Origin of the sequence: Nitrosomonas sp. Is24 (genome assembly GCF_033063335.1) — a bacterium.
Classification (GTDB): Bacteria; Pseudomonadota; Gammaproteobacteria; order Burkholderiales; family Nitrosomonadaceae; genus Nitrosomonas.
On sequence record NZ_JAWJZG010000001.1, the window covers coordinates 1,729,117 to 1,844,459 of the forward strand.

The following is a 115,343-nucleotide window of genomic DNA, read 5'->3' on the forward strand; positions in this document are numbered from 1 at the left end:
ACCAATCCTGCTTGCATCAATATATCGCGGAAAATCCGCACAGCTTCGGCGCTTGAGCGCTTGAAACCGGAACCTGGAAATGAATTGAACGGAATTAAATTAAATTTGCAGGGAACATCCTGCACCAGTTTTATAAGCTCGCGCGCATGCGCGGTACTGTCATTCACACCGTCCAGCATGACATACTCGAACGTGATGAAATCGCGCGGCGCTGACGGCAGATAGCGCTGACAAGCAGCCAACAGCTCTTTGATCGGATATTTCTTATTGATCGGCACCAATTGATCGCGCAGTGCATCGTTCGGCGCATGCAAGGAAATCGCCAAAGCGACCGGACAACGCTCGCGCAATCGATCAATGGCGGGTACTAGCCCGGATGTACTGACCGTCACGCGCCGGCGTGAAAGACCATAAGCATGGTCATCCAGCATGATGTCCAGCGCGGTTACCACATTATCAAAATTGGCCAGGGGTTCACCCATGCCCATCATCACCACATTGGTCACGGCTCTGTTTGCTTGCGATGCATGATCACCGGTATTCAATCTAATTGTTTTGTTGGCAATCCATAGCTGTCCAATGATCTCAGCCACTGTTAAATTACGATTAAAGCCTTGTTTCCCGGTTGAGCAGAAGGTACATGCCAAAGCGCACCCTACCTGACTGGAAACGCATAGCGTACCGCGATTTGCTTCCGGTATGAAGACAGTTTCTATGCCATTGCCGGAGCCGACGGACAGCAGCCATTTGCGAGTACCGTCTGCGGCTACGGAGTCATATGTGATTTGCGGCAATTCGATAACCGCCATCGCAGCGAGTTTTTCACGCAAACTTTTTGCCAAGTCGCTCATCGCAGCAAAATCAGCGGTACCGGATTGATGAATCCAGTGCAGCAGCTGCTTTGCACGAAAAGGTTTTTCGCCTATCGTGGCGCAAAGATCAGCCAGACCCTTGCCATCGTAATTTAACAGATTGATTGTCACTATTGAGCTACAGCACGCAGTGCTTCAACGGGAATGGATACTTAATGTTGGAAAAAAACAGGCAATTTCAACCGCGGCCGTTTCCGGTGCATCGGAACCATGTACTGCATTGGCGTCAATGCTGTCAGCAAAATCGGCGCGAATCGTTCCTTTCTCAGCTTTCTTGGGGTCGGTAGCGCCCATTAGATCGCGGTTCTTTTTAATGGCTTCATCCCCTTCCAGTACTTGCACCATCACAGGACCCGATGTCATGAATTTAACCAGATCGTTAAAAAACGGACGCGCACGATGCACGGCGTAGAATTGCTCAGCTTCAGCTTGTGACAAGTGCATCATTCGCGCCGCAATGATTTTCAAACCATTTGATTCAAAACGGGAATAAATTTGCCCAATTACATTCTTCGCCACAGCATCCGGTTTAATGATGGATAGTGTCCTTTCAATTGCCATTAAATACTCCAATAAATTAGTAAATTAAGCGGTGTATTTTAACAAAAAAACAGCCAGGATTCGTAAAACATATGGATTAATTCCGGCATCGGGCGTTTTTCTTAGAAAAGTCGATAAATCGACGTATCGATCAAGATCGATAAAGAAAAACGCTTATCTCATTTGTCTGGGCTTAGGTCGATCACGAAAATATTGTTTATTTTCATAGTAGAACTCACTGTCGTTATCGCCAATCCAGCCCGGATATCCTAAAAGTGGAACCGGCACTAAATCGGAAGTCGACGATAACGTTTGCAATAAGTACAGCGCCAACATGGTGTCGATAGCACACAATTGAGCCGGTAAATCCTGCGCAAAGAAAGTTTCCGGCACATTAAAAATTATCGCTTTGCCCGTCATACCGGCATAGGGATTTAATGCCTTCTCATACAGCCCATGTCCAAAAACAAAAAAACGCATTGATAGCAACACCGTCTTGCGTTGCCGCCAAAACAATTCCTTCCATTCAAAATCTTTTATCAACTGAATTAATGCTGCCTGACTACATACGACAATCACCCCAGATTCATCGAACAGCGTTGCTGCATCTCGTAACTTACATCGATTCCGTACTTGATTGGATAACTCAACCAACTGTGCCTGATAGTGCAGCTGGTTCAACACGGATTTAGCTTGCGGAAAAATTTGCCATACCAACGCATTAAAAAAATCGTGCCAATTTTGGGTTCTTGTCGGTATCTCACCGGTCAAGTAAATTCCTGATTCATATCGTTGTTCAACAGCATCTTTTCCGGGGATCTGCGGCACAAAGCGGACTGTTTTCCCGGATCGGGTAAGCATTTGCCGGTTCTGCAGAGCGCAGAGCTTATTTAAATCGTCAGGCCCGGGCCAGGACCGCTGATTCTTGAAATATCTTTGCAGATACAAGAAAGGCTTAAATATCGGCGAAAGTTCAATAAAATCAGGATTCCACAGTTGTACATTCATTCCTGATTTCAGTTTGACCGGAATTATTGCTGCTTCAATAGGTTCGCGTTAGTGATTATCGGCAGGGAGATTGTTATCCAGAAGATTTTGAGCACGCAAGAGTTTCAGATGATCCAACCCGAAATGAATAAATGCGAGTGCCGTATAAATTGGCGCCAGCAAATTGAGTACCGGTATAAATTGAATTAATCCGGTCAACAATCCTAATCCCCACAATGAATATTTGTTTTCCGCACATATCGTCTTGATTTCTTGCTTGCTGGCATGCTCCGATAATGCATCGTAGCGGAACAATTGTTGATTCATAAAAGCAGCGGCGGCAAAAGGAATAATGATACCCGCGCCTACCGCCCATAACGGTAACGTGACAACCCATATGAGTATAAAAACACCAAAAGCCAACACTGCATTTATTACACTCCCGGCGATCGTACCGCCATATTCCCGCTTGAGTTCCGGATAGTCGCGATTCCCTACCAAATTGATAAGTGCAGGCATTACAAAAATAGCGGTAATCATCAACGACGTCATTATTACAAGCGGTACGTACACCATAAAGTAAATGAAATTCTGAATAGCAGCGGACACCCAATCAGACTCAAGATTCCGCAACCATTCGCCAATCCCAATCTGATCAAACAACATGGAAACTAATTCAGAGAAACTATTCTGGAAAACAAAACCGATGATGAGCCATAACAGGATTGAAACCAAAATTGGCCAAACAATGATCCAAGCAATCTTGAAACGAACTAAGTCACGAACCGCACTGGCACTTGCTTTAAATATAAAAGACATTTAGTTACCGGTTAAAAATAATATATGATGGCTTCCGAGGAAAATTGATTATCTACGATATCCATTTGGTTTACCAGTCACCAAAATCTGGCAAAACAATAGAATTATATATTTCAAAAATACTGAATTTCATTTCGACTTGTGTCGTAACAGCATTACAATAATAGAAAATTTAGTCATTTACTTTAATATTCTTAAGTTTCATGAAAAAACTTTGATTACTAAAGTTCTGCATAAAGGTGTCGATAAGGCACTCAATGAATTTCGTCAAGAGGTCTAAAAATGAAAATAGATAAATCATTACAGCCAGTGTCAACCGTATCTGTCAGTGATGGAAAAAGGCGGGCTGATATCACACCCAGTTCGGATGCAAGTCAAGAAAATAGTGTGCATTTAAGCCCGAACGCGGCGAAACTGCAAAATATTGATAGCAGTTCCGCAAATGGCTCGGTTGTTAATACTGCGCGTGTCGCAGAAATAAAACAAGCGATTAGCGAAGGTAATTTTCAAATCAATCCTGAGGTTGTAGCTGATCGATTACTCGAAACAGTTAAAGAATTAATTCAATCTAAGAAAGGTGCCTTCTAATGTCTCAATCACAGCACATAGTGTGCTTTATGAATGAACTGAGGGATGAAAAAGATATTTTTCAGGCATTTATTGAGATTCTCAAAAAAGAAGAAAATGCGCTTGTGGAAGGAAAAATAGAAGCGATAGATTTTCTGGCTTCAGACAAATCACGTTTAATCGAAGAATTGATACAGTTTGACGAGCATCGCACCGATTACTTCAAGCAACAAGGGCTCAATCTGGAGAAAAATAGTATCGATGCTTGGTTAATGGGATTAATCAAACAACACTCGAATCTATTAGAAGTAAAAGATTTATGGAATGAATTACTCGATTTGGCAAAATTAGCCCAACAACTCAATTACTCAAATGGTTTGATGATTTCAACTCAACTGCAACATAATCAACGCGCTTTCGCTGCATTACACTGTGCAGCAGGAAATGTTTCGCTCTATGGCCCCAAAGGTCAAACTTACATTTGATCTTAGCGTAATTACTCAACGATAGGAATTTCAGTTACTTTATCCGGATCGGCAGATAGAATCATAACCGATACCCGACGGTTTCTTTTTCTTCCCTCAGGGGTGTCATTACTTTCTATCGGCCGATTCTCGCCATATCCTACTGCAGTCAGCCGGTGTGCTTCAACACCATTTTCTATAAACAATCTGACCACGCTACTAGCTCGAGCTGTCGACAATTCCCAGTTTGATGGAAAACTCCCATTATGGATCGGCATATTATCCGTATGCCCTTCAACATGAATCTCATGCTCATGGCCTTTGATCACATTGGCGACCGCTTGCAGTGTCAAGCTTGAATTCTCGGCCAGTTTAGCTTGTCCTGGTGAAAAAAGAACGCTGGCATTGATTTCAACCGTTATTCCCAAAGAACTTTGCGTAATTCTCACTTGACCATCCTTCACTAAAGGATCCAAAGCATGCAGAATATTTTTCGCCATGCTTTTCATTTTTTCTTGTTTTTTTGCTTTATGAATACTGAGATTATCAATCAGTTTGATTGAATCCGTTTCATTTGATGGGTGGATATTAATCGGTATAAATTCCGTGGATTGCACCGGCACCGCGTTTGTTGGGTTACTGCTCTTAAATGCGCTCACTAACGAAGAACTTAGAACGCGGTACTTCCCTTCATTTACCGATGAAACGGCATACATCACCACAAAAAAAGCAAACAGCAGCGTTATGAAATCAGCATAGGACACCAGCCAGCGTTCCTGATTTTCAGTGTGATCGTCATATTTTTGTTTTCTTTTTCTCAGCATCGGATTTTCAAGAATTATTGACTGATCGTTATTTTGCTTGCATCAGATTTAAATGAAATAGCCGTTCAACCGGCTCTCGATGAGTCGCGGATGCTCACCCTGCGCAATCGCCACAAAGCCATCGACCAGAATTTCCTGCATCACGACATGCTCGCCGATGATCGTTTTGAGCTTATTGGCTACCGGCAAGAAAACCAGATTGGCTAATCCCACACCGTAGACTGTCGCCACAAATGCAACCGCAATACCGTTTCCCAGAAGATTGGGATCGGATAAGTTTTCCATGACGTGAATCAATCCGAGCACAGCGCCCAAAATGCCAATCGTCGGCGCATAACCGCCGGCAGCTTCCCAGATCCGGGCCGATTGACGTTGATGATTCTCCAAAGCCAAAACGTCAATTTCCAAAGCTTCACGCAGTTTTTCCGGCGGACTGCCATCCGCCAACAGTTGCAATCCCTTCTTTGTCAATGGATCCTTTACACCAGGGACAAACTCTTCAAGCACCAGCAATCCTTCCTTTCGGGCGATATGCGCCCAGTTGATAATTTGTTTAATCAGCGCTTGCGGAGATTGTTCCGGTGGAAAGAAAACCCATGCCCCCATTCGCACACCATTGATGAAAATTTTCATCGGACTTTGCAGTAAAACCGCTCCGACAGTACCACCCATCACGATTACAAATGCGGCCGCTTGCAACAAAGAACTGATATGCCCGCCTTCAAGAAACTGCCCGCCTACGATCGCCACCAAGGCCAGCAGAATGCCGAAGACGCTGTTCAAATCCATCTTTGATTTTTTAAGCATCACATAATCCGTTTAATGGCGCGGATAATCTGGTATAAAACACCTTAAAGATTTCTTAAGCGGCTACGCAGCCTTGCCACTGCTTGCGTATGCAACTGACATACACGGGATTCGCTGACACCCAGCACTTCACCGATTTCCCTCAGATTCATTTCCTGCTCGTAATGCATACCCATGACCTGCTTTTCCCGTGGCGGGAGGTTATCAATGGCGGCAATCAATGTGCTGCGGAAATTTTCATCCAGCAGTGCATTCAGCGGATCGCCTTCGGAATCAATGAAAAGCCGATCCAGAAAAGGCTCTTCATCTTCCTGCTGAAAATCTTCGTAATAAATCAACTGCGCGCCGCGTGCGCTTTGCAGGGTCTCGTGATATTCATCCAGCGACATTTCCAGCTCGGCTGCCAGATCCAGCTCACTCGGCGCGCACCCATTCCGTTGTTCCAGCATATTCACCGCCGCTTCGATCCGGCGCATCTTTTTACGGATACTGCGCGGCAGCCAATCGGCTTCGCGCAACTCATCCAGAATCGAACCGCGTATCCGTTGCGCCGCATAACTCTCAAACTGGCGCCCGTAAGATCCTTCGTAGCGATTAATCGCATCCAGTAAGCCGATCATGCCGGCCTGAATCAAATCATCAACTTGTACGCTAGCTGGCAGGCGCGTCATCATATGGTAAGCAATGCGCTTGACCAGCGGCGTAAATTCAGTGACAAATTGTTCTTTATCAATCGTTTTGGTTCCAGTCGCAGTATACATATTCAATCACACCGTAAAATTAGCCATACTCAAATGACTCGTCATAATCAATCGCTGCATGAAATGATCCATTCCCCCGCTATATTTATCCGGGCAAGTAGAGCGCAAAATATTTTCTGCTACATGCCGGAAGCAAATAGCCGCTTGCGAAACCGGAAACATCTCGATCACCGGTTTACACAATTGCGTTGCGCTCCGTAAGCGCTCATCACTTTCAACGTAACCGGCATATTCAAGCGATACCGATAAATACTGGCGCGCCACCCGGTATAAATTCTGATAAATCATCAGTGCTTCCGTTTCCGATTCAACCTTATTCACCAGAATCAGGAAATGCTGCTTGGAATACTCCTGGCTCATGATTTTGATCAGCGCGTAAGCACCGGTAATCGATGCCGCAGAACCGGAAATCACGATCATGACTTGTTCCGAAGCCAGGCTTAGCGGTAGAACATGCGTCGTGCCGGTCATAGCGGTATCGATCAACACGATATCGACGGACTCCGTCAGCTCCGAAAAGCTTTTAACCAGCCAATCCTGTTCGAGCGGGTTCAACTTGTTCAATGCATGAATGCCGCGCATCGCCGATAGGATCGTGATATTTTCCGGGCCTTGCAGCAGCACCTGGTCGAGTCTTTTATCTTTATGAATCACATGCAGTAAATCGAAGCGCGCCTGCAAACCCAAACTGGTGCAGATATTGTTATGGCAAGGATTTTCATCGATCAATAAAACCCGTTGGCCGTTCTGCGCCAGCGCTGCCGCAAGATTCACAACCACACTGGTTTTCCCGACACGCGATTTACCGCCGGCGATGGTAAAGACGCGCGCCGGATCACGCTTCCGATAGGAAGTCAGGTTGCGCAAGCCAGCGGCCTGATCTTGTAAAATCAACCTAGTCATACATGAATCCCGCTAATGATCTTTCTTCCGACGGTGCTGGCTCGGTATTCCGGGTCGCCATGACCAACGCGAACTCGGCATCCTGTAAAGTAAAAGCCGTATCACCCGGCACCGATTTAAAAATGCGATGCAACAAATAGCGTGAATTGGCGGTGTGAATATCTTCCGGAACCTTCTGCCCGTTGGCGACATAGTGCAGCGGCAATTTTCTGCGGATAACAACATCCAGCGCCACGCCCAGGCTCGCAGCCTCATCGATTTTGGTGATGATGCAACCGTAAATTCCGTTCTTCTGATAAGCGGCAATCACTTCATCCAATGTACTGCCGCTGGATGTGGCGCTGAGAATGAGCATGCGCTTCACATCCGCGCCGCAGTTGCTGAGCATGGCGATTTGCTGCGCCACCATTTGATCGCGCTGGCTCATGCCCACGGTATCGATCAGCACCATATGCTTATTTTTGAGCTCCGACAGCGTCAGCTGCAAATCCTCGGTATCCTTGATATTGCGTACGGGAATACCCAATAATTGCCCATAAATTCTCAGTTGCTCATGACCGCCGATCCGGTAACTATCGGTCGTCAGCAACGCCACCTTGTCGGCACCATGCCGGATCACGCAACGCGCTGCCAGTTTCGCTGTGGTTGTTGTTTTACCGACACCGGTCGGGCCGATCAGTGCATACACCCCACCCTTTTCAATGATATCGTCACTGGCCGCTGTCCGCAGATTAAACGCCAACGCGGACATGGCTTGTTTCAGGCTGTGCTCGTAATCGAGACTGGCGGATAGCTTGTCGATCAGACGGCGCGCCAATAATGGGCTGAATCCCGTATCCAGCAGGGTGCGTAACAGCTTTACTTTTTCCGGGCTGCGTTGGGTAAAACTCCCCCAAGCCACGGTCGCAAGTTGATCTTCCAGCGTGCTTTTCATCGCTTGGATCTCGGCGATGATGTCCTTGGCTAAGGATGCGGATAGCACATCACTCGAAGTTTTGCGCGATTCCGCCGGTTCTTTGCTCATTGGCAGCATGTCTGAATACGGATCAGCCGCGCTCAGCATTTTGCTTTGCTCGTAATGCGAAATACCCTGCAACGGCGGCATTGAAGGCATCGAAGGCGTTGATTGCATTGATGGCTTAGCCGGTATAGCCGGTGTGTGGGGTTGCACCAGATCGGTCATATCGGAATCCGCCAGCGCCATGATTTCCACGCCATCCCGGGTTTTACGGTTTGACAGAATAACCGCGTCCTCACCCAATTCTTCTTTGACATGACGGAGCGCTTCGCGGGATGTAGAAGCAAGATAGCGTTTTACTTTCATTTGTTACCTCCAATCACGGAAGTGATTTTGATTTTTCGTGAATCCGGAATTTCAGAATGTGCCAACACTCTTAACTGTGGAATCGCGCGGCGTAAAAATTTGGCCAGCAGGAATCGGATCGAGCCCGGCGCCAGCAACACCATCGGCAATCCCAGTTTTTCCTGCTGTTGCGCTGCGTTACGCGCTTCTCTCAACAAGGTATCGGCCAACCCGGGTTCTATTCCGGCACCCTGTCCGCCGCCGGTCTGCATAACGTGACCCAGTATGTTTTCCAGCTCATGATGCAGGCTCATGACTTGGACTTCGGATCCGGCAGGGTAAAATTGATCGACGATCGCACGCCCCAGAGCAGTTCTGACCACTGCGGTCAGTTCGATCGCGTCTTGTGTCTGCGCTGCATATTCGGTCAGCACGTCAATGATGGTGCGCATGTCGCGGATATGCACATTCTCTTCCAATAGATTGTGCAAAACTTTTTGTACCGTCGATAGCGGCAGCAACTTCGGCACCAAGTCTTCGATAAGTTTCGGAAACTGCGCATTGAGATGATCCAGCAGCTTTTGCAATTCCTGCCGCCCCAGTAACTCGGCCGCGTGCATATGAATCAGATGATTGATATGGGTGGTCACCACAGTGCTGGCATCGACCACGGTATAACCGTTGATTTGCGCTTGCTCGCGCAAATTGGCTTCGATCCAAACGGCAGGAAGACCAAACGCCGGATCGGTCGTTGCGGAACCCGGCAACTGCGCGGTGACACGGCCAGGATTGATCGCCAGATACATGCCGGAATACGACTCACCTTGCCCGATGATCGAACCTTTTAACGTGATGCAATAAGCATTCGGACGCAGTTCCAGGTTGTCGCGGATATGAATGACCGGCGGCAAGAAACCGATTTCCTGAGCGAATTTTCTGCGGATGCCATTAATTCTTTTCAGCAGATCGCCCTGTTGCGCTTTATCGACCAAAGGAATCAAGCGATAGCCGACTTCCAATCCCAACGTATCAATCGGTGTGACGTCACTCCAGCTTGCGTCCGTTTTTTCGATGGAAGGCAATTCCGGAACCACCGTTTCAACCGGCTTAGCAACCGGATTTTTTATTTTCAAGTAGGCTATTCCACCCAAAATAGATGCAATCAGCAGAAATACAAAGTTCGGCATGCCGGGAATCATTCCCATCACGCCCAAAATAACTGCGGTGATAACCAATATTTGCGGTTGGTTGAACAGCTGATTCAGAACCTGCTCGCCCAGATCCTCGTCGGTAGTGACACGGCTCACCATCAAACCGGCGGCGGTGGAAATAATCAGCGCCGGAATTTGTCCGACCAAGCCGTCGCCAATGGTCAACAAGGTATAATTCTTTGCCGCCGCGCCTAGCTCCAAATCATGTTGCATGACACCGACAATCAACCCGCCGATGATGGTAATCAACATAATCAAGATGCCGGCAATCGCATCGCCGCGCACGAATTTGCTGGCACCATCCATGGAACCGTAAAAATCCGCTTCCTGAGAAATATTTGCTCTGCGTTTGCGCGCTTCATCCTCGCCGATCAATCCGGCGTTCAGATCGGCGTCGATCGCCATTTGCTTACCCGGCATGGCATCCAAGGTAAAACGCGCGCTGACTTCGGCAATACGTCCCGCACCTTTGGTAATCACAACAAAGTTGATCACCACCAGAATAATGAATACGACGATACCAACCGCGTAATTCCCGCCCACCAGAAAGTGCCCGAACGCTTCGATCACCTTACCGGCGGCATCGGGTCCGGTATGACCGTCGAGCAATACCACCCGGGTGGAAGCGATATTCAGCGATAACCGCAGCAAAGTAGTAATCAGCAGAATGGTCGGAAAAACCGCGAAATCCAGCGGATTCCGGGTATACAGACTGACCATCAGCACGATGATCGATACCGCGATATTGAAAGTGAAGAACACATCCAGAATGAATGGCGGCAGCGGCAACACCATCATGGCCAGAATCATAATAATCAACATTGGCCCAGCCAAATTCTTAAGATTATTAAGCATTCCTACGGATGACAATGTAGCTGCATTATTCATAATGTGGGCCATAAAAACTGATCATTAATAGGGTTCAACGTTATCCCGTCCCGCTAGACTGCTTGCTGTCCCGGATCCAATTCCGCCGGAACCGGCACATCCACCGGCGGCTGCGGTGCTTTTCCGCCGTATTCGTTATAGCGCTTCAGCTGGAAGACATAAGCCAGCACTTCGGCAACCGCGGTATACAATTTTTCCGGTATTTCGCTTTCCAATTCGGCGTGGTGATATAAAGCGCGCGCCAGCGGCGGAGCTTCCAGAATTGGAATACGATGTTCTTCGGCAACTTCACGGATACGTGCCGCCAGTAAATGCACACCCTTGGCGATGACTTTCGGCGCCCGCATGCTGTTACTGTGATAGCGCAGTGCCACGGCGTAGTGCGTCGGGTTGGTGACAATCACATCGGCTTTCGGTACTTCCGCCATCATACGGCGGCGTGCCGCTTCCCGTTGCAAGCCGCGAATGCGTGCTTTAATGAATGGATCGCCTTCACTTTCCTTATATTCCTTGCGGATCTCTTCCTTGGTCATGCGCAATTGCTTGGCATGTTCCCAGAGTTTGTAAGGCACATCGATCACAACCACCAGGATCATCGCACCTACAATCAGCAGAAAACTCATCGTCAGGAATTCACCCGTACGGCTGATGCCCAGATCGACAGGCATCGCCAGCAACATCATCACGGATTCCTTGTTGTACCAAATCACCAGCGCGGCGACACTGCCGATCACGATCGTTTTAAGAATCGCTTTCACCAGCTCGACCAAGCTGTGCACGGAGAAAATCCGGCCGATACCTTTAATGGGGTCAATACGGTCAAATTTGGGCATCAACGCCTTGGTGCTGAACATCCAGCCGCTCAATGACATCGGTGCGAAGAAGGCTACGACCAGAAGTAAAAACAACAAAGGCGCAATCGCGATCAAACCTTCAAAAGCAAGCTCGTAAAAACGATTGAGCATTAAGTCAGGCTGATGCGCTAGTTCACGCTCTACGTGCATGCCTGCTTTCATGATCTTCAGCAACTTGTCCATCATGCCGCTGCCCATGAACAATATCCCGGCAGAGGATGCCAGCAATACAGTAAATGTAGTCAGTTCCAGAGAACGCGCAACCTGACCTTCCTCCCGCGCTTTCTCTATGCGCTTCGGCGTCGCCTCCTCGGTACGTTCTAAATCACTATCTTCAGCCATGACAAGCTCCAATTATCTGTAAATGAATTATCATTGCGAACACTGGGATTCAATAGCGGGAATAAAGAAGGAATCATCCCCTTTATTATCGAAACATTGAAAACAACAACGAATAATTATTAGTATCAATAGATTAGATAATAATTCACGCATGATATTGCACCCTTGATGTATGTCCCGTATCGGTACTCACTTAACGATCTAATTACTTTCATTTCCTTATGCAGTCTACGTTACGTTTTATCCGTCCCTTCCTGATAACAAGCCTGCTAATCGTCTGCTTATCGATGCTTGCAGTGGCTTTATTATTGCGTGGCAGCTTGCCGCAGTATGACGGCGAAACGGCATTACCCGGCTTGGCCAGCGCGGTATTCATCGACCGGGATGCTTTGGGCAGTGTCACCTTGCAGGGTGAAAACCGGCTGGATCTGGCGCAGGCGCTGGGTTTTGTGCATGCGCAGGAACGTTTCTTCGAGATGGATTTGATGCGCCGCCAGGCGGCAGGTGAATTGGCCGAACTATTCGGCTCCGGTGCAGCGCCACATGACCGTAAAGCACGGTTATTCCGCATGCGCGCACGCGCAACCGAGGTGTTGAATCAGTTTTCCGGAGAACAGCGGCAAGTGCTGGATGCCTACCGGACCGGCGTGAATCAGGGACTCGCCGCTTTGGCGGTGCGCCCGTTTCCTTACTTGCTGACACAAAACCAGCCCGTCGCTTGGCGCAACGAGGACAGTATCTTGGTCATTTATGCGATGTTTTTCACCTTGAACGAAGAAAACATCGACCGGGAGCTGGCGTTATCACGGTTGCGCGCAGCACTACCAGCCTCGGTCTATCAATTTCTGACGCAGAATGCCGGAGATTGGGATGCGCCGCTGCTGGATGCGCCGGTTGTCCGGGCACAACTCCCGCCGGTAACCGATATTAACCTGCAAGCGCTGGACAAACATTTATTCAAGGATGGCCGTCCGGACACGGAACAATCCCCGGGCAGTAACAGTTTCGCGGTTTCCGGCGCGTTAGCCGATGGTGCCGCAATCGTCGCCAACGACATGCATTTGACGTTACGGGTACCGAATCTGTGGTTTCGCTCCCGGCTGATTTATCCCGATACCACCACTTCGGGTCAGCAGCACGACATCACCGGCATCAGCCTGCCCGGCGTGCCTTCGATCGTAACCGGATCGAACCGGCACATTGCATGGAGCTTCACCAATAGCCACGGCGATTTTTCCGATTGGGTGCGCATCACAATCGATGACCGCGATAACACACGTTATCTTGGCGCGGCCGGCTGGCAACCGTTACGAATCGCCGAAGAAACTATCCGCATCCGCAACGCCCCGGATGAAGTACTGACAATTTCCGAAGCCGAATGGGGGCCGGTCATTGCGGAAGATCATGATAAAACCCCGCTGGCGCTGGCATGGACTGCGTTGAAGCCGGAAGCGGTCAATCTCAATCTGATCCAACTGGAACAAGTCAAAACCGCCGCACAGGCTGCAGAAATTGCGCAACGATTTGGCATTCCGGTACAAAACTTCATCGTTGGAGATCGCGACGGCAATATCAGTTGGACGCTCGCGGGCCGCATTCCCGCCCGTTCCGGCAATTATGACGGGCAAATACCCGCAGATTGGTCGCAGCCTGATACCGGTTGGCATGGCTGGCTCGATCCTGGACACTATCCGGCGCTTCACAACCCCGCTTCGCAGCGATTATGGTCGGCCAATTCCCGCACCGTTTCGGGCGATCAGCTCACATTGCTGGGCAATGGCGGTTTCGATCTGGGCGCGCGCGCCACGCAAATCCGAGAGAGCTTATTGGCGCGCGAACAGTTTACCATCGATGACTTGCAAGCCATTCAGTTGGATTATCGTGCGTTGTTACTCACACGCTGGCATCAACTGTTGCAAGCTACGCTCGACACGGCAAACGACGCAGCTTCATGGATTCCGCTAATGAAAGCCGCACTGGCCGGTTGGAATGAACAAGCTGCCGTGGACTCCGTCGCATACCGCATCGTGCGCGCGTACCGCTATGAAGTCATGAAAATTGTGCTGAACGGGTTCGCCGCACTGGTGCGGCAGCATCATGAAAATTTTGAATTGCCCAGGCTGAGTCAGACCGAATCGATTCTCTGGCAACTGATCGAGCACCAGCCGCAGCATCTGCTTCCGGCACCGTATAAAACTTGGGATGAATTGCTCTACCGCTGCGCGCAAACGATTGCGGCGCAATTGCAGCAGGATGGCGGTATTGACGGACGAAACTGGGGAATGCAGAACGCGGCACAAATCAAACATCCGCTCAGCCAGAAACTGCCCGCATGGATTGCGCAATGGCTGGATATGCCGCACGATCCGTTGCCCGGCGATCACAACATGCCACGCGTGCAATCGCCCAACTTCGGCGCATCGCAACGCTCGGTGGTTGCACCGGGGCAGGAAGAGCAAGGGTATTTTGATATGCCCGGCGGACAAAGCGGACACCCGTTGTCGCCGTATTACGGCAGCGGACACGCCAATTGGGTTAGCGGAAAACCGGCGGCGTTTCTTCCGGGTGTTGCTGAAAGACAGATGAAACTTGTTCCAAATTTTAACGGCAGAGTCACTGATTAGAGATTCTCAGATATTTCTAAATCAGGATGGTAAGTATGAAAAAAGAATCTGTACAACGGATGTTCTGTTTCGCGCCAAAGCGAATTGGCATCAGAAACCCGTAATTTGAGTACACGGTGAGGTATGTTGCTAGCATAGGGTAAAGGAATAGGTTTATTATCAGGTGAAATATCGCTGAATAACAAGCTGAGATATAGCTTATGCAACGGTCTACGCGCGCAAATCACCATCCAATCGACTTTTCTGGCAAGACATATAAGGTAGAATGCTTTGAATAAGGCATCGCGAGCTAAGCTCCCCCCCCCCCCCGCAGTGGCTATTTAGAACACTGAAACGCACAGCCTCGGCTAACGCGGCGGAACGTATTTCAACAGGCAGATTAACCGCTTGCTCCAACGGTAACGGCCCATTGCAATTGGTATGGATGCGCATCGTCGCCAGTGGAGCATTATCCTGCTTGGAAATCGCCAGCAAAACCAGAGTATTCGCTTCAAAGTCGGCCGGTTCAGGCAATACCAGCGACTGCGCAAATTGCGGCAAATGCCTGCCATATGCTTGCTGTCGGATTTGGGCCACACGGCTCAGATCGTCCAAACTGGTAACACGAATCACCCGGAAAGGTAGATCCTCAACTGACAAACCGTTTTCTTTTTGTTGCAAGGAAGGCGGATTCTGCATAAATGCATTCTGTTTAATCATTCGAGAATTGACCCATCAGTAAAATTATTATGTAGCAGATTACTTGATTTTAAGTGTTGACTGATAACTCCATCTAGTGTTTCTTTTGCTCGTTGCGGGCTTCCGTTTCTTCAATGATCTGCGCGTCTTCGATGATCACGGTCTGATCGGTTTCCGCTTGCCGGTTGGCATCGCCGGGATGCTGCATGGCGTTTTCGTACTTCCTGCGCAGCCACCAGAAGCGTGTTCCCACCACTAAAATGGCCACCGCCAGCAGCGCAAGAAAAGCGGCAAAAAAGAAAATGCCGAGTACGATCATGATCGCCACAACGGGAATGAGTATCGCATAGGTCAACCAGCGATTCACCGGAGAAACCGGCACGCGTTGATATTCGCCCGATTCGTCCTGGCGGTACTCGGAAACTCTGCTGATAATAATTTTCCTTTCTTCGTCGCTCATTGCATCAACTCCTCTATTTCGGCAATTGTTTTGGGCGCCGCCAGCGTCAAAATCTCATGACCCGATGGGGTAACCACGACATCGTCTTCGATGCGGATACCGATATTCCAGAAATGTTCCGGCACATTATCCGCCGGGCGAATGTAACACCCCGGCTCAACGGTCAGCACCATGCCGGGCTGCAATGCACGCCATTCACCCTTCTGCTTGTACTCACCGGCATCGTGCACATCCATGCCCAGCCAATGCCCGGTTCTGTGCATGTAGAAACGTTTGTAATCTTCCGATTCCAGCACCGCATCGACACTGCCTTGGCACAACCCCAGATCGATAAAACCCTGCGCCAATACCTGCAATGCCGCCTGATGCGGATCATTCCAGCGCTTTTCCGGCTGCACTTGCGCTATTGCGGCGGCTTGCGCAGCCAGCACCAGTTGATAGACATCGCGTTGCGCGGCAGTAAATTTACCATTCACTGGAAATGTGCGAGTGATATCCGACGCGTAGCCATCCAACTCGCACCCGGCGTCGATCAGTAATAAATCGCCTGATTTCAGCTCGGCATCGTTCTGCACATAATGTAACACGCATGCATTGGCGCCGCCTGCAACAATTGAGGTGTAAGCTGGTGCTTGCGACCCGTGCCGGTAAAACGTATAAAGCAATTCCGCTTCGACCTCGAATTCGCGCATACCCGGACGCACCGTCTGCATCGCGCGCTGATGCGCTTGCGCCGAAATATCCGCGGCACGCTGCATGATCTGCAATTCATCGGTGCCTTTGATCAGGCGCATTTCATCCAGGAGCGCGCGGCTATCATGAATTTCCGCCGGTACGGCAACGCCCGTGCGCGCTAACTCACGCACCCGGTTTAACCAGCCGATAACGCGTTGATCCCACGCCGCATCCAATCCCAATGCGGTATAAACCGCCGGTTGATCGGCTAATAACTTGGGCAGAAATTCATCCAGCTGATCGATCGGGTGCGCTTCGTCAAAACCGAATACTGTTTTGGCGGCCTCGGGGCCATAACGAAAGCCATCCCAGATCTCGCGCTCTTGATCTTTCTGGCGGCAGAACAAAATATGCTTCGACGGCGTTTTATCAGTCGCGGCAACAAGGACCAATACCGCTTCGGGTTCGCGGAAGCCGGTCAAATAATAGAAATAGCTGTCGAACCGGAATGGATAATGCGCATCCCGGTTACGCAACCGTTCCGGCGCTGTCGGAATGACTGCGATGCCGGATTGCATTGTGCTGGCCAGAAGCTGGCGGCGGGCGATGAAATGTTGAAAATGTGTCATAAACGAGTTTGATGTCCTTAAACCGATCTTGCTGTTGATTCTGCGCGCGATTGGAGTTGTTTGTCCAGCCATTCAAGCCGCTGCGGTGTTCCGACATCGACCCACTGCCCGGAAAAATATTCACCGCTGACTTTTCCTTCTGTCATGGCCTGCCGCAGCAGTGGCGCCAGTTTTACCGGCAAACCCGATTGAATGCCGCTGAAAAGCTGTGCTTGATAGATACCGATGCCGCTGAACGTCAGCTTAGGATTACCGCTCAGCTGTACTTGATCGCCCTGCAACGCAAAATCACCATCGGCATGATGCGGTGGATTGTCAATCAGCACCAGATGAACAAGACGCCGGTTTATGTCCGTTTGCATCGCATGCAAAACCGGCAGCAGCGCCGCGTAATCCATGCCGCAAAAAATATCCGCATTGACGACAAGAAACGGCAAACTACCGGATTCATCCGTCAACAATGGCAAAGCATTAGCAATTCCGCCAGCGGTTTCCAGCACCACTTTCTCGGGCGAATAGCGGATAGTAACACCATAGCGTTCACCGCAACCCAATGCATTTTCTATCATTTCACCCAGATAGGCATGATTGATGACGACATCGGTAAAACCCGCGCGTGCCAGATTGTGCAATTGATACTCGATCAATGCATGGCCGCCTGCTTTCAATAAAGGCTTCGGCACCGCATCGGTCAGCGGGCGCATGCGCTCGCCGCGCCCGGCCGCGAGAATCATCGCTTTATAGGGAATGGATTTAGAAGGTATAACCAACTTTCTGACCTGATTCAACCGGATGCAATTCATCCAGTAAATTCAGCAGCGGAGCCAGTTCGCGATACCGTTCGCATGCTTTGCGCAGATATTCCATCACCAGCGGCATATCGTTTAGATAGTTTGCTTTTCCATCGCGGTAATTCAGGCGAGCAAAAATACCCAGCACCTTGAGATGACGCTGCACGCCCATCCATTCAAAATCCCGGTAAAACTCCGCGAAATCGGCGGCGACTGGCAACCCGGCCTTGCGCGCTTTTTCCCAATAGCGGATGGTCCAATCCAGAATACGCTCCTCGTCCCAACGGATATACGCATCTTTGAATAGCGACACCAGATCGTAGGTGATCGGGCCAAAAACGGCATCCTGGAAGTCGATGACGCCCGGATTCGGGGATGTCACCATCAGATTACGCGAGTGATAGTCGCGATGCACCAATACTCTGGGTTGCGCGAGATTATTCTGCAAAATCCGGGAAAAAACAGCGCGCAAAACGGCTTGTTGCTGTTCCGCTAAATCCACTTGCAAATGCTTTGCGATATACCAATCCGGAAACAAATCCAGTTCCCGTTGCAGCAGCGCTTCATCGTAAGCCGGTAAATTCTCCACCTGATGTGACAATTGCATGCTGATCAGCGCATCCATCGCTTCGCCGTACAGCTGACTGGCATCACCGGGCTGGTGATTCAACGCCTGCAAAAATGTCGTATTGCCCAGATCAGACAGCAGCAAAAACCCCAGATCCAAATTTTGCGCCAGTATTTTCGGCACATGTACACCGGTAGCTGCCAGAATTTCCGCTACGCGCAAAAATGGCGTGCAGTCTTCCTGCTCTGGCGGCGCATCCATGACGATAAATGTCTGGTCGCCCAACGATGCGCGAAAATAACGGCGGAAGCTGGCATCCGCGGAGGCAGGCTGCAAAGTGAACGGCTGCGCGGGAAATTGATCTTGCAGCCAACGTTCAAGTAATTGTTTACGTTCCATTGATGTATCCGGATAATTTACCGATATCAAAACAAAGCATTAATTGAGTGTATTCATCTATTCACCGGTCAGCGGCAACATGGCACAATAACCGGCGATTGTTAACAGTTTGTTTAAACTGGAACCCAATTCAATAACAGTGGATAATCCGTTTTCGTAAAGTAAAAAGTGTTTTGGATTTTATCACGTAGCCATCCCAATCAGCTGATCAACTGGTAAGTCATCAACAAGGAGAACATCAATGCTTAACAAAAATGTAATCGACGAAATCAATACCAAAGTCAGCGAAATATTGCAAAACAGCCCCGCCAAAGATATCGAAAAGAATATCCGTGTCCTGTTATCGGGCGCATTTTCACGGCTTGATCTCGTTACACGCGATGAATTTGATATTCAACAGGAAGTTCTGCAACGCACCCGGGAGAAATTAATCCTTCTCGAAGCCAGGGTCGCTGAACTGGAAGCACGCTTTAATCAATCCACCCCCGCATCCGCAGAAAGAAATGTGACGCCGGATCAAATACAAACCGAAGGGTAATTTAAGCAGATTATCACTCCTGGCTTCGTTCAGACCTGCTCCAGGCCATACTTGCGCCTCTAGGATAGCGACTCGCCTATGTCTCTCGCTGTTCTGTATAGTCGGGCGCTGGCAGGTATTCAAGCACCGTTGGTGACGGTGGAAACACACATCGCCAACGGTTTGCCCAGCTTCACCATCGTCGGGCTCCCCGATACCGAAGTCAAAGAAAGCAAAGACCGCGTCCGCGCGGCATTGCAAAACGCACAATTCAAAATCCCCGCGCAACGCATCACCGTGAATCTGGCTCCCGCCGATCTGCCGAAAGAAAGCGGCCGCTTTGATTTGCCCATCGCCTTGGGAATACTCGCGGCAACGGGGCAGATTCCCGGCGACAAGCTGGATCAATACGAATGGGCCGGAGAACTCGCGCTGACCGGTGAACTGCGGCCAATCCACGGCGCGCTGGCGATGACCTACAACGCATCGCAATCCGGCCGGAGTTTTGTTTTACCGCAACAAAACGCCGCCGAAGCGGCACTCGTCAACAAAGCCACGATTTACGCCGCGAAGTCGCTGCTGCAAATCTGCGCGCACCTGAGCGGGCGCGAATCCTTGCCGGTTTACCAGAATCCCGCGGCAAATGACATAGATTCCAGTAGCTCAGTTTATCCCGATCTGGATGAAGTCAAAGGACAAACGCACGCCAAACGCGCGCTGGAAATTGCCGCCGCAGGTGGCCACAGCCTGCTGATGATCGGCCCGCCCGGGACCGGAAAATCGATGCTCGCGGCGCGCTTCCCCGGCATTCTGCCGCCCATGACCGAAGCGGAAGCGCTGGAATCCGCCGCAATCCAATCATTAAGCCAGGGTAGCTTCAATATCGATAACTGGAAAAAACGCCCCTTCCGCTCCCCGCACCACACCGCTTCCGGCATTGCTCTGGTCGGCGGCGGCAGCTACCCGCGCCCCGGGGAAATTTCGCTGGCGATGCACGGCGTACTATTCTTGGACGAATTGGCCGAATTCGACCGCAAAGTCCTGGAAGTCCTGCGCGAACCGCTCGAATCCGGAAAAATCACCATCTCCCGCGCCGCCCGGCAAGCCGAATTTCCCGCGCAATTTCAGCTGATCGGCGCGATGAACCCCTGCCCTTGTGGCTACTTAGGTCACCCCTCTGGCAAATGCCACTGCACCCCTGACCAAATCGCCCGCTACCGCGGACGAATCTCCGGCCCATTACTCGACCGCATCGACATGCAAATCGAAGTACCGGCTGTGCCGCAACAAGAATTGATGAAACAGCAAACAACAGGCGAGAAGAGCAACACGATCTGCCAGCGCGTTGAAAAAGCCCACCAACTGCAGCTTAACCGGCAAAGCAAAACCAACAGCCGCTTGAGTGTTAAGGAAATCGACCGATTCTGCGCACTCGACGACGCCAGCGAGAATCTGCTGAAACAAGCGATCAGCCGTTTGAACCTATCCGCGCGTGCGTATCACCGCATTCTGAAGGTTGCGCGAACGATTGCAGATTTAGGAAGTACCGAAAAAATTAATAATCAGCATATTGCGGAAGCGATTCAGTATCGCCGGTTGGATAAGCAATAGGCTTCGCTTTGCATCATCATTTAAAACCCGATCAGAAAACCTGATATTGGTCTTTGATTTCACATTCTGAATCTGACACTAGCGGTACGGGTAACTGGAAGCACTGCGGTTCTACCTACGCGATACGCGTGATGCCGTCGAATCGTATCTCACCAAACATTTACCGGAAATCAAACTCACCCCGACCAATGGCACCTACCTGCTATGGCTCGACTGCCGTGCCTTGAATCTGACCGATACACAATTAGAACACTTCTTCATTTACGAAACCGGTATCGGCCTCAATCCCCGCGTGTAGTTTGGTTAGGAAGGCAGCGGGTTTATGCGGTCGAATATCGGGGTGCTGAGGAAACGGTTTTGCGGGTTCTGGAAAGAATCAAATGGATTATGCGTCAATAGCATCACGCTATCCAGCTTATGGAACTGAACAAGTTTGTTATGATAGGCTATATCAGATTGATTTCATTGGTGGCGCAACAGATTACGTCAATTTGGGCATCTAATTTTAGTTGGGCTTTATAAAAGGATAGAGGTAGGCTTATAGTGTTGAAAAAACCAATTCACTTTGATACTACTTTTGGGACATACACCGCCACAGATATATTAGGTGAAGGTGGTGCAGGGATAGTTTATGGAGGAAATGACCCGGATGACGGGGATATCGCTATTAAGATATTGGCCTCCGATAGAGCTTCTGGAGATAAACGTAAGAGATTTAAAAACGAGATAAGCTTTTTATTTCGCGTTAAGCACAAGAATATAGTCAATGTGCTGGATCACGGTGTGTACAAAAAAGAAGGAAGCGGTTCGCTTCAACCTTTCTATGTATTGCCACGATACTCGAGTAGTCTCCGAGATTTAATTGGTAACGGCATTAACCCTGAAACCGCATTTGAATACTTTATCCAACTCTTGGATGGTGTTGAAGCCGCGCACCTTAACGGCGTGGTACATCGTGATTTAAAGCCTGAGAATATCCTTTATGATAAGAAAAATAATAACCTGGCTGTTGCAGACTTTGGAGTAGCCGATTTCACAGATGAATTACTTCTCACGTTAGTAGAGACTAAGGCAAATCAGCGCTTAGCCAACTTCCAATATGCCGCACCAGAACAACGCATGAAGGGAGGAGTTGTTGGTGTGCCAGCGGATATCTATGCACTAGGCCTTATGCTGAACGAATTATTTACTGGCTCAGTGCCACATGGTACGGAATTCCGTCGAGTTGAAAGTATCGCCCCAGAATATTCATATTTAGATCAAATCATTGATGCGATGTTGCGGCAAAATCAATCAGAACGGGGGTGTCCTAGATTTTGTGTAAACGGTGGTTAATAATGCCGAGGCATTCTTTCGTTAAATTGAATAGTAAACCTGTTTAGTGCCGGTTTCCAATCTCTTAGTGGCATAGACCATTTTTTGGCGATATTGCTGAGAGCCAAATAAAACAATTTGATCACGGCTTCATCGTTGGGAAACGATCCACGGTTTTTGCTGACTTTGCGTAGGCTCATATTGACTGACTCAATCGCATTGGTGGTGTAAATAATGCGCCGTATCTCAGTCGGGTAGTCGAAGAATGGAATGATGCGTTGCCAGTTATTGCGCCAAGATCGGGCGATCGGTGGATAAGCATTGTTCCATTTATCTTCAAAGCCGGCTAACGCGTGCTCAGCCTCATCAATCGTGGCGGCGCTATAGACCAAACGTAGATCAGCAGCTACTTCCTTGCGTTTATTCCAGCTGACGTAGTTGAGACTGTTACGAACCATGTGCACGATACAGAGTTGTACAATGGCATGTGGATAGACGGTTTCAATCGCTTCGGGAAAGCCCTTTAAGCCATCGACACAGGCGATAAAGATATCTTGCACGCCACGATTTTTGAGTTCAGTGACAACGCTGAGCCAGAACTTGGCACCCTCGGTCTGAGCAATCCATAAGCCCAGTATTTCTTTATGGCCCTCCATGTTAATGCCGATCGCCAGGTAAATCGCTTTGGTACGAACGCTACCAGCGTCACGAACTTTGGTATGGATACAATCGAGATAGATCACAGGATACACCGCATCGAGAGGCCGGGATTGCCACTGCTTCACTTCATCCATTACGCCATCAGTGACCGTAGAAATGAGCGTAGGCGATACTTCGGCGCCATACATTTCAGTGAGGTGCTGTTGGATTTCACGCACTGTCATGCCACGGGCATACAGCGAGAGGATCTTGTCATCAAAGCCCGCCCAGCGGGTCTGATGCTTGGAAATGATCAGAGGCTCGAAGCTGCCCTCACGGTCACGGGGGATCTCGATGGGTAACTCACCGAATTCACCTTTCAGGGTCTTACGGCTTTTACCATTTCTGGTATTGCCAGTGGCATTGACTACCGTTTCGTGCTTATCGTGACCAAGATGATCGGCCATTTCTGCTTGCAAGGCACGTTCAACCAACGCTTTGGTGAGTTGCTTGAGAAGACCATGCTCACCGATTAAATCTTCTGGCTTTTTGTAATCGGCCAGCAGGCTATCAATTAAGCCGGCCGGCAGGGGGTTGGGTGTGGTCATTTTTACTCCAAAAATATATAAGCAGTTTCCTGCAATATGACCATTTACACAAAATTATTTACACCCCCATCAGAACGCCCTTCGACTATAGCAGTAATAAAAGGATTGATTCAAAAACATAAAGCCGAAGCTATAGCACTACAAAGAATCAGCAAAATCACCAATACTGTTGTCCCAGAAGGAACAATTGATGATCCGTTAGCATTTGAGCCACCGCGCTTGGTTGCGGCGGAGTGGGATAACAATCAGCTATTCCTAACATTAGATAGACCGGTTACTGATGCATGGGTTTCTGCTTTACAAAATATGGGAAATTACACTTCGGTGATGGGCATGGGGCCAGAGAGATTCATATTTTCCGATAACAAAGTCTCAGTAAGTTGCCGAGAGCACAATGCCCAGAATGCCGTTGATTATTTTAAACAGTGGCTTCCGCGAGCGACCCAAGTTCTCAAAAATAACTTGGAGCAAGAGGAAAAGCGAAAACATAACGAGTGCCTGGAAAAGTTGAGGCACGAGAAAGAAGCGAAGAACGCCGTCTTCGCGTAAATAACTCGCTCAAGATTTAGTATTGGGAAAAAATAACGGCATTACCCAAGCAGTCATCCAAGTATCGGTGATGGATAAGGCTAACGAAAATACTGATGAAGTTCTTTCTCTTGATACAGAACTATTTCCACATTACGTTACACTCAGCCTCGGCTGCCGCAGTCAGTAAATCAATCAGCGGCAGCGCTCTATCGGCCATGCTCACCATCGGTTCATCTTCGCTCTCTTTCTCAGCAGGCGGAGAAGATTTATCCGCGTTTATTGCGGCTTTTAATCGATCCAACGCCATAGGAACATCCGCGGCCAAAATAGCGCCGGGTACCGTCTTGCTGTGTCCCATCATTTTAAGCAAAGCAAGCGCAACGTCGCCAAACATCGTTATGTCGGCATAAGCATCGGTTGTAAATGTTACGAGCATATCATTCTCCTCGAGTGCATCAAAAGTTCGCAACCCTACCCATTCTGCGCTACTAGGGCCTGTTAACACAATCTGATTGCTTCGACGATGAGAGCGAAGTGGATAAAGGAGATGAAGACGACATCGAGCTTATCGAACCTGGAGAAGATGCGGCGAAATCCCTTGAGCCTTCTGAACAATCGTTCGATCTCGTTGCGTTTTTTGTACATGGCACGGTTGTATTCCCAGGGTGACAAGCGATTTGCTTTGGGCGGAACAACCGGGATGTAACCCAAATCTAGTGCCAGTTGCCGGGTTTGGTCGCCCTCATAAGCACGATCCATCAGCAGGTAGGTGGGCGTATTGACGGGACCGAGGGAAAGCAAAAGCTGCCTGCCCTCTGGCGCATCGTGGGCGTGACCGGGCGAGAGGGCAAAGCTTATGGTTGTTCTGGAATCTGCGGCAACCAGATGAATTTTGGTGGTCCATCCACCTCGAGATTTTCCGATGGATTGGGGGCCGTTTTTTTTAACGCACCCGTACCGTCGGGATGGACTTTGATGCTGGTGCTGTCCAGCGAAACAGTTTCAATACGGATACGGATGATTTGCTGATGCTGAAGTTGCCCAAATACATGGCTCAGTACACCACTCTTTGCCCAGCGATTCATGCGGGTATAGATGGTATGCCAGTTGCCGAATCGCTTGGGCAATCCTCGCCACTTGCAGCCATGCTCGGCAACGTAAAGAATGGCATTGAGAACTTGCAGATTGGAATGGCTGACGTTGCCACGCTGACGCGGCAGGCAGTGCTCGATCTGTTGATATTGAGTTTCGGTGATTTCCATCACCAAATTATATCAAATAGCGTTAACAGGCCCTAATACCGCAACCGGCATAATTTCCGCTGAGCGATCATTCAATACCGGGACAAGAAAAACCACATCATCGGTTGGAAGCGTCATTTGCAAGATCTTCTTTCCTGATTTACCGGACTAGTCGCAACCCCGCAACAGAAAGACGAGAAACAGGATGGGTAGGGGAATGCCTAGAAGCCACAATAGTATGTAACCCATTTTGCCTTCTTGCCGATTTCTCAGGGCGGGAATACTCCGCAGCGAACCGGCACCTTTTGTGATACGGCTAAAATAATCGGCTTTAAGCATCGCGATCTCCTTTTTAATTTCAATCGAATGGATTATTAGTAGTAAATTTGATTATCTCCGTGAAATATCATCAGTTCTGTACGGTGGCACACACACCTTATATCTCGATTGAAGTAATTCGCTTGTCCATTGCGGCGGCCAGGCCCGTTGCCGTCAGCATTCCCACACTCTGATTTTCACAAACCCGAGTTTTATGTGCGTTTCCGTACCGACCGCAATTAGATTCATCTTTATAGTATTTTCAAAGCTTTTGATGTGATAACAGCCTCGTTTCGAGGTCTGGTTATTCAGTATGGATAATTTTCATCAGTAGCCGCCTTGCTTCTTTACTTTGGAAAAATACTATGGATAACCAACAACGTAAAAACAACTCCTTGCTAGCACACGTACTTGGATTGTTAATTCTCATAACGTTTTGCAATACCGCATCGGCTGACGATTCAGCAGTGAAAGCGGATACCGCAACACCGCCCGGCATAGTGTGCATGATGAACTGGGCGCAAACTTTCTATCCCAATCTGTTTTCACCACCGGTATCAGGCGTGCAATTCTCGTCACCCTATATCTATCGTTATTACCCCGGCACCAATGCGTATGTAGCTGTTTCCTCTACAGACAATCATGTCTACTATCAAGGACCAGACGATGCCACGCCGCGGGATATGGGGGATTTATCCCTATTGCTGAAAGAATCCGGGTGTGGAGAAAAGCCGTATCCTGTTATCTTTGTTCATGGTATCGCTTCTTCTGCGGACACATGGGCAACTTATCGAGATTATCTCGTTAGCAATGCTGGTTGGACATTTGGCGGGATCCCTACTTTCAACCCAGCCGCCAAAACTGTTGCTATCAGCTGCCCAGCGGATTCCATGAGCTGTACAGGGAGTGCCGGTAACTTCTACACCTTAAATTTCTCTGACAATCAGGAATTACCCCTTGATGTTCAGGGAGGAGAATTAGCAGCAATCATTCAAGCAGTTTTAGAGGCAAACCCCGGAGCCACAAAGGTCCTTCTGATCGGCCATAGCACAGGTGGTCTTGCTGCTAGAGAATATCTGCAAGGATTGGCTCGCGTGTTCGATTCATCAACGGCAATTCCGTACCGGGATGATGTTGCGAGACTCATTACGATAGGAACTCCACATCAAGGGAGCTTTTGGGCCGAGACATGTCACGTTAACTTCGATATTTTCGACATTTTCGATAAAGTCGGCATTTGCGATCTCCTACCTTACCATATCGACTCAAACAGTGTTTCAATCAAAGATCTACAGCCCAGCAGTTCAGCCTTGGATGTGCTGAATGACTTAGCTACGCATCCCCTTCCAGCCAATGTATCCTATGTTTCAATCATTGGAACGGGACAGCCTACTTTAACCGGCTTAGTGGATTTCAAAGAGGGAGACGGGATCGTAACCGATACTTCCCAGAATCTTATCGCGGTAACCGGGGATCTTCCTCTTGAACTGAAGTCAACCAAAATTGACATTCCATTCCGGGAATGCGGCAACAAAATCAAGGTGCCTATTGTCGGGAGCGTAGGACAGACACACACCTGCGAAACAACCGATATTGATGTAGGAGCAGAAATCTTGAGAAATTTACAATAGATAGCAATGCAAATAGCCGAATCATGGTTACGATGGTAAAAGCCATAAGACCCTGAAAGGCCAATCCGGTGAATTGCCATCGGAACCGTGAAAGCAGCTCTGAATCACCAATCATTCCGAAGCATCAAACCCGCTGAGCGGGCTTTGATGTCAGGATCCTCTCGCGGCATCTCCGTGTCATCATGGTGCGTGCAATCCAAGATACTCTCGAACATCCGGCTGTTTCATTAATCCCGCAACATGCCTTTAATCGGCGGCTGTGCCAGCACAAGTCACACGCGCTATTTGCTTTAATCGCTATCATATAAATCGCATCGTCATTCGCCATCCCGGTTTGGAATTGGAATGATTTATAATTCCCTGCATCATTCAGCCATTGGGGAGCTCAAGATTAACAATCTTCAATCGCAGCATAGTGCAATGGATTTTACGGCTATCGATTCGTCTTGCGGATTCGCTTGGGTTGATACAGCAGGAAAAATCATATCGGCCAATCCGGCTTTTCTAAATCTACTTGCCCTGCCACCGGATGTTGCAGATAAAACATGGTTTGATTTGACCGCTGCCATCAATGCGTCAGCACCTGATTCACTCCGGCAAGCCGTTGCCAGGCGGCATACAAAAACGATCAAACTGGTTTCCACCATCGATAACAAAACGCTTCATGTGCATATCATCGCATTCAACGAGGAACAGCGGCTGATCATGGTTGAGAGTTTGTCTTCCAGCAATTTTTCGCAATCCGGAATCAACCATCAGGCACAGAATCATAGCGCCGTACCATTGGCCAATCGCGGCATGCTCAATGAATGCATCGCAAACTGGAAACCGGATGAATCCGGCGCTGCTTCGCTGGCCATGATCATGATCGGCCTGGATCGCTTCAAGCGGATCAATGAAACGCTGGGGCACGATGCTGGCGATCAATTATTGAAATTTGCCGCACAGCGGTTGTTACGCATCGTTCGCTCGGATGATCTCGTGGCGCATTTTGCGGGCGATCAATTCGTCGTGCTGCAAATCAATCAAAATCAACCCGTAGCCGCTACCGCAATGGCGGAGCGCATCATCGGGCTGCTCAAACGCCCTTTTTTGATCAATGGCCAACAAGCCAATATCAGTGCCAGCATCGGGCTGGCGATTTTGCATCAGAATACCGGATCAAGCGGCGATCTGATCAAACAGGCCGAACTGGCGCTGCATGATGCCAAACACAATGCGCGCGGGAGCTATCGCTTGTATGAGCAATCCCTGCAAAAAAATGCGGGCGAACAGCATGATCTTGAAGTTGGCTTGCGGCGCGCGCTCTTTCTGCAGGAATTCACGTTATTTTATCAAGCGCAAGTCCGCATGCAGGATCGAAAAATAGTTGGGTTTGAAGCACTGATTCGTTGGGAAAAACCGGGCGCAGGAATCATATCGCCGGTCCGGTTCATTCCGTTGGCGGAGGAAACAGGTGAAATTAACGAAATCGGCAAGTGGGTGCTGCAAACGGCTTGCCGGGAAGCAACAACCTGGCCGGAAGACATCAAGGTTGCCGTCAACGTCTCACCCATGCAGTTTGAAAACGGCAACCTGAAACAAATCGTCCAAGCGGCGCTTTCAACCAGCGGCCTTACACCGCAACGCCTGGAATTGGAAATTACCGAGGGTTTGCTGATCAAAAATGTAGCAAACGCCTTGGAGCAACTGAGGGAAATACAGGCGCTGGGCGTATCCGTCGCGATGGATGATTTTGGCACAGGATATTCTTCACTCAATTATTTGAGCAGTTTTCCGTTTTCAAAAATCAAAATTGATCAATCGTTTGTTCACCGTATGCAAATTGACAAGTCACGCACCCTGATTAAGGCGGTAATCACGCTCGGTAGCGCGCTGGGAATAAAAACCCTGGCCGAAGGCGTTGAAACAGAAGAGCAGTTCGAATATCTGGCACACAATGGTTGCATGGAAATTCAAGGCTATTTAATCAGCAAACCGGTCCCGGCTGAACAAATTCAAGCGCTCATATCATAGTTTACGATGGCCATCGCAGTGAGGAAGCAACCATGACACAAAATCTATACCGGCTCATTTATTTAAGTCGCAACACGATTCCCGGCAGCAATGAAAATGTTCATAAGGAAATCGAACAGATACTGGCGATTTCCCGGCAACGCAATACGGCATCCGGTATTACCGGCGCGCTCATGTTCAACCGGGAATGCTTTGCTCAGGTGCTCGAAGGTGTACACGATGATATTCAGGAAACTTTCGAGCGCATTCAGTGCGATCCGCGCCATGGCGATGTAGTCGTTCTTGATTTCGAGCCGGTAGACGCGCGCCGTTTTTCGCAATGGTCGATGGGCTACATCGGCTACGATACGCTGGCCAGCAAGGAATTCACGCAAATCCAGCTGGCAACCGGGTTCGATGTGAAACAACTCAGCGGGGAACGCATATACGATCTGCTGCATGTGCATTTATACGCGGCTGAAAAAGCCGGCAGCGACCTGGAGAAAATTGCTTAACCCGGACAAAACCGCTTATCGATTGCTTTACAGCAAATCTTCATCCCACCGGGAAAACTTTCCGGGTTCCGGTACCGCCAGCAAACCGCTTCGCCATTCCAATCCGCCTTATGTTCGCCGCAATTTCCGGTAACCGCAGATCCCCGTTCCAATGCTCGACTGGCTAAATTTTACGCATCGTGTACCCCATAACCAGGGCAACCGTCCTAAAAAATTAAGGAACATCTGACTACAGCATTAAACCGTCTTACCGGTTAGCATAACGCCTTAGTGTTGAATATATTGTTGGCAGCAATTGGATTTATTTTTACTCACTCAGACACAAGGTGAACATCATGAAACGCATCATACAACTCGCAGCCGGATCTCTCATTACAGCTTTCTTCTCTACATCCGCATTGGCGGTAACCGTATCCTGGACGGATTGGACCACCTCAACCGATTCGTTTTCAGCATCCGGCGATCTGTTGGTCGGATCTACCACGGTCGGCGTCGGTTACTCCGCTACCGGTGCGCATTCTTTCGTAACAACCGGTGCAGGAACGAATTTTTGGACCGGATCGGCGTATACCAACGGCACCGTCGATAACGCACCGCCCGCTTCCGATATCGTTGCACTCAGTACAGGTGGTACTGTCACGATCACGTTTTCACAAACCGTTGTCGATCCGTACATCGGATTAGTCAGCTGGAATGGCAATACCGTGGATTTTGGCGTGCCTATCGTGATCGACAGTTTCGGTCCCGGATACTGGGGTTCCGGCACACCTATTCTGAACGGAACAAGCACGGGATTCTTCGGTTCCGGTGAAGTTCATGGCGTGATCAGACTGCCGGGTTCTTTTGATTCCATCACGTTTACCCATGTCTCCGAAGGCTGGCACGGATTTACAGTCGGTGTCGCCGGTATCGCACCGGTTCCCGAACCCGAAACTTATGCCATGCTGTTAGCAGGTCTTGGATTGTTGGGTTTCGCAGCACGCCGCAAAAAAGCAAACGCATAGTCGCATTTCACTGCATTGCTCACAAATCCCGCTCGCGTAGCGGGATTTGTTTTTCTAACCGGACGAAATTCCGGAAAACACTCGATTCTTCCCGTCCCGCTTGACATGCCCTAAATTGACTCCGCAGCTGCGGAATCGATGCTCGGATGCGATTGCAATTGCGGAAACAGCACACGCTCCTCATAGCGGACATGCGCAGCCAATAATTCGCCGAACCGCTGCACTCGCGCAGGCAAATCCAATTCACAAGGCCCGCAAGCCAGCCCGCGCAATTCCGCGTGCTCAGCCAAAACACGTGCAGCGGATTCAGTATCCACCGCATCCGCCGCCAAACGCAGCAATTGTTCTTCTCGAGCGAAATGCTCACACAATACGATTCGCCAATGTTCTTCGATGCGCTGCATCATCGCTGGAAGAACCGCACTATCCCCGCTCTCCGCTGCTTGACGGATAGCACGCGCTAACACCAAGGACGAATGGTGTTCACGAGATAATGAGAGTAAAGGGCCAGTTCGGGGCATGTTAATTAAGAGAGATTATTAGATAAAATGCCATTTGTTGCATTAGCTGACCAAAATCATGGCGTTTCATTTGTCTGTGAAATCTTAACAGAGGAGCAAATTACTAATATTGCATTCGCAACAAGCTTTGTAGCCGCATCAACTCTTTGATATTGATCAACAAACCAAGCTTCGGTCATTTTCTCATTAAATAACACTGTTACTCGCTTTTCTTTAGGTCGACTAAACATAATAAGTCGTAAGGTATCGTTAGTTTCATTCGCAGAAATTCTTCCATGTGCGAGTGCATTTCTAACATAAACAAGAGTTTCATCAATTTGCCCTAAGTCTTGTTCACTCACTTCCTCATTATATTTTTTGATCAGATCGCCTAACGAGTCGTGACTCGTCAATTCACTTTCAGGCAAATGTTCTCCAACCAGGAAAGAATAGATATCTGTTCCTTGAGGAATACCAATTGGTCGTGCTGTTGGTAAATTTTGCAAAAAAAGACGCAGCATAAATTCGAGCGATTGAAAGCTTCCTACTAATTTACCGAGTAGCTTTGCATAATTATCATGCGTCATTATCTAAATCTCCACCATAGAACCGAGAAAATGGTTTCACACCCGGCTGAATATAAGAGTAAATACTAATTCTGATGATTTGTTGCACGATAACTCCAATACAACATAAATCCGGTAAATAGCATCCCGCCGAATAAATTTCCCGCAATCACCGGCAATCCGTTCCACAGCCACCAATCCGCGATGGTGATATCCGCACCAAGCCACATACCGGCGGGGATGACGAACATATTGACGATGGCGTGTTCGTAGCCCAAACCAAAGAACGTCATGATCGGCAGCCACATCGCGGCGATTTTGCCGATAGTGTCGGTTGAGGTGAAGGCCATGACAGCGCCCAGAGTCACCATCCAGTTGCACAGCATTGCGCTGGTAAACGCGGCGATGGTGCCGTCGAAGCCGAGTTTGGCGTATTCGAGCGTTTTGGTCTCGGCGATGGTGATGGTGCGTTGCAATGCCGGGATGGTGGCCGGGTCGATAGAGCCCATTTTAGTGGCCACGATGCAGTATAAGTAGGCGTAGGTGACGCTGCCGATCAGGTTGCCGGTCAGCACCCAAGTCCAGTTGACGAGCAGGCGGTTGAACGGCGCTCTTTTGTCTTTAACGGCAATCGGGATCAGCGCGAAATTACCGGTGGCGAGTTCCAGTCCGAGCAGCACGATCATGACAAAACCCACCGGGAACACCAAAGCGCCGGCGATGCCCCAGCCCGTTTGCGCCGCTGCCAGAATCGCCAGCGTGGTGGCGTAACCCAGGAAAGCACCGGACAAAAAACCACGCAGTAACAGCTGACCGACCGGCAGGTTGGCTTTTTTCGCCCCGGCTTGCAGCATGTTTTCGACGATTTCTTCCGGTTTTACATACGCCATGACGCATTCTCCAATGACAAATTCGAGGCTGCGATTTTAGCGTATTATCCGGCGGAATTTTTTTCCGGCAGAAAGATTTGCAGCAAATCGTTGAGGAATCGTCTGCCCAAGATGGTCGGTTTGATGCGCAGATGATCGTACACCAGCAAACCGCGTTGTTCGGCTTCATCCAGCTGTTGCCGCACGGCGCTGAGCGGCAGACCGGTGCGCTCCTGGAACAATGCCGTATCAAATCCGCCGGTGAGCCGCAGCGCATTCATCATGAATTCAAAGCCACGGTCTTCCGCAGTCACTTCCTGGTGTGTGTGAATCAACGATTCACCGGATTGCGCTTTGGCCAGATATTCTTTCGGTTGCTTGTAACGCATTTGGCGCACGATCTTATCGGCGAAACTGATTTTGCTGTGCGCGCCCGCGCCAATCCCCAGATAATCGCCGAACTGCCAGTAATTCATGTTATGGCGCGACTCTTTGCCGACGCGCGCAAACGCCGAAGTTTCGTAATTACGGTACAGCTGGCTTGCCGTAACTTGTTCAATCATTTCCTGCATCGCCGCTGCTTGCTCGTCATCGGGAAGCGCAGGGGGAAAACGATGAAACAACGTATTCGGTTCGAGCGTCAGATGATAAGCGGAAATATGCGTAACACCCGCAGCACATGCCGTTTCGATATCGTTTTGCGCTTCTGGCAAGGTTTGCCCGGGTAGCGCATACATCAGGTCGAGATTGATATTGTCGAAATTCTTTTGCGCAATCTCGACGGCGCGATGCGCCTCTTGGTCGTCATGCACCCGCCCCAGTGCTTTCAGGTGCCGCGGATTAAAGCTTTGAATGCCGATCGACAAGCGGTTAATGCCTGCCGCGCGAAAATCGGCGAATTTCTGTGCTTCAAACGTGCCCGGATTGGCTTCCAGCGTGACTTCGGCGAAATGCTCCAGCGGCAGCAATGTACGCACCGCCGTCAAGATGGTATCGATCGACCGGGCGCTGAACAAGCTGGGCGTACCGCCACCGAAAAATACGCTGCTCAGACGCCGCCCCCACACATCGGCCAAGGCGAATTCAAGATCGCGCAGCAGTGCCGCCACATATTCGTCTTCGGGTGTTTGATCGTCCTGCCCGCGAATTTCGTGCGAATTGAAATCGCAATAGGGGCATTTCTTCAGACACCACGGAATATGGATATACAGACTCAGCGGCGGCAGCGCTTTAAGTTTTGGAGCTGGCAAACCGGTCATCGATTTATCCGATCTTACGTAAGGTCAACAACGGCGGACTCGATAGCGCTGAGCGCGTACCCAGCAAACCGGCGATTAACACACCGGCCACGCCGATGGACACGCCCACCACCCAGATCCAGGGATTAAACGTGTAATTAAGATGCAGCACATGCTTACCGATCACATACCCTAATGCGCTGGCGCCCGCCGAGGCGAACAACCCAGATAACCCGCCCAGAATCGCGAATTCCGCCGCCCAGGCGCGTGACAATTGCTCTCGCCGCGCGCCCAGTGCCCGGAAAATAGCCGCTTCGTAGATGCGCTCATCCTGCGTTGCGGCTATCGCGGCGTACAGCACAGCAAAGCCGGCCAGCAGTGTAAACACAAAGACAAATTCAATCGCTTGCGAAACCTGCTGGATCATCTGCTGAACTTGATTGATCACCGTCGCTACATCGACCACCAGAATGTTCGGAAACGCTTTAACCAATTCATGCACTCGATGAATTTCCGTTGGCGGCACATAGAAACTGGTGATGTAACTGGCCGGGTAATTTTCCAGCAAACCGGGCGGCACAACGACAAAAAAGTTGACGCGGAAAGTATCCCAATCGATTTTCCGCATGCTGGTGATTTTGGCGGAAAAATGACTACCCGCGATATCGTAGGTCAGTTCATCGCCCAGCTTGACGCGAATGGTTTTGGCGATGCCTTCTTCGATCGATAATTCCGCTTTCTGTGTACCGTGATCCCACCAAGCACCCTGCACCACTTCGTTATCCGTTCCCAGTTCATCGGCCCAGGTTAAATTGAATTCGCGCCGGATATGCCTCTCCGCATGCAAGTCATCGGCATAATCCTCCGCGAATACTTCCTTGCCATTAATTTTGATCAAGCGGCCGCGAACCATCGGATACATCCGTGGCGGTTCCAGTTCATGCTGCTGGAAAAATTCCTGCAACGGTTGCAGTTGATCCGCCTGGATATTCACCAGAAAATGATTCGGTGCGTCCGGCGGCAAGCTGGTGTGCCAATCGTCGATCAGGTCATCCTGGATCAGCGTCAGCACCAGCAAGGCCATCAACCCCAATCCCAATGCCACTGCCTGCAAAACACTGGAAACCGCACGGCGGCGGATGCTGGCAAGGCCATAGCGCCAAGCGCCACCGGCCTGATGCCGCAGGCTCGACAGCAAGCGGATCAGCAACCAGCCGAGACCGCCAAAAATGGCGATGGCCGAGATAAATCCCGTCACGATATAAAGCCCCAGTTTCAGGTCTTGCGCTTTCCAAATAAACAGCAGCGATAGCGCCGCCAGCCCCAGTAAATAGCCCGCGATGCTGTGTGCATTGGATAAACCGATATCCCGGCGCAGTACGCGCAATGCCGGAACGCTGCGTAAATTGAGCACGGGCGGCAAGGCAAACCCAAGCAGCAAAACCATCCCCACCAGCAGACCTTGCACCGCCGGCAGCCAGTTCGGCCACGGTAATTCGGTTTCGACTAGGCCGGTCAGCCAATGCGTCAAAATTTGCTGCGCGGCGAAACCGAGCAAACAGCCAATGCTGCTGGCGATCACTCCCAGGGCAACGAAATAATAAACATACAGATAAAACAGCTGACGCTGGCTGGCGCCCAAACTGCGCATCACGGCGCAACCATCCAGATGGCGCTGGGTAAAACGGCGCACGGCCAAGGCAATTGCAGCGGCGGCCAAAACCACGCTGGCCAGCGCTGCCAGGCTAAGAAATTTTTCCGAGCGCTCCAGCGCGGCTTTAATTTCCGGACGCGCATCGCGTATGCCTTCGAGTCTCTGCGCTTTAGTCAGTTGCGGTTTTGCCCAATCACGGAATTGCTGCACCACATGCGGCTCACCCGCGATCAGCAATTGATAGGAAACACGGCTGCCTTCCTGTATCAGTCCGGTTTTTTCCAGATCGGCGGCGTTGATGATAGCGCGCGGCCCCATGTTGATGAATCCTACCGAATGATCCGGTTCGCGCACCACCAGCTCGGTGACTGTCAATTGGGTAATGCCGACATCGACCACATCGCCCATCTTAAGATCCAACCGGGTCATGGCTTTTTCATCGACCCAGATGGTGCCCGGCTGGGGAATTCCATCGGCTGCACGAATTTCTGCTTGCGCCGCGGAGGCTTGTGATGACTGATTGGCCAAATGCACACGTCCGCGTAACGGATAGCCTTCGGTAACCGACTTAATCTCAGTTAGAAGATTGCTGTCCTCATGGGAGAGCATGCTGGCAAGTTTGGTCAGCGATGAAACGGACAAACCAAGGCGCCGAGCTTCACCGGCGTATTGCTCGGGTAGCGGCTGGCTCGAAATAACCAGCAAATCCGCGCCCAGCAATTGATTGCTTTCACGCGCCAGCGCCGATTCCACCCGGTCGGCAAAAAACCCGACCGTGGCAATGCCACTGACGGCAATGATCAGAGCCAGCAGCAAAACGTTGAGCTCACCCGCGCGCCAATCGCGATGCAGCATGCGCAAAGACAGCTTAAAATGATTCATGAAAATGAGAGCCTTGATGAAGAAATAGAGAATAAATACCCGCGCTGCTCAGTTTTTGCAACTACCGCACTAACCGCCCATCCGCCAAGCGGATCTGGCGCGCACAACGCCGCGACAAAGATTCATCATGCGTAACCAGTACCAGGGTCGTGCCATGCTCGCGATTGAGTTCAAACATCAAATCGATAATTTGCACACCGGTAGCCGAATCGAGATTGCCGGTAGGTTCATCGGCCAATAACAATTTCGGATCGGTTGCAAACGCGCGTGCAATGGCGACCCGTTGCTGCTCTCCACCGGATAACTGTTTGGGATAATGATGCAGGCGCTGACCCAATCCGACTCGTTCCAGCAATCTTCGCGCAGTGGCTTCCGCGTTGCCGGTGGCGGCCAATTCGAGCGGCAGCATAACGTTCTCAATTGCAGTCAACGCAGGCAATAGCTGGAATGATTGAAACACAAAACCGAGAATCCTGCCGCGCAATGCCGCCCGGCTATCTTCATCCAGCGAGAAAATATCCACCGCATCCAGATGAACTTTCCCGGAAGTCGGCAAATCCAATCCAGCCAGCAGCCCTAATAAAGTCGATTTACCGGAACCGGATGCACCTATAATTGCAACCGCTTCACCAGGATTTACTTGCAATTCGATATCCTGCAATATAGTCAATTGCTGATCGCCGGTATTCACTTGTTTGGTGAGCGCCTGCGTCCAAAGAATGGATTGATTAATACGATTATCTGACATGAAAAAAAATTTCCTGATTATTCTGATTCTTGTTTTTACTTTCGCCACCCCCGCTACTGCGTCCAGCAAAACAGTATTGGTCTTTGGCGATAGCCTGTCCGCCAATTACGGCATAGCGAGAGAAGCCGGCTGGGTTGCATTGCTCACGCAACGGTTACAATCCGAATTTGCCGATTATCAGATCATCAACGCCAGTATCAGCGGTGAAACCACGCTGGGTGGCCGCAACCGGATTCAGCAAACTCTTGAGAAACATCACCCTGAGATTATTATCCTTGAGCTTGGTGCAAACGACGGGTTACGCGGCTCGGCAATTAAATCCATCTATAACAATCTGGCGGCGATCATTGAAAAATGTCAACAGCACAACGCTTTGGTCTTACTGGCTGGAATGCAACTGCCGCCCAATTATGGCATGACTTATACACAAAAGTTCCAGGCTATTTTTCCGCAACTCGCTGAAAATTATAAAATCAAATTAGTACCGTTTCTACTAGCCGGCTTTGGTGATAAACACGAATATTTTCAGGCCGATGGAATACACCCGAACGAAGTTGCGCAGAAAAAGATTGTAGAAAATGTTTGGGAAGTTTTATACACCATGTTCAAAACCAAACAAGTTGCCGCCACCCCGGAAAACTAGCAACGCATTATAGCACCTGGACTCATTCACTTAAGATTCGCGAGTGTGTGACGCTTGCGCATGCTCCAAACCATCGATAAATTTCTGTAGATCCATCGACAACGGCGATTGCAGTTGCATGCGCGCTCCCGAAACCGGGTGTGTGATATGTAGCGTGTGAGCGTGCAGAAACATACGCGTCAGCTTATTTCTTCCGCTGGCTTTAGCCAGTTGCTTGTTCACTTCAAAATCACCGTACTTATCGTCACCGGCGATGGGAAACCCGAGATGCGACAAATGGACGCGAATCTGGTGTGTCCGGCCGGTTTTAATCTCCGCATCGAGCAAGCTGAAATTTTTCCAGGATTTTTGCAGTGTAAATATCGTATGCGCCTGCATCGGCTTGCTGTCTTTGTGAGTCCCGCTGGCAACCATCACACGCCGTTCACCGGCTGCTGTCACAAATTTGTCGAGCGCCAATTTGACATGTTGCTTGGTGTTACGCCATTCCCCTTTGACCATCACCCGGTAATGCTTTTCCATCAAACCATCACGAATTTGCCGGTGCAAATCAACCAGCGCGCTTCGTTTCTTCGCCAGCAAAAGCACGCCGGATGTCTCCCTATCCAAGCGGTGCACCAGCTCGAGAAATTTCCAAGTTGGATGCTGAGTGCGCAGCTGTTCGATGACACCGAAACTGATACCGCTGCCACCGTGAACCGCCATACCGCTCGGCTTATCAATCACCAGTAATGCGTCATCCTCGTACAAAACGGTAAAGTTAAAAAAATTAGCCGGGGCAATCTGTTTGGCGGCAATTTTTTCGGTGATCTTGATCGGCGGAATCCGTACCATATCACCCGATTGCAGGCGGTAACTGACATCTATCCGTTTTCCGTTAACACGAACCTGACCGCTTCTCACCAATTGATAGATGTGGCTTTTCGGTACATTCCTAAAACGCCCGAATAAGAAATTATCAATCCGCTGATCGTTTTCTTCTTCTCCTATGCATTTTTTGACGATTGACGCAGGGGATTGAGTATTCATTGTCACATTTTTGATTATTTCGGTTATTGATGAAAAGAAATGCAGATTTCTGACAAAAATCTAAAGATTTTACTTATTTCTTTTTAAAGTTGTTGCTGTAAAATTACCGTCCTTACTCGCTACAAACAGTGTTAATAATAATATTGACATAAAACAAAGTTCTATTTGGAACTTTATGTAAAATCTGTTACCTTAAACGAGGACAATAAAACCTGCTAAGTAGAGCATGGACGAGCTTTAATGACTTCAACACGAAAAGAATTTCACCAATAAAAATAAGATACTGAAATATAATAATAAAATAATTGAATTGATAAATAAGCATTACAATAAAATTATTAAATCAAAGCCTCGTCATTACAACTACGCATACCAAAAAAATCTAACCGAAGAAATTGCGGGTAGTGTATTTATAAATAGAACACGTAAGGCTTGTAAATGAAACGAATGTTATTTAATGCGACCCAACCTGAAGAGTTGCGAGTTGCAATCGTCAATGGTCAGACACTGATCGACCTTGACATCGAATCTATCAGTAAGGAACAACGTAAAAGCAATATCTACAAAGCTGTCATCACACGAATAGAACCCAGTCTGGAAGCCGCATTTGTAGATTATGGCTGCGAACGTCACGGTTTTTTACCCTTCAAAGAAATAGCCTCCTCTTGTCTTGCCGAAAATGGTACCGCCAATGGCCGCATTCAGGATTTATTGCAAGAAGGCCAGGAATTAATCGTACAAGTCGATAAGGATGAACGTGGCACAAAAGGTGCTGCGCTGACAACCTATATCTCACTGGCTGGCCGGTATCTGGTTTTAATACCCAACAATCCCAATAGCGGAGGCGTATCACGCCGTATCACAGGCGAAGAGCGCAACGATTTACGCGAAGTAATTGCGCAGCTCCAAGTGCCTGATGGAATGAGCATTATTGCCAGAACCGCCGGAATTGGCCGCAGCACGGAAGAGTTGCAATGGGATTTGAACTACCTGACGCAACTCTGGTATGCAATTGAAGAAGCAGCCAATCATCAGGATGGTGTTTTTCTGATCTATCAGGAAAGCAGCTTGGTGATTCGCGCGATCCGCGACTATTTCAGCCAGGAAATCGGTGAAATCTTAATCGACAGCCGCGATATCTATGAACAAGCCAGTCAGTTCATGGCGCATGTCATGCCCGCCAATGTCGATCGCCTGAAGTTTTATCACGACGATGTCCCGCTTTTTTCACGCTTTCAGATCGAACATCAGATAGAAACCGCTTATTCCAGGCAGGTTACGCTTCCTTCCGGCGGCGCAATCGTGATCGATCACACTGAAGCGTTAGTATCCGTTGACGTCAACTCAGCACGCGCTATCCGTGGATTGGATATTGAACATACCGCTTTAAATACCAATCTTGAAGCTGCCGATGAAATCGCCCGGCAATTGCGCTTGCGCGACTTAGGCGGATTGATTGTCATCGATTTTATCGATATGGATGTGCAACGCAATCAACGTGAAGTTGAAGCCAGGCTGCACGAAGCATTGCGGCAAGATCGCGCGCGCATCCAAGTCGGAAAAATATCGCGCTTTGGTCTGCTGGAGTTATCACGGCAACGTCTGCGCCCTTCCCTGGGTGAAAGCAATTATATTCCGTGCACACGCTGCCACGGTACCGGATTCATCCGCGGAACCGATTCTTCGGCATTACATGTGCTGAGAATCATCCAGGAAGAAGCCATGAAAGAAAATACCAGTGCATTGCACGTCCAGCTTCCGGTGGATGTGGCCACTTATCTTCTGAATGAGAAGCGAGCGGAAATTTATGATATTGAAGTGCGACAGCGGATTAGTATCGTCCTCATACCCAATATCCATATTGAAACACCCACGTACAATATTACCCGAATACGCCACGAAGACAGCAAAGCAAACGAATCCATAGCGAGTTATAAACTAGTCGAAAAAAATACCGAGGAAAATAACCCGGTCATTTCCGAGCAAAGAAACAAGCCCACCCGTCCTCAAGCCGCAGTTCAAGGCATAACACCCGCTCAACCTGCACCGATCCGCGAAGATAGATCACGCGATACCTCGCTGCTGGATAAATTTTTCAGCTGGTTTAAGCCCGCACACAGCGAAGAAACAAGGATTGATCTTGAAGAAAAGCCTGTTGAAGATAAAACCCGGCAGCAGGAGCGTGGACGCTCGCGTGGACGCCGTGGGCGCAACCGCAATGAGCGCAAAGATACTTCCGCGCAAAAACCGGCCAAGCAGAGCGATGCACCAGATTCAACCGGTGCGGCGCAGGATTTCAATAATCCGGAATCCGGGCAATCATCTCAATATGATTCAGTAGCTGCGGAGTCTCCAAGGAACAATCCGAGGAGAGTCGCTCAGCCAGCTACTACAGGCTTTGTGGAAGCCGCCGAGATTACCGATATTTCTACCGCGGAAACAGGAAACGCTGAAAGCAGCGGTACGAAAACCGATGAACGCAGACGAAGCCGCCGGCATCGTGGCAATAAAAACCGTGACCATAACGGACAAGCGAGAAATGCTGCGGAAAACCATGAAGCCGTGACTGATGAAGCACCCGGTGATGCTGTTCAACAGGATGAATATCCAATCAGCCTGCAACCAGCAGTAGTGGCAGCGGAAGCGATACCTGCTAACGAAGATTCACCGCCTCCCGCTGCTAAAAAGCAATCCAGCAGGAGAGCACCGGCAGCTAATCAAACAGTGCAAAACAGTACCATTCAACCCGAATCTCCGCCGATTCCAGCCCCAATAGCGGAAATCAGTGTGCCCAAGGAACTTCCGGATTTGAGCAAAAGCGGCCTGATCATGATAGAAACGCCACCCGAGAAAGTCGAAATGGTAACTGATGAGATCATTATCCCTAAAAGACCACGCAGAAGGGTTAGAAAAGCCGCCACGCCACAAACCGAGCCGCTGATGCAAGTTGAAACGCGCGAATAAGCACCTGTAACAAGCAGCAGGCACACTGAGTCTAATGTGCCTGCTCCCAATTATCCCCAACACCGACTTCGATCAGCAGCGGCACATCCAGCTGCAACACATTGCCCATACACTCCGGCAAGGTGTTTTTGACTACTGCCACTTCATTCTCCGGCACTTCCAGAACCAACTCATCGTGCACCTGCATGATCAATTTGCTGTTTAACCTTGCCTGATGCAGCCAGTTACGCACCGCGATCATCGCCAGCTTGATGATATCGGCGGCAGTACCTTGCATCGGTGCATTAATGGCGGCTCGCTCCGCGCCTTGGCGGCGGTTTCCATTGGCGTTATTGATTTCGGGCAACCATAACCGGCGTCCCAGCACGGTTTCCACATACCCCAGTTGCCTGGCTTTTTCGCGAGTTTGCCGCATATACGTGTCCACCCCCGGATAGCGGGCAAAATACCGTTCCATATACGCACGAGCGGCACTGCGTTCGATACCAAGTTGAGACGCCAGGCCGAACTCCGACATGCCATAGATCAAACCGAAATTAATCACCTTGGCGTAACGGCGCTGCTCTTGATCAACTTGATCCAGCGGAATTCCGAGAATTTCCGCAGCCGTTGCGCGATGGATATCTTCTCCGGCGGCAAATGCCTTGAGCAATCCTTCATCCTGGGAAATATGCGCCATGATGCGTAACTCGATTTGCGAATAATCCGCTGAAATGATTTTGTGACCCGGCGGCGCAATAAATGCTTCGCGGATTCTACGGCCTTCGCTGGTACGCACCGGAATATTCTGCAAATTCGGATCGGAACTGGCCAAACGCCCGGTCACAGCGACCGCCTGTGCATAATTGGTATGCACCCGGCCGGTATTGCGATCCATCATCAATGGCAGTTTGTCGGTATAGGTCGACTTCAGTTTGGCCAGACCGCGATAATCGAGCAACAGTTTGGGCAATGGGTAATCCAGTGCCAATTGTTGCAGCACATCTTCATCGGTGGAAGGCACACCGGTGGGTGTTTTTTTGATAACTGGCAGTTTGAGTTGAGTAAACAGAATTTCCTGGATTTGCTTCGGTGAATTCAGATTGAAGGGTTGTCCTGCCAGCGTATGCGCTTGTTGCTCCAGTATTTGCAATTTTTCACCCAATTCGTGGCTCTGCCTTTGCAGTAGTTTATAATCCAACAGCACACCGTTGCGCTCGATTTCAAACAGCACATCCAGAACCGGCATCTCTATTTCACGATAAATGTAGTTCAACCGTTCATCCTTCTGAATGCCGGGATACAGCGTTTGGTGCAAGCGCAGTGTGATATCCGCGTCTTCCGCGGCATACTGCGTGGCGATATCAAGTGCCACTTCGTCGAACCCGATGCGATTCACGCCTTTGCCGGTCACATCGTCATAACTGATGGTTTTCACATCCAAATGACGCAGCGCCAGACTATCCATATTATGCGGCCGGTGCGATTCCAGCACATACGATTGCAGCAACGTGTCATGCACAATGCCGTTCAACTGAATTCCATGATTGGCGAACACATGCTTATCGTATTTCAAGTTCTGCCCCAATTTGGGTTTTGCCGCATCCTCCAGCCATGGCTTCAATCGATTCAATACCGCCTCAAGCGCAAGCTGCTGCGGTACACCGGCGTAGTTGTGCATCAGCGGAACATACGCTGCATGATGGCTTTCAATGCAAAACGAAATGCCTACCAGTTTCGCCTGCATCGGATTAAGACTGGTCGTTTCGCTATCCACTGACACCAAGGGCGCTGTATCCAGCCGGATTAACCATTCGTCCAACTCGCTTTCGGTCAAAATCATTTGATACATAGCGGGGCAATCCGCTGCGGCAGGAGTGCTGCTATCGTTCATCGCGTCACCCGGCATTTCATTAACAGCAATCGATCCGGATTGGCTCTCGATCATCTGCTGGCGCAATTCGCGCAAAGACGATTTCATATCGAGCTGTTCATACAACTGGGCTAATCGCTCGGTATCCTGCGGCTGCGGCGCAAGATCGGTAATGCTCACAGGCAAATCGACATCGCATTTAATCGTGATTAATTGACGCGAGGTATCGAACCAACCGAGTGCCTGACGTAAATTGTCACCGACCGCGCCTTTGATTTCACCGGCATGCGCAATCAGATTTTCCAGCGATCCGTACTGCGCCAGCCACTTGACCGCTGTCTTGGGACCCACTTTTTGCACGCCAGGCACATTGTCGGACGTGTCGCCGACCAGCATCAAATAATCCAGCATACGATCCGGCGGCACACCGAATTTAACCTGCACGTTCGCTTCATCGAGCACTTCGTTGCTCATGGTGTTCACCAACATCACCTGCGGATTCACCAACTGCGCGATATCCTTATCGCCGGTCGAGATGATGCAACGCATACCGGCAGCGGCGGCTTGTTTCGCCAACGTACCGATGACATCGTCGGCTTCCACGCCATCGACGATCAGCATCGGCCATCCCATCGCGCGAATGCAAGCATGCAAGGGCTCGATCTGCACCGCCAAATCGCGCGGCATTGGCGGCCGGTGCGCTTTATAGTCGGGATACAGTTCGTCGCGGAAAGTTTTACCTTTTGCATCAAACACGCACGCGCTATAATCGGCGTGGTAATCCTTGTGCAAGCGCCGCAGCATATTGAGCACGCCATGAATTGCACCGGTCGGTTCATTGTTATGATTACGTAAGTCTGGCAATGCATGAAAAGCGCGATACAAATACGATGAACCGTCAACCAGCAACAATGTTTTCATTGATAAGATTTTCCTATGAGCCTATACGATAAACCGGCCACGCATTTGTCTGTGGATAAACCCTGGTCAGCAAAAGAATCATGGCGCTTGTTCGGCATTATGGCAGAGTTTGTCGAAGGAACAGAACGTCTTGATACCATCCAGCCCGCCGTGAGCATTTTCGGCAGCGCGCGCACCGACCCCAATAATCCGCACTATAAATTAGCCGAGCAGATTGCCAAACAGCTTTCCGATGCCGGTTTTGCGGTCATTTCCGGCGGCGGCCCTGGTATCATGGAAGCTGCCAATAAAGGCGCTTATTATGGCAAATCACCCAGCATCGGATTGAATATCCAGCTGCCGCACGAGCAGCATCGCAATGCTTATCAGGATATCAGCCAGACTTTCCGGCATTTTTTCGCGCGCAAATATATGTTTGTCAAATTTGCCACGGCTTACGTTGTGCTGCCCGGCGGTTTCGGCACTCTGGACGAATTAATGGAAGCGCTGACATTGGTGCAAACCGGCAAAACCCGCAAGATGCCGATCATTCTCGTGTATTCGCAATTCTGGCGCGGTTTGCTGGATTGGTTTCAGAACACTTTGATCACTGAAGGTTTCATATCGGCGGAGGACATGAATCTGATTCAGGTCATTGATGAACCGGATCAAATCGTCAATGCCATTTTTAAATATTATGAAAGCAGCGGATTTGAACCGACTGCCGCTGAGCGAGAAATTCAACTCAATCTTTAACTGTCCGCGATGATTTTAGGTAGAATACCCGTTAATCTCGACCCGCCGGTAACCAACATGATGTACCTGTATCCACTTATTTTTATCTTGGTGATCATTTCTGCATTGCCTGCCATGGCGCAATCCGATCAGCCGAAGCAGGCTAAAAAGCTTTCGCACCCGGATAACCTCATTCCATTGCCGGAGCCTCCCGAGTTACCTAAAGAATTGGCGGATCCTCCACCGCTTCCGCCTGATATTCAGCCGGATCCCGAACTGGAAACGCAAGTGACCATCATCAAGCGCGGCGAAGACACCATTGAAGAGCATCGCGTCAACGGAGAATTGATGATGATCAAGGTGATTCCGCGCATCGGTCCACCGTATTATCTGAAAAAAAATATCAGCCGCGGCCATACGCACGCAGGCGATGCCGGTATTGATGTCAGTCCGCCAATGTGGCAATTCTTGAAATTTTAACCCCGATAAAAAGCGAAAGCACGTAATCCGATGAAACCTTTCTGTTTCCACTTTTCCGCTTTTTTATTCTGTTAGCCCATGTCAGTTTTTACACCTGTTACCGATAGCCAGCTCACGGTCTGGTTACAAAATTATGCGTTGGGTCAGTTAGTCCAATTGCAAGGTATTTCATCGGGCATCGAAAATACCAATTATTTCGTCACGACTACGCAAGGCAAATTTGTATTGACGCTGTTCGAGAAGCTGACGCGCGACGAACTGCCGTATTATCTGAATCTGATGGCGCATTTATCCCGGCACGGCATTCCCTGCCCCGCGCCGGTTGCGATGTTGGATCAGCAATTGCTGGGCGAACTCAACGGCAAACCGGCAACGATCGTAACCTGCCTGCCGGGACAATCCGTTATGCATCCCATCGCGGAACACTGTGCGGAAGTCGGCCGGATACTGGCTAAAATGCATGTGGCGGGCAGCTCGTATCCGGGACGAATGAGTAATCCGCGCGGACTTCCTTGGTGGCAAGCCAGAGCGCCCGAGATTGCCCCTTTTCTTTCCGCCGATGAGCAATCCTTGCTTGCAGCAGAATTGAATTTTCAACGATCGCAGCAAACCGGCACATTACCTGGCGGCGTTATTCATGCCGACTTGTTCCGCGACAATATTCTGTTTACCGGGCATACCATCGGCGGCGTCATCGATTTTTATTTCGCCTGCAACGATGCGTTCTTGTATGATCTGGCCATTACGGTCAACGACTGGTGCATGACTGAGAACAAAGTCTTGGATGAATCATGCACGCTGGCGCTCATTAAAGCTTATCATGCCGTACGTCCGCTTAACGCGGCCGAACACGATGCCTGGTCTGCCATGCTGCGTGCCGGCGCACTGCGTTTCTGGGTATCCCGTTTGTACGACTATCATTTACCGCGCCCGGGGGAATTGACACACGCCAAAGATCCGGCGCACTTCCGGGAAATATTAAAAAATCATGCGCGCGATTCAGTAAAACTACAGCAGCTCTGGATATAACGCTTCATTAAAACCGTTTACTGAAATTAACTGGAGAAACATTAATGGAAATTCATCAAGTTCACGCAAAACAGGGATTACAATGGATTCTAAGCGGTTTCTACATGTTCCGCAGAGCACCGCTGGCTTGGGTTTTTGTGTGCTTCACCCTGATGTTGATCGCCATATCGATGTCGTTGATCCCATTGCTGGGAAAATTTATTTTTACCTTGGTTTCACCGGTATTTCTCGCAGGAATCATGCTGGGATGCAAGGACATGGAACAAGGCAAATCGCTTGATATGACGCACTTATTTGCTGCTTTCAGGACCAATACCGTGCCGCTCATCACGATTGGCGGGATTTATTTGGTCGGGCAGATTCTCATCATCGGTCTGGTTATGTTGATCGGCGGTTCGCAAATGACCGACATGATGCTCTACGGCAAAAGAGTCGATGAAAGTGAACTGATGGGCGTGATGAGCAGTTTCCTGACATCCTCCTTGATTGCGCTGACGCTTTCCATTCCATTGATGATGGCTTCCTGGTTCTCGCCGCTGCTGGTGGTGTTTGAGAACGTACCGCCCATTATAGCCATGCAAAAAAGCTTTTTTGCCTGCCTGAGAAACTTCATACCATTTCAGTTGTATGGCGTTACGCTCATCGTGCTGACCATTATCAGCGTGATGCCTTATGGCGCCGGTCTGATCATTCTGATTCCAACCATTTTCGCGTCCATCTATGTCAGTTACAAAGACATCTTCCTGAATGAACCCATCCGCTTCAAAAACAACCAATCCGAAGCGGATTTACAAAAAGCCAATTGGGGCGATGCCGATCAACAACCGGGACAACAACATGAGCCTGAAGCCAAAGAGGAAACGGCTACAACCGGAAATAAACCTCAGGATAAAGATCAAAACGAACGCTGAGCGTGTAATACATGGTCATTAAAGCGCGGTCAATTTGGCATATTCGAGCAACAGCCATTTCGCACCGGCATGATCGAAATTAACCTGAACGCGCGCATCGCTGCCGCTGCCTTCGTAGTTGATGATAACGCCGTCGCCGAACTTGGCATGCGAGACATTTTGTCCGATGCGCCACTCCCCACCGGAAGATTTTGGCTGACCGTAGGCGGTCCTTGAATAATTTGTTGCGGTTTGACTGCCGCTATTGGAAGCGTAGGCACCTTGATTCATTCGCGGTGCTGATTGCAGCCATTTCAAGCAGTTTTGCGGGATTTCATCGAGAAAACGCGATGCGATGTGATAGCGGGTTTGACCATGTAGCATGCGGCTTTGCGCAAAACTGAGATATAACCGGCGGCGCGCACGCGTCATAGCCACATACATCAGCCGCCGCTCTTCAGCAATGCCGTTGATTTCATTCAAACTATTCTCGTGCGGAAACAATCCTTCTTCCAAACCGCTCAGAAAAACGCTGTGAAATTCCAATCCTTTGGCGGCATGCACCGTCATCAATTGCAACGCATCCTGGCCGCTGCCCGCCTGATGCTCACCGGCTTCCAGCGATGCGTGCGCGAGGAATTCCGCCAAGCTGTCGTTTTCCGCTTCATGCACAAAACTGGTCGCAGCATTAATCAACTCGTTTAAATTTTCCAGCCTTTCCGCGCCCTCGCGCTCTTTGCCGTAATGCGCCAGTAATCCGCTGCTTGTCAGCATGTGCTCAACGATTTGCGGAAGCGGTAATGCTTTACAGTACTGCTGCATGCTCAGAATCAAATGCACGAATGCCGCGATACCTTTTAACATCTCCGGCAATTTTTGCAGCACGGCCGATTCACCGCCGCACTTTTGCACAGCGGCAATCCACAGACTGCCACCAAGCACTTTGGCGTCTTCCTGTAATTGTTCCAGTCCACGAGCGCCGATACCACGCGCCGGAAAATTAATCACCCGCAATAACGCGCTGTCATCGCCGGGATTGGCAATCAAGCGCAAATAGGCCAATGCATGTTTGATTTCCTGCCGGTCGAAAAACCGCATACCACCATACACACGATACGGTATCGCGGCATTGAACAAACTGTGCTCAAGCACCCGCGACTGCGCATTGGAACGATACAGCAGCGCCATTTCCGACAAGGCAACACCTTCCGCATGCAATGCTTTGACTTCTCCCACGATAAACGCCGCTTCGTCGAAATCATTCGGCGCGTTATAAACCCGCAATAGCTCGCCTTTGCCTTCCGCCGTCCAGAGATTTTTCCCCAATCGCTCGCTATTGTTTTCGATCAAAGCATTCGCTGCATCCAAAATATGGCCGTGCGAACGGTAATTCTGCTCGAGTTTGATAACTTTGGTGATACCAAAATCATGCTCAAAGTCCCGCATGTTGCCGGCATAAGCACCGCGAAACGCATAAATACTCTGGTCGTCATCGCCGACGGCAAAAACCGCCGCGGCATTTTTTGTTCCGGTACCCGCCAGTAACTTCAACCATTTGTATTGCAGCGGGTTGGTGTCCTGAAACTCATCCACCAGGATATGATGAAAGCGCTGGCGATAGTGCTGACATAGAATTTCATTGCGATTCAGCAGTTCATAACTGCGCAGCAGCAATTCGGCAAAATCCACCGCACCTTCCTTCTGGCATTGCTGCTCGTACGCTTGATAAAACTCCAGCATACGGCGCGAGTAAGCATCTTCAACCGTAACATACGCCGCACGCAATCCGGCTTCCTTGGCATTATTGATGAACCATTGCACCTGGCGCGGCGGGAATTTTTTTTCATCAGCCGATAAGTCTTTCAGAATGCGCTTGATCAAAGCCAGTTGGTCGGCGGAATCGAGAATCTGAAACGCTTGCGGCAAACCAGCATCCTGAAAATGCGTCCGCAACATGCGATGGCATAAACCATGAAACGTGCCGATCCACATACCGCGCGGATTAACCGGCAGCATTGCGGTAATGCGCGTCAACATTTCCTTGGCTGCCTTATTGGTGAATGTCACGGCCAGGATGCCGTTCGGATTCGCTTGCCCCGACTGGATCAAATGAGCAATACGTGTTGTCAGTACACGGGTTTTGCCGCTACCGGCGCCAGCCAGCACCAGTACCGATTGATGCGGCAGCGTAATGGCTTCGAGTTGCTGCGGATTGAGATTGGATAATAAAGAAGTCATGTGGCCGATATAGCCAGCGACGGACTGACTAGACTTGAAACCAAGGGGATCGAATGCATTTTCAACGCACTGATTAATCCGGAATACGATAGATCAGAGTTTGCACTTGATATCGTAATTCACGAATTAACCGGCCGTTGGTTAGAAACTACTATGCCCTGCTTTTGGCAACGATATCCAAAATCAGCGGCGTCAGTATCAGTTCAATCGCCATGCCCATTTTGCCGCCAGGAACAACGATAGTGTTAGGACGGGACATGAACGAATCATGGATCATTCTCAGCAGGAATGGAAAATCCGTCGTCTCAGGATGTCTAAAGCGAATCACGACCATACTTTCGTCCAATGTCGGAATTTCCCGGGCAATGAACGGATTGGAAGTATCAACCGTCGGCACGCGCTGGAAATTAATATGTGTACGCGAGAATTGCGGCGTGATGTAATGCACGTAGTCATGCATGCGGCGCAGTATGGTGTGCGTGACAGCTTCAGCTGAATAACCGCGCGCATTGGTGTCGCGATAGATTTTTTGAATCCACTCCAGGTTGACGATAGGCACTACACCGACCAATAAATCCACATATTTGGCAGCATCAGCGGTATCGCTCTTGGCGCCGCCATGCAGTCCTTCGTAAAACAGCAAATCGGAACCGGCTGGAATCTGCGACCAAGGTGTGAATGTTCCCGGTTTTTGATTCCAAGGCGCAGCTTCTTCTTCGTTATGCAAGTACAAACGCTTCTGCCCCGTGCCTTTCTCGCCGTATTCTTTAAACAGCGCTTCCAATTTTTCAAATTCGTTGGCTTCAGGACCGAAGTGGCTGATCGGACGGCCGGCGTTTTTTTCTGATTCGGCTACGGCTTGTTTCATTGCTTCACGATCGTAGCGATGAAAACTGTCACCCTCGATCACCACCGCACTGAGTTTCTCACGGCGGAAAATATGTTCAAAACTGGTTTTAACCGTTGAGGTGCCTGCACCTGATGATCCGGTAACGGCGATAACCGGGTGTTTTTGCGACATTCTTATTTTCTCCTAAAATATATATCACTATTAAAATTTTGCATCCTATATGATACCTTTTTTCTGCTAATCTTTGACAGGGATAATTGCTTTGCATTGAACTTTGTCTGAAAGAATTATACGAATCCACAGAGCGAAAAATACCACCGCTTGGCGGCGCGCAGCCCCTGAACCCGTAGGCACGATAATGGAGTGAAAGCACCATGAAAGCAATCAAACAACTGATCATACCGTCGATAGCTTCCTGCATGCTGGGAGCTTGCGTCAGTTTACCGACCGGTCCCAGCGTCATGACCTTGCCGGGTTCCGGTAAAAGCTTCGAGCAGTTCCGCTATGACGATTACGCATGCCGCCGCTATGCCTATGAGCAAGTCGGCGGTATAACGCCACGGCAATCGGCACAAGCCAGTGGTGTGGAAAGTGCAGCGATCGGTGCCGGACTTGGCGCGGCGGCAGGCGCCGCCATCGCAGGCGGTGGAGGCGCGGCGATCGGCGCGGGTACCGGTTTGCTAGCCGGCGGACTGGCCGGTTCGGGCACGGCCAGCACTTCCGCATACGTCAATCAGCAGCGCTATGACATGGGCTATATTCAATGCATGTATGCCAAAGGGCATCGCGTTCCGGTATCCGGCCGAATCAGCGGCGGTCCGCCCGCACATACCGGCGGCGGCACGGTACCTGCGTCATCTAATTTTACTCCACCGCCTCCGCCCCCGGGTAATCCCCCGCCGCCGCCACCGCGATAATTTCTCGCTTTGATTCGCGCATTGATCTCGATAACCGGTATAACATTGCGGGTCATCAATACCCAGAGCTTTATTACGGTGAGAAAAGTTTACAGCGGGATTGGCATGAATTCGTGTTCAAATGGATAGATCATTGCTTATCAAACAACCCATCACTCAGTATCATATTACGTTAGAATATGTGTTGAAAACGATCGCTGTTGCATGAGTAACCGGCGATTCAGGATAGAAACTCACAATTAGTTTTTTTACCCATTGCATTTGAACCTTAAGATAAGAACATAGGAGTAAAACTGTGCATCCGCTTGTACCTATTATCATGGCATTTGGTGCCATTCTGTTTTTAATTGGAATAATCGTTCAAGCCTGGTTTGGTGTGAAACGGACCAGCACCATAAAACTGCGAGGAAAGGAATATAAAATCTGGCAGTTTGTAGCAACCACTGTGGGATCGGGTGTAGCGCTGTTCATGTTCTCGGTCTTGATGCCTAAATATATGCCTTATGAACCGGAACAAGGGCCTCAGCTGGCGCAACCTGCATTATCCGGTAATCTGAAATATGAATTGGATTCCATCCTGGCCAGTTTGAATATCAAGAACGATACCATACTGAACGCGATCGACCGGTTCCAAGTAGAGTATCAAGCGGCATCGCAGAAAGGTGACAAAAACACCATGGATTTGCTCGCGCTGGAAATTGCCTACAGAATCAGAACGGAACTGCAAAACCTAGGACATGCGGAAAGCCGGATCGAGCGCGATGTTGAAGGAATCCTGGGCATTCTGAAACAACCTGCCAAACCAGGGGATGGCAAGTAGAAAAATTACCCGGCATTTCGATAGAATGAAAATTTAATTAATTACTCGATAGGATTGACCATGAAAAGAACGATTCAAGCACTATTAATCGTCTGCACGATGCTTTTAGCAGCCCCTCAATTAGTATTGGCTGACCAGTATCCTGACAAAGTTGTAGAAAAACTGGGAAATGGCCTTGCAAACGCGGTGACCGGGGTTGTTGAAATACCGAAAACAATCACAATCGTTGGCAACCGGGATGGCGTCGTTCACGGCATGACCGTCGGTTTTCTAACCGGTATCGCCAATGCGGTAGGCCGCTCACTGAGCGGAGCGTTCGATATTGCAACCTTCCTGGTACCGACAACGCCTTTTGTCAAACCAGCCAACATCTGGGATGATTTCAACCGCGAAACCACTTTTGTCGAAGCGCACATGCGCTAATCGCTTCACTATTTCTGCCACTGTCCATTCTCAGCAGAAAATGCAGTGGCAGAAAACAATCACTACAGTTTACAAAGAAAAAGTTTTCTTAAAAACTAAATGGACTTACCAAAATTTGCCGGTGGTGAGTCCGCTTCCAGGCATTCGCTGAATACATAACTGTCTTCCTCTTCCGCAAATCCTTCGCTTTCAACCAGTACGAAACTGACACAATCCTTCTTTTTAAAGGAATAGCGGTATTTATCGGGATGCCCTTTTTCCGGTAACGCAATCTCATGGAATAAACCATCCTTGATCCACCAGCGGCCGGATTCGCTAAAACTCTGCGCCGTATCATCCTTCTCCATGAAACTGAACTCGATGGTATAGGTGCCATCGGCATTTCTCGTTTGCGTCCAACGTTTTAACGTACCGCCTTCTTCCAGGTATTCACCTGTCCATACCCCGATCAGTTTGACATCAAGCGCAGGACGCTGATGACCGGCTGTGATCGCAGTACAGCCCAGCAATGCAATCGCCAGGAATGGCAAAACTAACAACTTCATTGATTCTCCTTTCATTACTGTTAATCCGAAGCGTGCGCTATTGTTTTGCGAAGCCACACACTTAAACGATCCAAATAAAATTATCGCATTTTTCCATATTAGCCTATGACAACCGGAAGTCTCCACAGAGCTATTCCAGCACTCAATAATTCCCAACCGATCCAGTAATAGTCCTGCAATAGGCACGTCACATCCCGTTCTTATAATCCATCGCGTACTGTAAAGCTATACCCGGTGTGAATCGGGGACCGGAAAATCCAGGATCTGCAACGCAGATAGCCAGATTGCCTGTACTTATCATTGGATTAAAGAATTTTTTAGATTATTTCGGGAGAATACAATGTACAAACAAAGAATACTCGCTACTGTCGTTTCCGGAGCACTCATGATGGTATCCGGAGCACCGCAAGCCGTTGCCGCCAGCACCGGTTTTGATAGTTTTACTGCTTTACCTGGCAGTGTTCCCGGCGGCTCATTAGCGGAATCCAGCCCATTTCTACTCGCAAATCCAAGCTGGAGCCAGACCTCCATTGCCAATCGCGCCAATCAATTAAGCCAAGGAATCGATAATAGCGGCAATTGGGACATGATTACGGCCAACGAATCCGGCGCGGATGCGGGCCGTTATTTGTTCATGCCGTTTGAAACCGGATCCGCTGGCGTGCAACGTATCGATTTGTCGAATGCCGATTACAATACCCGTACCGTGACGCTGGTCGCATCCGGCACACAAAACTTCGTTTCCGGCGACGCTTCCCTTTGGACTCCCTGGGGTGGCTACTTAACCGCCGAGGAATCATGGGGCACCGGTAGCAGCAAAGGGCGTCTATTTGAATTGACCAACCCAGTCACCGCAACCGGCTCAAGTGATTCCAATTTTGTGCAGCGCAGTGTTCTTCCACGCGTGTCGCACGAAGGTTTAGCGTTTGATAAAGACAACAGCTTGTACTTCATTGATGAAGTGAACGGTGGCGGTATCTACAAGTATGTCTCGGCAAATCCGCATGCCTCCAATGGCGACGATTATTTTGCCGCCGGACAAACCTTCGTGATGCTGGTTAACGGCGGTAACAATGCCAATGCAACCGGTGCCATCACCTGGGCGCCGATCACCGATGCCAGCGGCGGCGCACTGCCCGGAGTCTCCGTACTCAACGCCGACGGCACCATCGATGGCCGTTTATCCGCCAACAATGTGCTTTCAACCGATTATCAACGCCCGGAAGATCTGGAAATCAAAACATTGGCGAACGGCGATCAGATCCTCTACGTAGCCACTACCACGACGGATGAAGTGTATTCCTTCAATCTCGCCAGCAATAACGCTAGTCTGTTTGTCAATACTGCCACGCTGGACCAAGCCACCGGTTTGGGTGTCGGCAGCGTATTCAAGAATCCGGATAATTTGGCTATCGATGCCAAAGGCAATATCTACATCGTTGAAGACCAGCCGGGCGGCTCCGCCGATATCTGGTTTGCTCAAGATGCGAATAACGACGGTATCGCCGAATCGGTCGGCCGTTGGGCTTCCCTGTCAACTTCGGGCGCAGAACCGACCGGGCTTTATTTTGACAAATTCAACCCAAACATCGCTTATGTGAATGTACAACATCCTTTCAGCGGCGATGATCGTACCATCATGATTGCAGTGCCAGAACCTGAGACCTATGCGATGTTATTGGCAGGTTTGGGTTTGATTGGCGCTTCTGTACGCCGCCGAAAAAACTTTCCTCACGCCGGTTGAGTAATACCTCGCTCCCGGAAAATCTATTTTCCTGAGCAACTCAACTATCAATAAACACTCCCTAACAAATACCGCTGGTAAAACCAGCGGTATTTGCTCGAACTTAACTCGATGATCGATTTTGCTTGGCTAGCTCATTAGAGCAGCGTGAACCCAATTTCCTTATTCACATTATCCTTCACGGCACTCAGCGCCGAATTGATGGCTGCCTCTGCGGACAGAACACCCAACCCTTCTATTGTCATCAGTACCATGCGCGTCGCATTCTTTTGCATTTCCAGATGCAATTCAGCCTGTTCCTGATTGATTTTCCCGGTGGCTTTCAGCGTTCCGATCATCACCAATGTCTGCGCGAGTTTTTTCGCTTCGGCTTCACCATAATCTTTAACATCGGGCCATTTTTCCGCAAGGCTGCCATTCAACGCAGCGAGTATGTCTTTCCCCAATTTAACCGCATCCAGGCTCATCATATTCTCCTCAGATAGATATCAATCGTTGTTCAACAATCACTCGCCACGCCGTTTCGCAAACTCGAGCTTTAGAATTGCCGTAAAGCTGGTATTGAGATGCGTGCGCACGAGCGTGATTTGATCCTTAGATAAGCACGCGATCTTATGAAGCTTTTCGAGATTTTCCAACTGACTGCCCAGCAATTGCGATTCTTGCGTGGTAATGTCATTTTTCGGAATCGCCGCAGCACGGACAGTAATCGCGCTAATGTCCACCTTGGCTTCATCGTAGAATTGCTTATGATTTTCGTATGTGCACTCGGGCAAACCTTCTACCGATTCCAGCGTTACCAGATGCGCTTCCGTTTTGCGCTGTAAATCAGTCACCGCCCTATCGGTCGTCTCGTCATAACCGCTGACCAGTTTTACAGTACAACTGGATAACGCCAGCGTCATCGCGAGACAAACAGAAACTAAAAATAGGCCGAATCCCGGTATTCTTCGATCAATGTTCATCATTTGTCATCTCCTGATGGATATAACCCGGTTAATCAATGGATAAACCTAACTTCCTGGTTAATCTAACACCGCTATCATAGTGCCTAAGTATGCGTTGCTTGACAAGCCAAACCACGGTTACCGTGAAATTTGCACCGTACCGGCGCCCGGTATGCCATTTTCATGACTTATTCAGCGGTGACCAAGGATAGTTTTCCAAATGCTCCTTTAACTCTTCCGCACGGTAGCGATTGACCCGCACAGCAGCCAAAACGATTACCATGACGATCGGCAGGGTAAAAATCAATATACCGGTCAGCGCGATCAGATACTCACCGATCCACAATGTGACTATCCAGTTAAAGATCAGTACCGACAGATACAAAACCGGTCCCAATAAAGAGCGGAGCGGCATGGCAAAAATCCCGCGCGGTGTTTTCCCGTCCCGCTTGCGATCAATTTGCTGCAAAGCGGCCACTAATAGAAAACTAGTCAGCAGCCAGCCGAGGTAGTTTGAAATCGGCACGCCAAAATGCAATCCTGCTTCGTAGTAACCATAAATTTGCCCGAGAAACCAGCGGTTTCCCTGCAATGCCACCGGATCGATGATGATATCCAGGAATGTTTGCAAAAAAGCGCCCAATACCAGCGCTGCCCATGAATGCCGGATAGCACGCGTCTCCAGCGTGATCAGATCGGCACCTTTAGTCGCCAGCGGTGACAAAATAAACAATGCTGTCGTGTAGCTGCAATAAGTCAGGAAAACGTAAGAGAGTGAATCGAAGAAAGGCACCCCCCAAACCCACAACTCCTGATGGCTGGTGTCGTCGATGTAGTAGTACCAGCCGTAAGGAAATCCCGTGGTAATCGAGAGTTTCTCTGAGGTGAACGCGATCAAGTATCCGGCCAGTGTAAAAGTCAGCGTCTTGCGCCAGCCTAAATGCGGCACACAGGCCAGCAGAAATGCCGCAAAAAAAGTAAATACATAGGGACGCATGACAATGGTGTCAATTGCGGCATCAAACATGAATAACTCCTAGGCCGATGAACCGTTTAGTCCGTTCGATTTGAGGGTAAATCATCTGTTCCGGCAATTTATCCGCGGCATTGGTTTGCGATTTCTTGCGCCTTCACAACCTGCCGGGTTTTATTGTCTGGCTGATTTTGCTATCAAGGATAGCAATAAGCTTAATCTGACGATGAACTGAGTAATGGAACGAAACAAGGCAACGCATATTTTGCGTTGCCGGATAAGTATTCGCTTAGTCCATTACTTTTGCCGTGCGACCCGTACTTTTGCTCCGGGCTCACCAGTGTTCAATCTGCGGCTTTCGCCATGTCGATAGCGCGCATCACCATGTCACGCGCTTCGGCGGAATCACCCCAGCGGCCTACACGCACCCATTTTTCCGGCTCGAGATCTTTGTAATGGGTAAAGAAATGCTCAATCTGCTGAAACACAATATCGGGTAGATCGTCGCGTTCACACACATGAGCGTAATACGGGAAAGTTTTATTATCCGGCACACAGATCAGTTTTTCATCACCGCCATGCTCATCCTCGAGATGCAGTAATGCAATCGGACGGGCGCGCACCACACAACCGGCGAGAAATGGCGAACGGGCGATCACCAATGCATCGAGCGGATCACCATCATCGCACAAGGTGTGCGGAACAAAACCGTAATTGGCCGGATACCGCATGGGCGTATGCAGGATCCGATCCACAAATAATGCACCGGATTTTTTATCAAACTCATATTTGACAGGTTCACCACCGGTCGGTACTTCGACGATAACGTTGACATCGTTAGGCACATTTCCGCCTACAGGAATAGCGTTGATATCCATGGAATTTGCCTTTTTGCTAGATTTGAAGTGAGTGACAGAAGTTGCCGCTCATTGGGTTCGAGTGTACTGAGGAGTGGAAAGGCTGTCAAACCAGCGTTGAAAAACCGCACATTGCCACCCATATGCAAATCCAGCCCCTTAGAAATTACGTAATGTCCAATCATCGCCGGTTGCTGGATCGGATGGGCTAAGTTTCCGGGAAATTTGGCGTCAATCGGCATGAGTCCAATTCTGGCTAAAAAACACTCCGTTTCAATGAAAATTTAAAAAGGAAATGGTCCCCCGGTTTGCTGATTCATTCGGGATAACAGCTTTTACACATGTTCGTACTACGCTGTTTTCTTAAACAACTCCAATAAAAACTGATATAACCACGATCCGCCGTAAGCTATCGCGGCGATCATGAGTATCGCCGCGGCACTATAGATAATTTTGTCCATCACACGCCCACTCCTTTCAGTGCTTCAAGTAATACCTGCGTTGAAACCAGATCCATCGACGCAGATTAACCTCAGCAGTTTACTCGTTTACAGGTTGTTTTAGATGCTAGTTCTCGACGAAACAATCTTTCTCGGTCATTTTATTCAGGATGGTGTTGTATAAACCGGCATTCTCCAGTGCGGGTGCAGACTCGAGTAACCCGGACATTTGCAGGCAATTGGCACGGGGCGCATTGATCACCGCCAGTACTAGGAAATGCGTGGGTGAATCAGTAGCAGCCACGCGATCGAAAAGATCCTGCGGAAGCGCCGCATTGGCCGCGAGCGCTGACAAAACATAGGTTTTATATAAGCCCTGACGTACGGGATCGGCAGCATTACTATCGTTCATCGCCGCCGCTATCAATTTTTCCATGATGGCGCGCGAGATTTTTTGATTACCAGCCAGCCCTGCAACCCGCTCGTAAGTCAGCGGCCCTGCCGCGATTCCTTCCAAAGCCGCCAGCGGCATATTGGCATTGGCGCCGGCCTGTTGCACCACAGCACCATCGCCAGACATGGCCAGCCTCTCGAGAATGGCCGGTGGCGTCGATGGATGCTGAGCCAGTGCGATTTCCATCTCCCGGTGTCCCCAAGGAATCCAGCGTTGACTCACCGCCTCAAGCACTTGCGGTGTTGATGCCGGATTCTTGGCAACCGCTAACGCACACTGTTGCGCGAAGAAACCTAACCCTGCGAGCACGAGTATGGCCAGAAATACAGCGGCAAATTGTACATTTCTGCTATTCCATGACGCTTTGCCGGAACGTAAATCGAGCACTGCAAATGCGCTATAAACCAACGCCCACCCCACGCCCGCAGCCGCAAAACCATAGAAAGGGATCATGATCAGGCCAATAGCCGCTGTTGAGCTGGTTGATGTAAAAACGGCCTGTAGAATGAATGCCGTGGCGCCCAAGAAACCCGCATAAGCGCCCGCTCTCAGAATAGCTGTTCGATTTTGCATCCCGCCCCTCTTCTTGAATTGCCTTGTCCCAAACGCTCACATTGCAGAATACAATGCGCTTCGGTTATTGGCATCTCGTAGGTAACGGCAAAATCCGGAGAAAAATGCCGGATAGGTTGTTTGCGGTTTATGGCTCTGGTTCGAGATGCAGTAACAGCACACCAAGCTGCACCTCGGATGAAACGGCACGAACAAGGAGCAAGTGACTTGCACTTGCTCATTTCCATTAATCTAATGCTTTAATTTAGCGGGAAGTCACAGCGGATTGCAGCAGATTGGCCGTTGCCTGTCCGCTCGTTTTGCTTACATAGTTAGTAATCACCGGAATGAATTTTCCCACCATATCAGGGGAAAGATTCAATTGCTGAAATGATGCGGCCAGTGCTGCCGCACTGCCGAGTGTGCTATTACCACCCGCTAGCGCAGATAAGTTGGACATGGCTGGTGCTGCACCCAGCATTGTGCTCATTCCGGGAACAGACCGGGACAATGACGAAAATGCCTGCGGATTCATATTGCTTTGTGCCATTTGAAATATCGCACCAGCGCCGCCTAGCGCCTGTTGCGGCGAGACACCAAGACGGTGAGCCAAAATATCCACCAGACCAATCTGCGCAGCTCCTTCAGCGTTACCTGCCACCGCGGCACCGGCATTAAGCACTTGCTTTCCGCTCTGTGCCGCACTTTCTATCGTTGACAGACTTTGATTAACCGCTCCCACAGGATTCGTACCGCCGGTATTGGTGGCGCAGCCCGTAACTGCCGTTAAAATGATCACGGCGCCTAATTGAACGTAATTGCTTTTTTTCATCATTACTCCTTCTCGTGTATAGATATGTGATCGATGGCTATTGTCATAATACAAGTGTGCTGAGAATAAAAAATATTTTAGCCTCTCTGAACTAGCAGAGCTAATAATATCCGATAAGCTACCATAGTTCCTTGGCAAGTGCATCAGGCTGCATCCCGGCACCCTTCAGATTCTTATTAACCGGCACGCCGCCGCATAGTAAAGCTCCAAATCATCGTAACCGTCCCGTGCCGCCATAAATGAATACATTGCGGAACAATCGCTAACGCTGTTTACAGCACCGCCAGGTGGTTAGCATCCTAAAACCCGGAATAACCTGTGGTTTCTTTAATATGCGTGTAAGACAACGCTGATTTAAATTTATTCTTCTTTTTGTTAACTTGTTTTGCTCCTTTTTGATTCCTTCCATACAGCGTTCCGAAATTTTAAACATAGTTATCAATAAAGGATGTTTATTCAAACCAATACATTACGTTCGCCAATTGATTGGCTCTTAGAAAAAATCACCGCAGAAGAGGTATTGAATTTCAAGTAATTAACTATTGGAAATAATCATTTGCAGAAGGATGGGCACGTATGAGCGGATACATCAAGATACTGATTGTTGAAGATGAAAAAATTGTTGCGCTTGATCTGAAAAGACGTCTGACAAAACTAGGCTATCAAGTCACAGGGATGGCTGCCAGCGGTCAGAAAGCACTGGCGCTGGTGGATCAGGAGATTCCCGACATTGTGCTGATGGACATTCATATTCAGGGAGATATGGATGGCGTTGAAGTGGCGGACCAGCTGCAAAAAGCGCATAGCATTCCGATCATTTACTTGACTGCCTACTCCGAAGAAAAAACCGTGACCCGGGCTAAAGCGACCAAGCCCTACGGTTATTTATTAAAGCCATTTTCCGACAGAGAACTGCACATCATCATCCAAGTCAGTATAGAGCGTTACGAAAACGATATTCTGTTAAAAAAGAATGAGCAACACTTTCGTCTTGCACTGGAAGCGGCGCAATTGGGTACATGGGAGGTGACGAAAGAATCTCGTGAAATATTCATGGGTAAAAGCACCGAAGGAACGATTGAACCTATATCCGACTGGGAAAGCTTTTTTCTTTCGATAGACGAGACCGACCAGCCGAAAGTATCGGATTTTATCGATAGGCTGCGCAATAAAAAGGGAACCGCTGCGGAAATTGAATTTCGCGTGAACCCGGATAGCGCGAAAAGTTACTGGTACAAGTTGTATGGCAAATCGTTTAAAAATAGTGACGCAGGAAAGCATCAGATCGTCGGCATCTTGCAGGAAACAACCGAGAGCCGCCTGGCGAAAGACCGTTTAGCGCAAGCCGCTACTGTTTTTAAATGCGCATCGGAAGGCATTATTATTCTGAACAAAAATAGAAACTTCAATTGCGCCAATAGCGCCTTTTATAAGATCACCCGGTTTCAGCCCCATGATCTTCAGAATAAGGAGTTACCGTTTCTTACCAGCCGTTCCTTGAGTGAGAATACTTACAATAGCATATGGCAAAGTATTGATAAGCATGGCCATTGGCGAGGGGAAATCACGGCTTTCAAAAAAAATAATGAAACCATGTATGTTTGGTTGACGATTGGACTCATTCCCACTGAAGTGAGCGAAGAACAGCAATTCGTCGTCATGATATCGGATATCACAACCATCCGCGAGACGCAGGAACAGCTGTCTCATATTGCGTACTACGATAATCTGACCAACTTGCCCAATCGCATGCTAATCATGGATCGGCTCCGGTTGGCGCTGGCAAAAGCAATCCGGAGTTCCACGTTTCTTGGCGTGTTGTTTATCGACCTCGATAATTTTAAGAGAATCAATGACACCCTGGGGCATTCGCACGGAGACTCAATGCTCTGTCTGGTTGCGCAGAGAATGCTTTCCGTGCTGCGGCAAAGCGACACCTTGGGCCGATTGGGGGGTGATGAGTTTATTGTTATTGTGACGAATGCTGAATCCCGCGATGCCTTGGTGATCGTCGCGGAAAAAATACTGGAATGTCTTTCCCATCCCATAGTCATCAGTAACATGGAAGTCATCCCATCGTGCAGTATTGGTATCAGCGCGTACCCGGATCATTCCTCACATCATGATGAATTAGTGCAAATGGCGGATACCGCCATGTACGAAGCAAAAAACAAAGGGCGCAACAGTTACGCTTTTTATCATCCATCCCTGACACAAAAAGCCGCTCATTATTTAACGCGGGAACGGGAATTGCATCACGCTTTAATTAAAAATGAGTTTCTGCTGCATTATCAACCGCAATTTTCTTTATCGCAGAAAAAAATAACCGGTGTGGAAGCCTTGATCCGCTGGCAGCATCCAGTAAAGGGCATGCTATCTCCCGCTGAAATTATTCCGGTTGCCGAATCGAGCAGGCTCATCGTGGAAATCGGCAACTGGATCCTGACCGAAGCATGCAAGCAACTCGAACAATGGCGGACTGAAGGTTTTAGCGATCTCCGCGTTGCCGTGAATATTTCCATACGCCAACTTGCGGATAAGGATTTTCAGCAATTTATTGCAAAGCTATTGCAACAGTATTCTTTGCCGGCCCATGCGCTTGAACTGGAAATAACCGAGTCCTGTCTGCAAAATGAATTGATTTATATTAGGGCCTGTTAACACAATCTGATTGCTTCGACGATGAGAGCGAAGTGGATAAAGGAGATGAAGACGACATCGAGCTTATCGAACCTGGAGAAGATGCGGCGAAATCCCTTGAGCCTTCTGAGCAATCGTTCGATCTCGTTGCGTTTTTTGTACATGGCACGGTTGTATTCCCAGGGTGACAAGCGATTTGCTTTGGGCGGAACAACCGGGATGTAACCCAAATCTAGTGCCAGTTGCCGGGTTTGGTCGCCCTCATAAGCACGATCCATCAGCAGGTAGGTGGGCGTATTGACGGGACCGAGGGAAAGCAAAAGCTGCCTGCCCTCTGGCGCATCGTGGGCGTGACCGGGCGAGAGGGCAAAGCTTATGGTTGTTCTGGAATCTGCGGCAACCAGATGAATTTTGGTGGTCCATCCACCTCGAGATTTTCCGATGGATTGGGGGCCGTTTTTTTTAACGCACCCGTACCGTCGGGATGGACTTTGATGCTGGTGCTGTCCAGCGAAACAGTTTCAATACGGATACGGATGATTTGCTGATGCTGAAGTTGCCCAAATACATGGCTCAGTACACCACTCTTTGCCCAGCGATTCATGCGGGTATAGATGGTATGCCAGTTGCCGAATCGCTTGGGCAATCCTCGCCACTTGCAGCCATGCTCGGCAACGTAAAGAATGGCATTGAGAACTTGCAGATTGGAATGGCTGACGTTGCCACGCTGACGCGGCAGGCAGTGCTCGATCTGTTGATATTGAGTTTCGGTGATTTCCATCACCAAATTATATCAAATAGCGTTAACAGGCCCTAATTGCTTAGAGCAATTGGAAAGTCTGGGTATACCGATTTCCATCGATGATTTTGGCACCGGTTATTCCTGCTTGAGTTCATTGAAAAACCTTCCGATACGGCGGCTGAAAATCGATCAGAGTTTTGTCAAGGGCATTCCTTACGATACGAATGATTGCGCCATTGCAGCAGCTATTCTGGCATTGGCGCAAAAACTTAATCTACAGGTCACTGCCGAGGGTATAGAAACATACGAACAGGCTGATTTTCTTGGCAATCTTGGCTGCGATGAACTGCAAGGCTATTTACTGAGTAAACCGGTGGATGCTGAGCAAATACCTTATTTACTCAGAAAATTGCCAGATCGTCTCATTTTCTTAAAATCCTAGACTTCCTCCCGTTTTTTACTCCAGGATCAAATCTGAATATGCCGCCGACCCGATTTGGAAATTTCAGCAATACCGCAGAAATGATGCATTTAGCCGTTGAAGCTTCCCCTAATGGCATGGTCATGACGGATTGCGATGGAAAAATCGTCATGGTGAATTCCGCCACGGAAAAACTATTCGGTTATTCCAGGCAGGAATTAATCGGTCATTCCATCGAAATGCTTATTCCCGAACGGTTCCGCAGCCATCATCCTGGTTATCGGGAAGCTTATATCGGCGAATCAAAATCGCGTTCCATGGGGCATGGCAGGGATCTTTACGGCCTGCACAAGAGCGGCAAGGAATTCCCGGTTGAGGTTGGTCTGAATCCCGTGGAAACCGAGCACGATGGTATTTTTGTGCTGGCTGCCATCGTCGATATTACCGATCGCAAGCATGCCGAGGAAATGATATACCTCGCAGTCGAAGCTTCTCCGAACGGTATGGTGATGACCAATCATGAAGGAAAAATTATGATGGTAAATTCCACCACCGAGGAACTATTCGGTTACCACCGGGGAGAATTACTAGGTCAACCGATTGAAATTTTGATACCGGAATCACATCGCGCCCATCATCCGTCATTAAGAAGTAATTATCTGCAATATCCAAGCACACGCGCGATGGGGCATGGCAGAGATCTGCATGGGGCGCATAAAAACGGCAAAGAATTTCCGGTCGAAGTAGGTCTGAATCCGATCCAAACACCCAGAGGTGTGATGGTGCTTGCATCCGTGATCGACATTACCGAGCGCAAATCCCAAGAAGAACAACTCAAAGCCGCGTTAAAGGAAAAAGATTTATTGCTATCGGAAATTCATCACAGGGTTAAAAACAACCTTCAAATCATCGATAGCCTGCTCGGTATGCAATCCGATATGCTGGATAATAATACGGCTGCTATATCCATTCTAAAAGAAAGTCAGAACCGGGTGAAATCCATGGCGCTGATTCACCAGATCTTATATCAATCATTGGATTTTTCCCGCGTTGATTTTTCCGGTTTCATCCAATCCTTGGTTGATAACTTATCCGTTTCCTATGCGCTGGATACATCGAGAATCGTAATAAATATCGATACCGATCAGGAGGTGCTGCTTCCCATCGATGTCAGTATTCCATTGGGATTGATTCTGAACGAGCTGTGCACGAACGCGATGAAATATGCGTTTACTGAAAACCGCTGCGGCCATATCGATATCAGCCTTAAACGCCAGAATCAAGGACAACTGCTGGTATGTATTAGCGATGACGGTGTAGGGATACCGGACAATTTCGATATTGAAAATACCCAATCCCTGGGGTTGCAGCTTGTTCAGTTACTCAGTGAGCAGATTTCCACGGAACTCACCATCCATCGTAAAAATCCGACCAGTTTTTCGCTGATTGTTCCACTCTGAAATCAGTGCATTGCTTAAGAATTTCCAGTTCGCTCTGAAACCCGCAGTATCGAATGAATACGATACCGATTATTGATTGGGCATATGCTGATGCGGCTGCCCGGGTTCGATATGGCGCGCATGATCGCTTAACTGCGCATCAAACCACCGGTGGATTGCAGTGATAAGCTGGGGGGACTCAGTAAAATAGCTGATTTGTGCGCCGATAGGGAGCACTTTGTATTCAATCTTGATATCTCCCGGTTTGGCTGCTTTTAATTCAGATAATCCGGGCATGCCTTCACCGTGAATTTTTTCCGGATTTGAGAAGTTTCCTTGCTTGAATTCATTGGCTATTTCAGACAAATGCGCTCTGATCAAACTGACTTGCTCCTGATCCGATATGTTTTTGACGGTAACCTTCTGAACGCCTCCACTTTCGGTCTTGGTGAAAACATGCACGGTCTTTTCCAAACCAAACGGCATGACATGAGCACCGTGCTCCGCTACTTCGTCCAATCGCTTTTCATCCGCTGGCGCAGCAGCACCAATCGATGCCGGTAAAAGAAATACCAGCAAGAAAGTGACAGTAAGCAGTTGATTCATTTTATTTCTCCGCTACAGTGAGCTTACAGAACCGATCAGATTGGTGGAATCAACCGCACATAGAGAAAATCTTACACTTCGTTTGACTGTTTCATGTACAGGCAAGAATGCTCAAATAGTGCGGTTATTTATCCGGATGCCGCTCATGCACCTAGCTTCATCACTTCAATGCCGCCAGTTGTTCCTTCAAAGCCTTAATTTCCTCTTCCGCGCGGATTTTCGGGGTGATGTCTAATTGCACGCCGAGGAAATAAAGTAAGTTTCCGTGCGAATCGAAAAGCGGGGAAACCAGTAAATGGTTATAAAATAATTCACCGTTCTTACGAAAGTTTCTCAGAACCACTTCCACCGGTTTCCTATTCTTGATCCCTTCCTTCAGCTGCTTAACACCGGCTTGATCGTGTTCATCGCCCTGCAAGAAACGGCAGTTCCTGCCTACCGTTTCCGCTAACGTATAACCGGTTATTGTCTCAAACGCTTTATTCACATAAACCAAAGGCATGTCCTCTTGATCGGGATCAGCCAGTGTTACACCGTTCACACATGAATCAAGAATCTTGGACAATACTTGTGGAATTAATCCAGGGTCTTTTTCAACGATAAAATCCATGATCTTCTCTCCAGGTTAATCAACTGTTAGCATAATTAAAACGTACGAACGGGCCTGCCATTTTGAGTCAACCTACTCCGCCTCAATCAGTTTCTTGATATTCTTGACAGTCCTTTCGGTTCCATCTTGAACGGCAATACGCACCAGCTTCTCAAACGGCCTGACATGCAGATCCAAGCTCAGCAATTCAAAAATAAAAGTTATCCGGCTGTCGGAAGCATTCACTGATTCAATGACATAATCACACCGGTAAGGATTGGAAACGCCTTCAAAACAGATACGTGCACCCGTATCAAAAAATTTAACTTTGAAGGTCGACTCCGAGCGATTGCCTTGATCGATGCGGACTTGACGGCAGACGGTTCCTAGTTTTACCGGACCATCGGTGATTTTCTCCAATTCTTTAACTTCCGGAGACCATCGGGGATAATTAATGAGCAGATCATTACCGATAAAATTGAAAAGTTTATCGGCTGGACTTTGAATTATTGCACTGGCCTTGCCAATTACAGGGCTGTCTTTGAACAAACCAAGCATAAAATGCCTCCCGCACGGTGTTTGCTAAACCAAATAGGTATCGATTCCTGCCAATAATAAGTCATATTGCGCTTCGACAATTTCTTTAATCGTTAAAGCCGGAATACCGGTGATCAAGTTACCTTCCGCAACCAGCCAGCCTACCGCATCCGACGGCCCCAGACTCACCACATAACCCAATTCATGGTGAAGATAAGGCTCGAGCAATCCGGGAAATCCCGCATGCCGCAACACATTACGCGCCACTAATTTACCCTTCCGGACAGCGGATTGCGCGGTCAATGTATTCGACCCAAGCGACTGGTAATACGAACAATCGCCCGCTACAAAAATATGGGGTAGCGGTTTCTGATTAACTATAACCTGTCCGAAAGCATTTGCGGTAAAAATATTGCGCTGCTTTTTTCCCAAAAACAGCAGAGTTAAACTGGAAGGTAATTCAAACTGCTTTTCAGTCACTTTTTCCGTCAGCAAAATTTTTCCGGTTTGCTGTTCACGGTAATACGTATTCGGATAAAAAGCGATATTCATATCCCGCATGCGGGATTCCGCATAAGTACCAAACCCGGCAGGAAATTGTTCCAGCACATGCTCGCCCGAATGGATTAGGCGCAATTCCGCCTTTCGTCTGATCCGATCGAGAAATTGCTTTATTTCGAATAAAAACTGTATCCCCGTGGCTCCTCCGCCTACAACGGAAATCGACAGTTCAGGTGAGTCATTCCGGTCGAGCAACCTGGTTAATAAATCTGATCCGCTCATCGTGGCAAAATCATTCAGATTCAGCAAATTGCCGCTATCGTCATGATCACTTTTCTGACTCTCGCAACCGCTCGCGACGATCAAATAATCAAAATCAATCATTTCACCATTCACAACCAGCTGCCGTTCGTTCTGATAGCTCTCCAACGCGTTTTGATCAAAGCTCAGTTCTGCCGGAATGTGCCGGCAACCATAGCGATTTACTATATCGGCAAAAGGAACCAGCAAATCGGCTAGCGGATAGCGAAACGTTTCGTGCAAGTGCGTAATTTTCAGATGCTGCGTTTTAGGATCGATCAGCGTAATGTCGGTATCCGGAGCAAATTGTAAAAGATTGGTTAACGCGGCAAGTCCGGCATATCCGCCACCGGCAATGACCACCTTCAATCTTTTTTGCTTGGAAATATTAAATGGCAGAAAAGCCACGGTCACTCCTTACCTTTATCTATGATTAACGCAAAACCTTGCCAGACGCTTGCGCCGGTAATGTCAACTTGAACCCGGCTACACTACAGCCTAGCATAATTACCGGCTGCATGGCTTTATCTTTACATCACACCGTTTGGAATCCGGTTCACGCGCCAATTTTGCTTGACCCAGCGCCAGAAAGAAGCAATATCGCCTTCCAGAATTTCTAGTGGCGGCTGCTGACCCAGGAAATGCAACGCATCAACCAGCTCCTTTAATGCCTCGGCCGTATTCACCGGAGCAGCGTTCGTTTGCTTGCTGAGCTTCTCTCCTGCCGCGTTGGTTACCACGGGCAAGTGCATGTATTGCGGTACCGGATAACGCAACAGCTGCTGCAGAAATATTTGCCGCGGTGTGGAATCGATAAGATCAGCGCCGCGAACTACATGCGTGATATTCTGCGTGGCGTCGTCCACCACAACCGCAAGCTGATAGGCATAAATCCCATCAGCCCGGCGTAACACAAAATCACCCACCTCACTGCGCAGTTTCTGCGTATACAATCCCTTCAAACCATCGGTAAACTGAATGACATCATCATGAGTTTGAATACGAAGCGCATGTGTATTTTGCAGTGAAGCGGGATTGTTCAGACAGGTTCCGGGATAAATGAAACCATATAAACCGGTGATGCTGGAATCCGCGATTTCCTTCCGGGAGCACGTACAGGGATACAATAAACCTTGTTTATTCAACACATGCAAAGCATCCCGGTATGCCTCGGAACGCTGGCTTTGGTAGATGATTTCCTCGTCCCATTCCATACCCAATTTCTCAAGCGTATCCAAAATTTGTTTGGCCGCTCCAGGTACTCTACGTTGCAAATCGACGTCCTCAATTCTAACCAGCCATTTGCCGCCATGAAATTTCGCATCGGCATAGCTGCCTACAGCCGCTACCAGCGAACCAAAGTGCAGCGGTCCGGTCGGTGATGGCGCGAATCGTCCGCGATAATGCGTATTAATCGATCGAGTGCTTTCCATTTGTAAATCAGCACATTGAGATTAAAAGAATAATAACCACCGCACCCTTTCCATTTAGCCGCTCTATGAATGAATAAAGTATCAACAACTTCCGGTATTGCCCTGCCATATCTATTATAATTGCCCAAACTTGCCAATCATATTAGTGGTTTCCTGTCAGCAGAATCAAGAATTTCAAACCAATCATGCATATTCATATACTCGGAATTTGCGGTACCTTTATGGGGGGTATTGCAGCCATTGCACGCGAATCCGGTCACACGGTGACGGGTTGCGATCAAGATGTCTATCCACCGATGAGCACCCAACTTGAGTCTCAAGGTATCGAATTGATAGCGGGTTATTCGCCCGAACAGATCCGGTTACAGCCGGATATTTTCGTCATCGGTAACGTCGTTACACGCGGCAATCCGCTGATGGAGGAAATACTCAACCGGAATTTACCTTATATTTCCGGTCCGCAGTGGTTATCGGAAAATATTCTACGGCATCGCTGGGTGCTTGCCGTGTCCGGTACCCACGGAAAAACGACAACCAGCTCGATGTTAGCCTGGATATTGGATTACGCCGGATTGAATCCGGGATTTCTGATTGGTGGAATCCCCGAGAATTTTGGCATTTCAGCACGAATCGGAAACACCTCACCCTTCTTTGTCATTGAAGCGGACGAATACGACACAGCATTTTTTGATAAACGCTCCAAATTTGTTCACTACCATCCGAAAACCGCGATACTGAATAATCTTGAGTTCGATCATGCCGATATTTTTACAGATCTTTCAGCGATTGAACGGCAATTCCATCACTTTGTACGAGTTATTCCGAATAACGGTTTAATCGTCGCAAATGGCCAAGATCCCAATCTGAAGCATGTCCTCAAACAAGGCTGTTGGACACCGGTAGAAGAATTCGGCACTGAAAGTGGCTGGCATACCAAAACGCAGACAAACAATATGATCGATATCTATTGCAACGAAACATTTCACGGAAGCCTGCAATGGGATTTATTGGGCGAACATAACCGCATGAATGCGCTGGCTGCGCTGATTGCTGCGCGGCACACCGGGATACCGGTCAATATTGGCATCGAAGCACTAGCACAATTCAAGAATGTCAAACGCCGCATGGAGAAACGCGGTACGGTCAACGGTATCTCCGTTTATGATGATTTCGCTCACCACCCGACCGCCATTCAAACCACAATCGAAGGCTTGCGGACTCATACCGGCAAAGCAAGGATTATTGCAGTCCTGGAGCCGCGCTCCAACACCATGAAAATGGGAGTATGGAAAGATTCTCTTGCTAAGAGTTTGAGCGAAGCCGATCAGGTGCTTTGCTTCACCCGCGATGCACACTGGGCTAAAGATGCCATGTTGCCATTACATAACAAGGCACGCTGTGTTGATGATTTGAATCAGCTCGTCCAAGCTATCGCAACGATCGCAGCGCCTGGCGATCATATTTTAATCATGAGCAACGGAGGTTTTGGCGGCATCCATGAAAAAATACTATCCGCATTAGAACGAACGTAAAAACCCGTTCAAACTAAAAAGAATGCTATAAACAGCGTATCTAATCGCCTTCAAACTCGCACAACGCAAACACCGGACATCCCAAATTTTCCAGCCGGGCTTTACCGCCCACATCCGGCAAATCGATCACAAAGCAGCATTCCACCACTTCACCCCCCATATCCCGGATCAGGCCAACGGCAGCTTCAGCGGTTCCACCGGTTGCAATCAGATCATCCACTAGCAGCACTCGTTCTCCCGGTTGAATCGCGTCGACGTGAATTTCAATCCGGTCACTGCCATATTCCAGTTGATAATCTCTTCCTATCGTTTCCGCCGGTAATTTATTGCGCTTACGAATCGGCACGAAGCCTTTACCCAGCTGATAGGCCACGGGGGCACCGATAATAAAACCGCGCGACTCAATACCAGCCACTTTATCAATTTTGACATTACTGTAGCGGTTTGAAATTTCCTGTATGGTAGTCCGCAATCCGATGGGATCTTTTAGCAGTGTCGTGATGTCACGAAACATAATGCCGTGATGCGGGTAGTGCGGAACGGTACGAATGTAGGATTTAATCGTCATAGAATTACAGCAAGCAAAAATGAAAACCTCAAAGGACTAAAATGACAAAGGCCTCAACCCATAACAGGTTGAGGCCTTTTAACATTACTTTAATAGAACACTAGGTCAAATCTTAGTGGTCCATTCCAGCTTTTGCATCAAAGCTAGCTGGTTTTTTAACTTGAGTCATGATTTCATCATTCCAAGTACCATCGACTGTCATGTGAGCAGCAGCACCCAGTAATACAGCTTCAATCAGATTATGACTGAGGTATACATGCAAGCCTGGTTGATGGAATTCATAAGCTGCAGCAACTGCGGCACCTGCTGGAACAAACCAGGTTTCTTGGCTGGTCAGCGGTGTATCGCTGAATGAACCACCTACCCAGTACAGGTCACCGTGTCCACCGATCAAGTGCGGATAGGAAGGACGGTTAGCTTGTGAATGGATAAACAGAACTTTCTCACCCACTTTAGCTTTCAGTGCGTTGTCACCGGTCAGAGCACCAACTGCGCCATTGAATACTACGTGTGTTGGGATAAGTCCTTTAGCAACTTCCAACATGTCTGCCATGCCTTCTGCTGGTGAGCCATAGGTTTTGAAATTACCTTTGTCATCTTTTGGCAGGTAGAAATCTTGTTCGCCGATGTAGTAAGCGCGATCATATTTGTATGGTTTGCCTTTGTTGTCTTTCAGACCATCTTTAGGCAATATCATGATGGCACCGCTCATACCGGAAATAACGTGGAATGGAATCATGGTTCCGCCAGGTGCGCAATGATAAACGAATACGCCTGGTTTAATTGCTTTCCAACGCAGTACAACTTCTTCACCGGGTTGAACCAGTGTCAAACCAGCACCACCGAGCGCGCCGGTTGCAGCGTGGAAGTCTACGTTATGCGCCAATGTGCTTGTTTTTGGATTTTTCAATGTCAATTCAACATAGTCGCCTTCATGTGCAACGATAAGCGGACCAGGAACACTGCCGTTGAAAGTCAGCGCCCAAACTTTTGCACCTGGCGCAACTTCGATCAACTTCTCTTGGGTTTCCATTGTAATTTGAACAACTTTTGGCCCTTTTGAAGTTTGCTCATGCGCAGGTACATTTGGTGGAGCCACCAATGTTTGTTTAACATGCGGTAATTTAGAAACGTCTGTAGCAGCCACAGCTGCTTGAGTTGCGCCTAAACAGAGCAATCCTAGACCAACAATCGCTTGAACAGCTTTAATCATATCTCCCTCCATAAATGATGAATTTTACGCTTTTTTTATGCGCCATTCTAATTGCTACTTGTCATGTAATCATCAAGATTACCAACATCTGCCTTTTAAGCTATGAAGAGCCAAAAGGACGGAACGGAGAATATACACTTTTTGAAGAAAACTGTCTATTCTTAGTAGCTTGTAACGATTATAGCCATACTGAATGAATGGGATTGGAGCGACTTGAATCGATATTAATATAAATCCTGTTGTTATCCGCTCATCGAGTCAAAATTCATTCAATCAGCAATGTTCAACCCTGTATTAACTTGATTTCAGCCGCCGCGAGATTTTCCTGTGTACCGCGCAGCACGATAACATCGCCAAGTTCCAGACGTGTTTCCCCAGTGGGCAATAATCCGCGAATGTTGCGTCTTCTCACTGCAGTAACTTCGACATCCAGACTTGCCAGATCAATATCACCTAGTGTTTTATTAATCGCAGCCGCGCCTTGAATAATAGTAATCGTCAGCAAACGCGGCAATAGCTTCTCACTATTATCCTCCGCTTCATCGGTCACACCATAATAAAACCCGCGCAACAGACTATAACGCTGCTCACGAATTTTTCTGATGCGGCGCAAAATCCGCCCGGTCGATATATCGACAAACATCAGCGCATGGGACGCCAACATTAAGCTACCCTCCATAATTTCCGCGACCACTTCCGTAGCTCCGGCTTCTTTCAATCTATCGATATCGGAGTCATCACGCGTCCGGACGACAACGGATAACTCCGGGCGCAACTCCTGAACGTGCTTCAGAATCTTTAGTGTAGAAACCGTATCCGCATAGCTGACAACCAATACTTTGGCGCGCATCAAACCTGCAGCAATCAGTACCTCACGCCGGGCCGCATCGCCATAAACTACGGCTTCACCCGCGCTCGAGGCTTCACGGATACGCTGCGGATCGAGATCCAAGGCGATAAACGGTATGGATTCTTGCTCCAATATCCGCGCCATACTCTGACCACTGCGCCCGTAACCGCAGATAATCACATGATTCTGCGACACCATCGTCTGCGCTGCTATGGATGTGATCTGCATCGCGCGGTACATCCAATCCGAGCCGTATAGACGATGAATCATCGATTCGCTGTATTCAATAATAAATGGCGCGATGAACATCGATAGCACCATAGCCGCAAGTACCGGCTGGAGAATTGAATTTTCGATCAAACCGGATTCACCCGCCTGTGCCAGTAAAATGAAGCCAAATTCTCCTGCTTGCGCCAGACTCATCCCCGTCCTGATCGCGACGTTGGCATCCGCGCCAAACAAACGCGACAATCCGGCAATTACGACTACTTTCAACACAATCAGCGCCGCCAGAATTGCGAATACCCACAGAAAGTTCTCAATGACGACCTGCATATCCAGCAGCATACCAATCGTCACAAAAAACAAACCCAGCAAAATATCCCGGAAAGGCTTGATATCGTCTTCCACTTGGTAGCGGTATTCCGTTTCGGAGATCAACATGCCCGCCAGAAATGCTCCCAAAGCCATAGACAAACCGGCCAGTTCGGTTAACCACGCGATACCCAGCGTAATCAACAGCACATTCAGTACGAACAATTCCGACGATTTCTGCCGTGCCACCAAATGAAACCAGGGGCGCATTAACTTCTGCCCGAAAAATAACAGAAAGGTCAGAACAGCGGCCACTTTCAACAAAGCGATCGTGAGCATCAAACTGAAGTCGTTCGTTTCACTATCGATCTCAACCGCCAGCGCGGGCATCACAATCAATAATGGAATAACCGCCAGATCCTGAAAAAGCAGAACGCCGATCACCTGCCTGCCATGCGTGGAATTGAGTTCCGCCCGCTCGGCCAATATTTTGCTCACAATAGCGGTGGAAGACATCGCCAGAGCACCGCCCAATACCAACCCAGTGCGCCAATCCAGCGCCAGCATCCAGGCTATTGCCATCACTAAAAGAATGCAGATCGCCACTTGCGCCGTGCCAAAACCCAAAACAATGCGCTTCATCGTAATCAGCTTGGGCAAACTGAATTCCAAGCCTACGCTGAACATCAGAAACACCACGCCAAATTCAGCCAAGTGGCGAGTCTCATCACTATCCGCGATCCAACCCAGCGCATAGGGACCGATGCACACGCCCGCCAATAAATAACCCAGCATCGGCGGCAGCCGCAGTAAACGGAAAACGACCACCGCCAATACCGACACGGCTAACAAAATCAGAACAGGCTGTAATGGATTGAACATACCGGTAAAAAATTGGTTTTTGGCACAGAACCGTAAGATACTTGAGGATAGCGCGCTTCACAATCTGCGCAAGACATAATGCTATAATCGCTCCGATTTAATACTTCTTACGGAAATGCCAGTACCTCATCTCTCCACTGCTCTGCGCGGCCCCATCCTTGATCTTGAAAGCCGAATTATCAATGCCATGCCTACCATTGAGCATTGGCTCAGGAACAAGTGGCGTGAACATACCGTCCCTTTTTATTGCTCGGTCGACTTACGCAATAGCGGTTTCAAATTGGCGCCTGTGGATACCAACTTGTTTCCCGGCGGTTTTAACAACCTGAACCCGGAATTCATTCCGCTATGCGTGCAAGCGATGATGAGCGCAATTGAAAAAATATGCCCGGATACGCATAGCGTGCTGCTGATTCCGGAAAACCACACGCGCAATACCTTCTACTTGCAGAATATCGCAACTCTGCAAAACATCATCCAGCGCGCCGGATTGAATGTGCGGCTGGGTACATTGCTGCCCGAAATCACCGAAGCCACCCGGATTGATTTACCGGATGGGCAATTCATTACGCTTGAACCCATAATCCGTAAAAATAACAAACTCGGCGTCAAAAATTTCGATCCCTGTGCGGTGCTTCTGAATAATGATTTATCCAATGGCGCCCCTGATATCTTGCAGAACTTGCACCAAACCGTCATTCCGCCCCTGCATGCCGGCTGGGCAACGCGACGCAAATCGGAGCACTTTGCTGCGTATGATCGCGTGGCGCAGGAATTCGCCGATCTGATCGGCATCGATCCCTGGTTGATCAATCCGCGTTTCACTTCGTGCGGCGAAATTAATTTCCTGGAAAAACAAGGCGTGGAATGCGTTGCAGCCGCGATTGACCGGATTCTTTCGGTAATCAGGAAAAAATATCAGCAATATGGCGTGAAAGAAGATCCCTTCGTCATCGTCAAGGCCGATTCCGGCACGTATGGCATGGGCATCATGACGGTCAAGAGCGGCGAGGAAATACATAGCCTCAACCGCAAGCAACGTAACAAGATGGCCGTGGTGAAAGAAGGCTTGCAAGTTTCCCACGTGCTGGTGCAGGAAGGTGTCTATACCTTTGAAACCATCAACCAAGCGGTTGCGGAGCCAGTCGTGTACATGATCGACCGCTACGTCGTCGGCGGCTTTTACCGTGTTCATACCGGACGCGGCATCGACGAAAACTTGAATGCGCCGGGCATGCATTTCGTGCCGCTAGCGTTTGAAACCACCTGTCTGGAAGCCAGCGCCACGCAGCCGAACGTCATCCCGAACCGCTTTTATGCCTATGGTGTCGTTGCACGTCTCGCCCTGCTAGCCGCTGCATTGGAGCTGGAGCAAACCGATCCGCACGCGCAACCGCCGCTATCCGCCTGAAAACCGCCATGAAACTCGCCTTTATCATCGATCAGCTGGATTCAATTAAAACCGGCAAAGATTCCAGTTTTGCGATGATGCGCGAGGCCATTGCCAGGAATCACCAGATTTACGTGCTCTATCAGCACGATATCGCTTTAATAGATCACACAGTGACCGGCTTTTCCCGATCTTTGACTTTGACGGATACACCGCAGCGCGACGGACATTGGCACAACACCGGCGATAGTTTACCGGTACCGCTGAACGAATTTGACGCTGTACTGATGCGCAAGGATCCGCCGTTTGATCTGGAATATGTGTACAGCACCTATTTGCTGGAATTGGCGGAAACGCAAGGCGCATTCGTCATTAACAGCCCGCGCGCCATTCGCGACCACAACGAGAAACTGGCCATTGCACAATTTCCGCAATGGATCGCCCCCACGCTGGTAACCAGCCAGTCGCATCTAATCCGGGAATTTCTCGCGCTGCATCGGGACATCATCTTGAAACCGCTCGACGGCATGGGCGGCGCCAGCGTGTTTCGCGTGCACAGCGCCGATCACAATATCAGCGTGATTCTTGAAACGCTGACTCATTACGGCACACGAACCATCATGGCACAACGGTTTATCCCCGAGATCACGCAAGGGGACAAACGCATTCTGCTCATCGGCGGCAAGCCTGTACCCCATGCGCTTGCACGCATCCCCAAACCGGGTGAAACACGCGGCAACTTGGCTGCAGGCGGTACCGGCGTGGCTCAACCGCTGTCACAGCGAGACCGGGAAATCGCGGAATCGCTTGGGCCCGAATTAGCCCAACGTGGGTTAATGTTGGTGGGTCTGGATGTGATCGGCGATTACCTGACCGAAGTCAATGTAACCAGCCCGACGGGGATGCAGGAAATTACCCAACAAACGGGATTTAATGTAGCGGGAATGATGCTGGATGCGATTGAAGCAGGCATCCAAACAAAGGCATAAATCAAACGGTAAATTACCGGCGAAAACCGTATTCCAGCACAAAATACTGTGGATTGTACTGCGCTAACGGCTCGTACAGCTTTTTCAGTTCTTCCTCAGGTCCGTGGATTTCCAAGCGGACGATCTCAGCGATCTCAAGCGCGCGTTGCAGCAGATCACCCACATTGTCCAAATGCGCCAGCAATCCTTCTGCGCCTTCGTACCCTTCGCGGCAATAGGCTTCGTCACCATGAAAGCAAAAACCATAGTAGAGGCACTTTTGCTCGCTGCTTGCTCTGGCAACAAACTGCTCACAGAGCTGTTTGAATTGGTCGATTTGACCTTCGGCAATTTTGAAATACGGCGCTATCGAACAGCATCGATCGTGTGTGGACATGGATTCAGGCGATTTGAAGCAGAGAAGATTTTATAACGTGCGATCACGAAAAAACCGGATTCAACATTAACAAGCCCGGAACAGACACAACTTACAGTGTGATCCGTTCCGGGCTGATCGTAAGCCGGAAGCTTGTTGTTACAAACTTAGTGAACCGTTGCAGCTTGTTTTTCTTCGCAAATCAGATTGCTGCAATAGGTTTCATGGATACCGTCCAGGAAGCCCCACAGCGCATCGCACGCTTCTTGGGTTGCGGCCAGCACTTCGGCTTGTTTTTCCGGGGTATCGGCAAAGCGTTCGATAATGGCCCATTCTGCTTGCGAATGATAGATGTCGGCTTTTTGATGGACCGAGAAGAATTCATAATCTTCAGGGTTTTTCATGCCATAGAATTTAGCCAGGCCATCGATTTTCACCGCGGCAATATCAGGCACTTGCGATTCAAATGCATGCAATGCAGCTAATCCAGCATAGAACGGACGATTCAGGCAAATATCGCGGAAGGTATCAACCAGATTCTCGGTCGAAGGCAATGCCGCTGTATTGGCCAGGATTTTATCGTTCGCGCCCAATGCGAAAGCAAAATTTTTCCATAGCGCTGGGTGATTTTTTTCACCATGTTCTTCGTCGATCAAGTTGCGCAATACTTCCTGACGCACGCTGATGTCGCCGCTGTTTGTTTCCGAATGAATATGCGGTGTATTGAAGTGAACCGCGCTTAAATAGGTCGGTTCGGCCAGTACGTTATAGAAATATTGTTCCGCGTAATGACGCAGTTGTTCCTTGGTCAGTTTGCCTTCGGTCCATGCGATATAGAATGGATGTTTGAGCAAATGTTTTTCACTGATAATGGCGCTGATTTTTTGCTTGAGCAGGGTATTGGTTGTCATGATTACTCCTTATAAACCGTGATGGATAAAGTGCTGCATATCATCGCTAAATAACACCGGCAAGTCAAATTTAGCTGGCCTGCGCGATGCTCAATCGATTGGCCAAATAGCGGCTGGCGGCAATCATATTGCGCAATGCCGGTTTTACTTCTTCCCAATTGCGTGTTTTTAATCCGCAATCCGGATTCACCCACAAGCGCTCGACAGGAATGCATTGCGCGGCCTTTTTCATCAAATCGACGATCGAATCGACCGACGGGATGTTGGGCGAATGAATATCATACACCCCCGGACCGATCTCGTTCGGATACTGAAACCGGTCAAAGGCGTCGAGCAATTCCATATTTGAGCGGGAAGTCTCGATCGTAATGACATCGGCGTCCATACGCGCAATCGCCTCCATGATGTCATTGAATTCGGAATAGCACATGTGTGTATGAATTTGCGTTTCATCCCTGACGCCATTGGCGGTGATACGAAAGGCGCGAATGGCCCAGTCGAGGTAATTGTTCCACTGCGATTTTCTCAGCGGTAGACCCTCTCTCAGCGCGGCTTCGTCAATTTGTATCATGCGAATACCCGCTTTTTCCAAAGCCAATACTTCGTCGCGTATCGCCAGCGCCAATTGCAAGCAAGTCTCCGCACGCGGCTGATCATCACGCACGAACGACCAATTCAGCATCGTCACCGGCCCCGTCAACATGCCTTTCAGCGGCTTGCTGGTGAGCGATTGGGCGTATTGAATCCATTCCGTAGTCATCGCCTTGACATGCGAAACATCGCCATAAATCACCGGCGGTTTGACACACCGCGACCCGTACGATTGCACCCAGCCGAACTGCGTGAAAGCGTAGCCTTCCAGTTGCTCGCCGAAATACTCCACCATGTCGTTACGTTCCGGCTCACCATGCACCAACACATCCAATCCCAACGCTTCCTGCTCGCGCACGCACAGTTCGATTTCGCTTCGCATGGCCTGACGGTACTTCGGCTCGGCTAGTTTGCCTTCACGAAAATCACGGCGCGTCTGCCTGATTTGCTGCGTCTGTGGAAACGACCCAATGGTGGTAGTCGGAAAAAGCGGCAGCTGAAATTTCTTCCGCTGCACAATTGCCCGCTGCTGATACGGCGATTGACGGCTGCCCATCGCATCCGTGATCTCAAGCACACGCGCTTTTACCGCAGCTTGATGCACGCGCTTGGATACTTTTCGGCTGGTGACGGCGGCGCTATTTTCCCGCAGTATTTCCGCCACGCTTGCCCGGCCATGATTCAACGCTTGCGCCAGAATATCCACCTCGTGCAATTTCTGCACGGCAAAAGCCAGCCAGGAACGGATATCCGGATCGAGTTTTTGCTCGCTCTCCAGATCGACCGGCACATGCAGCAACGAACAAGAAGGTGCGAGCCAGAGCCGTTCATTCAACCGTGCATGCACAGGCTCCAGCCAATCCAGCACTGCGAATAAATCGGTTTTCCAGATATTGCGGCCGTTAATCACGCCTAAGGAGAGGATTTTGTGCACGGGCAGCCAATCGATCACTTTGGCGATTTCATCGTGCGCCGCGACCGCATCCAGATGCAATCCGGCGACCGGCAATTCGCACGCCAATTGCAGATTGTCTTGCAACTGCCCGAAGTAAGTGATTAACAACAACTTGACCGGTGCAGCCTGCAACTGATAGTACGTTTTGCGCAACGCATGCTTCCATGCCTGATCGAGTTCCATCACCAACACCGGCTCGTCAATCTGCACCCATTCAACACCGGCGTTTTTAAGTTTCTGCAGCAAATGCGCATAGACATCGAGTAGATCATCGAGCAGATCCAGCTTATCGCTGCCATCCTTGGATTTTCCCAGCCACAAATACGTCACCGGGCCGAGAATGACCGGCTTGACGCGCGGATGAATTTGCTGCGCTTGCCGGATTTGTTCCAGCAAGCGGCTGGCATCCAATGAAAAGCGCGTATCCCGCGCAAATTCAGGCACAATGTAATGGTAGTTGGTATCGAACCATTTCGTCATTTCCCCCGCATGAACACAAGCGCAATCCGCATGATCGCTGACCGAACGGCCTCTCGCCACGCGAAAATAATGATCGAGTGTACCGCCCGGCAATGCACTGACGCGCGCGGGAATATTCCCCAGCAGGAAACTCGTATCCAGCACATGATCGTACAATGAAAAATCGCCCGCCGGAATCCAATCGAGTTGGGATTGGTTCTGCCAATGCTGCGTTTGCAGATCCTGCGCACTATCCAATAAAGCAGCTTCGGAAATGGCGCCTTGCCAGTATTTTTCCAAAGCAAATTTCAATTCCCGGTTTCTGCCGATGCGCGGGAATCCAAGGTTGTGTGTCGTTACCATCGTTCAATCACCACTTATGATTAATAATCGTGGCGCTATTGTATGAACAATGAGTAATGAATAATAATGATAAGTTTTAATGCTCCAATAAGGTTTCCTCATAGATGATCGAACACAGCCACCTGAAAATTATTCAAGCCCTGCACACCAACGGCACCCTAACTGAAGCCGCCAATGCGCTCTGCCTCAGCCAGCCGGCGCTTTCGCATCAAATCAGTTATCTGGAAAAGAAATTGGGCGTCGCGCTATGGGAACGCGAAGGCCGCAGCTTGCGTTTGACCCAGGCGGGCAAGTTGCTATTGGAAGCCGCCAATCAAGTGCTGCCGGTGCTTGCACAAACCGAAAAAACCCTCGAAGCCTACGGCGAAGGTCGGCAAGGCATTCTGCGCATCGGCGTGGAATGCTACCCCTGCTTCGAATGGCTCACCGGCATGATCGGCCAATACATGCGGCAAATGCCCGGCATCGACGTCGACATCGTGCAGAAATTTCAATTCTCGGGCTTGGAAGGCTTGCTGAATCATCACATCGACGTGCTGATCACCCCCGACCTGGTTAAAAAAGACAATATCGCGTATGAAACCCTAGCGGAATATCAACTGGTACTGTTGGCAGCACCAGATCATCCACTGGCGGATTTGCCACTAATCACACCGGAGCTTTTAAGCAAGGAAACGCTGCTGACCTTCCCGGTACCGTTGGAACGGCTCGACATTCTCACCCACTTCCTCACCCCCGCGCACCTCGAACCCAACAAACTGAAACAAATCGAATCGCTCGAAATCATGCTGCAAATGACCGTTCTCAACCGCGGCGTGTGCGTGCTGCCGGAATGGCTCGCCGACATCAAGAACAAAGACTTGAATCTCAAAAAAATTCAAATCGGCGATCAGGGATTGTTTCAGAAATTGTATTTAGCAATGCGGGAAGCGGATCAGGCCATACCGTATATCCACTTTTTCATCACATTGGGGCAGCAATGCACTGGAAAATCATTCACCTGAGTGCCATGCCCAATGTATCGCGGAAAATTTCATTAGCCACCTCTAATTTCACCAGCAGCAACGGTATCTTGGTAATACCGGATGTTTCAGTCGATGGCACAACGAATTATGAGAGCGTGACCTTGCAACTCAATTTAGGAACCGGCACTTTATCAATACTGGATGCGACACCGAAAGATACCTCCTTTTCACCCACGGCGCTGGAAACAATGTCCGGTGGCGGAGTCAAAGCCGATTTTCACGGCTGCGCACGCTCGGGACATAATCAACTGACTTGTTTGATGAAGGTCGTAAGTCTTAATAACGATGCAAGTATTGATGTTTTTCCAAGACTTAGTAAACTTTTCGATAATCTTAGTAAAGAATATATCGCATCATCTGCTACCGCGTTCGACCAGATATTCTCCGGCGACTTCTCATTTAGAGCGATTCAAGGAATACCTATTGAAGTCAAATTGATCTATAACAGTATAGACCCAAGCGCTTCATTAGTTTCAACATTTCAACCATACTTTTTTTTAAATGGTAGTTTCACTAAAGGTAATTTCAGAAACATTGATTTTTAAACATCTCACTCAGCCGTTCTTTTCCTTCCAAAAAATGGATGGTTGGCTCTTATGGCAGACTATACCAGGTTGATCGCCCACCACCATGGCGCGCCAAAAGACCTTTTTCAACCAGTGATGTGAAAGTTGCTTTGAGTGTGTTCGGACTTGTACCGGTTTCGCGCACCATGTCGCGGGTGGTAACGCGGCCATGGTCGCGCACGTAGTCGAGAATTTTGACCGCCAGCTCCGGCAGAATGGCGAGTGCGTTCTTCTCGCGCTCCACTTTTACGGCCAGGCGGCGTTTTTGCTGCTGCAAAGCACGCAGAAAAAACAACAGCCAAGGCTGCCAATCCGGAGCCTCGGTACGGATGGTGCCTTGAGTCTGGCGTAAAGCCAGATAGTAGCCTTCTTTGCTGTTCTCAATCACACTTTCCAGTGACGAATACGGCACATAGGCATAGCCGGTCTGTAACAGCAGCAGCGTGGTGAGGATACGGCTTAGACGGCCGTTGCCGTCCTGAAAAGGATGAATTTCCAGAAAGGTGACGATGAAGATGCCGGTTATCAGTAGCGGATGAAGGCGCGCCAGCTCACGGGTATCTTTTAACCACTCCATCAGTTCCTGCATCCGGCGCGGCGTATCGAATGGTGAAGCCGTCTCGAACACGATGCCAATCATTTTCCCGTCTGCGTCAAAGGCTCCCACATCATTGCGCAACGTCTTGTATTCACCGCGATGCCGTTCGTCCTTGTCGCTGTAGCGCAACAGGTCGCGATGAAGCTGCTTGATGTGATTTTCTGTGAAGGGAATGTCAGCCCAAGATTGGAAAATGGTTTCCATCACCTCGGCATAACCGGCAACTTCCTGCTCGTCGCGGCTGGTGAAGCGTTTTATTTCGAGGTTGGCCAGCAGGCGCTCCACCTCGCGGTCGGTCAGCTTGCTGCCCTCAATACGAGTGGAAGAGCCGATACTCTCGATGGTGGCAATGTGTCGTAACGCTTTCAGGCGCTCCGGCGCAAGAGTACCAAGCGCACGCCAGGCGCCTTTGAATTCGTCAATCTCGGCAACCAGAGCAAGCAGCTCCGGCGTGATCTGAAGTGAATCGGTCTTCATCATACCGGAATATATACCGGATTACGCCGGATTGTCTACCCGAAAACCCGGCACTGAAGCAATTACCTCCTCACCGGCAAGCTAAGATAAAATTATGCGTTGCGCAAAGTTAAATTTTTCATCTTTAAACTAAATCAATTCACATGGACCAACAATCAAGCCTAATTGCGCTATTCACCAGCAGTTTTTTAGCTGCCACCCTACTTCCCGGTGGATCGGAGGCTGTACTCGTGGGGGTTTTGCTGGCGTATCCCGATTTGCACTGGCAGGCGCTGATTTTGGCGACGATTGGCAATACGTTGGGCGGGATGAGTTCATATTTGATTGGACGGTTATTGCCGGATGAAAAAGCCGTGCTGAAGAAAGCGGGAGGCAGTGCACGGGGGTTGGAATGGGTACGTCGGCATGGCACGCCCATTCTGCTGCTATCGTGGGCGCCGCTGATTGGTGATCTGTTATGCGTCGCCGCCGGATGGTTGCGCGCTAATTGGTTGTGGGCTTTGCTATTTATTGCGGCAGGAAAATTTGCCCGCTATTGGGTGATTGCGGCTGCGGTTAATTGAGTGGATTTACGATTACGATTCAATTTATTCATCGATGCGAATAAACTGAATCGTAATGAATCGATTAAACCGCTATCAATTTTCAAACAGTTTCTGTAGTTCACCGCTTTGATACATTTCGGTGACGATATCCGAACCGCCGATAAACTCACCGTTTACGTACAATTGTGGAATGGTAGGCCAGTTTGAATAATCCTTGATACCTTGCCTGATTTCCGGGTCTGCCAGTACATCGACAGCGTAAATATTATCAACACCACAAGCCTTCAGAATATTCACAGCATTCGCTGAGAAACCACATTGCGGCTGCTCCGGGGTGCCTTTCATATAGAGTACGACCGGGTGTGTGGTCACTTGTTGTTCAATTAAATCTTCAACATTCATAGTGTTAATTTCTCCAAAAGATCATTCCAAAAGTTTTATACAGAAACAAAGAACCGCATTCTAAATTACTACACGAGCGCCCTGCTTATAGCTTACATCAAAAAATTCAATTGACCGCCGCTTACCCGCATTATGCCAGCCAAGTCCGGGTGGGAACAAATATTACTAAAATCCTTCTCCTGCAACAATTGCCGGCATGCAGACGCTTGATCGTAGCCATGTTCCAGCAACAACCATCCGTTATTCATAAGATGATCCGGTGCTTTATCGATGATATGGCTAATGCACGACAACCCGTGATCACCGGCGGATAACGCCATTGCCGGTTCAAAACGCAGATCGCCTTGTTGCAAATGCGGGTCGTTGTCCGCCACATAAGGCGGATTGGATACGATGAGATCAAATCTTTCCCCGGAAAGTTCATCAAACCAGCTGCCGGTGACGAGTTGCAGATTTTGAATGTGCAGATTCTGCGCGTTCGATTGGCAAACGGCAATTGCAGCGGGTGACAAATCAACCGCAGTGACTTGAGCGCGCGGACGGTGTCTGGCAATGGTTAGCGCGATTGCACCACTGCCCGTACCCAAATCGAGAATCCGGCGGGGTTGATCAAGGGGGATCAACTGCAATGCCAGTTCAACCAATAACTCCGTTTCCGGGCGCGGAATCAGAACCGCTTCGTTGACTTTGAGTGTCAAATCATAAAAATCCCGCTCGCCGGTCAAATAAGCCACCGGCACACCTTCCATCCGCCGCTGCATCAAATGCGAGAATTCGTCCCATTGCTGCGCAGTCAGTATCCGATCCGGATAAGTCAGCAAACACGCATGATCGGCATCGAGCACATGCTGCAACAACAAGCGCGCATCGATCCGGTCGATATTCCGGAAAGCTGTTGCTAATGCTTGGGAAATGGTGATGGGTTGCATAGTGATGCAATCAGAAAAATCAACCGCGCGGCTGATTATTCTTGCACGGAAGCGGCTAAGAGTTCTGCCTGGTGCTCCGCCATTAACGCCGAACACAGTTCATCGATATCGCCATCCATAATCTGATCCATTTTATAGAGCGTCAAATTGATGCGATGATCGGTTATGCGTCCCTGGGGGAAATTGTATGTGCGGATCCGTTCCGAGCGTTCGCCGCTGCCTACCAATGATTTCCGTGTGGCGGCTTGTTCCGCATGCTGTTCGCGCATTTGTTTGGCATGGATACGCGCTGCCAGCACGCTTAGGGCTTGCGCTTTGTTTTTGTGTTGCGAGCGTCCATCCTGGCATTCCACCACAATACCGGTTGGCAAGTGCGTGACACGCACAGCCGAGTCGGTTTTGTTGATATGTTGGCCGCCAGCGCCGGAAGCGCGGAATGTATCGATACGTAATTCGGAAGGATTCAATACCACTTCGCTGACTTCATCCGCTTCGGGCATCACTGCCACAGTGCAGGTCGAGGTATGTACACGCCCCTGCGTTTCCGTCACGGGTACGCGTTGCACGCGATGTCCGCCGGATTCAAATTTAAGACGGGAATAAGCGCCCTGGCCGATAATTTTTGCAATGATCTCTTTATAACCGCCAATATCCGACAGGCTTTGCGAAATGATCTCAACTTGCCAACCGCGCCTTTCCGCAAAGCGCGAATACATGCGAAACAAGTTTCCGGCAAACAGTGCGGATTCATCGCCGCCGGTTCCGGCGCGGATTTCCAGGAAAATATTGCGTTCGTCGTTGGGATCTTTCGGCAGCAGCTGTTTTTGTATTTCCGATTCCAGTTTCGTCAGTTTTTCCTTTCCCGTCTGTATTTCCACCTCGGCAAAAGCGCGCATTTCAAGGTCGGCATGCATTTCCCGCGCGGTTTGGATGTCGCGTTCGCTTTGCTGGTAGGCGCGGTAGAGTTCTACGATGGGGACGATGTCTGAATGTTCACGCGTCAATTTGCGGTAACTGTCCAGGTCGGCGGTAGCGGATTCGCTGCTGAGCAAATGATTTAATTCCTCCAACCGCACACTCAAGCGAGTGAGCCTGTCCGTGATGTTCTTGTTCATTGCGGGCGATGCAGCTGGTATAACCGGTTAATCAGCTCGACTAATTCTTCACGTTCATCCGCCGCTGCATGATTCAGAATACTGGACGGTACATGCAGGAATTTGTTGGTTAAGCCATTACTGAGCGCTTCGATGACTTTTTTCGGATCTTCGCCTTTCTCCAGCAGCTTGTGCGCCCGTTCCAGCTCATGGCGGCGGTAACGCTCACCTTGGTCACGCAACGCGCGGATGGTCGGCACCATTTCCCGGGTCGCCAGCCAGCGCATGAAATCAACGACGTTGGAATCAATGATGGTTTCGGCCTGTGCCACCGCGTTCTGGCGCGAATCCAGTCCTTCCTTCACGATTTCTGCCAAATCGTCGACGTAGTAGAGAAACACGTCATCCAATTCTGCTACTTCCGACTCCACGTCGCGCGGCACGGCCAGATCGACGATAAATATGGGGCGATGCTTGCGGATCTTGATCGCACGTTCGACCATGCCTTTGCCCAGTATCGGCAACGGACTTGCGGTACACGTCACGACAATATCGTGTAACGCCAACTGTTCCGGTAATTCGCTGAGCGTTATCGCTTGTGCATTGAAACGTTCGGCCAGCGCTTCGGCGCGCTCGACGGTACGGTTCGCCACGGTTATTTTCTTGGGATTACGCGCGGCGAAGTGATTAGCGCACAGCTCGATCATTTCTCCGGCGCCGATAAACAATACACGCTGTTCACTGATATCGCCGAAAATACGTTCGGCCAGGCGCGCGGCGGCGGCGGCCATCGATACCGAGCTGGTGCCGATCTCTGTCGAGGTGCGCACTTCCTTGGCGACATAGAAGGTGCGCTGAAACAGCTTATGCAGCAATAGACCCAGGGTCCCGGCATGTTCAGCCGATTTCACTGCGCTCTTCAGCTGTCCGAGTATTTGCGGTTCGCCCAGCACCATCGAATCCAAGCCGCTGGCAACCCGGAATGCATGTTTTACGGCGTGTTCGCGGGGGAATTTGTATAAATACGGATCCAGTTCACGCGTCGGCAAATGATGAAAATCCGCCAGCCACGCCATGGCATCTTCGGGTTTATCGGTGCAGCAATAGACTTCCGTGCGATTACAAGTGGAAACAATAGCGGCTTCTTTAATCGGATTACGCCCAACCAGATCCCTCAGCGCCAATTCCATCGTATTTTCAGGAAAAGTGACCTGCTCACGCACATCTAACGGCGCAGTATTGTGATTAATACCGAAGGCGAATAACTGCATGAGAAATAATGTTAGCCAATGAAAGCAACGGGTAAGAAATAACTCGCGATTATAATATTACGAGCTCTTAAATACCATCAATCAAAATAATTTATTTTACACGTCACTGCTGACCGTAAAATCACCCCTTCAGTGCCACGGTGTGATCGGAATGATCGAAATGCTGTTTTTGGGCGATCCTTCAATAATCCGGTCGCTATAAGTCAAATAAACCAGCACATTCCGCTTTGCATCATAAAACCGCACCACCTGTAACGTTTTGAACAACAGCGATGTATTTTTTTTGAAAACTTCTTTGCCATCTTCATGCCCGTTCTTTATTTTTTCCGGCAATGTAATCGGCCCGATCTGACGGCACGCGATCGAAGCATCCGATGTATCTTCGGCAACACCGACCGCGCCGCCGACTCCTCCGGTTTTTGCGCGGCTTAAATAACAGGTCGCGCCGGGAATCTCGGGGTCGTCAAATGCTTCAATAACGATTTTGTCATTCGCGCCCAATAATTTGAACTTGGTTGAAACACTGCCGATTTGTTCCGCCACAGCAATACCGGCGGCAAATGACAACAAGCTCAGCATCCCGATAAAATGTACCGCAATTTTCTTTTTACTATTGATCTGAAACCGCATTATCTTCTCCCCGCAACCTTAGTGTCATCCGTTTTTAGTTTATAAACATGCATTCTTAATACACATTCCATAAAATTTGCCTCTGCTGCCATTCGCATTAATTATTAGCCATTGAGTCTCAGGTTACAAGTTAGTTTCATTCCTGCATTCGATTATTGCGATCATTGGATAAAACTGGTGAGATTTCACATCACACCGGAAAGAACCCGGTATTGCGATGTATTTATTGTGTTGGTTAAATTGACAATCATGTCCAAACACAAATGAAGAGATAGTGGAAGGAAATTACCAGATTTTTCTGGTAGGCGCGATTGGACTCGAACCAACGACCCCCACCATGTCAAGGTGGTGCTCTAACCAGCTGAGCTACGCGCCTGGGAAAAGCGGATTCTAACTGAAACCTTTAAACGCCACAAATGTAATTGTTTTAATCGCATGACTTGTTTATCAGCGAAACCAAACATCAATAATGTTCAAAACCTGATTTTCAAGTATACTGCCCCGCTGCAAGAACGATCCAGAGAAGAAAAATTGATCTGGAAGCAATGCGTTAAAACGAGATTAAGATTTTATTAGTAAATAATGGACTGGCATTCGCCAAGGAGAATTTATGCATAAACTGTTACCAAGCGTTTTTTTGTTTTTGATACTTGCTTTACCTTTCAGCGTTTTTGCTCATGAGGGCGAGGACCACAGTCATGACGAGTCGGCATCGGAATTGGATGGAGGAAACGGATGGCGTCTGGTCCGGAAAGTCGAACTGGGTACTTCGGGAAAATTTGTTAATCTAGTACTCATCGATCACGCGGTCTACACCGACAAGACCATCTACAGCGCCGTCATCAACCGGCTTTGCAGCCCTTCCGATCAGTTCTGTAGAATCAGATTCTGGAGTGAAGAACGCTTTGTGCCTGAAACTGCCGCGCTAACCGTGGAACAAAATAAACAACTCCGCGCCGACTATCTCGTGAATAAAACAGCTGGCATGCATCATTTACGCTGGTCTTGCACGGTTGACCCGGACAAGACCCACTGCTTCTAATAGTTGATTCCGCTACTGATCGCAACAATCCTGGATAAGAGTGCCGTAATACGAGAATTACAGACCGTAATTCTAAATATGCAACGCACGCTTATCCACGCCAAGTGCAGCTTCATGAAATACTTCAGATAACGACGGATGCGCATGAACTATGCAGGCGATATCTTCACTGCTGGCGGAAAATTTCATCGCCATTACTGCTTCCGAAATGAGTTCCGACACGTGCGGGCCGATCATATGAACACCCAATACGCGATCGGTTTTCTCGTCCGCCAGCACTTTGATAAAGCCGCTTGTTTCACCCATGGCTCGCGCGCGTCCGTTGGCAATAAACGGAAATTGACCTGCTTTATAGGCGATACCGGCCGCTCTTAATTCCTGTTCGTTTTTCCCCACCCAGGCAATTTCCGGCGCTGTATAAATGACCCACGGCACCGTATTGAAATCCACGGTTTCAAGCTGCTCGTCGGTTTGTCCTTTATCCAAATGCTCAATCATTTCGGCAACGGCCACTCCTTCTTCCGAAGCTTTGTGCGCCAGCATCGGTCCGCGCACCACGTCGCCCACGGCATATACATTAGCTAGATTGGTACGGCAGTATTGATCGACCACAACAAATCCGCGCTCATCCAGCTGCAAACCGTTTTCCTGAACACCCAATCCCGCAGTGTTCGGAATGCGGCCAATGGCTACGATCAACTTGTCGACTTCCAAAATCTGTTCCTGATTATTTGAGTCGCTATAACCGACCGTGACAGTATCACCGGTTACTTTGACCGATTTGATATTGACGCCGGTATTGATTTGCAAACCCGTTTCTTTGGCAAAAATACTTTTCGCTTCCTTGGCGATTTGCTCATCCGCTGCCATCAAGAAACCCGGCATTGCTTCGAGAATCGTGACTTCCGCACCCAGCCTGCGCCACACGCTGCCCATTTCGAGACCGATCACCCCCGCACCGATGACACCCAGTCGTTTGGGTACTTCCGTTAATGCCAAGGCACCGGCATTATCCAGGATCATGACATTATCCACTTCGGCAAAAGGCAATGGGCGCGGAACCGATCCGGTTGCGACGATGACATGTTTAGCCTGAATTGTCTCGGCGGTACCGTTGTCGTCCACTTTGATCTGCCAGGTATTGGCGGATGCGTCCCGTTTAAGTAAGGTTCCGCGGCCATGCATCGATTTCACCTTGTTCTTCTTGAACAACGACGCAATGCCGGTGGTAAACATAGTCACAATCTTGTCTTTGCGCGCAATCATGACCGGAACATCGACGGATACATTCTCCGCCGTGATACCGTGCGCGGACACTTTGTGTTGAATCTGGAAATAATTCTCCGAGGATTCCAATAACGCCTTGGATGGAATACAACCGACGTTTAAACAGGTGCCGCCAAGACTGGCTTTGCCTTTGGGATTTTTCCATTCGTCGATACACACGGTATTCAAACCCAGTTGCGCACAGCGGATTGCCGCCACATAACCGCCGGGACCCGCACCGATTACTGCTACATCAAATGTTTCTGACATGATTAAACCTTATGGGAAGATCGTAATGAGGGAGTAATTTTAAAGTAAAACAAAATGACTGTTGATGATTTGTTTTGACTGGCAGGCTTAGTTCACTACAGCGGCAGCTCCCCGCTTTCACAGCCAATGCCGCTGATTTCACGTACTGCCTGCACGTAATCGCCATTTTCGCGCAGTTTTGTCAGTGAGCCGGAATGATTTCTGGCATGCATACGCGCCAAACGGGAGAGGCTGGTAGCCGTCATTTCCCACTGCAAGCCATTTAAAATCTCATCCGCACCGGTGGAATTATTGCACACCAGTATCATGTCGCAACCCGCAGCCAGTGCCGCTTGTGCGCGTGACAACATCGATTCGAGAAATTCTCCGGCGCCGCGCATCGTCAAGTCGTCACTGAAAATACAACCTTCGAATTGCAGCTGCTCGCGCAAAATTTTCTGTAACCAGATGGTGGAAAAACCGGCCGGTCTCGCATCCACTGCCGGATAAATGACATGCGCCGGCATTATTCCGGCCAATCCAAAATCGATCATCTGCCGGAAAGGAATCAGATCGTTCATTTCGATATCGACGAAGCGGCGCTGATCGATGGACTTTTGCAGATGGGAATCGGCCTTGATATAGCCGTGACCCGGAAAATGCTTGCCGACCGCGAGCATGCCGCCTTTTTTCAATCCGAGCATCAATTGATGCGCCAGATCGGAAACGGCATGCGGATCCTGATGAAAAGCACGATCGCCGATCACACCGCTTTGTCCGTGATCGATATCCAGCACCGGCGTAAAACTGAAATCGATATCGCAGGCATTTAACTCCGCCGCCAACACATAGCCGGTCTGCCGGGCGAGATGACGCGCGCGCGCGGGTTGCTTATCCCAGATTTTTCCCAGCTCACGCATCGCGGGTATGCACGTAAAATCTTCCCGGAAACGTTGCACGCGGCCGCCTTCATGATCGACCGCAATCAACAAGTGCGGATTGCGCAACGCATGAATTTGCTGCGTCAATTCTGTCAATTGACGGTGATTGTCATAATTGCGTGTAAAAAGAATCACACCCCCGGTGAGCGGGTGCAGCAGCCTGCGCTTATCGTCCTCGGTCAGCTGCGTACCGGCGATATCGAGCATCACGGGACCCAGCGGCACGATTATCTTTCCAGCACGACAAAGGCGCACACCATATTGATCTCATCGCTGATGGAAAGATGGTGTTGCGTAATGCCTTTATCGTTAATGAGTTGATCTAGCTCGGGATGAAACTGAAAAAAAGGCTTACCCAGATCGTCATGGGTAATCGTGATATACGTGAAACTCACCGGATGGCGCAATCCCGTACCTATTGCCTTAGACAATGCTTCCTTGGCGGCAAAACGTCCGGCCAGATACAGAACCGGCTTACTGCTCGCATGGTATTCCTGCCATTCGCTGTCGGTTAAGATGCGCCGCGCAAAGCGCTCGCCATAGCGGTCCAGCGATTGCGCGATGCGCGCCGACTCGACAATATCGGTGCCAATACCGTAGATCATCCACGCGCCTCAAGCATCAACTGCTTCATTTCCTGCACGGCCTGCTTAAAACCGGTAAAAATCGCCCGCGCGACAATCGCGTGACCGATATTCAATTCGGAAATAGCGGGAATAGCGGCGATGGTTTGCACATTGTCATAATGCAAACCGTGTCCGGCATTGACTTTCAGACCCAGATCGATACCCAGCGCAACTGCTTTTTGGATGGCGGCAAATTGTTCCGCTTCCGTTTCCGCTGTATGCGCATCGGCAAAACCGCCGGTATGAATTTCGATCACCGGCGCGCCTGCGCGCGCGGCCGCATCGATTTGCAACGGGTCGGCATTGATGAACAACGAAACGCGTATCCCCGCTTCCGCCAATTGCCCGCACACCCGCTGAACTTGCTCAAAATGCTTGACCACATCGAGTCCGCCTTCGGTCGTCAACTCTTCACGCCGCTCCGGCACCAGGCAAATGTCGTGCGGCTTAATGCGCAATGCGATACCGATCATCTCGTCGGTCACCGCGCTTTCCAGATTCATCCGGGTAGTTAACCGGTCACGTAAAATCTCGACATCGCGATCCTGTATGTGACGGCGATCTTCGCGTAAATGCAGTGTAATCGCATCCGCTCCGGCGGATTCCGCGATCAATGCCGCTTCGATCGGATCCGGATAGTTTGTGCCGCGCGCCTGCCGTAATGTCGCCACATGATCAATATTGACGCCTAGTTCAATCTTCATTGCAATTTCCCAAGAAGCCCGTTAGAGAAAACTTCTAACACATTATTCGTAACCAAGATTTCTTAACACACTTTCGTTATCAGCCCAACCGCTCTTCACTTTCACCCACACCTCCAAATAGACCTTTTCACCCAGCAGCAATTCCATGTCTTTGCGCGCCTGAGTCGCTATTTGCTTCAACTTTTCACCTTTCTTACCAATGATAATCGCTTTCTGGTTCGGTTTCTCAACCAGAATGGTGGCGTAAATCTTTTGCACCCCATCTTCCTGCTTGAATTGATCGACCACGACACTGGTCGAATAGGGGATTTCGTCGCCGACCAAGCGGAATAGTTTTTCCCGGATAAATTCTCCCGCAATGAAACGCTCACTGCGATCCGTCACTTCATCTTCACCGTACAGAGGCGGATTCTCGGGTAAATACTGACGAATGGTAGTGAGGAGCTCCGGCAATTGGATTTTATGCATGGCGCTGACCGGTATCACGTCGGCGAATTTGAAAGTATTACCCACTTCCTTTAAAAACGGGAGCAACCGATTCTTGTCAGCCAACTTATCAATTTTATTGATCACCAAAATAACCGGAACCTGCTCAGGCAGAATTTTAAGCGCCGCAAGATCGCGCTGATCAAACCGCAGCGCTTCGATGACAAACAAAATAACGTCCACATCCTGCACGCTTTGCGTAACCACCCGGTTCATGGCCGTGTTTAAACGGTTGATAAATTGCGTCTGGAAACCAGGTGTATCCACGAAAACGTATTGCGTTTGCTGGTCCGTCAAAATACCGTTGATGCGGAAACGAGTCGTTTGGGCTTTTCGGGAAGTAATGCTGATTTTTTGTTGCAACAGCTTATTGAGTAATGTCGATTTACCCACATTGGGACGGCCGATAATGGCGATGTAGCCAGTGCGGAAATGGACTGCAACAGTCATACTAAGAAATCTTGGGTTGTCATATCGTGTTATCTGGAATAACTGTCACATTAAGGATACGCATGATGCAAGCAAATTTCGTCATAAGCCAGCTTTGCCGCTGCCTGCTCCGCGCCACGCCGGCTGGTGCCTTCTCCCGAAGTACGGATATCGAATGCCGGTATCACGCACTCCACTTGAAATTTCTGCTTATGCGCTTTACCGCTGGTGGTAACCACCACATACTCCGGCAGCGCCAGTTTCTGGCTTTGTAAAAATTCCTGCAATAAAGTTTTCGGATCCTTGCCTTGCGTTTTAAAATCGATATCCTGCATCAAGGGCAAATAGAGCGTTCTAATAACTTCTTCCGCCTGTGCGTAATTACTGTCCACATAGATGGCGCCCAACACGGCTTCCAGGGCATCAGCCAGAATCGATGGGCGGTGGCAGCCGCCACTCCTGAGCTCACCCTCACCCAATCTTATCAATTGATCGATCTGCAAGTTCAGCGCCATGCCGGACAGCGCTTTCTGATTGACAAAATTGGCGCGCAAGCGCGATAAATGGCCCTCGGGAAGATCCGGGAAGTGTGTATAAATCAATCCGGCGATCGCACAATTCAGTACCGCATCGCCAAGAAATTCAAGCCGTTCATTATGCGCTGCGCTATGACTTCGATGCGTCAATGCTTCCTGTAACAACTGGGGTTGTGTAAATGTATACCCCAGGCGTTTACAAAACTGATCGAACAACAATGGATGATTACTCGGTAGCGACATTGGATACGATATTTCCGCTATCACTCGCTGGATGCTTGAAAGTCAATTTGCAGGGAAATATTGGAAACCAGGGGTATTTGGACTACGTAGCTCGCACTGAGTACAATGCGGCCATTTTCCTTATTGATTTTAATATCCTGCCCATTGATAGATTTAATATTATCGATTTGAGCGCGCTTATCAAACAGTATTTTTATTTGACTCGGGCTTGTGGTCTGCGTATCGATATCTTTCACAATGGCAGCCAAATTTCTTTTGATCGATGAGAATTCAATATAAGCAGGTGCAACTTTCAAACCGGAAATTGAAACCAGAATTAAAATCACCGCCCAGACGAGCAAACCGGATAAGCTAATCCCCCTTTGTTTTTGCCGCAGCGTATGATATCTCATGCTTTCTTCCACATTTAAAAAAGCTTATCGATTATTTAATGGATAGCCCGATACGATCAAAGCTTCCAAAGTTCCACCAAATCATGAAGGCTTTGCCGACAATATTTTCCTCCGGAACAAACCCCCAGTAACGGCTATCGCTGCTACTGTCGCGATTATCCCCGAGGGCAAAATAATTTCCCGGTGGCACTTCACAGGTAAATCCCGTGCGGTGGTACTTGCAGTTATCGCGAAACGGAAAATCCCTGACATTCGAGTATTGCAGTCCTTTAACATCCTGATTAATCAGAATAGAATGACTTTCTTCCTTGCTGAGATATTCCGAATAACGATCGGAATAAATATAGCCGTGCCCAGACTCGACATATTTGTAATCGCCGTCATAGTCCATTTTGATCACTTCACCATTAATAATCAGCTGCTTATTATGATAAGTGATCACGTCGCCGGGCAGTCCGACTACACGCTTGATATAATCAATCGAAGGATCCTCAGGATAGCGGAATACCAGCACATCGCCACGCTTGGGCTCATTCATATCGATAACTTTCTTGTTGATAACCGGCAGCCGGATTCCATAGGTATATTTGTTGACCAAAATGAAATCGCCAACCAGCAGCGTCGGTATCATCGACCCGGAAGGAATTTTGAATGGCTCGATCACAAAAGAGCGCAAGCTGAAAACGATCAGAATGATTGGAAAAAAGCTCTTGGGATATTCGATCCACCAAGGTTCACTTTCTCCTTCGGCGCGTTTATTTTTCCAAAACAGAAAATCCAGTAAATAAATACAACCGGTAATCACCAGCAGTACGAACAAAATCAAAGGAAAATTCATTGCGATTCCTTCGATGACACATGAAATATCGTATTAAAGCAATCCGGCTTTAATTCAAAACCGGACAATAGAACTGTATTTTTACGCTTCATTATTTATTATCAACCTGCAAAATTGCCAGAAATGCTTCTTGCGGAATTTCCACATTACCCACCCGTTTCATTCTCTTTTTACCTGCTTTTTGCTTCTCCAGCAACTTTCGTTTACGGGATATATCGCCACCGTAACATTTTGCCAACACATTCTTGCGTAACGCTTTGACTGTCTCGCGCGAGATGATATGCGCACCGATGGCCGCCTGCACGGCAATATCGAACATCTGACGCGGAATCAATTCACGCATTTTTTGCACCAATTCACGTCCGCGGTAGTGACTGTTGCTGCGGTGAATGATCAGCGACAACGCATCGACTTTATCGCCATTAATCAACACATCCAGTTTCACCAAATCGGAAGCGCGGAATTCCTTGAATTCATAGTCCAATGAAGCATAGCCGCGGCTGGTTGATTTCAAGCGGTCAAAGAAATCCATCACGACTTCATTCAATGGCATCTCATAGGTCAGCATCACTTGCTTACCCATATACTGCATATTCGTCTGGTTGCCGCGTTTGCTTACGCACAAGGTTATCACCGCGCCCACATATTCTTCCGGCACGATGATGGTGGATGTGATAATTGGTTCGCGTATCTCTTCGATTTTAGAGAGATCAGGAATCTTGGACGGATTCTCAATTTCGATCATGGTGCCATCGCGCAACAGCACTTGATATACCACTGTCGGTGCAGTCGTAATCAAATCCATATCGTATTCTCTTTCCAGCCTTTCCTGCACAATGTCCATATGCAGCAGCCCAAGAAAACCGCAACGGAAACCAAAACCCAATGCTTGCGATACTTCCGGTTCAAAGTGCAACGATGAGTCGTTCAGCTTCAGTTTCTCCAGAGCTGAACGCAGAGCATCGTACTGATTGGATTCCACCGGGTATAATCCGGCAAATACCTGCGGCTTAATTTCTTTAAAGCCTTGCAGCGGTTTTTCCGCCGGATTGGTGGCCAATGTTACCGTATCGCCCACTTTGGCCGTATCCAGCTCTTTAATGCCGGAAATGATAAACCCCACTTCTCCGGCGCTAAGCGAATCGCGATTTAAGGATTTTGGCACGAACACCCCGACCTGCTCGCATAACTGAACCGCTTTGCTCGCCATCAACAAAATTTTATCGCCGGGTTTCAGCGTGCCGTCCATGACTCTGACCAATATCACGACACCGACATAATTATCGAACCAGGAATCGATAATCAATGCTTTCAGCGGTGCTTTAGGGTCACCTTTTGGTGCGGGAATTTTTGCGATCAATGCTTCTAGAACATCCGCGACACCTTGCCCCGTTTTCGCGCTGATTCTGACGGCGTCGTGCGCATCGATTCCGATAACTTCCTCGATATTGTCGATAACCCGTTCCGGGTCCGCAGCCGGCAAATCAATTTTGTTGAGCACCGGAATGACTTCGACCCCCTGCTCAATTGCGGTATAGCAATTGGCAACCGTTTGCGCTTCAACGCCCTGCGAGGCATCAACCACCAGGAGTGCGCCTTCGCAGGCCGCTAACGAGCGCGAAACTTCATAGGAAAAATCAACGTGCCCGGGCGTATCGATCAAATTCAGCAAGTAAGTTTCACCATTTCTGGCTTTATAGCGTAATGCCGCCGTCTGAGCCTTGATGGTAATGCCTCTTTCGCGTTCCAAATCCATGGAATCCAGGACTTGTTCTTCCATTTCACGATCAGACAAGCCGCCGCATAAATGAATAATGCGATCCGCCAGTGTCGATTTGCCGTGATCAATATGGGCAATGATGGAGAAATTACGAATATGCTGCATCAGGATATGAGATATAAAAATATTTCCAGTACTATAAGATTAACGCCGTTGGACTAGAAATTAAAATATTGTATTGGCAGTTAAAAGAGGCAGCATTCTAACGAAATTCAGCAAGATAATCATCTAAAGCTGCTAAATCCAGAAAATAGTGACAGATTTCCTGGCCGTTATGCGAGGACATCAGCACGGGAATTTTGTCCCCGTAGCGGGCAACCAGCTCAGGATCGGAATCAATATCAATCACCTGAAAAGCGAAAGATACTTGCGCTTGCAAGTTTCGCAGCGCAAGTATCATGTCCTGACAAAGATGGCATTCTTCACGGCCATAAACGATCAATTTGGGTACTTGATCCACGGCCGCTGAGCCCAGCTCAATCTTTTTTGTCATCGTCGGTAAGCTTCATCGTGATAAAAGTCGTGATATCGCTTCGCTTAACAAGCAAAGCGATATTCTTTCCGCTCTTGACCTGACCCAACAATTCATTAAATTGCTCAACAGTTTTCACGTCCTTACTGTTTAAGCCCAGAATGATATCGCCAATGCGGATTCCCGAGCGGCTAGCGATACCGGGCTGCATATCTTCAACCAGCAAGCCATTGGCAATCTCGAGTTGTTTCTTTTGCTCGTCATTAATCTCGCTTAGTGCCAATCCCAAGCGATTCGACGTATTCGTTTTTTTACCTTGTTTCTGTTTGCGATTTTCCGCCGCGTCATCGGAAGGTGTTTCTCCGACTTCGACTTTGATTGTTTTCAAAGCGCCCTCTCGCCAAACTTCTATCGATACTTTGGATTTCGGTTTGGTATTGCCAACTATACGCGGCAAATCTGCCGAGGTTCCCACCTCTTTTTCATCAAACTTCAGAATAATATCGCGTGGCTTGATCCCCGCTTGATCGGCAGGACCACCTTTTTCCACTGAAACAACCAGCGCGCCGTTACTGTCGGATAAACCGAACGACTCCGCGAGCTCTTTGGTAACTTCCTGGATCATCACACCGATTCTTCCCCGGCTCACTTTACCATTAGCTTTTAATTGATCCGCAATTTCGGTTGCAACATTAATCGGTATGGCGAATGATAATCCCATGAACCCGCCAGTCCGGCTGTATATCTGGGAGTTGATCCCAACCACTTCACCGCGCATATTGAACAGCGGGCCGCCGGAATTTCCCGGATTGATCGCCACATCGGTTTGTATGAATGGAACATAATTTTCCTGCGCCAGAGAACGTCCTTTTGCGCTCACGATACCGGCCGTCACACTGTGTTCAAAACCGAACGGTGAGCCGATTGCAACCACCCACTCACCCACTTTGAGATTTTCCGGATTCCCTTGCGTCACTTTAGGCAAATCCGTGGCATTGATTTTAATTAAAGCAATATCGGTTTTCCGGTCAGTACCAATGATCTCAGCAGTAAACTCCCGTTTGTCATTCAGCTTTACCGTAATTTCATCAGCCGTTTCAACAACGTGTGCATTCGTCAGAATATAACCGTCCGCACTGATGATAAAACCGGAACCCAAAGACTTTGGCTCTGATCTTCTCGGCGCGGGGAAAGGTTGCATGTGCCGCTTAAAGAAATCGTAAAACGGCGAATTTTCCGGAAGACCCTGTATTTCAGGGAGAACCTGACTGTTCACCGCATCTGCGTTCTGCATCGCGCTGATATTGACTACCGCAGCGCCATGTTTTTCAACAAGCCCGGTAAAGTCGGGTAATTGATTGGTTTGTGCGAATGCTGATGAGGTATACAAAAACAACATCATTAATATCAATCGAAGCATGATTTTTATCCTTATTTTACGTTTGGCAAGCAATCAACGTGGGTATACATCACTTTTTTAACCGTCGAACCGGGAAATATGTTCAATTTTTCTTGTGGATATCGATGGGAAGCGGAAGAATTTTACAGGTTCGGTATGCTTTGACTTGCGGAAATTAATCTTTTTTAACAACAGAATCGCCTATTAGTTTAATGGTTACCAGTGGAACTTCACCGACTGTTGTTATTTTATTATCATTGAGTGTGCGAACATAGATATTTATCGCACCACGGCTAGTAAAGAAACCAGGAACCGGTGACGGCGCATCCTTACTAATCGGTTCGATAAACACCGAAACTGTTGCAAGTCCGTCAGATACGGCAATATGATCGACCAGAGCAGGCTTTTCGGTTAAATTGCGCTTCATTTCAACCAATTTCCGGAAGCCTGCGGGAAGACTCTTGACCTGCCACGGTAATTCACCTTCGGCTAAAATTGAGGTCAGTAATTTTGTTGTTTCCCACTCGCCTGAAATCAGCGATTGGTTCGGTTTCAATTGACTGGAAGGAATGTCTCCATCGATCTCCAGTTGTGCAAAAGCAAATTGCTCAATGATTTGATTGCCATTGATCACAGCCACCTTCACCGGCACTCCGGTTGCAGTGTCAATCCAAAATTTATGACCATATCGTAACGAATCCCTCGGAGTCAGAGATAAGACCTGGCACTCATGATCCGCAATCCGTTCGCGGCCGATTTCCTTGACGGAGTAATTCTCGTCAACGTTATCTAATGGTAAAGGGAGAATATCAGGAAAGAATTTACGAAACCAACGTTTTTCAGTATATATTTTTTTACTTTCAGGAAGATAACACTGCATCTCATCGTTATTTCGAAAAACAATACGCGGCAGTCCGTCCAGCACTTCAATTTTTTCATATTCACCGGTTGGACCAGCCTTGTGCACAATGCGAGAGGTCTCTATATGGCCATCGGCATAATAAACGAACGTTCCGGAGTAATTATGGCGGCGTGGCGCGTCAGCCATTTTCTTTAACCAACCCAGCGCACTCTGCGTTGAACGAGATAACTCTTGCGCAACCGCTGTTTGAAGGCTTACTACTAGCAGTAAAAATAGCGAAAACAGCGCGAATATTTTACGGCTAATCATCTACCATATCTTTCGTGGTATTCAGTCACGTTATTGACATTGGTAACCTGCCCATTCATCGTGATACCTGGAGAGAATTCCCGGTGCACGAACAGGTAATCATTCATTTCAACCGGGGGATGCGAGTAATTATGAATTAAGGGAGGAGAAGAAACTGTGACGGGTGTGGCAGTTAAGTTATTATCGCGTTTTGATTGTTCAGCTATCATAACCTGCTGCGGTTTATAGAGATTGTTCATTATAACCCACCCCGAAACCATCGCTATCACCGAGGCAGCCATTGAAAAGGCCAGAACTTTATGTGTTTGTTTCTTTTCAATGTCACGAGAGCTATTATTAGGAGAGAGTATGGTTGGTTCGGCTTTTAACTTTTGGCTGACGCTAGCGGATATATTCATCGATAATCGAGATGATTGCCGTAACGCATCACCAATCACGTGATACGCCTTCCACTCATCCCACAGATCATCATCTTTTTTTATCGCTTCAATAATATTTGAAACATTTTGCTGATCAAGCTCACCATCCATCAATGCAGATACTTTACTTTTCACATTACCACCTCTTGTCTTTACTTGTCCCTAGCAAAGGACGCAACTGTTCAGATATCGCTTCACGTGCGCGAAATATGCGCGAACGTACAGTCCCAATGGGACAACTCATAATATTGGCAATTTCTTCATAACTTAACCCATCAATTTCTCTTAAAACAATCGCTGTACGCAATTCTTCAGGTAACGAATCCAACGTCTGATTTACTGTTTGAGCAATTTCTTGGCTCATCAGTTCACTTTCAGGCGTATTCATCTCCTTCAACAAACCGCTATCTTCAAAATCTTCGGCATCTTCATTGTCAAATCCTTGCAATGTCGGCAGCTTACGCCCCTGAGATACCAGAAAATTCTTTGCTGTATTGATACCAATCCGGTACAGCCACGTATAAAAAGCACTATCTCCACGAAATGAAGGTAATGCTCTATATGCTTTGATAAAAGCTTCTTGCGTAACATCCTCAACCTCAGCTGAGTCACGAATGAACTGTGACAATAAACGAGCCAGCTTACGTTGATATTTAATGACTAGTAGATCAAATGCATGCTTATCTCCGCCTTGAACTCGTTCTACTAACTGTTGATCGATCTCCCGATCACCCATACAACCTGATCCCTGAGCATTTTAAATGAATTTATAGTTTCTTCTTGTTCCATTAAATGTAGCATAATGACACAACAGAACAAGTATACATATCCAAATGAATCTCGGGAACTACGTAATTGCATCATCATTGTTTCAGAGACAATTAATCCTATCGATTAGTTCACAATTCAGTTTTTTAGCATCAGTAAAAGCAAATCCATGTATACAGATTGAAGCACTCCGAGTCTGTTATTATTCAGCCTATCAATTACAAAAATAGATGGCCGAGTTTGATGCCTAAAAACAATTTCGATACGCTGATCATTGGCAGTGGATTAGCTGGGTTCACGCTGGCATTACATTTAGCACAGCATAAAAAAATCTGTATCGTGACTAAGCTAAGTGCTGATTCGGGTGCCAGCTCATGGGCGCAAGGGGGAATTGCAGCGGCATTATCCGATAACGATTCTCCATCACAACATGTACAAGACACATTGATCGCCGGAGCCGGCTTATGTGATAAGGACATCACGCAATACATCACTGAAAATGCAGCCAATGCGATTCATTGGTTGATAGATCAAGGTGTTATTTTCACCAGCGACAAAACAAGCGAAACCGGATATCACCTGACAAAAGAAGGTGGTCATAGCATACGGCGCATTATTCATAGCGGTGATGCGACAGGTAAAGCTGTACAGCAAGCCTTAATCCGGAAAATACAAACGCATCCGAATATTTTAGTACTGGAACATCATATCGCCATCGATCTGATTACCAGCGACAAGTTATCCGATTATGCTCAAACGCAGCATAAACGATGCTTTGGCGCTTATATCCTCGACAAAAAACAAGATAAAGTGCTTACTTTTACAGCGCAAAACACTGTATTAGCGACAGGTGGAGCCAGCAAGGTCTATCTCTACACGACCAATCCGGACACCGCCACGGGTGACGGTATTGCAATGGGCTGGCGTGCGGGTTGCCGGATTGCCAATATGGAATTCATTCAGTTTCACCCGACTTGCCTCTATCATCCGCATGCAAAATCGTTCTTGATCAGTGAAGCCGTGCGCGGCGAAGGCGGTTTATTAAAACTGCCTAACGGCGACCGCTTCATGCCACGGCATGATGAACGCGCCGAACTCGCGCCGCGCGATATCGTGGCTCGCGCTATTGACTTTGAAATGAAAAAAAGAGGATTGGATTGCGTCTATCTGGATATATCCCACAAACCTGCTGATTTTCTCAAAGAACATTTCCCAACGATTTATGCCCGTTGCCTGGAATTGGGAATCGATATCACCCGGGAACCGATTCCGGTTGTTCCGGCAGCACACTACACATGCGGCGGGGTGGTGACTGACAAGCACGGCAAAACCGACTTGGATAACCTATATGCCATCGGAGAAACAGCCCATACCGGATTACACGGCGCCAATCGTTTAGCCAGTAACTCTCTGCTGGAATGTCTGGTATTGGCTCAGGCTGCGGGAATCGATATCGCCAATCAGCCGATGAATGGACTGCCCAAGCTGCCCGATTGGGATGAAAGCCGGGTTACGGATGCGGATGAAGAAATTGTCATCGCGCACAACTGGGATGAACTGCGCCGCTTTATGTGGAACTATGTCGGCATTGTGCGAACAACCAAACGATTGCAACGCGCGCAGCATCGCATTGCGTTATTACGCGAAGAAATCGAGGAATACTATACAAACTTCCGTGTTACCAGTGACTTGCTAGAGCTGCGCAATCTCGTCGATAGCGCCGATCTCATTGTGCGATGCGCCATGCTGCGCCATGAAAGCCGGGGATTGCACTATAGCAAGGATTACCCGGATACCTTGCCGGTAGCGCAAGATACGATACTGCAGAGAGAAATTTAAGAGCAACTGAAAACTGTGCTTAACTTTTCAACACCTAAGCCGGTGTAACCGGCTTAGGTTAATAACAGAACAACCCTATTTTTAAATAGATTAATTTAAAAGATTAACTGCATTTTCCTGTTTCGGAACCATCACTATTGGTCTCTGTACCATCATCTTTCACACAAGAATTTTGGCAGACGCCTGATTTTTTACAGGACTTTCCCGCTGGCAGGCTTTTCTTATCAATACAAGTGCCATCTACCAGATAACACACTTGGTTTGCTCCGCAAGCTGATTTTCCATCTTTCTCGGTATCCAGGCTACAAGCGGCAAAAGCCTGGCTGGTAGCAAACACCATTGCAATAACTAATACCAATGCATGAACAGTTTTTTTAAACATATTTTCTCCATTTTTAATTTACAAACAAAGGACTCCCTCTTTGCACAATTAGGATAACAGAAAAATTTTCCATTGCGTGCAAATTGTTTTTATCGCTCATGTGGAGAAATACTTCAGAATAAACAGCCTACTTACATTCCCCAAGGTGCACACCACCATCAAAACGCTAAACACCATGCACGTATTCTGTTGAGCGCAGTTTGGCATGAAATACACCCGCCATCGTTAACCGGCCGCCATGATCATTTGCCAGTTTCTTGATCCTGCTTCCATTTCCATCGCAACCAAACCCGCAACCGCCTGAATTCATCCACTTTGATGCTATCGGGCAATATCACGACACTACGGATAAAAAATTTACCGGCTGGTTGCAGACTCATCACGGTAAGATAAGGAGCGACAAAAGTGCTGCCCAATATGCGGCAAGTGATCGATTGTCCGGATCGCGTTGTTACAATACAGCACATATCCTCCTTCAGCTGCAAAGCGATCACCGCATCATTTGCACTGAGCAATGCATCTTTACGCAGGTAATAGAGCAGACTGATAATCAGCAAGACAACGATGATAGCCTTTACTTCCAAGGGTAACGCCAGCGGCCATAAAAAGCTGGCAGCAATCAGATGCGCCAGACTCAATATCGCCACAAGCCGGTAGGAAGATTGAAGATGAATAAACAAATCAGGCATATTTAAAATCGCTTTTCCAGCCTTGACACTCACAGAAAATAAAATCACCCGGTGCAAAGCGCAATCTCCCGCAGCGCACGCTTGCTTTCACCCGGATTGAGTATCGTATAATCAGTGCCCGTTTATTCATCCGTAGCTTTTGTATGAACCCAGCATGGCAAACCTTTTTACGTGATCGTCACGCCGTCATTGAAAATGATAGCGTGGTACATTTTGGCAACATCACAACCGAGCTTCAAGAGACACCAACAGCCACCGTCATGGCTGATCTATCCCATCACAGCCTAATTCGTTTTTCCGGTGAGGACGCAAAAACTTTTTTGCAAAACCAACTCAGTTGCGATATCCGGGAAATCAATCCAAATCAGGCGCAATATGGCAGCTACTGCACTCCTAAAGGCCGGATTCTGGCAACTTTCCTGCTCTGGCAGCACCATGACGATCTTCTCATGCAATTGCCCGCCGGCTTATCCGCTGCCATACAAAAGCGGTTAACCATGTTTGTGCTGCGCGCCAAAGTGCGGTTGACTGATGCCAGTAATGACTTGGTCCGAATCGGTGTCGCAGGTCCCGATACCGCCATGCTGATTAAAGATGTAACCGGTTTAGCATGCCATTTTGATCATCCGTTGCAAGTCGCGCATGATGGCGCACTGAGCGCTCTTTGTCTGTCTCCGCAACGTATCGAATTGATCACCTCAGTTGAAAATGCACCCGCACTCTGGCAGCGTCTTGATCAACAGGCCAAACCGGTTGGCGTGGATTGCTGGAATTGGTTAAATATCGAATCGGGAATTCCGGTTATATTGCCCGAGACCCAGGAAATGTTTCTGCCGCAGATGGTCAATTTGGACGCCATTGGCGGTGTCAGTTTCAAAAAAGGCTGCTATCCGGGGCAAGAAATTGTGGCACGCACGCAATACCTCGGGAAACTCAAACGGCGCATGTTTTTGGCGCATATCGGCTCGACACAAACCATTAAAGCGGGCGATGCGCTCTACAGCAACGACATGGAAGATCAATCCAGCGGCAACATTGTCAATGCGACACCGTCACCGCAAGGGGGTTTTGATGTTTTAGCCGTCATTCAACAAAGTAGTATTGACACCGGTGAGATACATTGGCAATCACTGCAAGGGTCAACGCTAGAAATTAAGCCGCTGCCCTATTCATTGCCGGCGTAAAAACACAGCGGCTCATCACCGCTTATTGAGTCACTTTATTGTTTCTCAACAGCTTGCGCTTGCGGCTTAGGTTGATTGGAAAAATTCAAATTATCGGGTGCATTGGTCCCTCCCGTCACAACAAACGTCATTGCTTCTTCAGTCGTCCAATCCGTCAGAACGACATCGTCCATCGGCACAATTTCGATATAACCGGAAGTTGGGTTGGGCGCGGTCGGTACATAAACCGCAGCAAGCTTTCTTCCGCTGTTTTTATCCGTTATGACTTTCGTGATAAACCCGACCGCTTTCATTTCTGACGATGGGAAGCTGATCAGCACAACACGTTGCCCGGTAACCGGCGGCTGACTGACCGTGTGCAAGAAACGTTTGGTGGCGCCATAAATTGTTTGCACCAGAGGCAGTCGAGCCAAAATATTTTCATAAATACCGATGACTTTCTTGCCAATGACAAAAGAAGCCAGCAAACCGATGCCATAAAGACTCACAATCGTTAGCAATGCAGCCACTGCATGCTGAAAATTGGAATCGAGAAGCCAGCTGGCCGTGGTATCCGAAAATGGCCGGACAGCACGCGCCATCCCCTTTAACAAAGGATCTCCGATCTGTGCCAATAAATTCAATAAAAAATCAAATACCAGCCACGTCACCCACAGCGGCGCCACGGTAAGAAAACCGATGAGAATATAGCGAGCTAGATGGGCAGAACGTGCTGCAGGCTGCTCCTGATTACTTTCTGTTGACATGCTTTAAAATTTTCTCCCGCCAAGTGTGTATGATCTAAGCTTTATTTTCTTCCGGTCAAAAGGTACAAACCACCGGAAACCGGCCGTCCATAAAACTGGTTATGATAATATTATTTTGCGTGAAACCAATGCAAATATTAGAAATATCATATACTGGCAAGCCTGCGGCGTTCTTGGTAAAATCGCGGGGCACGCTGCAATAATTTCTGACATAGATCGACTGGCATTGAACATGCGTTATCCGTAAAATCTGTTTTCATTTGTAGTAAAAAATTCTGGTCGGCACGCATTCCAAAAAACCAGAGTAACTGACTGAAAACAGCATCATCTCATGCAGAAAAATGAATTTTTAAACTAAAAAATCACCTTCACGCAATTCAGGGTGTACTCTCATAGGAATGAAAAGGGATCGTTATGTCACATAGCTCAACACAAATTAATAAGTATCTTAAGAGTTTACAAAAGCACTTAGCTGATGAGCATCCGGATAACCCGACACTGGCCAATGCAGTAAAAAGCTTCAGAAAAATGGATTATGTCGGCCACAGCATGGGGTTACTCAACAAAGACGAATCCTATGCGACCTGTGTGACCTGGTGGCCTATGATCGCCGTATTAGGTACCTTTTCCGCCGGAAAATCGACCTATATCAATTCCTATCTGGATATGAAGCTGCAACGCACCGGCAATCAGGCCGTCGATGACAAATTCACGGTCATTTGCTACAGCCGTCATAATGAAGCAAAGACACTGCCGGGCATTGCACTCGATGCCGACCCGCGTTTCCCGTTCTTCCAAATCAGCCGTAGTATTGATGAGATTTCCGAAGCCGGTCAAGAGCGCATTGATGCTTACTTGCAGTTGAAAACCTGCCCGTCCGAAAATATACGCGGAAAAATCCTGATCGATTCTCCCGGCTTTGACGCCGACAATCAGCGTGCATCGACATTGCGCTTAACACAACACATCATTAACTTATCCGATCTTGTGCTGGTATTTTTTGACGCGCGCCACCCCGAACCGAAGGCCATGCAGGATACATTGGCTTATTTGGTATCGGCCAGCGTTAACCGTGCCGATGCAAACAAATTCCTGTACATTCTGAATCAGATTGATGTCACCGCACAGGAAGACAATCCGGAAGAAGTTGTTTCGGCCTGGCAACGCTCGCTCGCTGAAGTAGGCTTAGTCACCGGACGGTTCTATCGCATCTATAATCCCGCCGCTGCCGTTCCGATCGCCAATCCGCACATCAAGGAACGCTTCGAGAAAAAACGCGAAGAAGATATGGCTGACATCAATGCAAGAATGCATCAGATCGAAGTCGAACGTTCGTACCGCATTGTCGGAAAACTAGAACAAACAGCCAAAGGTATTAAAAATCAGATTGTTAATAAACTATCTGACATGCTAAAAAAATGGAAAAGCAAAGTCATATTATTTGATGGCTTAGCTTATGGCACATTGGCGGTGCTGGCAGGAATAGCTTTGACGATGAATGAATCGTGGGGGATTGTCAAAACATTCCCGGAAGAGCTCATACAAGGAGATACCACAGCAATCGCCATCGCTTCGTTTTTAGCGCTCAGTATTATTTTCATCCATTTTTCCATCCGCCGCGCAGTTGCCAATAAGCTACTGAAGAATCTGGCAAATGAAATCGGTAACGATCATGAGGTCTACAAACAGTACGTACAGGCATTTAATAAGAGTACCGCCACGTACCGTCCAATGCTCCTCAGCGGACCGGCTGGCTGGAATGATGTTGCACAACAAACCATTGATGAAATCATTAACGAAGCTAACGATTATATTCAAGCATTGAACGATCAATTCACGAATCCATCGGGAAATGAGGGTGAAAATTCGCAAGTTTAAGATTTTACAATGCGAAATCGTTTTCCCGCACTGCTATATGCGCACTTTGCGGCACAAACGATCTTAATCAACCACTAGGGGTAACAAATAGAATTGATAGAAGAATCCAATTCACAATATCAATTCTTTTGTTCTCCATAGATTACTGAGTTTCTTTTTCATCAACTTCAACTCGTGCCCATTCCGGTTTGCCCAGAATTACACTTCCCCATCACTCAGCTTCTGAGCTGTAACGAGCTTTAAGGTCTCTGTTGCCGGTTCGATTTAGGGCCTGTTAACACAATCTGATTGCTTCGACGATGAGAGCGAAGTGGATAAAGGAGATGAAGACGACATCGAGCTTATCGAACCTGGAGAAGATGCGGCGAAATCCCTTGAGCCTTCTGAACAATCGTTCGATCTCGTTGCGTTTTTTGTACATGGCACGGTTGTATTCCCAGGGTGACAAGCGATTTGCTTTGGGCGGAACAACCGGGATGTAACCCAAATCTAGTGCCAGTTGCCGGGTTTGGTCGCCCTCATAAGCACGATCCATCAGCAGGTAGGTGGGCGTATTGACGGGACCGAGGGAAAGCAAAAGCTGCCTGCCCTCTGGCGCATCGTGGGCGTGACCGGGCGAGAGGGCAAAGCTTATGGTTGTTCTGGAATCTGCGGCAACCAGATGAATTTTGGTGGTCCATCCACCTCGAGATTTTCCGATGGATTGGGGGCCGTTTTTTTTAACGCACCCGTACCGTCGGGATGGACTTTGATGCTGGTGCTGTCCAGCGAAACAGTTTCAATACGGATACGGATGATTTGCTGATGCTGAAGTTGCCCAAATACATGGCTCAGTACACCACTCTTTGCCCAGCGATTCATGCGGGTATAGATGGTATGCCAGTTGCCGAATCGCTTGGGCAATCCTCGCCACTTGCAGCCATGCTCGGCAACGTAAAGAATGGCATTGAGAACTTGCAGATTGGAATGGCTGACGTTGCCACGCTGACGCGGCAGGCAGTGCTCGATCTGTTGATATTGAGTTTCGGTGATTTCCATCACCAAATTATATCAAATAGCGTTAACAGGCCCTAGTTTCATAACTTGTTCTGGTTTGGACAAGAACGATATAAAAGAGTAAAATTCCGGCTCTTTATACCCAAGGGTAGTTTAATAACCGGAGAATTTTATGTCAGTCACAATCGACCAAAAAGCACAGGTAGTGCGCGACTATCAAAGAGCCGAAGGGGATACTGGCTCTCCTGAAGTCCAAGTTGCACTCTTAACAACCAGAATCAATGACTTAATCGGTCATTTCAAAACGCATGTCAAGGATCATCATTCCCGCCGCGGTCTATTACGCATGGTTGGACGCCGCCGCAAACTGCTTGATTATCTAAAAAACCGCAATGCCGATTCTTACCAAACGCTGATTGAACGCCTTGGTTTACGTAAATAGATGTTCTCCTCAAGCTTGGCTGGTGCCAATCGAGCAGACCATTTTTCAGTCGTGCAATCGATATTCTTGTCTGCAGGCAAATCAAAATTCGGAAAGATTCATCAAATAGGAAAAAGGGATTGTTAATTGAAACCTATTAAGAAGAGTATTACCTATGGACGCCATCAACTCACACTGGAAACAGGTGAGATAGCAAGACAGTCACATGGCGCTGTAATGGTTACAATGGACGATACAGTAGTACTTGTCACCGTAGTTGGCGCAAAAAATATAAAACCAGGACAGGATTTCTTTCCGCTGACAGTGGATTACCAGGAAAGATCTTATGCGGCAGGCAGAATACCCGGCAGTTTCTTTAAACGAGAGGGTCGTCCATCAGAAAAGGAAATATTAACTTCCCGATTGATCGACCGTCCTATTCGGCCGCTCTTCCCCGAAGGTTTCTATAACGAAGTGCAGATAGTAGCCACGGTAATGTCGGCCGACAATGAAGTGGATCCGGATATACCTTCGATTATTGGCACCTCCGCTGCATTAATCCTTTCCGGCATTCCGTTCGATGGCCCGCTTGGCGCAGCCCGGGTCGGTTATATCAACAATGAATATGTTCTAAATCCAACCACTTCCGAGCTGGAAGATACGCAATTGAATCTAGTTGTTGCAGGTACACAAAACGCTGTTTTGATGGTTGAATCAGAGGCACTGGAACTCTCTGAAGAAGTGATGCTAGGAGCCGTGACGTTTGGTCATGAGCAAATGCAAGTCGTTATCAATGCGATCAACGAGCTTGCCGATGAAGCAGGTGTTACCGCTTGGGATTGGACACCACCGGCAAAAGATGTCGCTTTTGAAGAAAAGATTAACGGCTTGGCGGAAGCTGATTTGCGGCAAGCATACAAAATCAAGCAAAAACAAGCGCGCAGCGAAGCGATTGAAGCCATCAGTCAACGCATCTCCGCCGAACTCGGTGTTGATACCGAGGGTGGCCCCGGTCTCCAGCCATTCAAGGAAGCTTTTTTTGCGCTGGAATCGAAAATTGTGCGCAACCAAATTCTGGATGGTGAACCTCGGATCGATGGCCGCGGCACGCGGACTGTACGCCCTATTACAATTCGCAACGGCGTACTGCCGCGCACGCATGGCTCAGCACTATTTACCCGTGGAGAAACGCAGGCACTGGCAATTGCAACTTTGGGCACCGCGCGCGATGAGCAAAAAATCGATTCGCTGCAAGGCGATTATAACGACCGGTTCATGCTGCATTACAATATGCCGCCCTATGCAACCGGAGAAATTGGCCGTGTCGGCACTCCAAAACGCCGTGAAATCGGCCACGGACGGCTTGCCAAACGCGCCCTAGCCGCGGTACTACCAACTCCCGAAGAATTCGGTTATTCACTCCGTGTGGTATCCGAAATTACCGAATCCAATGGTTCCAGTTCAATGGCATCGGTCTGTGGCGGTTGCCTTGCACTGATGGATGCAGGTGTTCCATTGAAAGCTCATGTCGCGGGTATCGCCATGGGCTTGATTAAGGATGGCAACCGTTTCGCTGTACTGACGGACATTCTTGGTGATGAAGATCACCTCGGTGATATGGATTTCAAGGTAGCAGGCACCGAGAAAGGTATCACCGCCTTGCAAATGGATATCAAAATTCAAGGTATCACCAAAGAAATCATGCATGCAGCGTTGATACAAGCGCATGAAGGGCGGATGCATATCCTGCAAATCATGAAACAAGCGCTGCCATCGACCCGGGAAGATATTTCAGTGCATGCACCGCGCATCATCAAACTGAAAATCAATCCAGAAAAGATTCGCGATGTTATCGGTAAAGGCGGCGCTGTAATACGCACGCTCACGGAAGAAACCGGCACCACCATTGATATCACCGATGACGGTCAAGTTACGATCGCTTGTGTTAATGCGGAAGGCGGTGAGCTCGCCAAAAAACGCATTGAAGACATTACCGCGGAAGTCGAAGTTGGTAAAATTTATGACGGCGTAGTCCTGAAATTACTGGATTTTGGTGCCATCGTCAGCGTTCTTCCCGGAAAAGACGGCTTGTTGCATATTTCGCAAATCGCCAATGAGCGTGTCAACAACGTTTCCGATCATTTGAACGAGGGCCAGCAGGTTCGTGTCAAGGTGCTTGAAGCGGATGACAAGGGTAGATTGCGCCTCAGCATGAAAGCGCTAGCTGCTGATGAAGGCAATACCGATCCTGCTACAGAAGAATCTTAAACCGTCTCAGATTTACGCACTAGCTTAAACAAAAGCCCTGCTTCACAAGCAGGGCTTTTCATTTTAACCGGCTACAAACCCGTTCAGCTCATTGCGTTCAAAACTATTTAGCTATTTGTCTCTCACGCATTTCATCCAGTGTCTTGCAATCGATGCAAAGTGTCGCCGTTGGCCGCGCTTCTAATCGTTTTAATCCGATTTCCACACCGCAGCTTTCGCAATAACCATAATCACCGGAATCGATCTTGCCGATAATCTCATCAATCTTCTTGATCAGTTTGCGCTCCCGGTCACGGTTACGTAATTCAAGCGTCATATCGGATTCCTGACTGGCTCGGTCATTAGGGTCGGCGAAAACCGTCGCTTCATCCTGCATGGTATGAACGGCACGGTCAATATCCTGACCCAATTCCACTTTCATATCGTCCAGTATCTTACGAAAATGCGTCAGCTGATCAGGCCCCATATATTCTTCACCTGCTTTGGGTTCATAGGGAGTCACTTGTTTACTTTGCAGCTCTTTTGGCATCTGTCAGGCTCCTCTTTAATTCCGCTAGCGTACAAAAATCGCATAGTATTATCAGAAAACAGGTTCGATAACAAGTTATTTATCCATAGATGATGTTTGTCATCAGTCGAATTCTACAATAACACACCACTGTAAATTTGATTTGCGACATGACGCATGCAAAATGTAAACATTTCTGGTTTTTAATCGTGCCCAAACAAAATTAGCAAAACTCTCAACTTGAAGCACGAAGAAATTGACGTTTCACCGCTAAGAAGGTATAGTGTCGCCTTTTCCGGGGTGTAGCGTAGCCTGGTAGCGCGCCTGGTTTGGGACCAGGATGTCGGGAGTTCAAATCTCTCCACCCCGACCAATTTCAGCCCTAATATTTAGAGCAGCCCGATTTAGTGCCCGTAGCTCAATCGGATAGAGCACCAGCCTTCTAAGCTGGGGGTTACAGGTTCGATTCCTGTCGGGCACGCCACAAATATTATACCTTCCTCATGGATGGACTGAATTGTTCAACTCGGTTTGTGTGTGCAAGACCGTATCACTTTTCTTCATATGGTGGCTGTAGCTCAGTTGGTAGAGTCCCGGATTGTGATTCCGGTTGTCGTGGGTTCGAGTCCCATCAGCCACCCCACCTGATAATCCATATCCCCCCCTCCATTCTGTTTCTTTATTGTCATTTATGCTCGCAATCCGAAGCGTGACTTTGTTTGCCTAAAAATATATATTAGCGGCAGAATACTTTATTTACCCGCTAACCCGCACTATTCAGGAACATTACCGATGAGCCACAATTTATTCAACAGCCTGCATGAGCTATCCATAGCCCCCGGAAACACTGCGAAATACTATTCACTCCCGGCGCTGGAGAAAAGTGGCATTGGAAAAATTTCCCGGCTGCCGGTATCGATCCGTATCGTATTGGAATCGGTATTGCGGAATTTTGACAATAAAAAGATCACGGAAGCGCATATCCGGCAACTGGCCAGCTGGAAACCCGAAGCTGCCAGAGTGGATGAAATACCGTTTGTCGTTTCCCGCATTGTGCTGCAAGACTTTACCGGCGTACCGCTGCTGGTCGATCTCGCTGCCATGCGCAGCACGGCGGTAAAGCTGGGAAAAAATCCGAAGCTCATCGAACCGTTGGTTCCCGTCGATCTGGTCGTTGATCATTCGATCCAGGTTGATCACTACGGCACGAAAGATGCGATCGATCGCAATATGGAAATAGAATTTTTCCGTAATAACGAACGTTACCAGTTCATCAAGTGGGGCATGCAAGCGTTTGACACATTCAAGGTGATCCCCCCCGGGATTGGCATTGTGCATCAGGTCAACCTCGAATATCTCGCGCGCGGTGTGCACCGGAAAGACGGACTTATTTTTCCTGATACGCTGGTCGGTACCGATTCGCATACCACCATGATCAACGGTATCGGTGTCGTCGGCTGGGGTGTCGGCGGGATCGAAGCGGAAGCCGGTATGCTGGGTCAACCGGTTTATTTCCTCACCCCCGATGTAGTGGGTGTCAATTTAACAGGCCAGTTGCGCGAAGGTGTTACCGCAACCGATCTGGTACTGACGATCACGGAAATGCTGCGTAAGGCCAATGTGGTCGGTAAATTCGTCGAGTTCTTCGGTGAAGGAACCGCTTCATTGACGCTGCCCGATCGCGCCACGATCGCCAACATGGCGCCGGAGTATGGCGCAACCATGGGATTCTTTCCGGTCGACGACGCGACTATTGATTATTTCAGAGGCACGGGACGTAGCCAGGAAGAAATCGCCGCATTCCAGGCTTATTTCCAGGCACAGCAAATGTATGGCATCCCCAAAAAAGGAGACATCGACTATACCAGCGAGC

110 protein-coding genes and 4 tRNA genes (2 of these 114 only partly in view) are annotated in these 115,343 nt (G+C 48.7%); 40 read left to right on the top strand and 74 right to left on the bottom strand.

Features of this window, described 5'->3' with window-relative positions; all coding sequences use genetic code 11:
- The 4 genes from rlmN to R2103_RS07865 all read right to left on the bottom strand — a co-directional run.
- Positions 1-983, bottom strand: the 5' portion of a protein-coding gene (gene rlmN, locus R2103_RS07850) for a 23S rRNA (adenine(2503)-C(2))-methyltransferase RlmN (RefSeq protein WP_317530913.1). Its footprint begins 118 nt before the window's first position; the window shows 983 of its 1,101 coding nt (coding positions 1-983); it begins with the start codon at positions 981-983; the stop codon falls past the left edge of the window.
- A gap of 24 nt (positions 984-1,007) precedes the next feature.
- The gene (ndk, locus tag R2103_RS07855; protein ID WP_317530914.1) at positions 1,008-1,433 is read right to left on the bottom strand and encodes a nucleoside-diphosphate kinase; all 426 of its coding nucleotides are present in this window, start codon (positions 1,431-1,433) and stop codon (positions 1,008-1,010) included.
- Between the two features lie 153 nt (positions 1,434-1,586).
- The gene (locus R2103_RS07860) at positions 1,587-2,420 is read right to left on the bottom strand and encodes a DUF3025 domain-containing protein (protein WP_317530915.1); all 834 of its coding nucleotides are present in this window, start codon (positions 2,418-2,420) and stop codon (positions 1,587-1,589) included.
- 48 nt (positions 2,421-2,468) lie between these two features.
- Complete coding sequence (locus R2103_RS07865) at positions 2,469-3,218, bottom strand: EI24 domain-containing protein (protein ID WP_317530916.1); 750 nt, start codon at positions 3,216-3,218, stop codon at positions 2,469-2,471.
- Positions 3,219-3,500: 282 nt separating this feature from the next.
- On the opposite strand from R2103_RS07865, the gene flgM reads away from it, so the two are divergent.
- Together flgM and R2103_RS07875 are read left to right on the top strand one after the other, a co-directional pair.
- Positions 3,501-3,806 carry a flagellar biosynthesis anti-sigma factor FlgM gene (gene flgM / locus R2103_RS07870; protein ID WP_317530917.1) on the top strand — a complete coding sequence of 102 codons (306 nt, stop codon included), beginning with the start codon at positions 3,501-3,503 and terminating at the stop codon, positions 3,804-3,806.
- On the top strand, positions 3,806-4,270 hold the full coding sequence (locus tag R2103_RS07875; RefSeq protein WP_317530918.1) for a flagellar protein FlgN: 465 nt from the start codon (positions 3,806-3,808) through the stop codon (positions 4,268-4,270). The genes flgM and R2103_RS07875 overlap by 1 nt, the downstream gene beginning before the upstream one ends.
- An 11-nt stretch (positions 4,271-4,281) precedes the next feature.
- Here the strand turns inward: R2103_RS07875 and motD are convergent, their stop codons facing one another.
- Genes motD through flhB form a run of 7 tightly spaced genes read right to left on the bottom strand, consistent with a single transcriptional unit; the run spans position 4,282 to position 12,142 of the window.
- Complete coding sequence (gene motD, locus R2103_RS07880; protein WP_317530919.1) at positions 4,282-5,073, bottom strand: flagellar motor protein MotD; 792 nt, start codon at positions 5,071-5,073, stop codon at positions 4,282-4,284.
- A 48-nt stretch (positions 5,074-5,121) separates the two neighbouring features.
- On the bottom strand, positions 5,122-5,880 hold the full coding sequence (locus R2103_RS07885; RefSeq protein ID WP_317530920.1) for a flagellar motor protein: 759 nt from the start codon (positions 5,878-5,880) through the stop codon (positions 5,122-5,124).
- A gap of 44 nt (positions 5,881-5,924) precedes the next feature.
- Positions 5,925-6,641 carry an RNA polymerase sigma factor FliA gene (locus R2103_RS07890; RefSeq protein ID WP_317530921.1) on the bottom strand — a complete coding sequence of 239 codons (717 nt, stop codon included), beginning with the start codon at positions 6,639-6,641 and terminating at the stop codon, positions 5,925-5,927.
- A gap of 6 nt (positions 6,642-6,647) precedes the next feature.
- On the bottom strand, positions 6,648-7,544 hold the full coding sequence (locus R2103_RS07895) for a MinD/ParA family protein (RefSeq protein WP_317530922.1): 897 nt from the start codon (positions 7,542-7,544) through the stop codon (positions 6,648-6,650).
- Complete coding sequence (flhF, locus tag R2103_RS07900; RefSeq protein WP_317530923.1) at positions 7,537-8,868, bottom strand: flagellar biosynthesis protein FlhF; 1,332 nt, start codon at positions 8,866-8,868, stop codon at positions 7,537-7,539. The genes R2103_RS07895 and flhF overlap by 8 nt, the downstream gene beginning before the upstream one ends.
- Positions 8,865-10,946, bottom strand: a complete 2,082-nt coding sequence (gene flhA, locus R2103_RS07905) for a flagellar biosynthesis protein FlhA (RefSeq protein WP_317530924.1) — start codon at positions 10,944-10,946, stop codon at positions 8,865-8,867. Before flhA ends, flhF begins: the two co-directional genes overlap by 4 nt.
- Before the next feature lie 53 nt (positions 10,947-10,999).
- Positions 11,000-12,142 carry a flagellar biosynthesis protein FlhB gene (flhB, locus tag R2103_RS07910; RefSeq protein ID WP_317530925.1) on the bottom strand — a complete coding sequence of 381 codons (1,143 nt, stop codon included), beginning with the start codon at positions 12,140-12,142 and terminating at the stop codon, positions 11,000-11,002.
- A gap of 221 nt (positions 12,143-12,363) precedes the next feature.
- Here flhB and R2103_RS07915 point away from each other — a divergent pair, with 221 nt between their 5' ends.
- Positions 12,364-14,766, top strand: a complete 2,403-nt coding sequence (locus R2103_RS07915; RefSeq protein ID WP_317530926.1) for a penicillin acylase family protein — start codon at positions 12,364-12,366, stop codon at positions 14,764-14,766.
- Between the two features lie 210 nt (positions 14,767-14,976).
- Here R2103_RS07915 and R2103_RS07920 read toward each other — a convergent pair whose 3' ends face one another.
- The 5 genes from R2103_RS07920 to R2103_RS07940 all read right to left on the bottom strand — a co-directional run bounded on the left by R2103_RS07920 (position 14,977) and on the right by R2103_RS07940 (position 18,966).
- On the bottom strand, positions 14,977-15,465 hold the full coding sequence (locus tag R2103_RS07920; RefSeq protein ID WP_317530927.1) for a hypothetical protein: 489 nt from the start codon (positions 15,463-15,465) through the stop codon (positions 14,977-14,979).
- A 73-nt stretch (positions 15,466-15,538) separates the two neighbouring features.
- Positions 15,539-15,904 (bottom strand): hypothetical protein, encoded by a 366-nt coding sequence (locus tag R2103_RS07925; RefSeq protein WP_317530928.1) that lies wholly within the window; start codon positions 15,902-15,904, stop codon positions 15,539-15,541.
- Positions 15,901-17,208, bottom strand: coding sequence for a Xaa-Pro aminopeptidase (gene pepP / locus R2103_RS07930; RefSeq protein WP_317530929.1), 1,308 nt, complete (start codon positions 17,206-17,208; stop codon positions 15,901-15,903). Before pepP ends, R2103_RS07925 begins: the two co-directional genes overlap by 4 nt.
- Before the next feature lie 17 nt (positions 17,209-17,225).
- Positions 17,226-17,942, bottom strand: coding sequence for an N-acetylmuramate alpha-1-phosphate uridylyltransferase MurU (murU, locus tag R2103_RS07935; RefSeq protein ID WP_317532073.1), 717 nt, complete (start codon positions 17,940-17,942; stop codon positions 17,226-17,228).
- A gap of 19 nt (positions 17,943-17,961) precedes the next feature.
- Positions 17,962-18,966, bottom strand: coding sequence for an aminoglycoside phosphotransferase family protein (locus tag R2103_RS07940; RefSeq protein WP_317530930.1), 1,005 nt, complete (start codon positions 18,964-18,966; stop codon positions 17,962-17,964).
- Positions 18,967-19,207: 241 nt separating this feature from the next.
- Here R2103_RS07940 and R2103_RS07945 point away from each other — a divergent pair, with 241 nt between their 5' ends.
- From R2103_RS07945 to R2103_RS07955, 3 genes are all read left to right on the top strand, one after another.
- On the top strand, positions 19,208-19,504 hold the full coding sequence (locus R2103_RS07945) for an accessory factor UbiK family protein (RefSeq protein ID WP_132422958.1): 297 nt from the start codon (positions 19,208-19,210) through the stop codon (positions 19,502-19,504).
- Positions 19,505-19,582: 78 nt separating this feature from the next.
- A complete protein-coding gene (locus tag R2103_RS07950) occupies positions 19,583-21,094 on the top strand; it encodes a YifB family Mg chelatase-like AAA ATPase (protein WP_317530931.1) in 1,512 nt (503 codons plus the stop codon).
- A gap of 543 nt (positions 21,095-21,637) precedes the next feature.
- Positions 21,638-22,429, top strand: a complete 792-nt coding sequence (locus R2103_RS07955) for a serine/threonine-protein kinase (protein ID WP_317530932.1) — start codon at positions 21,638-21,640, stop codon at positions 22,427-22,429.
- Here R2103_RS07955 and R2103_RS07960 read toward each other — a convergent pair.
- Positions 22,426-23,655, bottom strand: coding sequence for an IS256 family transposase (locus tag R2103_RS07960; protein WP_317530933.1), 1,230 nt, complete (start codon positions 23,653-23,655; stop codon positions 22,426-22,428). The two genes, R2103_RS07955 and R2103_RS07960, sit on opposite strands and share 4 nt — an antisense overlap.
- Before the next feature lie 36 nt (positions 23,656-23,691).
- Between R2103_RS07960 and R2103_RS07965 the strand changes: the two genes are divergently transcribed.
- Positions 23,692-24,204, top strand: a complete 513-nt coding sequence (locus tag R2103_RS07965; RefSeq protein WP_317530934.1) for a hypothetical protein — start codon at positions 23,692-23,694, stop codon at positions 24,202-24,204.
- 121 nt (positions 24,205-24,325) lie between these two features.
- Here the strand turns inward: R2103_RS07965 and R2103_RS07970 are convergent, their stop codons facing one another.
- On the bottom strand, positions 24,326-24,622 hold the full coding sequence (locus R2103_RS07970) for a DUF1840 domain-containing protein (RefSeq protein WP_317530935.1): 297 nt from the start codon (positions 24,620-24,622) through the stop codon (positions 24,326-24,328).
- A 62-nt stretch (positions 24,623-24,684) separates the two neighbouring features.
- A protein-coding gene (locus R2103_RS07975) for an IS5 family transposase (RefSeq protein WP_317530936.1) occupies positions 24,685-25,448 on the bottom strand; the annotation gives its coding sequence in 2 pieces (ribosomal slippage) (positions 24,685-25,133 and positions 25,133-25,448; 765 coding nt in all).
- 662 nt (positions 25,449-26,110) lie between these two features.
- On the opposite strand from R2103_RS07975, the gene R2103_RS07980 reads away from it, so the two are divergent.
- From R2103_RS07980 to R2103_RS07995, 4 genes are all read left to right on the top strand, one after another.
- Positions 26,111-27,376: an esterase/lipase family protein gene (locus R2103_RS07980; RefSeq protein ID WP_317530937.1), complete on the top strand. Its 1,266-nt coding sequence runs from the start codon at positions 26,111-26,113 to the stop codon at positions 27,374-27,376.
- A gap of 345 nt (positions 27,377-27,721) precedes the next feature.
- Complete coding sequence (locus R2103_RS07985) at positions 27,722-29,392, top strand: bifunctional diguanylate cyclase/phosphodiesterase (protein WP_317530938.1); 1,671 nt, start codon at positions 27,722-27,724, stop codon at positions 29,390-29,392.
- Between the two features lie 32 nt (positions 29,393-29,424).
- Positions 29,425-29,886 (top strand): BLUF domain-containing protein, encoded by a 462-nt coding sequence (locus R2103_RS07990; protein WP_317530939.1) that lies wholly within the window; start codon positions 29,425-29,427, stop codon positions 29,884-29,886.
- A 335-nt stretch (positions 29,887-30,221) separates the two neighbouring features.
- Positions 30,222-30,890: an FxDxF family PEP-CTERM protein gene (locus R2103_RS07995; RefSeq protein WP_317530940.1), complete on the top strand. Its 669-nt coding sequence runs from the start codon at positions 30,222-30,224 to the stop codon at positions 30,888-30,890.
- A gap of 110 nt (positions 30,891-31,000) precedes the next feature.
- Here the strand turns inward: R2103_RS07995 and R2103_RS08000 are convergent, their stop codons facing one another.
- From R2103_RS08000 to R2103_RS08025, 6 genes are all read right to left on the bottom strand, one after another.
- Positions 31,001-31,411: a hemerythrin domain-containing protein gene (locus R2103_RS08000; RefSeq protein ID WP_411172613.1), complete on the bottom strand. Its 411-nt coding sequence runs from the start codon at positions 31,409-31,411 to the stop codon at positions 31,001-31,003.
- A 56-nt stretch (positions 31,412-31,467) separates the two neighbouring features.
- Positions 31,468-31,977 carry a hypothetical protein gene (locus tag R2103_RS08005; protein ID WP_317530941.1) on the bottom strand — a complete coding sequence of 170 codons (510 nt, stop codon included), beginning with the start codon at positions 31,975-31,977 and terminating at the stop codon, positions 31,468-31,470.
- Between the two features lie 65 nt (positions 31,978-32,042).
- A complete protein-coding gene (locus tag R2103_RS08010; RefSeq protein ID WP_317530942.1) occupies positions 32,043-32,846 on the bottom strand; it encodes a formate/nitrite transporter family protein in 804 nt (267 codons plus the stop codon).
- A gap of 44 nt (positions 32,847-32,890) precedes the next feature.
- Positions 32,891-34,084: a radical SAM family heme chaperone HemW gene (gene hemW / locus R2103_RS08015; protein WP_317530943.1), complete on the bottom strand. Its 1,194-nt coding sequence runs from the start codon at positions 34,082-34,084 to the stop codon at positions 32,891-32,893.
- Between the two features lie 4 nt (positions 34,085-34,088).
- The gene (locus R2103_RS08020; RefSeq protein WP_317530944.1) at positions 34,089-36,599 is read right to left on the bottom strand and encodes an ABC transporter permease; all 2,511 of its coding nucleotides are present in this window, start codon (positions 36,597-36,599) and stop codon (positions 34,089-34,091) included.
- A gap of 61 nt (positions 36,600-36,660) precedes the next feature.
- Entirely contained in the window at positions 36,661-37,347 is a 687-nt protein-coding gene (locus R2103_RS08025; RefSeq protein ID WP_317530945.1) for an ABC transporter ATP-binding protein, read from the bottom strand.
- Between R2103_RS08025 and R2103_RS08030 the strand changes: the two genes are divergently transcribed.
- On the top strand, positions 37,346-37,990 hold the full coding sequence (locus R2103_RS08030; protein WP_317530946.1) for an arylesterase: 645 nt from the start codon (positions 37,346-37,348) through the stop codon (positions 37,988-37,990). The two genes, R2103_RS08025 and R2103_RS08030, sit on opposite strands and share 2 nt — an antisense overlap.
- A gap of 30 nt (positions 37,991-38,020) precedes the next feature.
- Here R2103_RS08030 and R2103_RS08035 read toward each other — a convergent pair whose 3' ends face one another.
- Positions 38,021-39,019, bottom strand: a complete 999-nt coding sequence (locus R2103_RS08035) for an RluA family pseudouridine synthase (protein WP_317530947.1) — start codon at positions 39,017-39,019, stop codon at positions 38,021-38,023.
- 438 nt (positions 39,020-39,457) lie between these two features.
- Between R2103_RS08035 and R2103_RS08040 the strand changes: the two genes are divergently transcribed.
- Positions 39,458-41,983, top strand: coding sequence for an Rne/Rng family ribonuclease (locus R2103_RS08040; RefSeq protein WP_317530948.1), 2,526 nt, complete (start codon positions 39,458-39,460; stop codon positions 41,981-41,983).
- Between the two features lie 31 nt (positions 41,984-42,014).
- On the opposite strand, the gene polA is transcribed toward R2103_RS08040, so the two are convergent.
- Positions 42,015-44,756 carry a DNA polymerase I gene (gene polA, locus R2103_RS08045; RefSeq protein ID WP_317530949.1) on the bottom strand — a complete coding sequence of 914 codons (2,742 nt, stop codon included), beginning with the start codon at positions 44,754-44,756 and terminating at the stop codon, positions 42,015-42,017.
- A 15-nt stretch (positions 44,757-44,771) separates the two neighbouring features.
- Here polA and R2103_RS08050 point away from each other — a divergent pair, with 15 nt between their 5' ends.
- The 4 genes from R2103_RS08050 to R2103_RS08065 all read left to right on the top strand — a co-directional run bounded on the left by R2103_RS08050 (position 44,772) and on the right by R2103_RS08065 (position 47,890).
- On the top strand, positions 44,772-45,491 hold the full coding sequence (locus tag R2103_RS08050) for a TIGR00730 family Rossman fold protein (protein WP_317530950.1): 720 nt from the start codon (positions 44,772-44,774) through the stop codon (positions 45,489-45,491).
- Between the two features lie 9 nt (positions 45,492-45,500).
- The gene (locus tag R2103_RS08055) at positions 45,501-45,950 is read left to right on the top strand and encodes a DUF2782 domain-containing protein (protein ID WP_317530951.1); all 450 of its coding nucleotides are present in this window, start codon (positions 45,501-45,503) and stop codon (positions 45,948-45,950) included.
- Positions 45,951-46,028: 78 nt separating this feature from the next.
- Entirely contained in the window at positions 46,029-46,979 is a 951-nt protein-coding gene (locus tag R2103_RS08060) for a homoserine kinase (protein WP_317530952.1), read from the top strand.
- Positions 46,980-47,023: 44 nt separating this feature from the next.
- Positions 47,024-47,890, top strand: coding sequence for a BPSS1780 family membrane protein (locus tag R2103_RS08065; RefSeq protein ID WP_317530953.1), 867 nt, complete (start codon positions 47,024-47,026; stop codon positions 47,888-47,890).
- Between the two features lie 18 nt (positions 47,891-47,908).
- Here R2103_RS08065 and R2103_RS08070 read toward each other — a convergent pair whose 3' ends face one another.
- The gene (locus tag R2103_RS08070; protein ID WP_317530954.1) at positions 47,909-50,107 is read right to left on the bottom strand and encodes a UvrD-helicase domain-containing protein; all 2,199 of its coding nucleotides are present in this window, start codon (positions 50,105-50,107) and stop codon (positions 47,909-47,911) included.
- Positions 50,108-50,258: 151 nt separating this feature from the next.
- The gene (locus tag R2103_RS08075) at positions 50,259-51,128 is read right to left on the bottom strand and encodes a phosphoribulokinase (RefSeq protein WP_317530955.1); all 870 of its coding nucleotides are present in this window, start codon (positions 51,126-51,128) and stop codon (positions 50,259-50,261) included.
- Positions 51,129-51,331: 203 nt separating this feature from the next.
- Here R2103_RS08075 and R2103_RS08080 point away from each other — a divergent pair, with 203 nt between their 5' ends.
- The 3 genes from R2103_RS08080 (at position 51,332) to R2103_RS08090 (ending at position 53,117) form a co-directional block, all read left to right on the top strand.
- On the top strand, positions 51,332-51,874 hold the full coding sequence (locus R2103_RS08080; RefSeq protein ID WP_317530956.1) for a hypothetical protein: 543 nt from the start codon (positions 51,332-51,334) through the stop codon (positions 51,872-51,874).
- Positions 51,875-52,169: 295 nt separating this feature from the next.
- Positions 52,170-52,694: a hypothetical protein gene (locus R2103_RS08085; RefSeq protein WP_317530957.1), complete on the top strand. Its 525-nt coding sequence runs from the start codon at positions 52,170-52,172 to the stop codon at positions 52,692-52,694.
- Positions 52,695-52,754: 60 nt separating this feature from the next.
- Positions 52,755-53,117, top strand: coding sequence for an exosortase system-associated protein, TIGR04073 family (locus R2103_RS08090; RefSeq protein WP_317530958.1), 363 nt, complete (start codon positions 52,755-52,757; stop codon positions 53,115-53,117).
- A gap of 95 nt (positions 53,118-53,212) precedes the next feature.
- Here R2103_RS08090 and R2103_RS08095 read toward each other — a convergent pair whose 3' ends face one another.
- On the bottom strand, positions 53,213-53,662 hold the full coding sequence (locus R2103_RS08095; protein WP_317530959.1) for a hypothetical protein: 450 nt from the start codon (positions 53,660-53,662) through the stop codon (positions 53,213-53,215).
- Between the two features lie 340 nt (positions 53,663-54,002).
- On the opposite strand from R2103_RS08095, the gene R2103_RS08100 reads away from it, so the two are divergent.
- Positions 54,003-55,406 carry an alkaline phosphatase PhoX gene (locus R2103_RS08100; RefSeq protein WP_317530960.1) on the top strand — a complete coding sequence of 468 codons (1,404 nt, stop codon included), beginning with the start codon at positions 54,003-54,005 and terminating at the stop codon, positions 55,404-55,406.
- 137 nt (positions 55,407-55,543) lie between these two features.
- On the opposite strand, the gene R2103_RS08105 is transcribed toward R2103_RS08100, so the two are convergent.
- The 6 genes from R2103_RS08105 to R2103_RS08130 all read right to left on the bottom strand — a co-directional run bounded on the left by R2103_RS08105 (position 55,544) and on the right by R2103_RS08130 (position 60,461).
- On the bottom strand, positions 55,544-55,876 hold the full coding sequence (locus R2103_RS08105; protein ID WP_317530961.1) for a hypothetical protein: 333 nt from the start codon (positions 55,874-55,876) through the stop codon (positions 55,544-55,546).
- Between the two features lie 36 nt (positions 55,877-55,912).
- On the bottom strand, positions 55,913-56,374 hold the full coding sequence (locus R2103_RS08110) for a hypothetical protein (protein ID WP_317530962.1): 462 nt from the start codon (positions 56,372-56,374) through the stop codon (positions 55,913-55,915).
- Positions 56,375-56,534: 160 nt separating this feature from the next.
- Positions 56,535-57,380, bottom strand: coding sequence for a carotenoid biosynthesis protein (locus R2103_RS08115; protein ID WP_317530963.1), 846 nt, complete (start codon positions 57,378-57,380; stop codon positions 56,535-56,537).
- A gap of 290 nt (positions 57,381-57,670) precedes the next feature.
- Positions 57,671-58,204, bottom strand: coding sequence for an inorganic diphosphatase (gene ppa, locus R2103_RS08120; protein ID WP_317530964.1), 534 nt, complete (start codon positions 58,202-58,204; stop codon positions 57,671-57,673).
- A 546-nt stretch (positions 58,205-58,750) separates the two neighbouring features.
- Positions 58,751-59,650, bottom strand: a complete 900-nt coding sequence (locus tag R2103_RS08125) for a hypothetical protein (RefSeq protein ID WP_317530965.1) — start codon at positions 59,648-59,650, stop codon at positions 58,751-58,753.
- Between the two features lie 244 nt (positions 59,651-59,894).
- Entirely contained in the window at positions 59,895-60,461 is a 567-nt protein-coding gene (locus tag R2103_RS08130) for a DUF2780 domain-containing protein (protein ID WP_317530966.1), read from the bottom strand.
- Positions 60,462-61,037: 576 nt separating this feature from the next.
- Between R2103_RS08130 and R2103_RS08135 the strand changes: the two genes are divergently transcribed.
- Positions 61,038-63,122, top strand: a complete 2,085-nt coding sequence (locus tag R2103_RS08135) for a diguanylate cyclase domain-containing protein (RefSeq protein ID WP_317530967.1) — start codon at positions 61,038-61,040, stop codon at positions 63,120-63,122.
- Here the strand turns inward: R2103_RS08135 and R2103_RS08140 are convergent.
- A protein-coding gene (locus R2103_RS08140; protein ID WP_317530144.1) for an IS5 family transposase occupies positions 63,119-63,882 on the bottom strand; the annotation gives its coding sequence in 2 pieces (ribosomal slippage) (positions 63,119-63,567 and positions 63,567-63,882; 765 coding nt in all). The genes R2103_RS08135 and R2103_RS08140 overlap by 4 nt on opposite strands.
- Between R2103_RS08140 and R2103_RS08145 the strand changes: the two genes are divergently transcribed.
- Both R2103_RS08145 and R2103_RS08150 read left to right on the top strand, forming a co-directional pair.
- Positions 63,872-64,285 (top strand): EAL domain-containing protein, encoded by a 414-nt coding sequence (locus tag R2103_RS08145; RefSeq protein ID WP_317530968.1) that lies wholly within the window; start codon positions 63,872-63,874, stop codon positions 64,283-64,285. The genes R2103_RS08140 and R2103_RS08145 overlap by 11 nt on opposite strands.
- 38 nt (positions 64,286-64,323) lie before the next feature.
- Positions 64,324-65,724, top strand: coding sequence for a PAS domain S-box protein (locus R2103_RS08150; RefSeq protein WP_317530969.1), 1,401 nt, complete (start codon positions 64,324-64,326; stop codon positions 65,722-65,724).
- A 69-nt stretch (positions 65,725-65,793) separates the two neighbouring features.
- Here R2103_RS08150 and R2103_RS08155 read toward each other — a convergent pair whose 3' ends face one another.
- The 5 genes from R2103_RS08155 to gluQRS form a co-directional block, all read right to left on the bottom strand.
- Positions 65,794-66,309 (bottom strand): aspartate carbamoyltransferase, encoded by a 516-nt coding sequence (locus tag R2103_RS08155; RefSeq protein WP_317530970.1) that lies wholly within the window; start codon positions 66,307-66,309, stop codon positions 65,794-65,796.
- Positions 66,310-66,469: 160 nt separating this feature from the next.
- Entirely contained in the window at positions 66,470-66,919 is a 450-nt protein-coding gene (locus tag R2103_RS08160) for a PAS domain-containing protein (protein ID WP_317530971.1), read from the bottom strand.
- A gap of 72 nt (positions 66,920-66,991) precedes the next feature.
- Complete coding sequence (locus R2103_RS08165) at positions 66,992-67,456, bottom strand: polyketide cyclase (protein WP_317530972.1); 465 nt, start codon at positions 67,454-67,456, stop codon at positions 66,992-66,994.
- A 24-nt stretch (positions 67,457-67,480) separates the two neighbouring features.
- Positions 67,481-68,644 (bottom strand): NAD(P)/FAD-dependent oxidoreductase, encoded by a 1,164-nt coding sequence (locus R2103_RS08170; RefSeq protein WP_317530973.1) that lies wholly within the window; start codon positions 68,642-68,644, stop codon positions 67,481-67,483.
- 122 nt (positions 68,645-68,766) lie between these two features.
- Positions 68,767-69,669 (bottom strand): tRNA glutamyl-Q(34) synthetase GluQRS, encoded by a 903-nt coding sequence (gene gluQRS, locus R2103_RS08175; RefSeq protein ID WP_317530974.1) that lies wholly within the window; start codon positions 69,667-69,669, stop codon positions 68,767-68,769.
- A gap of 185 nt (positions 69,670-69,854) precedes the next feature.
- Here gluQRS and mpl point away from each other — a divergent pair, with 185 nt between their 5' ends.
- A complete protein-coding gene (gene mpl, locus R2103_RS08180) occupies positions 69,855-71,201 on the top strand; it encodes a UDP-N-acetylmuramate:L-alanyl-gamma-D-glutamyl-meso-diaminopimelate ligase (protein ID WP_317530975.1) in 1,347 nt (448 codons plus the stop codon).
- A 40-nt stretch (positions 71,202-71,241) separates the two neighbouring features.
- On the opposite strand, the gene R2103_RS08185 is transcribed toward mpl, so the two are convergent.
- From R2103_RS08185 to R2103_RS08195, 3 genes are all read right to left on the bottom strand, one after another.
- A complete protein-coding gene (locus R2103_RS08185; protein ID WP_317530976.1) occupies positions 71,242-71,769 on the bottom strand; it encodes an adenine phosphoribosyltransferase in 528 nt (175 codons plus the stop codon).
- Positions 71,770-71,881: 112 nt separating this feature from the next.
- Positions 71,882-72,982, bottom strand: a complete 1,101-nt coding sequence (gene nirK, locus R2103_RS08190) for a copper-containing nitrite reductase (protein ID WP_317530977.1) — start codon at positions 72,980-72,982, stop codon at positions 71,882-71,884.
- A gap of 283 nt (positions 72,983-73,265) precedes the next feature.
- Complete coding sequence (locus R2103_RS08195) at positions 73,266-75,248, bottom strand: monovalent cation:proton antiporter-2 (CPA2) family protein (protein WP_317530978.1); 1,983 nt, start codon at positions 75,246-75,248, stop codon at positions 73,266-73,268.
- A gap of 115 nt (positions 75,249-75,363) precedes the next feature.
- Between R2103_RS08195 and gshA the strand changes: the two genes are divergently transcribed.
- Both gshA and gshB read left to right on the top strand, forming a co-directional pair.
- Positions 75,364-76,659 (top strand): glutamate--cysteine ligase, encoded by a 1,296-nt coding sequence (gene gshA, locus R2103_RS08200; protein WP_317530979.1) that lies wholly within the window; start codon positions 75,364-75,366, stop codon positions 76,657-76,659.
- A gap of 8 nt (positions 76,660-76,667) precedes the next feature.
- On the top strand, positions 76,668-77,627 hold the full coding sequence (gene gshB / locus R2103_RS08205) for a glutathione synthase (RefSeq protein WP_317530980.1): 960 nt from the start codon (positions 76,668-76,670) through the stop codon (positions 77,625-77,627).
- A gap of 13 nt (positions 77,628-77,640) precedes the next feature.
- Here the strand turns inward: gshB and R2103_RS08210 are convergent, their stop codons facing one another.
- The 3 genes from R2103_RS08210 to metE all read right to left on the bottom strand — a co-directional run bounded on the left by R2103_RS08210 (position 77,641) and on the right by metE (position 81,261).
- The gene (locus R2103_RS08210) at positions 77,641-78,003 is read right to left on the bottom strand and encodes a hypothetical protein (protein ID WP_317530981.1); all 363 of its coding nucleotides are present in this window, start codon (positions 78,001-78,003) and stop codon (positions 77,641-77,643) included.
- Positions 78,004-78,149: 146 nt separating this feature from the next.
- Positions 78,150-78,893 (bottom strand): CADD family putative folate metabolism protein, encoded by a 744-nt coding sequence (locus tag R2103_RS08215; protein ID WP_108698359.1) that lies wholly within the window; start codon positions 78,891-78,893, stop codon positions 78,150-78,152.
- Positions 78,894-78,963: 70 nt separating this feature from the next.
- Entirely contained in the window at positions 78,964-81,261 is a 2,298-nt protein-coding gene (metE, locus tag R2103_RS08220; protein WP_317530982.1) for a 5-methyltetrahydropteroyltriglutamate--homocysteine S-methyltransferase, read from the bottom strand.
- Positions 81,262-81,365: 104 nt separating this feature from the next.
- Between metE and R2103_RS08225 the strand changes: the two genes are divergently transcribed.
- Both R2103_RS08225 and R2103_RS08230 read left to right on the top strand, forming a co-directional pair.
- A complete protein-coding gene (locus R2103_RS08225) occupies positions 81,366-82,265 on the top strand; it encodes a LysR family transcriptional regulator (RefSeq protein WP_317530983.1) in 900 nt (299 codons plus the stop codon).
- A 5-nt stretch (positions 82,266-82,270) separates the two neighbouring features.
- Positions 82,271-82,831, top strand: coding sequence for a hypothetical protein (locus tag R2103_RS08230; RefSeq protein WP_317530984.1), 561 nt, complete (start codon positions 82,271-82,273; stop codon positions 82,829-82,831).
- Positions 82,832-82,880: 49 nt separating this feature from the next.
- Here R2103_RS08230 and R2103_RS08235 read toward each other — a convergent pair whose 3' ends face one another.
- Complete coding sequence (locus tag R2103_RS08235) at positions 82,881-83,930, bottom strand: Fic family protein (protein WP_317530985.1); 1,050 nt, start codon at positions 83,928-83,930, stop codon at positions 82,881-82,883.
- 140 nt (positions 83,931-84,070) lie between these two features.
- Between R2103_RS08235 and R2103_RS08240 the strand changes: the two genes are divergently transcribed.
- Entirely contained in the window at positions 84,071-84,490 is a 420-nt protein-coding gene (locus R2103_RS08240; protein WP_317530986.1) for a YqaA family protein, read from the top strand.
- Positions 84,491-84,565: 75 nt separating this feature from the next.
- Here R2103_RS08240 and grxD read toward each other — a convergent pair whose 3' ends face one another.
- The 6 genes from grxD to R2103_RS08270 form a co-directional block, all read right to left on the bottom strand.
- Entirely contained in the window at positions 84,566-84,874 is a 309-nt protein-coding gene (gene grxD, locus R2103_RS08245) for a Grx4 family monothiol glutaredoxin (RefSeq protein ID WP_317530987.1), read from the bottom strand.
- A 92-nt stretch (positions 84,875-84,966) separates the two neighbouring features.
- Positions 84,967-85,803, bottom strand: coding sequence for a peptide chain release factor N(5)-glutamine methyltransferase (gene prmC / locus R2103_RS08250; RefSeq protein WP_317530988.1), 837 nt, complete (start codon positions 85,801-85,803; stop codon positions 84,967-84,969).
- Positions 85,804-85,838: 35 nt separating this feature from the next.
- Positions 85,839-86,918, bottom strand: coding sequence for a peptide chain release factor 1 (prfA, locus tag R2103_RS08255; RefSeq protein ID WP_317530989.1), 1,080 nt, complete (start codon positions 86,916-86,918; stop codon positions 85,839-85,841).
- On the bottom strand, positions 86,915-88,168 hold the full coding sequence (gene hemA / locus R2103_RS08260; protein WP_317530990.1) for a glutamyl-tRNA reductase: 1,254 nt from the start codon (positions 88,166-88,168) through the stop codon (positions 86,915-86,917). The genes prfA and hemA overlap by 4 nt, the downstream gene beginning before the upstream one ends.
- 129 nt (positions 88,169-88,297) lie before the next feature.
- Positions 88,298-88,747, bottom strand: a complete 450-nt coding sequence (locus R2103_RS08265) for a CreA family protein (protein ID WP_411172540.1) — start codon at positions 88,745-88,747, stop codon at positions 88,298-88,300.
- A gap of 350 nt (positions 88,748-89,097) precedes the next feature.
- Positions 89,098-89,174: transfer RNA gene (locus tag R2103_RS08270), tRNA-Val, on the bottom strand.
- 234 nt (positions 89,175-89,408) lie between these two features.
- On the opposite strand from R2103_RS08270, the gene R2103_RS08275 reads away from it, so the two are divergent.
- Positions 89,409-89,840, top strand: coding sequence for a hypothetical protein (locus R2103_RS08275; RefSeq protein ID WP_317530992.1), 432 nt, complete (start codon positions 89,409-89,411; stop codon positions 89,838-89,840).
- Positions 89,841-89,912: 72 nt separating this feature from the next.
- Here R2103_RS08275 and lpdA read toward each other — a convergent pair whose 3' ends face one another.
- The 14 genes from lpdA to rpoE form a co-directional block, all read right to left on the bottom strand.
- Complete coding sequence (gene lpdA, locus R2103_RS08280; protein ID WP_317530993.1) at positions 89,913-91,376, bottom strand: dihydrolipoyl dehydrogenase; 1,464 nt, start codon at positions 91,374-91,376, stop codon at positions 89,913-89,915.
- 95 nt (positions 91,377-91,471) lie between these two features.
- A complete protein-coding gene (gene nagZ / locus R2103_RS08285; RefSeq protein WP_317530994.1) occupies positions 91,472-92,521 on the bottom strand; it encodes a beta-N-acetylhexosaminidase in 1,050 nt (349 codons plus the stop codon).
- A gap of 2 nt (positions 92,522-92,523) precedes the next feature.
- Positions 92,524-92,901: a holo-ACP synthase gene (acpS, locus tag R2103_RS08290; RefSeq protein WP_317530995.1), complete on the bottom strand. Its 378-nt coding sequence runs from the start codon at positions 92,899-92,901 to the stop codon at positions 92,524-92,526.
- The gene (gene pdxJ, locus R2103_RS08295; RefSeq protein WP_317530996.1) at positions 92,898-93,626 is read right to left on the bottom strand and encodes a pyridoxine 5'-phosphate synthase; all 729 of its coding nucleotides are present in this window, start codon (positions 93,624-93,626) and stop codon (positions 92,898-92,900) included. Before pdxJ ends, acpS begins: the two co-directional genes overlap by 4 nt.
- Before the next feature lie 42 nt (positions 93,627-93,668).
- Entirely contained in the window at positions 93,669-94,562 is an 894-nt protein-coding gene (gene era, locus R2103_RS08300) for a GTPase Era (protein ID WP_317530997.1), read from the bottom strand.
- Between the two features lie 50 nt (positions 94,563-94,612).
- On the bottom strand, positions 94,613-95,320 hold the full coding sequence (gene rnc / locus R2103_RS08305) for a ribonuclease III (RefSeq protein ID WP_317530998.1): 708 nt from the start codon (positions 95,318-95,320) through the stop codon (positions 94,613-94,615).
- 20 nt (positions 95,321-95,340) lie between these two features.
- Positions 95,341-95,712, bottom strand: coding sequence for a DUF4845 domain-containing protein (locus R2103_RS08310; protein WP_317530999.1), 372 nt, complete (start codon positions 95,710-95,712; stop codon positions 95,341-95,343).
- 31 nt (positions 95,713-95,743) lie between these two features.
- Positions 95,744-96,550, bottom strand: coding sequence for a signal peptidase I (lepB, locus tag R2103_RS08315; RefSeq protein ID WP_317531000.1), 807 nt, complete (start codon positions 96,548-96,550; stop codon positions 95,744-95,746).
- 91 nt (positions 96,551-96,641) lie between these two features.
- Positions 96,642-98,438 (bottom strand): translation elongation factor 4, encoded by a 1,797-nt coding sequence (gene lepA, locus R2103_RS08320; RefSeq protein ID WP_317532075.1) that lies wholly within the window; start codon positions 98,436-98,438, stop codon positions 96,642-96,644.
- A gap of 94 nt (positions 98,439-98,532) precedes the next feature.
- On the bottom strand, positions 98,533-98,823 hold the full coding sequence (locus tag R2103_RS08325) for a glutaredoxin family protein (protein ID WP_317531001.1): 291 nt from the start codon (positions 98,821-98,823) through the stop codon (positions 98,533-98,535).
- A complete protein-coding gene (locus R2103_RS08330; RefSeq protein ID WP_317531002.1) occupies positions 98,807-100,222 on the bottom strand; it encodes a DegQ family serine endoprotease in 1,416 nt (471 codons plus the stop codon). The genes R2103_RS08325 and R2103_RS08330 overlap by 17 nt, the downstream gene beginning before the upstream one ends.
- A gap of 154 nt (positions 100,223-100,376) precedes the next feature.
- Complete coding sequence (locus tag R2103_RS08335; protein WP_317531003.1) at positions 100,377-101,372, bottom strand: MucB/RseB C-terminal domain-containing protein; 996 nt, start codon at positions 101,370-101,372, stop codon at positions 100,377-100,379.
- Entirely contained in the window at positions 101,369-101,926 is a 558-nt protein-coding gene (locus tag R2103_RS08340; protein ID WP_317531004.1) for a sigma-E factor negative regulatory protein, read from the bottom strand. Before R2103_RS08340 ends, R2103_RS08335 begins: the two co-directional genes overlap by 4 nt.
- A 1-nt stretch (position 101,927) precedes the next feature.
- Positions 101,928-102,527: an RNA polymerase sigma factor RpoE gene (gene rpoE / locus R2103_RS08345; RefSeq protein ID WP_090316177.1), complete on the bottom strand. Its 600-nt coding sequence runs from the start codon at positions 102,525-102,527 to the stop codon at positions 101,928-101,930.
- A 275-nt stretch (positions 102,528-102,802) separates the two neighbouring features.
- On the opposite strand from rpoE, the gene nadB reads away from it, so the two are divergent.
- On the top strand, positions 102,803-104,398 hold the full coding sequence (gene nadB / locus R2103_RS08350; protein WP_317531005.1) for an L-aspartate oxidase: 1,596 nt from the start codon (positions 102,803-102,805) through the stop codon (positions 104,396-104,398).
- Positions 104,399-104,501: 103 nt separating this feature from the next.
- On the opposite strand, the gene R2103_RS08355 is transcribed toward nadB, so the two are convergent.
- Complete coding sequence (locus tag R2103_RS08355; RefSeq protein ID WP_317531006.1) at positions 104,502-104,780, bottom strand: hypothetical protein; 279 nt, start codon at positions 104,778-104,780, stop codon at positions 104,502-104,504.
- A 242-nt stretch (positions 104,781-105,022) separates the two neighbouring features.
- Positions 105,023-105,469 carry a protein YgfX gene (locus R2103_RS08360; RefSeq protein WP_317531007.1) on the bottom strand — a complete coding sequence of 149 codons (447 nt, stop codon included), beginning with the start codon at positions 105,467-105,469 and terminating at the stop codon, positions 105,023-105,025.
- A gap of 143 nt (positions 105,470-105,612) precedes the next feature.
- On the opposite strand from R2103_RS08360, the gene R2103_RS08365 reads away from it, so the two are divergent.
- A complete protein-coding gene (locus R2103_RS08365; protein ID WP_317531008.1) occupies positions 105,613-106,653 on the top strand; it encodes a folate-binding protein YgfZ in 1,041 nt (346 codons plus the stop codon).
- Positions 106,654-106,688: 35 nt separating this feature from the next.
- On the opposite strand, the gene R2103_RS08370 is transcribed toward R2103_RS08365, so the two are convergent.
- On the bottom strand, positions 106,689-107,399 hold the full coding sequence (locus R2103_RS08370; RefSeq protein ID WP_317531009.1) for a DUF502 domain-containing protein: 711 nt from the start codon (positions 107,397-107,399) through the stop codon (positions 106,689-106,691).
- A 414-nt stretch (positions 107,400-107,813) separates the two neighbouring features.
- Between R2103_RS08370 and R2103_RS08375 the strand changes: the two genes are divergently transcribed.
- Positions 107,814-109,277, top strand: a complete 1,464-nt coding sequence (locus R2103_RS08375) for a dynamin family protein (protein WP_317531010.1) — start codon at positions 107,814-107,816, stop codon at positions 109,275-109,277.
- Between the two features lie 274 nt (positions 109,278-109,551).
- Here the strand turns inward: R2103_RS08375 and R2103_RS08380 are convergent.
- A protein-coding gene (locus tag R2103_RS08380; protein ID WP_317530936.1) for an IS5 family transposase occupies positions 109,552-110,315 on the bottom strand; the annotation gives its coding sequence in 2 pieces (ribosomal slippage) (positions 109,552-110,000 and positions 110,000-110,315; 765 coding nt in all).
- A gap of 130 nt (positions 110,316-110,445) precedes the next feature.
- Between R2103_RS08380 and rpsO the strand changes: the two genes are divergently transcribed.
- Both rpsO and pnp read left to right on the top strand, forming a co-directional pair.
- On the top strand, positions 110,446-110,715 hold the full coding sequence (gene rpsO / locus R2103_RS08385; protein WP_108698442.1) for a 30S ribosomal protein S15: 270 nt from the start codon (positions 110,446-110,448) through the stop codon (positions 110,713-110,715).
- 126 nt (positions 110,716-110,841) lie between these two features.
- Positions 110,842-112,962 (top strand): polyribonucleotide nucleotidyltransferase, encoded by a 2,121-nt coding sequence (pnp, locus tag R2103_RS08390; RefSeq protein WP_317531011.1) that lies wholly within the window; start codon positions 110,842-110,844, stop codon positions 112,960-112,962.
- Positions 112,963-113,065: 103 nt separating this feature from the next.
- Here the strand turns inward: pnp and dksA are convergent, their stop codons facing one another.
- Positions 113,066-113,491 carry an RNA polymerase-binding protein DksA gene (dksA, locus tag R2103_RS08395; RefSeq protein WP_317531012.1) on the bottom strand — a complete coding sequence of 142 codons (426 nt, stop codon included), beginning with the start codon at positions 113,489-113,491 and terminating at the stop codon, positions 113,066-113,068.
- 275 nt (positions 113,492-113,766) lie between these two features.
- On the opposite strand from dksA, the gene R2103_RS08400 reads away from it, so the two are divergent.
- From R2103_RS08400 to R2103_RS08415, 4 genes are all read left to right on the top strand, one after another.
- Positions 113,767-113,843 (top strand) — tRNA-Pro (locus R2103_RS08400).
- A 34-nt stretch (positions 113,844-113,877) separates the two neighbouring features.
- Positions 113,878-113,954 (top strand) — tRNA-Arg (locus R2103_RS08405).
- A gap of 83 nt (positions 113,955-114,037) precedes the next feature.
- Positions 114,038-114,113: transfer RNA gene (locus tag R2103_RS08410), tRNA-His, on the top strand.
- A gap of 149 nt (positions 114,114-114,262) precedes the next feature.
- Positions 114,263-115,343: the 5' end (the start) of an aconitate hydratase gene (locus R2103_RS08415; RefSeq protein WP_317531013.1), read on the top strand. The gene runs 1,832 nt beyond the window's last position; only the first 1,081 of its 2,913 coding nucleotides appear in the window; the start codon lies at positions 114,263-114,265; the stop codon falls past the right edge of the window.

Bases quoted from the DNA above. Each gene is read 5' to 3' on its own strand.
- R2103_RS07860 (WP_317530915.1), bottom strand. From the start codon at position 2,420: ATGAATGTACAACTGTGGAATCCTGATTTTATTGAACTTTCGCCGATA.
- murU (WP_317532073.1), bottom strand. From the start codon at position 17,942: ATGATTCTCGCGGCCGGGCGCGGCGAGCGCATGCGCCCGCTGACCGAT.
- R2103_RS07925 (WP_317530928.1), bottom strand. From the start codon at position 15,904: ATGAGCGACGAAGAAAGGAAAATTATTATCAGCAGAGTTTCCGAGTAC.
- gshB (WP_317530980.1), top strand. From the start codon at position 76,668: ATGAAACTCGCCTTTATCATCGATCAGCTGGATTCAATTAAAACCGGC.
- gluQRS (WP_317530974.1), bottom strand. From the start codon at position 69,669: ATGGAAAGCACTCGATCGATTAATACGCATTATCGCGGACGATTCGCG.
- R2103_RS08090 (WP_317530958.1), top strand. From the start codon at position 52,755: ATGAAAAGAACGATTCAAGCACTATTAATCGTCTGCACGATGCTTTTA.
- R2103_RS08130 (WP_317530966.1), bottom strand. From the start codon at position 60,461: ATGAAAAAAAGCAATTACGTTCAATTAGGCGCCGTGATCATTTTAACG.
- R2103_RS07895 (WP_317530922.1), bottom strand. From the start codon at position 7,544: ATGACTAGGTTGATTTTACAAGATCAGGCCGCTGGCTTGCGCAACCTG.
- R2103_RS08365 (WP_317531008.1), top strand. From the start codon at position 105,613: ATGAACCCAGCATGGCAAACCTTTTTACGTGATCGTCACGCCGTCATT.
- metE (WP_317530982.1), bottom strand. From the start codon at position 81,261: ATGGTAACGACACACAACCTTGGATTCCCGCGCATCGGCAGAAACCGG.
- R2103_RS08230 (WP_317530984.1), top strand. From the start codon at position 82,271: ATGCCCAATGTATCGCGGAAAATTTCATTAGCCACCTCTAATTTCACC.
- R2103_RS08310 (WP_317530999.1), bottom strand. From the start codon at position 95,712: ATGAGATATCATACGCTGCGGCAAAAACAAAGGGGGATTAGCTTATCC.
- R2103_RS08070 (WP_317530954.1), bottom strand. From the start codon at position 50,107: ATGACTTCTTTATTATCCAATCTCAATCCGCAGCAACTCGAAGCCATT.
- R2103_RS08065 (WP_317530953.1), top strand. From the start codon at position 47,024: ATGGAAATTCATCAAGTTCACGCAAAACAGGGATTACAATGGATTCTA.
- R2103_RS07990 (WP_317530939.1), top strand. From the start codon at position 29,425: ATGACACAAAATCTATACCGGCTCATTTATTTAAGTCGCAACACGATT.
- R2103_RS08100 (WP_317530960.1), top strand. From the start codon at position 54,003: ATGTACAAACAAAGAATACTCGCTACTGTCGTTTCCGGAGCACTCATG.
- R2103_RS08050 (WP_317530950.1), top strand. From the start codon at position 44,772: ATGAGCCTATACGATAAACCGGCCACGCATTTGTCTGTGGATAAACCC.
- rpoE (WP_090316177.1), bottom strand. From the start codon at position 102,527: ATGGGTGATCGGGAGATCGATCAACAGTTAGTAGAACGAGTTCAAGGC.
- R2103_RS08025 (WP_317530945.1), bottom strand. From the start codon at position 37,347: ATGTCAGATAATCGTATTAATCAATCCATTCTTTGGACGCAGGCGCTC.
- R2103_RS08075 (WP_317530955.1), bottom strand. From the start codon at position 51,128: ATGTCGCAAAAACACCCGGTTATCGCCGTTACCGGATCATCAGGTGCA.
- ppa (WP_317530964.1), bottom strand. From the start codon at position 58,204: ATGGATATCAACGCTATTCCTGTAGGCGGAAATGTGCCTAACGATGTC.
- pepP (WP_317530929.1), bottom strand. From the start codon at position 17,208: ATGACACATTTTCAACATTTCATCGCCCGCCGCCAGCTTCTGGCCAGC.
- R2103_RS08275 (WP_317530992.1), top strand. From the start codon at position 89,409: ATGCATAAACTGTTACCAAGCGTTTTTTTGTTTTTGATACTTGCTTTA.
- R2103_RS07885 (WP_317530920.1), bottom strand. From the start codon at position 5,880: ATGCTTAAAAAATCAAAGATGGATTTGAACAGCGTCTTCGGCATTCTG.
- R2103_RS08020 (WP_317530944.1), bottom strand. From the start codon at position 36,599: ATGAATCATTTTAAGCTGTCTTTGCGCATGCTGCATCGCGATTGGCGC.
- R2103_RS08325 (WP_317531001.1), bottom strand. From the start codon at position 98,823: ATGACAAAAAAGATTGAGCTGGGCTCAGCGGCCGTGGATCAAGTACCC.
- rpsO (WP_108698442.1), top strand. From the start codon at position 110,446: ATGTCAGTCACAATCGACCAAAAAGCACAGGTAGTGCGCGACTATCAA.
- era (WP_317530997.1), bottom strand. From the start codon at position 94,562: ATGACTGTTGCAGTCCATTTCCGCACTGGCTACATCGCCATTATCGGC.
- R2103_RS07960 (WP_317530933.1), bottom strand. From the start codon at position 23,655: ATGACCACACCCAACCCCCTGCCGGCCGGCTTAATTGATAGCCTGCTG.
- R2103_RS08055 (WP_317530951.1), top strand. From the start codon at position 45,501: ATGATTTTAGGTAGAATACCCGTTAATCTCGACCCGCCGGTAACCAAC.
- R2103_RS08005 (WP_317530941.1), bottom strand. From the start codon at position 31,977: ATGACGCATGATAATTATGCAAAGCTACTCGGTAAATTAGTAGGAAGC.
- R2103_RS08125 (WP_317530965.1), bottom strand. From the start codon at position 59,650: ATGCAAAATCGAACAGCTATTCTGAGAGCGGGCGCTTATGCGGGTTTC.
- R2103_RS08165 (WP_317530972.1), bottom strand. From the start codon at position 67,456: ATGCTTGGTTTGTTCAAAGACAGCCCTGTAATTGGCAAGGCCAGTGCA.
- R2103_RS07945 (WP_132422958.1), top strand. From the start codon at position 19,208: ATGCTTAACAAAAATGTAATCGACGAAATCAATACCAAAGTCAGCGAA.
- prfA (WP_317530989.1), bottom strand. From the start codon at position 86,918: ATGAACAAGAACATCACGGACAGGCTCACTCGCTTGAGTGTGCGGTTG.
- R2103_RS08150 (WP_317530969.1), top strand. From the start codon at position 64,324: ATGCCGCCGACCCGATTTGGAAATTTCAGCAATACCGCAGAAATGATG.
- R2103_RS07995 (WP_317530940.1), top strand. From the start codon at position 30,222: ATGAAACGCATCATACAACTCGCAGCCGGATCTCTCATTACAGCTTTC.
- hemW (WP_317530943.1), bottom strand. From the start codon at position 34,084: ATGACCGGTTTGCCAGCTCCAAAACTTAAAGCGCTGCCGCCGCTGAGT.
- R2103_RS08265 (WP_411172540.1), bottom strand. From the start codon at position 88,747: ATGCTGAGCTTGTTGTCATTTGCCGCCGGTATTGCTGTGGCGGAACAA.
- flhA (WP_317530924.1), bottom strand. From the start codon at position 10,946: ATGAATAATGCAGCTACATTGTCATCCGTAGGAATGCTTAATAATCTT.
- hemA (WP_317530990.1), bottom strand. From the start codon at position 88,168: ATGCAGTTATTCGCCTTCGGTATTAATCACAATACTGCGCCGTTAGAT.
- R2103_RS07940 (WP_317530930.1), bottom strand. From the start codon at position 18,966: ATGGAACGTAAACAATTACTTGAACGTTGGCTGCAAGATCAATTTCCC.
- R2103_RS08060 (WP_317530952.1), top strand. From the start codon at position 46,029: ATGTCAGTTTTTACACCTGTTACCGATAGCCAGCTCACGGTCTGGTTA.
- lpdA (WP_317530993.1), bottom strand. From the start codon at position 91,376: ATGTCAGAAACATTTGATGTAGCAGTAATCGGTGCGGGTCCCGGCGGT.
- R2103_RS08160 (WP_317530971.1), bottom strand. From the start codon at position 66,919: ATGGATTTTATCGTTGAAAAAGACCCTGGATTAATTCCACAAGTATTG.
- rnc (WP_317530998.1), bottom strand. From the start codon at position 95,320: ATGTCGCTACCGAGTAATCATCCATTGTTGTTCGATCAGTTTTGTAAA.
- nadB (WP_317531005.1), top strand. From the start codon at position 102,803: ATGCCTAAAAACAATTTCGATACGCTGATCATTGGCAGTGGATTAGCT.
- mpl (WP_317530975.1), top strand. From the start codon at position 69,855: ATGCATATTCATATACTCGGAATTTGCGGTACCTTTATGGGGGGTATT.
- R2103_RS08240 (WP_317530986.1), top strand. From the start codon at position 84,071: ATGGACCAACAATCAAGCCTAATTGCGCTATTCACCAGCAGTTTTTTA.
- R2103_RS08035 (WP_317530947.1), bottom strand. From the start codon at position 39,019: ATGAATACTCAATCCCCTGCGTCAATCGTCAAAAAATGCATAGGAGAA.
- R2103_RS08095 (WP_317530959.1), bottom strand. From the start codon at position 53,662: ATGAAGTTGTTAGTTTTGCCATTCCTGGCGATTGCATTGCTGGGCTGT.
- R2103_RS07890 (WP_317530921.1), bottom strand. From the start codon at position 6,641: ATGTATACTGCGACTGGAACCAAAACGATTGATAAAGAACAATTTGTC.
- nirK (WP_317530977.1), bottom strand. From the start codon at position 72,982: ATGATTAAAGCTGTTCAAGCGATTGTTGGTCTAGGATTGCTCTGTTTA.
- R2103_RS07865 (WP_317530916.1), bottom strand. From the start codon at position 3,218: ATGTCTTTTATATTTAAAGCAAGTGCCAGTGCGGTTCGTGACTTAGTT.
- acpS (WP_317530995.1), bottom strand. From the start codon at position 92,901: ATGATCTACGGTATTGGCACCGATATTGTCGAGTCGGCGCGCATCGCG.
- R2103_RS07950 (WP_317530931.1), top strand. From the start codon at position 19,583: ATGTCTCTCGCTGTTCTGTATAGTCGGGCGCTGGCAGGTATTCAAGCA.
- R2103_RS08155 (WP_317530970.1), bottom strand. From the start codon at position 66,309: ATGAATCAACTGCTTACTGTCACTTTCTTGCTGGTATTTCTTTTACCG.
- polA (WP_317530949.1), bottom strand. From the start codon at position 44,756: ATGAAAACATTGTTGCTGGTTGACGGTTCATCGTATTTGTATCGCGCT.
- motD (WP_317530919.1), bottom strand. From the start codon at position 5,073: ATGCTGAGAAAAAGAAAACAAAAATATGACGATCACACTGAAAATCAG.
- R2103_RS08010 (WP_317530942.1), bottom strand. From the start codon at position 32,846: ATGGCGTATGTAAAACCGGAAGAAATCGTCGAAAACATGCTGCAAGCC.
- R2103_RS07980 (WP_317530937.1), top strand. From the start codon at position 26,111: ATGGATAACCAACAACGTAAAAACAACTCCTTGCTAGCACACGTACTT.
- R2103_RS08210 (WP_317530981.1), bottom strand. From the start codon at position 78,003: ATGTCCACACACGATCGATGCTGTTCGATAGCGCCGTATTTCAAAATT.
- R2103_RS08185 (WP_317530976.1), bottom strand. From the start codon at position 71,769: ATGACGATTAAATCCTACATTCGTACCGTTCCGCACTACCCGCATCAC.
- lepB (WP_317531000.1), bottom strand. From the start codon at position 96,550: ATGAATTTTCCTTTGATTTTGTTCGTACTGCTGGTGATTACCGGTTGT.
- R2103_RS08360 (WP_317531007.1), bottom strand. From the start codon at position 105,469: ATGCCTGATTTGTTTATTCATCTTCAATCTTCCTACCGGCTTGTGGCG.
- gshA (WP_317530979.1), top strand. From the start codon at position 75,364: ATGCCAGTACCTCATCTCTCCACTGCTCTGCGCGGCCCCATCCTTGAT.
- R2103_RS07985 (WP_317530938.1), top strand. From the start codon at position 27,722: ATGATTTATAATTCCCTGCATCATTCAGCCATTGGGGAGCTCAAGATT.
- R2103_RS08335 (WP_317531003.1), bottom strand. From the start codon at position 101,372: ATGATTAGCCGTAAAATATTCGCGCTGTTTTCGCTATTTTTACTGCTA.
- R2103_RS08105 (WP_317530961.1), bottom strand. From the start codon at position 55,876: ATGATGAGCCTGGATGCGGTTAAATTGGGGAAAGACATACTCGCTGCG.
- R2103_RS07970 (WP_317530935.1), bottom strand. From the start codon at position 24,622: ATGCTCGTAACATTTACAACCGATGCTTATGCCGACATAACGATGTTT.
- ndk (WP_317530914.1), bottom strand. From the start codon at position 1,433: ATGGCAATTGAAAGGACACTATCCATCATTAAACCGGATGCTGTGGCG.
- flgM (WP_317530917.1), top strand. From the start codon at position 3,501: ATGAAAATAGATAAATCATTACAGCCAGTGTCAACCGTATCTGTCAGT.
- R2103_RS07915 (WP_317530926.1), top strand. From the start codon at position 12,364: ATGCAGTCTACGTTACGTTTTATCCGTCCCTTCCTGATAACAAGCCTG.
- R2103_RS08225 (WP_317530983.1), top strand. From the start codon at position 81,366: ATGATCGAACACAGCCACCTGAAAATTATTCAAGCCCTGCACACCAAC.
- pdxJ (WP_317530996.1), bottom strand. From the start codon at position 93,626: ATGAAGATTGAACTAGGCGTCAATATTGATCATGTGGCGACATTACGG.
- prmC (WP_317530988.1), bottom strand. From the start codon at position 85,803: ATGCAACCCATCACCATTTCCCAAGCATTAGCAACAGCTTTCCGGAAT.
- R2103_RS08030 (WP_317530946.1), top strand. From the start codon at position 37,346: ATGAAAAAAAATTTCCTGATTATTCTGATTCTTGTTTTTACTTTCGCC.
- R2103_RS08330 (WP_317531002.1), bottom strand. From the start codon at position 100,222: ATGCTTCGATTGATATTAATGATGTTGTTTTTGTATACCTCATCAGCA.
- R2103_RS08115 (WP_317530963.1), bottom strand. From the start codon at position 57,380: ATGTTTGATGCCGCAATTGACACCATTGTCATGCGTCCCTATGTATTT.
- R2103_RS08375 (WP_317531010.1), top strand. From the start codon at position 107,814: ATGTCACATAGCTCAACACAAATTAATAAGTATCTTAAGAGTTTACAA.
- R2103_RS08135 (WP_317530967.1), top strand. From the start codon at position 61,038: ATGAGCGGATACATCAAGATACTGATTGTTGAAGATGAAAAAATTGTT.
- R2103_RS07875 (WP_317530918.1), top strand. From the start codon at position 3,806: ATGTCTCAATCACAGCACATAGTGTGCTTTATGAATGAACTGAGGGAT.
- grxD (WP_317530987.1), bottom strand. From the start codon at position 84,874: ATGAATGTTGAAGATTTAATTGAACAACAAGTGACCACACACCCGGTC.
- R2103_RS08195 (WP_317530978.1), bottom strand. From the start codon at position 75,248: ATGTTCAATCCATTACAGCCTGTTCTGATTTTGTTAGCCGTGTCGGTA.
- flhF (WP_317530923.1), bottom strand. From the start codon at position 8,868: ATGAAAGTAAAACGCTATCTTGCTTCTACATCCCGCGAAGCGCTCCGT.
- R2103_RS08235 (WP_317530985.1), bottom strand. From the start codon at position 83,930: ATGATGAAGACCGATTCACTTCAGATCACGCCGGAGCTGCTTGCTCTG.
- R2103_RS08040 (WP_317530948.1), top strand. From the start codon at position 39,458: ATGAAACGAATGTTATTTAATGCGACCCAACCTGAAGAGTTGCGAGTT.
- R2103_RS07920 (WP_317530927.1), bottom strand. From the start codon at position 15,465: ATGATTAAACAGAATGCATTTATGCAGAATCCGCCTTCCTTGCAACAA.
- R2103_RS08370 (WP_317531009.1), bottom strand. From the start codon at position 107,399: ATGTCAACAGAAAGTAATCAGGAGCAGCCTGCAGCACGTTCTGCCCAT.
- R2103_RS08355 (WP_317531006.1), bottom strand. From the start codon at position 104,780: ATGTTTAAAAAAACTGTTCATGCATTGGTATTAGTTATTGCAATGGTG.
- R2103_RS08000 (WP_411172613.1), bottom strand. From the start codon at position 31,411: ATGCCCCGAACTGGCCCTTTACTCTCATTATCTCGTGAACACCATTCG.
- flhB (WP_317530925.1), bottom strand. From the start codon at position 12,142: ATGGCTGAAGATAGTGATTTAGAACGTACCGAGGAGGCGACGCCGAAG.
- R2103_RS08215 (WP_108698359.1), bottom strand. From the start codon at position 78,893: ATGACAACCAATACCCTGCTCAAGCAAAAAATCAGCGCCATTATCAGT.
- R2103_RS08080 (WP_317530956.1), top strand. From the start codon at position 51,332: ATGAAAGCAATCAAACAACTGATCATACCGTCGATAGCTTCCTGCATG.
- dksA (WP_317531012.1), bottom strand. From the start codon at position 113,491: ATGCCAAAAGAGCTGCAAAGTAAACAAGTGACTCCCTATGAACCCAAA.
- R2103_RS07965 (WP_317530934.1), top strand. From the start codon at position 23,692: ATGACCATTTACACAAAATTATTTACACCCCCATCAGAACGCCCTTCG.
- R2103_RS08110 (WP_317530962.1), bottom strand. From the start codon at position 56,374: ATGATGAACATTGATCGAAGAATACCGGGATTCGGCCTATTTTTAGTT.